We start from the raw sequence: 96077 nt of genomic DNA, 5'->3' as shown, positions 1-96077 counted from the left end.
TCAAATCCTCATACCTTTCACTCTATGTTCACGCCAAGGTCACATCTATCTTTTATAGTATATGTATCGAAGTTGTTCCTCCCTAATTTATAAGACATTCCCCAGTGTCTTGAACAACTTCCATCCCTAATTAAATTGACTTAAATTGTCCCCTTCCTTAGACCATCATATGTGATGGTCTTATTTTTGTTTACCCTATCTTCTATTTAAAACTCCCTCTCTCTTTCACTCTATGTTCACACCCTGGTCACATCCACCTTTTATAGTATATGTATCGAAGCTGTTCCTCCCTAATTTATAAGACATTCCCCAGTGTCTTTGAATAGCTTCCATCCCTAATTAAATTGACTTAAATTGTCCCCTTCCTTAGACCATCATATGTGATGGTCTTATTTTTTTGTTTACTTTATCCTTTATGTAAAATTCCCTCTCTCTTTCACTCTATGTTCACACCCCGGTCACATCCATCTTTTATAGTATATGTATCGAAGTTGTTCCTCCCTAATTTATAAGACATTCCCCAGTGTCTTGAACAGCTTCCATCCCTAATTAAATTGACATAAATTGTCCCCTTCCTTGACCATCTCTTATGTGATGGTCTTATTTTTTTGTTTGCTTTATCCTTTATGTAAAACTCCCTCTCTCTTTCACCCTATGTTCACACCCCGGTCACATCCATCTTTTATAGTATATGTATCGAAGCTATTCCTCCCTAATTTATAAGACATTCCCCAGTGTCTTTGAATGGCTTCCATCCCTAATTAAATTGACATAAATTGTCCCCTTCCCTAGACCATCCTATGTGATGGTCTATTTTGTTTTCTAACTAGATTTCCCGATTTTTTTGCTTACTCTAACAAAAGCAATCTATATTTAAATAGATATTTTTATACAAAATATTCAGAAAATATTGTCAAAATAGGTAGTTTTTCGGTACAATTAATGTAGAAAGTAATTTCACAAAAATAAGGGGGGGTTATATTGAAACAAACAAAAGCAATCTTAATTGCATTATTTCTCGGTTTAGTTGTCGGACTCACTTTAAATTTAGCTGCACCATCCATTTTTGAACCATTAAATCAATATGTGTTCAATCCACTTGGTCAATTGTTTATTCGACTCATTAAAATGCTAGTTGTTCCTGTTGTGTTCATTTCTATCGTGCTTGGGGCTGCTGGACTTGGAGACCCGAAACAACTTGGAAGAATCGGCTTAAAATCAATTTCATTCTTTCTTGTCACTACAGCCGTTGCCATCTCTATTGCAGTTACATTTGCACTGATTATACAACCAGGATCTGGTGGTAACTTTAAAACCGAAGGGCTTAAATATGAAGGTGCAAAAACCGAAACATCTTTCGTCGATACACTACTCAATATCGTACCAGATAACCCAGCAAAAGCGATGGCTGATGGAAACATGTTACAAATTATTGCTTTTGCCGTATTAATCGGACTCGGTATCGCTATTTTAGGAAAACGAGTTCAAGGTATCCATTCATTACTTGAACAGGGCAACGAATTAATGATGTATCTTGTTAATCTCGTTATGAAATTAGCTCCAATCGGAACATTTGGATTGCTCGCTTCATCCGTTGGTAAAATGGGTCTTGCAGGCGTCGCTGCGATGTTCAAGTATATGATTGTCGTTATGCTAGTACTTATTATTCACGGCGTCTTCGTCTATGGTGGATTATTAAAGGTATTAGCAAAAGAAAGCATTGTCCGTTTCTTTAAACATTTCGGACCAGTAATGGCAATTGGATTTAGTACATCTAGCTCTAATGCATCTCTTCCATTTGCAATGAAAACAGCACAAGAAAAACTTGGCGTTCCAAAAGCGATAAGTTCTTTTGTGCAACCACTAGGTGCAACGATTAATATGGATGGTACTGCCATTATGCAAGGTGTAGCAACTGTGTTTATCGCTCAAGTATACGGAGTTGAGCTTACTATGTCCCAATTAGCTGTCGTCGTATTAACTGCCGTACTAGCTAGCATCGGTACTGCCGGTGTACCAGGTGTTGGACTTGTAATGCTTACGATGGTATTAAATCAAGTAAACCTACCAGTAGAAGGTATTGCCTTAATTATCGGTATTGACCGCATTCTAGATATGTCACGAACAGCTGTAAATATTTCTGGTGATGCAATTTGCGCAATGATTGTCGCAAAATCAGAAGAAAAATATAATACGGATCAATCTGCAGCATCTTAAATCAAAAAAGGAGTGAAAAGATTCACTCCTTTTTTGATTTACTTCCTTTTTTCGAACGATATTCTTTCCCTTTGTTATCATTACCAGTCTCAAATTCCGCACTAAACTCTTGCTGAAATTGCCCTGATTTTGGTGAGCCTTGATTTCCGCTCCCTTTACTACCATTTCGATTTGTCATAATTCTGCCCCCTTTCTTTACTAGTAGTATGTTACATATTTTCTTTTTTATAATCTTTTACATACGAAAGAAGACCTTCCTCATATAAGGAAGGTCTTCTTCTTTTCTACGTAAGCGTTTTCTTACTTGTAATGGATTAAATAAGTTTTTTAGAAATAGATATCATGATATTCATTTCTTCTTCTGAAAGCGCGGAGAATCTTTCTTGTAAATATTTCTTTTTCTCCCCTTCCATTTTCGCAACCAAATCTTTTCCTTGCTCTGTAATCTCTAAATATACAACTCTGCGATCTGATGTAGAACGTGAACGGGTTACAAAGCCTTTATTAATTAATTTTTCTGTAACAGCTGTAATATGACTATTCGATACATTTAATTCGTTAGCTACACGTGATACCATTTCTTTATTCGTACGGTTCAATATTCTAAGGACGATAAACTCATTCCACGGTATGTAACCACCAAATATTTTTCCAATATCATTACGCAACGTGCGAAACATAGCAAACACATTTGTCGATAGTTCTTCCATTAATTGCTCTCGATTTTGAGACAATTTTGACAGCCCCTTTTACTTCATTTAGTTAAATAAAAACCTTATTAATAATTTTACATGAAATCTTACTTTTTGTCACCTTATTTTCCCATAATTCGTAGTTTTTTAATATACATTTCATGATACAATAAAATCAAATTTCCAGAAAAAGGAGATGAGATGATGAGTGAAGAAGACAAATTTTCTAATCTTAATCTAAAAGATAAGACTTTGATTATTGGTTTTGTTATTCTATTTCTCATTATAATTTTTGCATTTATTTTCTTTGTATATGTAGGAATCTTTCATATGACAGATATAGAGTATAGATCACGCACTGCTTTACTTCTATTTATTTTATTAATCACTTTCTTAGACGGTATTACATTCTTTATCTTCGGTTTCCTCAAGGCGTTGCTATACCCAATGACAAAAAACATGCCAAATTGGCTAGCTATTACCCTTTTTGCAATCATTGAAATTACGTTAGATTGGTTCGTCATTCATACTGCCGACGATTGGATAGAGAGTGTCCAACTGTCCAACATTGCTGAATTATGTGTCGTACTATTCCTTTTCCTATTAAATACATTATTAAGTGACAAGAAGGAGTAAGAATACAAGCTTTTCTATATAAAAATTGGTACAATGAAAACAAATCATACTAAAGAGGTGTTACTTATGAACTTACAACAATGGGCTGATAAAGGTATGTCCTTTGATACATATGTGAATGAAATGAAAGTAAATCAATACGAGCTACTACACATTTACAATAACTTTTTAATTCCAAATGAATTACTTCCTGTATTAGAAGAACGTCAAAATGATGGCTGGCGTGTTATCGTATTAACAGCTGATTGGTGTGGTGACGCCCTTTTATGCGTACCTGTTATGAAACGAATTTCTGAAGTTGCAAATATTGATATGAGATTATTAATTCGCGATGAAAACTTAGAATTAATGGATCAATATTTAACAAATGGAACAGCACGTGCCATTCCAATCTTTATTTTCATTGATAAAGATGGAAATGAACAAGCCGTTTGGGGACCACGCGCTCCAAAAGTACAAGAATTAGTAACTTCTATGCGCGCTACATTGCCTGAAAAAGAAGATCCAACATTCGAAGAGAAACAAAAAGAAATGTACGCTAACTTCCGTGCTACATTAGCGGATGATACTTCTCTTTGGGAACATGTAATGGAAAGTATGATGGAAAAAGTAGTAAAATAAAAAACTGCCGAACTCGGCAGTTTTTTTATTACATAATGAAGAAGAAATAGAATACCGCAGCTAAAATGAAACGGTAGTAAGCGAACGGTGTTAGTTTTACACGCGCTAATAATTTTAAGAATGAAACAATTGCAAACATCGCAACAACGAATGCAGTAATGAATCCTGTTGCAAATAACGGTATATCAGCTGCGCTTAAAATATCCCAGCTTTTAATTAAATCTAAACCACTTGCAGCTACCATCATTGGTACTGCTAAAATGAATGTGTATTCAGCCGCCGCTGTATGTGACACGCGAGCTAATAAACCACCACTTATTGTAGATCCAGAACGAGAAAATCCTGGCCAAAGCGCTAAACATTGGAACATTCCAATTGTAAATGCTTGCTTATATGTGATTTCATCTAATGTTCTTGCTGTACTTGGTTTCGAAAACTTTTCAGCAACAATCATTAAAATACCACCAGCCACTAAGCTAATGACAACTGGGCCTGGCCCAAATAACACTTCTTTAATCGCACTATGGAACAATACACCAAGTACGCCGGCAGGAATCATCCCGATAATAATATGTAATAAATTTAACGATGGTCCGTCTGTTACTTTTCCTATACCTACTAAAGACCATAGACGCTTCCAAAATATAACAACAACTGCTAAAATCGATCCCAATTGAATAACAACTTCGAAAACTTTCGCTCTCTCATCGTCAAATCCAAGTAAATGACCTGTTAAAATCATATGTCCTGTTGATGAAACTGGTAAAAACTCTGTTAAACCTTCAACAGCACCCATGATTATTCCAATTAACCAATCAGCCACGAGTAGTGCCTCCTTAATAACGAATATGTAATTTTTTCACACCTTATCATAATACCTTATCCCTTTTCAAAGTGCATCCTTTTTTTATCGATTCCATATGTTCTAAGCGCGTATTTCTTTTCTATTTTTTAATTAAATTGTATGATAGTGAGGGTTTGTTTTTATGCGGAAAGGGGCTTTTATGAAAGAAACTAATTCATTCTCACAAAAACCAAAGCAATTTGTATTACTATTTTTCCCGATTTTCGTAACACAAATGTCATTATTTGCAATGAGCTTTTTTGATACGACAATGTCAGGGCACGCGAGTCCTATTGATTTAGCAGGTGTCGCTATCGGAACAAGTATATGGCTTCCCGTTAGTACCGGATTAACAGGAATTTTAATGGCTACTACTCCAATTGTTGCGCAGCTCGTTGGATCAAAGAAAAAAGAGGATGTGCCCCAAATTGTCATACAAGCAGTATATTTAGCAATTTGTGCTAGTTTCGTGGTCATCCTTATCGGTTTCTTCGCTGTTTCACCTATTTTAAACGGCATGCGCCTGGAAGAACCTGTGGAACGTATTGCGGCACAATTTTTAAGTATTATTGCAATTGGAATTATCCCTTTATTTACTTACACTGTTTTACGCGGATTTATTGATGCATTAGGAAAAACTCGCACAACAATGATCATTACATTACTATCATTACCAATTAACGTAGTATTGAATTATGTATTAATTTTCGGTCATTTCGGTTTTCCAAAACTCGGTGGTGTCGGAGCAGCAATTGCTTCTGCAGCAACCTATTGGTGTATTTTAATTATTACCGTTATTATTATTCGTACGAAAGAGCCTTTCGCATCTTTCCATATCTTTAAACAATTATATCGTCCTTCTCTTTCAAGTTGGAAAGAGTTCTTAAAACTTGGCGTCCCTATCGGATTTGCTATCTTTTTTGAAACGAGTATTTTCGCTGCAGTGACACTTATGATGAGTAATTTTAGTACGACAACAATCGCAGCGCATCAAGCAGCTATGAACTTCGCTTCCTTGTTATATATGACTCCTTTAAGTTTAGCAATGGCAATGACCATCGCTGTTGGATTCGAAGTTGGAGCAAAGCGATATAATAACGCAAAACAATATGGATTTATCGGGATTGGCTTAGCACTTGCATTCGCTCTCTTATATTCAATTCTTCTCTACTTCTTTGATGATGAAATTGCTTCTATTTATACGAAAGATATACAAGTTCATCATTTAGCAAAAGAATTTCTTATATTTGCGATTTTATTTCAAATTTCAGATGCAATTGCAACTCCTGTACAAGGGGCACTACGTGGTTATAAAGACGTAAATGTTTCCTTAATTATGACATTAATTGCTTATTGGGTAATAGGTCTCCCTCTCGGTTACATATTAGCAACGTATACTGAATGGGCGGCAAAAGGATATTGGATTGGTCTTATTATCGGCCTAGCATTTGGTGCTATCTTCCTTCTTGTCCGTCTCTTTCAAGTTCAAAGAAAATATACAATAGAAAACCGCCGCTCACGATAGAGGGGCGGTTTTCTTTATGCATATTTTTTCTTTGAACGTATAACATAATGAAAAAGAAAGGTGGATACATATGGACGAAAAAGAAAAAAAGCAATCATTCGATGAAGAATTCGCCCCTGAAATTTCACCTGGATATCGACAAGATGTACATAAGCCACCTAAAAATAAAAACACTTCTTTTTTAATGGGTATTACCATTTTTGCTGCTGTACTACTTGTGCTTATCATTTTTGTTTATTTTTAAGGAAAGGTGACATATTATATGAAGAAACAAAATTCCAATCATACGAAAAGTACTGTGAAAACAGAAAAAGGGTATGCAGGTGATTCTGTTCTTACTCAGAAACAAGTTGAACAAGGAAATTTATACATTGCGCAAAAAGAACTTGGACAACAAAATGAAAACCTTTAAAATCCCTCAAAGAACTGGGGGATTTTTTTATCGGCTATTTGTGGCACTTTATTGTACATACTGCTTTTGTTCTAACACCTTAAATATATTATTAACCTTTACAATTTTCATTTCATAATTCAATTTCATTTCGCTTCTCTTACCATTTTCAGTACCCGCAACGTACGCTACAGTTTGATAGAGAAAACTTTCATCTGTCACTTCACGTATGTCCTCGTTTATAAATTTATACGCTAAATCTCGAAAACGATTTGGATAATAATTTTCTATTAATCGGTCATACCCTCTATTTAAAAATATTTCTTCACCTTTTCGTTTCACATCTTCTTTATTATTAAATTCAAACACAGATAATTGCTCTGTAACAAAATGTTCTCCTACCTTTTTCATTTCATTATGAGTTAAAGTTTCTATACTTTTGTTCTGTAATCCCTTATTTAATTCGTACTGATTAATCGTTTTATAGCTAGCAAAAACTTCTTCTTTATATGACCAAAACAATCCAAAAGCAATACATAGAGAAATGATGAATAGTCTTTTCTTCGTAATACTCCCGCCCTTCTTCATAATGATACTTATATTTTAACATATAGAAAGAAAATTCTGATATCATAAACTAGAATAAGTTAACTTAGAAACGAGGAACAATTATGCACACTTACAAACAATATATAAAAGAAGCTTTGCCTAATCTTTCTATACATTCCTATAAACAAAATGAGGAAGGCTGGGATAATGTAGCGGTTATCGTAAATGATGAGCTACTGTTTCGTTTCCCTCGAAAACAGGAATATGCAATGCGAATTCCGTTAGAAAAAGAACTATGCACACTTCTCTCTTGTTCACTACATGAAATTGAGGTTCCAAAGTATCACCTATTATATAAAAATGATGTTGATACTTTTCCACTTTGTAGTTACTATACTCTCATTCATGGTGAACCATTAAAAACAGAAATAGTAATCAAGCTTGAGGATAAAGAACTACAAACTATTATTACACAATTAGCTACCTTCCTTGCAACCCTACATAGTATTCCTTTAAAACAAGATACAACGTTAGGATTCCCTGTTGAAAAAACACTCACCTACTGGAAAGAGCTACAAACTAAGTTAAATCAGTATGTTACTAATAGTTTTACTTCGTTACAGAAATCATCTTTAAATCGGTTATTCGAAAATTTCTTTACTTTTAGCGATACAACCACTTTTCAAAATACAATTATTCACGCTGATTTTACCCATCATCACATTTTATTTAATAAGCAGAACAAAAATATTTCAGGGATTATCGATTTTGGTGATGCTCAAATTGGCGATCCTGCTTTTGACTTTGCTGGGCTATATTATGATTTCGGACATGAATTTACCACATCTGTATATGAACAATACAGCACACTTATTTCTCACCATGACCCATTACTCATTCACCGCATCACGAGTTTTTATCAATACAGCCCTTTACTACATAATATTGTTTATAACTTTGAAACAAAGGATGAAATTGAATTCCTAGCGGGTACAGAACAACTGAAAGTAATACTACAGGGATGAGATTACATTCTCTCCCTATACTCTCTCTCCTCATACATCATTAACTTTTTATCCATTTCAACAATAACTTGATACAGTTGAAATGCTTGTAAAATTTGCAGTTGAATTCCAAAAGGAGCATTCTGTTCTTTTAACCATTGAAATACTTTCGTTTCATCTTTCATTGATTATTCCTCCCTTTATCCCGCTTTAATGGGCAGTAAGACCCCCACCTCCAAATTCAGCGAAAGCAAAGAAGTTAGGCGGGGGATCAACTGCCCATAAAAGTCCGATTGGTTCAACTAATAATCAGTGGGGGATGAAGAAAACCCCCACTGATTAAAGTTTCACTTTATTAAAATCTGCTACAAATATACGGTAAATGATGAAAAGCTTTTCATGTCAATAGCAAAAAAGGATGCAAATTTGCATCCTTTAATGTACGATATTTTTCTTCTGCTTCGCTTCTTTCTTTACTTCTTCCCCTTGGCATTCCCTACGAAACGCACAACTCATACACTCAGAACGAAAATGACGCTCTGTATAATGCTCAGGTTGTTGCAACATTGCTTTCATTCTAGATAAATCAGCCATTCCAGTTATAATATCTTCCTGTTTCGGAACATACTCGTACTTAGTTCCTTCTATTAAATTAATAACTTCAATTTTCCCGGGAAGAATGCCGAAAGCTTTATAACTGAATACTGTCATTAACTTTTGACAAAGAGCAAGCATTTCCTCATCCGCATCGACAACATACTTTTTAATTACAAACGACTCAGTACTCCACTCACCAACTTCTAATGTCAATGACATGTGAACACCTAACTCTTCCATATAAGTTTGAAATTTTTCATATAAAAATAACGGCGGTGTTTGACTATCATCTCTTTCAACAAACTGTAATAAATGATCCGTTAACTTCGCTAACACAATATAATACTCCGTCTTTGAAGCAAACATATTAATCCTTACTTTTTTCCAATACTTTTCTATTAATATTAAAAGTACGATTTTCGTTTGTTGGCCCGCAGGTAGTGTGTAATATTCGTTAATAATTCGATTCACAATCATTTGTGCGATTTGTTGCCATTCAAACGAAGAAGGTTCTCTTCTTTTTATATGACGGAAATAAAATTTATGCGGACAACGCATAAAATCATACAAATGATAATCTGTCATCGTTTTGATTGCGATTTTCTCATGCACTTGCTCTTCATCTCCCTTCTGCCATTAAGAAAGGTGTTTTACAAATTCAGCTCCAAACTGTAAACATTTTTCTACATCTTCATCTTCTGGCGTTAATTCTACTTTTAGTCCTTCTAACACAACTGCCGCTCCGCGCTCTTGTAGTTTTTCTATTAAAATATCAACCGCCACGCCGTATTTCGGATAAGCTGAATCACATGATCCGAATACTGCTGCTTTTTTCCCAGTTAAATTAATAGAATCCATTGCGTCATAAAAATCTAAGAAATCATCAGGAAGATCACCATCTCCCCAAGTGTACGCACCTAAAATAATTCCATCATACTGTTCTAGTATAGAAGCTTCTGGTGAATCCATAATATCGATAACTTCAATTTCATTTTCCGTTTCACGAATGGCACCTGCAATATGATCAGCCATTTCCTCTGTATTTCCACTCATACTTGCAAAAATCATTACTAACTTACTCAACTGTATCTCTCCTTTTACCTTGTGTCTCTTTTTCTGTTGGAAGTGTACTCTTCTCATCTACATATTCAGAACGAATTACATTTCTTTGCCATTCCATATGCTGATCAACATCTTTATTTTTATCTTTTAATCCCCTCCGCAGAAGGTGAAAATTTTTTCTCATTAACATGTCGCACCCATCCTATTGATAATAATTATCAATTTCAACTACCCTTAGATTAATTGACAGTGATTATCAATGTCAATAACTATTTTTAAAAAAATGATGAAAATGTACAAGCTTGTCCGTTAGCTATTCATATACTATAAATGAGCATAGTTCTTTCTCAGCCCTCTCTGACGGAAAGAAATAAAAGCAACTGCGATAGAGCGCAGTTGCCTTTTTTTATACTTTTCTATGATTTTAGTAGTCTTATCGCTGTCTCTAAAAATAATTCCACTCCATAAATTAAAGCTGATTCATCTACATCAAATTTTGGATGATGATGCGGATAACAAGTACCTATCTTTTCATTCCCCGTCCCCAATTTAATGAAGCAACCTGGTGCCTTTCGTAAATATGCTGAAAAATCTTCTCCTCCCATAGAAGGTTCAAGCTTCACAACACGCTCATTCCCAAACAAATGTAGTGCACTTTCTTCTACTACTTTCGTAATATATTCATCATTAATAACAGGATCATATCCATATCGATACGTATATGTATACTCCCCTCCATGTGCCTTTATAATGCCTTTTACAATTTTCTCAATTTTCTCCTCTGCTTCCACCCTTAACGCTTGATTAAATGAACGAACAGTTCCCATTAAAGTTGCTACACTAGGAATAATATTATCAGCCATTCCCCCATGAAACTGCGTAACTGAAATAACTCTTTGCATGAAAGCACTTGTATTTCTTGATACGATATGTTGTAAATTTGTAATAATCTGTGCTCCGATAGCAATAGGATCTATCGTTTCTTCTGGCCTCGCTGCATGCCCTCCTTTCCCTTGAATTTCAACTGTAAATACGTCTGGTGCTGCCATCATAGGTCCATACGCAATTCCTATCTTCCCGCTCTCAAGTCCTGACATAACATGTAAACCTATTACATAATCCACACCATCCATCACACCTGCCTCAACCATTTCTTGTCCGCCGCCAGGATACACCTCTTCTGCGTGCTGAAAGAAGAGACGAATCTCACCTGCAAAATCTTCCTTTATATGTGATAGCACTTCTGCTGTACTTAACAAAATAGCTGCGTGAGCATCATGCCCACATGCATGCATCATTCCTTTATTCACAGACGTATAAGATTTCCTTGTCTCCTCTTGAATTGGTAAAGCATCTATATCAGCTCGAATCGCAATCACTTTCCCTTGTTCCGTTCCTCTTTTAATTGCTAGTACACTATACTTCGTCGGTCTCGTTACTTCAAAAGAAGAAAATGAGCATAATGTATCATATATAAATTGCGAAGTTTCTTTTTCATGAAATGATAATTCCGGATACTTATGGAAATGCCTTCTCCATTTCACGATATTTTCTTCCAAAATAAGACTCTTCCACACTCTATTCATGATAATTTCCTCCTTTTAAAAAGATTTAGAAACTTAAAGTTTGTTCACTCTCTACCGATTAATAAGTAACAAATCTTATATTTTCACGTATTCTTATCGTCCACTTTTATGTATTCACACAATCCACTTTCTTTTTACATGTCAAACCCGTTACAAATTGGTGCTGAATGTAATATAATTGCTAAGTTAGGGATTTTCTTTTTTAGTATTTAGTGCTAATATCAGAAAAGAGCCTTTTGACTTATTTTTACCTAAAATGTGGAATTTTGTTTTTTTCACAATAATGTAGGACATGATACCTACAAAGAGCTATTATTTCATTAAGAGAGGGAAAGACATGGAAAGATTAAAAGAGATATGGTCTCGACCACTCACACAATGGGTTGCAAAGACGGTTTATTACCTTGCAATTTTATTTGCATTACTTTGGTTGTATGGATTCCATGATACAAACACAAGTACATTTATTTACAATGAATTCTAGGGTGGGAACGTTATGAAGTTATTAGAACAAATTGAAAAGTGGGCTATTGAAACGCCTGATCAAACTGCTTTTGTTTGGCGAGATGCGAAAATTACGTACAAACAATTAAAGGAAGATTCTGATGCGTTAGCACATTGGATTTCTTCTGCGTATCCAGATGATCGTTCACCAATTATGGTGTATGGCCATATGCAACCTGAAATGATTATTAACTTTTTAGGATGTGTAAAAGCTGGACATGCTTATATTCCTGTAGATTTATCTATCCCAGCTGATCGTGTACAACGTATCGCTGAAAATTCTGGTGCGAAACTACTTTTATCAGGAACAGAAGTAACTGTAACTGATTTACCAGTTCGCATTGTAAGTGAAGACAACTTAAAAGATATTTTCTTTACTCATAAAGGGAACACTCCAAATCCTGAACATGCGGTAAAAGGTGATGAGAACTTCTACATTATTTACACATCAGGAAGCACAGGTAATCCGAAAGGGGTTCAGATTACTTATAACTGCCTTGTAAGCTTTACAAAATGGGCTGTAGAAGATTTCAACTTACAAACAGGGCAAGTATTCTTAAACCAAGCACCTTTCTCATTCGATTTATCTGTCATGGATATTTACCCATCATTAGTAACAGGTGGTACACTTTGGGCAATCGATAAAGATATGATTGCACGTCCAAAAGACTTGTTTGCTTCTTTAGAGCAATCGGATATACAAGTATGGACTTCAACACCATCTTTCGCAGAAATGTGTTTAATGGAAGCATCTTTCTCTGAGAGTATGCTACCAAACATGAAAACATTCTTATTCTGCGGTGAAGTGTTACCAAACGAAGTGGCTAGAAAATTAATTGAGCGTTTCCCAAAAGCGACAATTATGAATACGTACGGTCCAACAGAAGCTACCGTCGCTGTAACAGGTATTCACATTACAGAAGAAGTACTTGATCAATACAAATCACTTCCAGTTGGCTACTGTAAATCAGACTGCCGCCTTCTTATTATGAAAGAAGATGGCACGATTGCACCTGATGGTGAAAAAGGTGAAATCGTAATTGTCGGTCCAAGCGTAAGCGTTGGGTATTTAGGAAGCCCTGAATTAACAGAAAAAGCATTTACTATGATTGACGGTGAGCGCGCCTATAAAACAGGCGATGCTGGCTATGTTGAAAATGGTCTTCTATTCTATAATGGTCGTCTTGATTTCCAAATTAAGCTGCATGGTTATCGAATGGAATTAGAAGAAATTGAGCATCACCTTCGTGCGTGTTCTTACGTAGAAGGAGCAGTTATCGTTCCAATTAAAAAAGGTGAGAAATACGATTATTTATTAGCGGTTGTTGTTCCTGGAGAACATTCATTTGAAAAAGAATTCAAATTAACATCTGCAATCAAAAAAGAACTCAATGAGCGATTACCAAACTACATGATTCCACGTAAATTCATGTATCAATCTTCTATTCCAATGACACCAAATGGAAAGGTAGATCGCAAAAAATTATTGAGTGAGGTTACAGCATGACCGCATATGGATCATTTTATTTTTTCGCTATAGTGGGCATTTTATTAATACCTACTATCATAGCTGGATTAAAAGGTAAAATGTTGCGTAAATATAATGCCGTTTTAACATTAGTCATGCTTGTTATTATCTTCTCGGATAAACCGAAGCAAGCGATTATGTTAGCCGCATTTATTATTTGGCAATATGCCCTGATTAAAGGCTATTTATTATTAAGAAAACAAAAGAATAGTACACTCACTTTTTGTGTAGCTGTTATTTTATCGATTTTGCCACTTATTTTGGCAAAAGTCGCACCATTTGTACCTGAATTGCATTTTATTGTTTTCGCAGGTATGTCTTACGTAACGTTTAGAGCTGTACAAATGGTCTTTGAAGTTCGTGATAATTTAATTAAAGAACTTTCCTTCTTTAATTTCTGGGAGTTTGTTTTATTCTTCCCAGCGATTTCAAGTGGACCTATCGATCGTTACCGTAGATTCCAAAAAGATATCCAAAAGCCACCTAGTGCTGAGGAATATCAAAAATTACTATATACAGGGCTTAACCGTATTTTCCAAGGTTTTCTGTATAAGTTTATAATCGCGCACTTGATAACAACATATCTTGTTAAGGCAGTATTCGCCAACCAAGATACACTTTTATCTAATGTGATTTTTATGTACGCTACTAGCATGCAATTATTCTTTGACTTTGCAGGTTATAGTGCGTTCGTAATTGGTATCAGTTACATGATGGGAATTAAAACTCCAGAAAACTTTAATAAACCATTCCTTAGTCGTAACATTAAAGACTTCTGGAACCGCTGGCACATGAGTTTATCATTCTGGTTCCGTGATTTTATTTACATGCGTTTCGTCTTTTTTGCAACGAAGAAAAAGTTAATCAAGAACCGTTACACAATTTCGTATATCGGTGCCTTTTTAAACTTCTTCATTATGGGAATTTGGCACATCCAAGGGAGCGCTATTGCGCAGTATGTTATTTATGGTCTCTATCATGCCGCACTGTTTATTTTATTCGATATTTTCGAACGAAAAAACAAGAAGCATAAGTTTTGGCCAAACAATAAATTTACACACGTCCTTGCGATTGTAATTACGTTCCACGTTGTATGTTTCGGTTTCCTAATTTTCTCTGGACACCTTAACAGATACTTTTAATGCACCCTTCTTATACTAGTAAGAAGTTGCACATATAATATATTTCGGATATAAAGGAGATTTTAAAAATGGCAGAATTCAAAGAGCAAGTATTAGATATTTTAGAAGAAGTATGTGAAAACGATATTGTGAAAGAAAACTTAGATGTTCAATTATTTGAAGAAGGTATTCTTGATTCTTTCGCTGTAGTATCTTTATTAGTTGAATTCCAAGAGCGTTTAGATATTGAAGTTTCTATTTCTGATTTTGACCGTGACGAGTGGGCTACACCAAACATGGTTATTAAGAAGTTGGAAGAAATCCGATGAACAAAGCAAAATTTGGTCCGATGCTTTTAGCATTGGCCCTTTTTGCTGTATTCTTACTTATTCCAACGCGCTTCCTACTTCCACTTTTAAGTGATGAAAAAGTAGAACAAGCTGCAACTTCTTTAAAAGAAGAAAAGATTCAAAGTATGATTTTACAGCAAAAGATGTTAGCAGACCCGAAATATCTTCCGATGTACGGTTCATCGGAATTCGCACGTATGGATGCTTTCCATCCATCAAATTATTTCAAAGTAAAGCCTGAAGGGTTCACACCATTCCTTCTTGGACGCGGAGGAACACAAGACCTTGTACATGTGTTAAACTTTGCATCTACAATGGATCAATTGAAAGATAAGAAAATGGTATTCGTTCTTTCTCCTCAATGGTTTGTACCACAAGGTATTGATGAAACACACTTTGCACCTAACTTTTCAAAACAACAAGGCTATCACTTACTTTTCAATGATGACTTAAAGCCTGAAATGAAAAAGCAAATTGCAAAACGTTTATTAAACTTTGAGATCGTTAAGAAAGAAACTTTACTAAAAATCTCGCTTGAAGGTATCGTTTATGATGATACAAAGCATAAAGTAAAAGCACTTGCTGCTAAACCTTTCGCTTATATTTACCGTAACATTTTAGATCGTAAAGATTTATTTACAGCAATGTTTGATATTAAACCGCATAAAGAAAAACTTGACCCTTCATTAAAACAAATGAATTGGGACGAAGCTCGTAAACATGCAGATCAAACTGGTGCAGTAGAATCAGGTTCTAACGAATACGGTATCGAAGATGATTACTTCAACAGCAAAATCAAGAAGAAATTAAAGCAACGTGAAGGCTACTTAAAAAATGATGCTTATGATCAATCGCCAGAATATGAAGATTTACAAATTGTACTTGATTTATTAAAACAATCTGGTGCAAAACCACTCTTCATTTCTGTTCCTGTAAAAGGTCCTTGGTACGATTACGCTGGCTTCCCGAAAGAACGTCGCGAATTGTACTACAAGAAAGTTCATGAGCAAATTGAGAAAGCTGGTTATCCAATTGCCGACTTCTCAAATCATGAGTATGATAAATACTTCTTAAAAGATCATATGCACTTAGGTTGGAAAGGCTGGGTTTATATCGATGAGGCCATCCAACAATTTTATAAAGCAAACTAATGAAAAGACCACTTGAATTATTCAAGTGGTCTTTTTCTATATATATTTTGTAATTGTTCGATTACATTCTCTGCTTCTTTCATCACTCGCTCCACTACATGCTGAGCTGATTCTATTCGTGCTAATGATGACGCTTGCCCTGCCCAAAGCGACATGTATTCTCCTTTATTTTGTTTTGCTGCTTCTTGGCGTATTTTAGAGGTTAATACATTTTGCACTGGATACATCGGAAGCCCTTCTTCTTTCCCTTCATGTCTCTCTATAAATTCATTACGAATACCTCGCGCATATTTCCCGGAAAACGCACGGGTCACAGTTGTACTCGTATCTGTACTATGTAAAACTGCTTCTTTATACACGTCATGCGTAATACTTTCTTCACTCGTCAAAAAGGCTGATCCCATTTGAACAGCTTCTGCTCCCAGTGTAAAAGCAGCAACAAGCCCTTGTCCGTTCATGACACCACCTGTTGCAACAATTGGTATATGCGGGACTGCTGCTACTAACTGCGGAATTAATGCGAATGTCCCAATCATAGCGTCCTGTTCTTTCCCGATAAATGTTCCTCTATGCCCTCCTGCCTCGCTACCTTGACCGACAATAATGTCTACTCCTAATTCAGCAAGCACTTTTGCCTCTCTCACATGAGTAGCTGTTCCGATGACTTTTATTCCTCTTCTTTTTAAGTCATCTATTTCTTCTTTTTCTAACGTTTGAAATGCAAAGCTAACGACTGGTACGTTTTCTTCTACTAACACTTGTAATTGTTCTTTATAGCTTTTCGGAAGCTTTAGCTGCTCTTCTTCCTCTATACCGAATTCTCTATTCACTCCGCTAAGCAATCCCTTTGCCAAGGTTACCTTCTCTTCTTCTATCTGTATTTCTTTCGTTAACAATAAATTAACACCGAAAGGCTTATCCGTTCGTTCCCTTATTTTATAAATTGCGTCACGAATTTGTTCAGGGCTCATATAACCTGCTCCAAGCGTTCCTAGTCCTCCGCTATTACTTACAGCTGCAACAAGCTCAGGCGTCGTAATCGCACCTGCCATACCTGCTTGAATGATTGGGTACTTAATTTGTAATATATTTAACACTCGACTTGTAAACATTATTCCTCCTCCTATTCCTCCTCCTATTCCCCTTATATCTTCTTTAGATGACAAACTTTCCCCTTCTTTTACAAGGGTTGAACTTCCTATGAAGCGAATATATTGAAAGTGAAGGAGGCTGAAAACGATGATTTATCCAAATGCGTTACAACAAGGTGATACAGTAATGGTTATTGCACCGTCCGGTCCACCAACAATTGAAAATGTATTAAAAGGTGTAAACGTATTACAAGAAATAGGTTTATCTGTAGTAATCGGGAAGAGTGTTTATGAGAAATATGGATATTTAGCTGGAAGTGATCAAGTTCGCCTCGATGATATACATGAAGCATTTTCAAATCATGAAGTAAAGGCCATTTTTTGTGCACGAGGTGGTTATGGAAGTGCTCGTCTCCTCCCTCACATTCAATATGAAATCATTAGGCAACATCCAAAAATCTTTTGGGGATATAGCGATATTACAGCTTTACATACTGCTTTTTCACGTTATGCAAAGCTCATTACTTTTCATGGCCCAATGGTTGAAGAATTAGGAAAAGGTGTAGATTCTCTCTCTTTATCTTCTTTCAATCAACTATTCCATCCGTATTCCACCATCTTATCTGCTTCAGAATGTATCGTACCTACCTCTTCCTGTACAGTTACGGGCACATTGGTGGGAGGAAATTTAGCTGTGTTAACGAGTATAATTGGCTCACCTTATGAGATAAATACGGCGAATAAACTTTTGTTACTTGAAGATATTGGGGAAGAACCGTATCGCATTGATCGTATGTTAAATCAGCTACTTTTATCTGGAAAGTTTAATGAATGTAGTGGTGTTATTTTTACAAGTTGTCACGACTGCATCCCTTCTAAACCATCTCAATCATTGCAAACAATACTATATGAATATTTCTCCCCCTATCATATACCTGTTCTATTCGGTTTACCGATTGGACATATAAGCCCCAACATCGGGATTCCTCTTGGAGCTACAGCGACCATAAATACAAATAATAAAACACTCTCTATTTCTTCTGGCGTAGCCACTCCGTTTTCAAATTAAAAAGGAAAAGCGATTCCGCTTTTCCTTTTATTTATAATAATTAAAAATTCGTCCAGATGCGATATCTGCAATTTCTTCTGGAATAAATGTTTTACTTATCTCAGTTCCAACATTTAATACTGCTGTAGCATCTTTCTCAATGCCACCAAATAACTCTTTCCCACGTATCGTAATAAGGGGCGTTCCTTCTGGCAACACGTCTTTTACAAATTCCATTTGTGTAAAGAACGGAACGATCCATCTACCCTCTCCTTGGAAATGACGCAAACGAAGTATTCCTTCTGTTGCCCCGTCCTCTGCTTCTAGTGAACCAGCAACATAAAACTCAGTAGATAAGAGCAATTCATAAAATTCCTTTTGCTTCTGTTTATCGTCCCCTGCTATAACAAGTACTTCTTCTATTCTCTTTACCGGAATTTGCTCCATATGATGCCACCCCTATTTCAAAATGATTGTACTTAGATTATACGAAATATTCTTATTTTTTTCTACATAATTCGCAATTATTTTCTTAAAATAATTTTAACACTTCCTTTGTCGTCACAATCTTAGCAAACTCTTCATGTAAATTTACAAGTGTCATATTGTGAATATCCTCTGCATTATACTCTTTATCATCTAGACCTTTACGGTTAAAAGTAGCCGTTGCATCACTCACTAAATACGTTGTAAATCCTAAATTTCCTGCCATTCGTGTCGTAGTCTCCACACAATGATTTGTCGTTAATCCTACAACCACTACTGTATTACATTTGTTCTCTCTTAATTGCTCTTCTAAATTTGTCCCAATGAACGCGCTGTTAACAGATTTCTGAATAATCACTTCACCTGGTAGTGGCTGCACTTCTTCTTTAAAGTTTACCGTTTCCGCTCCCTCATAAAACATCGACTGAGCATTTTCTTTATTTACATGTTGAATATGAAAAACTGGTCGTTTCCTTTTTCTCCATTCTTCTAATAACATTCTCATGTTTTCTTCAGCAAAAAGATTATTTCTCTGGCCCCAATATGGTAACTGAAACGCCTTTTGTACATCAATTATGATAAGTGCTATTTGATTAGTCATCATTTTCTCCTTCATTCGGGCTGTAATTGAAACAGAAAACCAAGTTGTTGTGACGCAGTAATAAAGCAAATATAAGCGCAAAGCTCTACAATTTCTTTTTCCGTCCAATATTGTTTCAATACATGAAACATATTATCATCTATCGCCTTTTTCTCATGAACAAATGTATGTGCAAAAGTAACGGCTACACTCATTTCTTCTACCTTTTGCATATCATCAGGCCTTCCCTTTGCCATACAGTACGGACATTCATTCCCGTACGCTAATGTTCTTCTTACTTGCTCCTTCAACTCTGCCGAAAGAGTTCCTTTACTATACAATGTATTCTCTACCATACACCATGAATGTAATAGATCCGGATTATGCCCTAATAACTTTTGAAACTTTGTATCTCCTACATTTGATAATGACATTCTCTCCATCATTTTCCCTCCTATTTCCTTCTGTTTTATTGTAAAATAAATAAAGTTCACTTCACATTTCATATGAATCTTAATTTATATTTTTACTTTATAAAAATTATCATTTTACTGGAGGTATATTTACAAATGCAACTAGACCGTGTTGATCGAAAAATTTTAAATGAATTATATAATGATAGTCGCCTTTCGATGCGCGAATTGGCGAAACGAGTAAACTTATCTGCTCCGTCTACTGCAGAACGTGTTCGTAAACTCGAAAGTGAGGGCGTGATTCAAAAGTACACAATCGATATCGATTATAAAAAAGCAGGACTTGTTTTAGATTGTATTTTAGAAATCACTTTAAAAAATGGTGATACAACACGTATGCAACAGTTTATTCAGTCTTATCCATCTGCAAGTTTTTGTTACCGCGTAACAGGAAGCTTATGCTACATTGTAAAAATTTCTGTTCCTTCACTCGTTGAACTTGAAGAATTTATCAATGATGTTTCCTCATATGCAACGACTGTTTCTCATATCGTATTATCAGAAGTATCTCTTACTCCTGATATTGAACATATCTTCCCAGAAGATTAATTAATTTTTATTCATAAAATATAAAAAAACCCCTTACAATAAGAATAAAAATAATATATTATGTATTAAAATACATAAAGTTCGAGAAAGGGGCTTTACATTGAAAATCTGGTTTTATGAAAAAACGGCACAATTAGATGACTTGCTTGGCATTTGGGATAACGTTCCGACTATCCCTCGAATTGGTGAAAAAGTTGAGATTTTAAAAACAGTCCGTATCGTTACAGATATTAAATATGTAAAGAACGGTAATAATTTTCGTGTAGAAATTATTACAAATTAAAAAGTAGCTCCAAGGAGCTACTTTTTAATTATCTATCAAGTGCTTTCTTTATAACGATTTTATCTTCTTCTACAGATACTGTTACATAATCATTTTCTTCTAACCGAAGCTTATTGACTGCTTCATCCGGTAACTCTACAGCCATCAGTCTATCTGTTACGATCACTTGACTATACGCTTCATTTTCTTGTAATGCATTCACCACTTTTTCCTTATTTATAAATCGTATCGGCGGCACACCAACTTCTTTTACTGTACGCCATTGCTTCCAAACATACGGAGTTAACCAAAGTAAACCAACAACTGTAAGACCGATACCGATCCATAAATTACTTTGCGCTTGTAATTCAGAAATTGAAATTGCACTACTCTCTTCTCCACCGACAAATTGCATACTTGTTGCAATCAAATTATTTAGAGCGTGCACAGCGATATTCGTCCATATATTCTTTGTCTTTATGTATAAAAGACACATTACAACACCAAACATGAATGCACCAATAACATCAAAATGTCCTAAACCAAAAATAAGTGAAGATATGATCACAGCTTTTTTAATTCCCCATTTGTAAGCCATTCGCTGTAAAAAGAAGCCCCTAAAAATAACCTCTTCCATAATAGGTGCTAACACACACGCTGAAATGAAAGTAAATATCGTCATATATATGTTACTCGTATTAATTACGTTTCCGTCTTCTAACATAGTAACTAAGAAATTTGGTAACGTATGTGCTAATATGTAAAATTGAATATGAGATATACCAACTGAAAAAATCATTCCCATTATCGTTGCTAATACAATTAATCCCCACGACAAACGTCCTGGCTTATCAAAAAAACTATTAAATACAACATTATTTTTATTTGTTTTTACGTATAACCAAAATAACGGAAATACAAAAAATACAGTTATTTGTGAAATAACTTCCATCGTATTCTCAGAAACCTTTGCTAGACTTAATGGAATCATCGTAAGGAGCAACCCTATAATCATCCATCCAAAAAAACTGCGTAGCCTTATACGTGAAAATGCATAGTGCATATAGAACACCCCCAAAGATAGTAAAAATAAATGATCTGATAATGAAATTATAATATGAATATAGTTGGAAATCTTCCTATTTTTCTCAAATTCTTTCAAACAACATATAGTAATCATTTTTTCAATTGAAATCTACGAGAAAGTTATGTAATAAAAATCCCCGTTTTTACAAGCGGGGATTTCTTTTATTATAATACGTCACGTTTTTGGAATAATGCACTTGATGCTACAAGTAATACAACAAAGTATGCAGCTACAAGTAATAATGAAGTTGTAAAAGTAAACTCTGTAAATGTTGGTTCCGTTCCGCCACTTACTAGTTTATTGCTATCGTACACACTTAAGTTTAAATGGAAAAACACTACAAATTTAGCTACACCTTTTGCAAACATCATCAGTACCATATTAATTGGTCCTTGTAAAAAGAAGAGGAACATCGTAATAATTAATGGTAATACAGACTTTCTAAATACGTTTGCTAAGAAAAATGCAAGCGTCGCAAAGAAGAATGGTGAAAGTACTTGATATAAAGCAGATTTCATTACGATTCCTAGCGTTAATTCTGTTTTACTACCATCCTTTACAATTCCGCCAATAATCATTGAAATGATCGTGTTAGCAAATATGATAAATACTATAGTAAGTAACACTGTAATATATTTAGAGAATAAAACTGTCATTCGTTTTCTTGGACGGATTAATAATTGCTTAATTGTACCTTTTTGGAACTCATCAGTAATGATACGAGAAGCAATCGTAATTCCAAAAATTGTTGCAAACAAAGTAATTAAACCAATCTCTGAACTTGCAAAATCTAAATATGACCCTTTAAATTCACTTCTGTCTCCCCATTTCAGCATCGCTAAAACTCCCAAAATCTCCAATACTGCAATGACAGCAATTAAAATATACATACCTTTTTTCGCATGCAACTTTAAAAATTCATTTTGAATTAATTTAAACATTACGCTTTCACTCCCCCTGTAATCGCTAAGAACTCATCCTCTAACGTTTTATTTTGAACAGTAACTCCGTATATAAGCACATCGTCATTTACAAGTCGTTTTACCAATTGTGGGATTTCATCTTTCATTACAGATACTGCAATTACATTTTCTTGTGCCTTACCTTTAATGATCTCATTTGCTTTCTGTACTTGATCTACTTCAAACGCTACAACTACTGTCTCATCATGTTTCGCTTGTTCATGTAAGTTGTACTCTTGTACAAACTCCCCTTGCTTAATAATAACGACGCGATCACACATGAGTTCAATTTCACTTAATAAGTGACTTGATACGATTACAGCAATATTCTCTTCTTTCGCTAAACGTTGTAAATAATCACGAATTTGGCGAATACCAGCTGGATCTAGTCCATTTGTCGGCTCATCTAAAATTAAGATTTTTGGCTGATGAAGTAATGCCTGTGCAATTCCTAAACGTTGTTTCATACCAAGTGAATATGTTTTCACCTTTTTATGAATCGCATGCTCTAATTCAACAAGCTTTACAATTTCAGCAATACGCTCTTTACTAATTGGTGTAATTGCCATGTTCGCAAAATGCTTCAAATTTTGCATTCCAGTCATATAATCATATAGTTCAGGATTTTCTACGATCGCTCCAATTTGCTCTAGCGCCCTTTCACGCTCCGTGCGAATACTATGACCACAAATTGTAATATCGCCCTCTGTCATTGATATAAGACCTGTCATCATACGAATTGTCGTCGTTTTACCACTACCGTTCGGTCCAAGAAACCCGTACACTTCCCCTTCACAAACTTCAAATGATAAACCGCGAATAATTTCTGTTCTACCAATTTTTTTTCGAACATTCTCTAACTTTACTACTACATTTCCCAATGTTGATTCCTCCTTTAGACTTCTAGTTTTTTATCGATTATGCGTCCTGTTATATAAACAAGTAAAACAAATATACCGATTGAAAAAGCGATACTATATAAATTCATAAGACTTTCTGGATATAGTATAAGATTTATATCCATTGATTCATCTATATAAACTAACTTCCTAATAAAATTAGATGTAGGTGCAAGTCCGCCTAGCATTTCATATATCATATTGATTACTTTCGTTACGAGTAAAAATATGAAGAAAATAAGTACATACTCCATTTTTTTCTTTTTTAAAGAAAATACTTTAACACCAGATACTGTGAAAAGTAAAACTAACAATATACTTGATAAATTAAATACATATAACACACTACTAAATACTTGTTTTACTATATCTAGCTCAATTGTACTTTCGGTAAATAACATTCCATAGAGTTCTGTACCTTTTATTACTTTCATCGAAATACTATAGACAAATATAGTACCTATCACTTCAAAACACATTAAACTAATTGCCGCATATGACAATATTGCTAAAACAATTTTTTTACCAGATATCGGTGTTAATCGAAATAATGTACTTTCGGTCATTTTCCCAAACGCAGACATTGCCTGCAGTAATACTAATACCGCAAAAATTATATAAACTAAGAATACTAAGGCAATTATAATCATTTGCCTTACTTCTCCTGATTCTTGTTTAATATAATTCCCCATACTTACAAAAGCGACAGCTACAATAAATATGAATGATAATAACGAAATAACAATTTGCTTTTTATTCGCATTGTACATATATATTAAACTGGCCTTCATCTACTAAACACCTCCTTAAACACATCTGTGACAGCTTTTCCTCGTTGGAAACGTAATTCCTCTACATTTTCATGCAGTACACTCTCACCATCTTTTAAAAAGATTACTTCATCAAAAATATTTTCCACTTCTCCGATTAAATGCGTGGCAATTAAAATGGTACAGTCTTCGCGATAAAACTGTAAAATAAGCTCTAATACGTGTTCTCTAGAAACAAGGTCAATTCCGCCAAGCGGTTCATCTAGTACGTATAACTTTGCTTTTCTCGAAAATGTTAAAATAATTTGTAGCTTTTCAACCATACCTTTTGATAAAGCTGTAATTTTTTCTTCTAACGGTATTTTAAATTCCGCAATCGTATCTACCGCTTTTTGAATGTCGAAGTCTTTATAAAAATCTCGATAGAAAAATAAAGAATCTTTTACCGTCATCCAATCATCAAATACTGGTTTATCCGACATAAAAGAAACAATTTCTTTCGTTTCTAATCCGACCTTTTTACCAGCGATTGTAATACTCCCTTCGGAAGGATGCTGCAGACCGGCAATCATTTTCAATAACGTCGTTTTTCCGCTTCCGTTATCTCCAACGAGTCCTATAATTTTCCCTTCCGTAATCTCTATGTTTAATTCACGGATCACTGCTTTTAACCCGTATCTCTTCCATAAGTTTTCTATTTTTAATAACTCTGTCATTCGCTCTCCTCCCTTTTCTCATGTAATGAAGAACGAAGGATTGTAAGAATTTCTTCTTCTGAAAAACCTAAATTGTCCATTCCATCTATAAAAGAATGAAGTAATTCTTTCGCCATCTCTTTTCGCAGCTCCATAATTTTCTCCCCTTCATTCGTTACATATCGTCCCATTCCTCTACGCGTTACAACAACCCCATCCCGTTCCAGCTCTTGAAATGTACGCTGAATCGTATTTGGATTTACTTGTAATTCACTCGCTAATTCACGTACAGAGGGAATTTTATCACCAGGCAATAAATGTCCTGTTACGATTTCTTTTTTTATGTATTCCATTACCTGAATGTAAATTGGTGTATTTGGAGAAAACTCTATTTTCATTTCTTCCCTCCTTTTGTATCAGTGTACTAGTTAAATAATACACCGATACAAAAGGATTGTAAATACCCATTTAATTACAAAAAAGTGCTATCCATTAGCTGGGTAGCACTTTTCAAACAGAAATTGTTATATAAAAATAATAGTGTTATGTAAACAAATTCATAAAGAAAAGCTGTCTTATTCATTGATAAGACAGCTTTTCTTTATAATCATATCTTAAAAATCAAACACGAAGTCATCATCAGATAACTTTTCAACGTTCGTCGCTTTTACGTAACCATTTCCTTTTACAGAGAAGAAATCATGGTTTTTCGTATCTGTACGTAAACCATTTAAAACGATTGGGTTAATTTCTTCTTCTTCAAACTTCGGCTCAAGTCCTAAGTTCATAAGTCCTTTATTCGCATTGTAACGAACGAAACGATTTACATCCTCTACAAGACCGATAGAAGTGTAAATTTCTTCTGTGTATGCCATTTCAATTTCATATAGTTCCATTAATAACTCTTGCGTTTCTTTTTGCACTTCTTGTTGATCTTCTGCAGAAAGTTCCGCGAAGATTTGTTGTGCTAAAATACCGACGAATACGCCGTGAATTGATTCATCACGAATTATTAAGTTAATAATTTCACCACTTGCTGTCAATTTACCTTGACCTGCTAAGTAAAGTGGATAGAAGAATCCACTATAGAATAAGTAACTTTCTAAAAATACACTTGCTACCATTGCCATGTATAACTCTTTTTTCGTTACTTCAGGCTTTAATAAACGACGATAGTAACTAGTAACAATCCCAGCTTTTTTCTCAAGTAATGGATGATTGTCTACCCATTCAAAAATATCATCAATTTCTTCTTCAGTAGCTAACGTTGTGAAAATATGACTGTAACTCTTCGCATGTACTTCTTCCATAGCTCCCATGAAAGCTAATACACTTTTCGCTTGTAAATTTTCAAGATGCACAAGTACAAGTGGCATCCCTTCGCCACCTTGTTTCGTATCTAAAAGTGTTAAACCACCTAATACACGCTTATAAGCAACCTGCTCTTCTTTTGATAATTGTGCCCAAGTATTTTTGTCAGAAGATACCGCGATTTCTTCTTCTGTCCAAAACTGAGCGATGTTTTGCTTCCAAAACATTAAACTAAAATCATCTTCTTTTTTGTTCCAGTTTACCGCACGCATTCAATCGCCCCTTCTCTAAATAAACATGAAAAATTGATAACTAAGCATGAGCAGGGTTCAGAAAACCCTGCTCATGATGTCTCACTTTTTATATTAAACGGTACAAGCTACGCACTCTTCCACGCTTAACTTACGTGTTCTCGTATAATAAAGACTCTTTAAGCCTTTTTTATGTGCATAGATGTAGTAACGTGCTAATTCACGTGTTGAAATATCACTATTAACATAAAGAATTGTACTAATTCCTTGGTCAATATGTTCTTGAATTTCTGCGATTAAATCAATTAATTTAAACTGATTCATATCGTAAGAAGATTTATAGTACCAGAACGTATCCTTTGATAAATACGGCATTGGATAATATGTTGTCGCATTCGCATATGTTCTTGATTCAATTTGACTTACGATTGGCATTACGCTTGAAGTTGCATTTTGAACGTAACTGATAGATTGTGTTGGAGCGATAGCAAGACGGTATGAATTATATAATCCATTCTTCTTCACTTGCTCTTTTAAACTTGTCCAATCTTCTTTTGTTGGAATATGAATTCCATCAAATAGTTGTTGAACTTTTTCAGTTACTGGGCTGTAATCTGTCGTTTCGTATTTTTCAAAGTATGTGCCATTTGCATAATCAGACTTATCGAAGTCTTTAAATGTTTCGCCTTTTTCTTTAGCGATTTCCATACTTTTCTCAATAGAGTAGTAATTTAACATCATAAAGAATGTACGAGCGAACTCTTTCGCTTCAGCACTTTCATATGCAATTTTGTTTTTTGATAAATATCCGTGTAAGTTCATTGCGCCAAGTCCAACTGAATGAAGCTCATCATTCGCTTTTTTCACAGTTGGTGCATTCGGAATGATCGTCATATCAGAAACAGCTGTTAAAGCTTCCATTCCCGCATGAACTGCTTCACGAATTTCTTTATTTTCCATTACATTTACGATATTTAACGATCCTAAGTTACAGTTAATATCACGGCGGATAATGTCATCTGTACCGTAATCATTTATTTCAGAAGTTTCTTGAAGCTGGAAGATTTCTGTCTCGAATGTTCAACCGAGTTCGCTACTCCTCAGTCCGTTGCGCAAGCAACTGCTGTATGTCACCATACAGGACAGACTATATCATCACCTACAGCATTACCTGATTAGGTGCTCCGCTTTTCGAACGCCAATCGCTTGCGCTCTACTCCCCTAAGGGATAGTCGTTAGGCTTTTACTTATCTTAATACTTCAGAAAGTCTCTTATTACTTTATGTTGTCCCATAACTCTGCTATACAAAATAATAAGATACATTCTGAACTTTTATATTTTCATTCTAAGATAAGATTTAGCACGGTAGGTTACCTCAAATTTGAGGCTTTCCCCGTTTAACGGAGTTTTCGACTAGCATTTCTACTAGAAGGTGCTACATATTTAACACAAGTTCGACATCTTCACAGTTCCAATATCCTTCAGTGGATGTTGGTTATTTGCATTTGATTTAAACATTAAGTATGGGTAACCAGACTCAAGCTGAATCATAGCAATTTTAATAAGCATATCACGTGCACTAATATCTAGCGGCTTCTTCTTCACTTTCGGATTGCTCATTAATTCATCGTACATTTCATCGATATCAATATCATCTAAATGCTTTCCGTATTCTTTATACACCGTATAAGGCGCGAAAACATGGAAAGGTTCGTTTTTCTCAGCAAGCTCAAAGAACTTACTTGGAACGATAATTCCGATTGATAGAGACTGAATACGGCTCTTCTCATCGGCATTTATTTTCTTTGTATCAAGGAATTCAATAATATCCCAATGGAAAATGTTTAAGTATACTGCGCCGGCACCTTTTCGTTGGCCAAGCTGATTCGCATATGAAAACGAATCTTCAAGTAATTTCATAACAGGTACTACACCACTTGCAGCATTATCGATACCTTTAATTTGCTCACCACGTGCGCGTAGCTTAGATAAGTTTAAAGCTACTCCCCCGCCGATTTTCGATAATTGCATTGCAGTATTAATGTTAAAGCCGATTGAATTTAAGCTATCATCCATCTCTAACAAGAAACAAGACACCATTTCTCCTCTTCTGCTTCGTCCCGCATTTAAAAAGGTTGGTGTCGCTGGTTGGTAGTTTTGTTTTACAATCATGCTTGCGAAGTGTTTTGCCTTCGCAACATCACCGCGTCCTAAGTATAATGAAACAATTGCTACACGATCTTCATAGCTTTCTAAGTATTGTTTTTGATCATTTGTTTTTAACGCATAATCTTTGTAGAACTTAGATGCTGCCATATAAGATTGGAACTCGAAGTTTTCACCATAAGCGATGTTATATACCTCTTCTACTTCCTCCAAGCTATACTCGTCCAGAACGTTGTAATAGTAATCATGTTCTTTCATATACTCCATTCGCTCTGCCACGCTATTAAAATGAACGGTATTCTCTCTAGCTTCTTCCATAAAGACTTCTAATGCCTCTTTATCTTTATGAAGCTGATAAAAACCGTCCTGCATTTGCGTGATTTCATTATTCAGTTCAATGTGTCGCAATCTCCCGCACCCTTTCCTTAAAATATTCTACATCGTTATTTGTTCCTGATAACTCAAATTTTGATACAATAGGCACTTCATATTTAGCAGAAATTTTGTCAGCACTTGCACCGAACATGTCTCCCCAGTTACGATTGCCGCTTGCAGATACGCCTTTTAATTTTTCATTATTGCGCTCTAAAAATTCTAAAACACGTTCTGGTACATTGCCAAAACCTGTTGTATACGTAATTAAAACAAAGTCTTCATCTATTACTAGATCTTCACCAATTTGAACGGCCGGCATATTTAATTTGTGAATGAAACGCTTCACGTTTCCTGTCATAGAATCATATGCAACTATCATTTCCGACCCTCCCTCTCCAATCTATACTCTCTGTATGTTCCTTCTTGTTTTCTCTATATATTGTATTACGTTTCAAAATAAGACACAAGATATATGTATAAATTCTTTCTTTTTTTAAATTTTACTTTTCGACAAGATAGTCGATTTTTTTCAATACAATGACTATGAAACAACATTCTAAAACTCATGTCAATAAAGTGCTTTTCAAAAAAGTTGTCAACGAATTTAACCTTATTTTTTAAAAAGTTACCAATATATTTTGTCATAAAACGGCAAATGCTGGAGGAATATATTTCTCCAGCATCACGCAAAAAAGAACAGACATGAAACGATAATCTGTTCTAAAAAACGATTACATTTATCAATTTTACTTTATTAAATATTATACATATACTTTTGGCTCGCGTTACATACTAAAAGATAACTATTATAGAAAAAGATTATTATTATGGAAATTCAACTTATTTATGAAAAGATTATTCAGAGTGCTCAATACGCAAAATATCTTTTACAAATATATGATGTGGATTTTCATCTTTATCAATCATTGTACATACAGGAGCTTCTTCATCAAAGTACACAATCATTCCTTCTACGTACTGATATGTATGTTGAACTTGTACAGTTACTTTAATTTCTATAGCCTCTTCATATGCTCTTTTTATTTTTCGAAGCATTTTTTCCGAACACTTTCGTTTCTCTGGGTACATAACCATCCCCATAAACCTATTGCCGGCTCTGTCTTTCCACATATAATCCCAATGCGGTAATATGCCTTGTTTAAAATCGCCCATAATTCTCCTCCCCTATATTCTTCTAGTTACGAACGTGGCGTTTCTGAATATGTATAAATTACTTGTCCGCCGCGCTGCGCGTTCCCAATAATATGTTTAAAATCTTCACGCCCTACTACAACTTTCCTAAACGTATAAAATACATCTTTCGTTGCAACATACTCCTTTATTTCACCATTTTTCAGCTGATCCAAAATTGTATTTGCTAATTGCTCATCCATGTATTTCACCTCTATGCAATATTTTATTTTATCGTATATTCTTTAGGTCAACAACTGTAAAATTATCCAGATGCTATACCTTCATTTCATTTTCAATATTTCGCAAACGATATCACTTTACTATATGTCCACTAAATATCATATACTAACATAGCTACTTCTCTATATCAAACATTTCGACATTCAATTATGCAAAGTTCCATACCACTATGCTACAATATACAAATAGAACTAGGAGGGATACTATGATTCGGAAAGCAAAAAAGACAGATGCGAAGCTAGTAGCGCCTTTATTGTATAACGCTCTGCACGAAATTGCTGAAAAAATCACTGGTAGCACAGTTGAGACAGAAGTATTACTAGGACTTGAAACATGGTTCTCAAAAGAGAGAAATCGACTGAGCTACGAAAACTGTTTTGTATATGAACAAGACGGGGATGCAGTTGGGGTTATTGTCGCTTATCACGGTAGTGAAGCAACAACGCTTGATACACCAATTGTACATTACTTAAGAGAATTACATAAAGATGAATCGATTACGTTAGAAAAAGAAGCTGAACTTGATGAATATTACATTGATACATTATCAGTTTCAAGTGCATATGGCGGAAAAGGCATTGGTTCTAAATTAATTGAAGCTGCTGAAATCCATGCAACTGAAAAGGTGTATGAAAAAATTGCATTACTTGTTAATTTAGAAAACAAACGTGCCTATTCACTATACGAGAAACTAGGTTATAAAAAAGATCAAATCGTTATGCTCGTAGGCGAACCTTATGCACATCTCGTAAAAACATTAAACATCAAAGTTTCTATATCTTAAAAAGAAAGCACACGATTTATATAAATCGTGTGCTTTTATGTTAAATTTGTATGTAATGCATTACCACCCATCACTTCGTGGAATGTATAGGTTGTACATCCCCATGGCTTCCTATGTAAAATAGGAGAACCAGACCATCCCATCGCTCTCAGTTCCGCCCCAACCATTGCATGAATGTAATTATGACCTATAAGAGCAATACTTCCGTGTACGAGGGCGTAACGATGTAATAAGTAAGCCGCTTGCCTTGCCCTCTCTCTTACTTCCTTATAAGACTCAACATCTTTATGGTAACCAAGTATCCATAATGTTCGTCCGATAAACATCCATACGTTAGGTTTACACTTCAACCCTTTCGGAGCATAAAAACTCGTCGGAACTTCCGCTTCCCTAAAAAGAGAATTTTGCATAAAGGATAAAGAATTCATTAATTCAGCTGCTGACTGTACAGCACACCTTTGATCACTCGTTACAATCAATTTTGCTGCTTCAACAGCTTCCTTTGTTTCCATTGGTACAGTTGCTTGTTCTGTTGTAGTATGTAAGTCATATCCTTTCATCCATTCATGAAAGGATGTAACCGTCATTGGTTCTATAGTACGATCTAAGCGACCATGACGAATAAAAGAAATCTTCATTCTTTCCACTCTCCATTCATCACTTACGAACTCTATTATGTACTATTTTTAAATATCATACCACGCAAAAAAAGAAAGTTATACACCTTTACATGTCCCCGCCACTCTCATTTGTGACCCCAGCATGTATACCATCCATCCCATCAAAATATGTAGTCGTTTCATGATGACGAATCTTTTTTAAATTTATATAAGAAAATACAAATAAAGTTAATGCTATAACACTCCCCACAAATTCAAACATCATTTTACCGCCTCTAATTTCTCCCACTTTAGTAGGTTATTGTATATTTTTTATTATAACCCTATATAAAGATGTTCGCATTTAAACCATTCTTTTTTCTATTAACATGGAGTTCTTGCATATTTTCTTACAAAATGTGAATATTTTTCGAATTTTTACTTTGGAAACATTTACAAACTGGACAATATGGTTCAAAATAGGAGGAAATAAAAAAAAACCAAAATTATTCTTTTTTGGGAAAACTGTAACAAGGAGAGTTGCTTATGCAGATCGCAGAAACTGGAGATATCATTGAATTTAAAGGTGGAATGCAAGGCCGTGTTCAAAAAGTAAATCAAAACTCCGTTATTGTAGATATAACAATTATGGAAAATTTTAGAGAACTAGATATGGAACCTCTTACAGTTGTAAGTCATAAAAACTATACTGTCATTAATCAAAATGCATAATATAATAGAAAGAAAGGATCTGTATAACATACAGATCCTTTCTTTCTATTATATATTAACGATTATCAATTGTTTCTGGATATAGATCATGGTTCATCATGCGGTAGTCTGCCATTTGTTCATATTTCGTTCCTGGGCGACCATAGTTGCAGTAAGGATCAATTGAAATCCCTCCACGTGGTGTGAATTTACCCCATACCTCAATGTAACGTGGATCCATTAATTTAATTAAATCATTCATAATAACGTTCATGCAATCTTCGTGGAAGTCACCGTGATTGCGGAAACTAAATAAATATAGCTTTAAAGATTTACTCTCTACCATTCTTTGTTCTGGAATGTAGCTAATATAAATTGTCGCAAAATCTGGTTGGCCTGTTTTCGGACATAAACTTGTAAATTCAGGGCAATTGAATTTCACAAAATAATCACGGTTTGGATGATTATTATCAAACACCTCTAAAATTTCTGGGCTATATTCAAATAAATATTTTGTATTTTGATTTCCTAGTAACGTTACATCTTTTAAATCTTCATCTAATCTTCCTGCCATTTTAAACATCCCTTCTCATTATACTCCGCGTTTATTTCCCCATACTAACGCATGCAGCTGCGGCAATACTTTTGCATCATTCATCTCTTTACAGTTTACAGCTTTATCAATAAGCCACTCATACTTATCTAATAATTTCTTAATCAGCATCGCATCATCCACTGTTTTTGTATCATCATTCCCTACTTGTAAGAAAAATGGTACATCTGGATAACGTTCGTGCATCTTAACTGCATACTCAAAGTCATAGTCGTCAAATACTACTACCTTTAAACTAATATCTTTTCCTGCTAGTTTCTGAATAACAGCATCTAACTTTTGAAAATCAGTATTCATTGCCGAACTTGGTGGTTTTGGAGAAATCGTTATCTCATCAATTTGAAGTAACCAATCTTGCCATTTACTTCCTTGCGTTTCGATTGCCGTCCGCATTCCATTCTCTTTTAATATAAAAAGAAGAAACTCAATATTTTTCAACAATGCTGGATTTCCACCTGAAATCGTAACATGAGAAAAATTTTCGCCACCAATTTCTACAAGCTCATTCCAAACGTCCTCTGCTGTCATCTGTCTAATTTGATCCTTAGCCGATCCATCCCACGTAAAAGCAGAATCACACCATGCACAGCTATAATCACAACCTGCTGTACGGATAAACATCGTCTTTTGTCCCACAACCATTCCTTCACCTTGAATAGTCGGACCAAATATTTCCAAGACAGGGATTTTACTCATCGAGCATCCACTCCCGTCTTACTTCCGCATAACTAGTTGGCGTCTCAAAAAGACGAACAAATTCAACGCGAGCTCCTTTATATTCGTTCGCACGATTATCTTTTATTAATGCTTCTGCCATCTTTTCGTAAATCCAAACGACCATGTTCTCAGCAGTCGTATTCATCGCTGGTAACGTTTCGTTTAAATAACGATGGTCTAAATAAATTTCTATTTCATTCTTCCAAATTTCTTTTATATCTCCAAAGTCAATCGCAAGACCTATTTCATTCACATATCCGCTAATACCAAATACAACTTTATATGTGTGACCATGTAAGTTTTTACATTTCCCTTCATAACAGTGTAAATGGTGTGCTGCATCAAATGTAAATTCCTTGCTGACCATTACTCTTTTATTATGATATTTAAGCTGTTTACGCTGAATATCCTTGTCCATTTTTTGCAAATCTTCTACGATGCGAAATCCAAAGAAGTTATCCATTAGTTACTCGCTCCTTCGCGTTCTTGTAGGTACGTATCTAATCCTGCTTTACGAAGTTGACATGCTGGACATTCACCGCAACCATCACCAATGATTCCGTTATAACATGTTAATGTTTTTTCTCGAACAAACTCGAATGCTCCAAGTTCATCTGATAATTTCCATGTTTCCGCTTTATCAATCCACATAAGTGGTGTATGAATTACGAACGGATAATCCATGGATAAATTTAAAGTAACGTTTAACGATTTCACAAACACGTCACGGCAATCTGGATAACCACTAAAATCAGTTTCACATACACCCGTTATAATATGACGTGCCCCAACTTGTTTTGCTAATACAGCAGCAAATGATAAGAATAGTAAATTTCGTCCATCTACAAACGTCGATGGCAATTCACCTTCTTCATGTGTAATCTCCATATCCGTTCTCGTTAACGCATTTGGAGCAAGTTGATTTAATAGACTCATATCTAGTACCGTATGTTTAATTCCTAGCTCTTTTGCAATTTCCGCTGCACAATCAATTTCTAGCTTATGACGTTGATTGTAATTAAACGTTACAGCCTCTACTTCTGCAAACTGCTCTATTGCCCAAAATAAACATGTCGTACTATCTTGTCCTCCACTAAAAACAACAACTGCCTTTTCTTTTTTCATTTCACTCATTCTCCTTCTCTACTACGAATAAGAAGAAAGAACGTTCTTGAACTGTCACAATAAAAAAACAAAACAATACCTAAAGATATTGTTGTTTCCATAGTTTTTTATAGAGGGAGTTCGCGAACCTCTCCCGCGCATTGCACGGAATTCCTTCTTTCATTGACAAAGCTTATTGTAACATATTGTATACTACCAGAAAAAATTTCTGATTTTTCCGCTATTTCTCATTTCATTTCTTGCATTTTATAGTATGATTAATTTAATGTGAGAAGAGAGGAGGCATCCTACTGAAACCCTTTATTATTTATCTCTTTTTAAATATATTATTCATCCTTGTTACCATGCTCGTATTCCATTTATTTTGGAATCAAAAAGGGAAACGCTCTCCTAAATTAAATTCAGCTATATTTATTACATTGTGTTGCCTCACTACCGTACTATGTATTACTTTCGGAGCAAAAACAAATTATGGATTTCAATTTGATATGCGTCATATCGTATTAGTTGTCGGTACATTAACCGGAGGTCCTATTGCCGGTGGATCAATATTAGTGGTATTAAATATATACCGCTTCTTATTAGGAGGAATAGGTGTTTTCCCATCGCTTATCGGTTCTATCCTTCTATTTATTGTTCTACTATTTACATACAAATTTTTCAATCGAACTTCTAATCGTATAAAAATAATACTTGCTATTATCTACAGTCTCACATACGGATTTAGTTGGATACCTTTCTTCCTTTCAAAGGTTACAAATAAGGCTGATTATATACCACATATTATTGTGTATGAGTTATGTACGATACTTGGTACCATCCTTATTTTATATTTATTACACATATTACAAACTCAAGTCCGTCTACAAAACGAACTTATGAATGCTGAAAAATTTCATTTAATTGGTGAAATGGCAGCATCCATCTCTCATGAAATTCGCAACCCATTAACTTCAACGAAAGGATTTTTACAACTTTTACAATCAGATACATGCACTGAGCAAGAGCGAAAATTATATATCGACATAGCCATCAACGGAATCGAACAAGCAAACCATGTTCTTACAGATTATTTAACCTTTGCAAAACCAAGTATTGAAAAAGAACAAAGATTACAGTTAGAAGAAGAACTATTACATGCATTATCGCTAATTACACCGCTTGCTAATTTAGCAAATGTGCGTACTCATTATATAAAGCAAAGTACTTCTTTTTTTATCGCGGGAGAAAAACAAAAACTAAATCAATGCTTGTTAAATATTTTAAAAAACTGCATTGAGGCCATGCCAAAAGGCGGTGATCTTTATTTCACATTAGTTCCTGATCATAAGCATATTCAATTATATATAAAAGATACAGGAGTTGGCATGGATCAAGAACAAGTAAAACGCCTTGGATCCCCTTTCTACTCAACAAAAGACAAAGGGACTGGTCTTGGAATGATGGTCGTATTCAGTGTTGTGCAAGCTATGAATGGAAAAATTGATATTATAAGTGAAAAAGGGACTGGTACAACCTTTTTATTAACTTTTCCACTCATACAAAAAACGTGATGAAAAAATCATCACGTTTTTTCTGTTCCTTCAACTAATTCAGCAAAGGCTTTCACTTTTCCATGTGGTTTTTGATTTTCTTTACGTGCTTTCCAAGCGCGCTCTTCTTCTTTCTTTTTCTTGGACATACTTTTCAACTCCTTCTTTTCTTTCTCCATGTAGTATTCCAAAATAAGAAAGAAAACTATGCACATATAAAAAAGAAGTGGTCTCCCACTTCCTTCTAATTATCGCTGTAAAATTGCGTGTTTCGCCTCTTTTAACTGCGTAAGATGTCTTTGTTCATGCAAATCAAGAAATTGAACCCACTGATACAAATTCAGATCATTAAAAACAGGATGCTTTAATCCATTTTCAAATAGATCTTTTTCATCTATTACACTATGAAGCGCGTGTAGTAGTTCTTGCCGTGAATGTTCTAGTAATTGAATTCCTTGCTGTTTTTTCATTAACGTTTCTGTTGGTTCCATCTGCTGAGGAGCTTCTCGTTTATGTGTGCGATCAAGCGTAAGTTGGAGGTCTTTAAATGGAGTCGTGTTTCTTTCATTTTTTTGTAAAGCATATACAAGGGCAGACGTGACAGATTGTTCAACTAAATGTAAATGATGCAAAATTTGAATAATACTCCATTTATCTCGGCGCGGCTTTACATTCACTTCTGTATCATTTAACATTTCAATTTCTGATAATAGCGTGCTTCGGGTAGACTGTAACGAGTTCACCAAACTTTCTAAACTCACATCCATATTAGATTGAAGCATACTTCTTTCCCCCCTTTTTGTTGGTGAAAAGAGGTGCTCCTTATTAGAAACACCTCTTTAGTATTCTGAATTTTCTTTTATTATCTCATCATTTTCTCGTTATGTCGATGTTAAACATGTGAAAAAAAGCGCATGTTTTTTACAATTTTGTGTCGTCAATCGCATGTAGCCACGCTTCAATTTCTGTAATGACACTTTTCACACAACCTTCAGCAAATGGTGATGTTAAATTTGCAACTTCTACTAATTCCAAGAATGATTTACTTCCACCTTGTTGGCACAGATTTACATAATCTTCCCAGGCTTCTTGTCTATTATCTCTTGCACGTTTCCAAAATTGCAGTGCGCAAATTTGTGCTAACGTGTAGTCAATATAGTAAAACGGTGAGCTATAAATATGCCCTTGACGTTGCCAGAATCCACCGCGCTCTAAATAATCATTATCTTCATAATCACGATGTGGTAAATACTTTTTCTCTATATTACGCCATGCTGTCTTACGCTCTTCTGGTGATGCTTCTGGATTTTCATATACATAATGTTGATATTCATCGACAGATACACCGTATGGTAAAAACAGAAGTGCTGAACTTAAGTGAGAGAAATAATATTTATCTGCATCTTCTTCAAAGAATGACTTCATCCATGGCCATGTAAAAAATTCCATACTCATAGAATGAATTTCACATGCTTCATACGTTGGCCAATTGTATTCTGGAATTTCAAACTTACGGCTTTCATATACTTGGAAAGCATGACCAGCTTCATGTGTTAATACATCAATGTCGCCAGATGTTCCGTTGAAGTTTGAGAAAATAAATGGCGCTTTATAATTCTCAATATATGTACAATATCCGCCACCAGCTTTTCCTTTTTTCGCAACTAAATCTAATAAATCATTATCTAGCATGAAATTGAAAAATTCATCCGTTTCAGCCGATAACTCTTTATACATCGTTTTCCCATGATTAACAATCCAATCCGCATCTCCTTTTGGAGTTGGATTACCAGTAGCAAACTCAAAGTTTTCGTCGTAATACGCTAACTTCTCTACACCGATACGTGCTTGTTGTCGTTTTCTTAATTCCGTTGTAACTGGAACGATATAATCAAGTACTTGCTGACGATAATTCGCCACCATTTCCGCATTATAATCTGTACGGTACATCCTTGCATATCCAAGTTCAACAAAGTTTTTGAACCCTAAAGATTTGGCGATTTTCGTTCTCACTTTAACGAGCTCGTCATAAATACGATCTAACTCTTCCTCATTCTCAGCTAAAAATCCGTAATATGCTTCACTTGCTACTTTACGTTCACTTCTTTCTTTCCCTTGCATAAATGGAATAAGCTGTGATAACGTTCTTTCTTCTCCTGCAAAGTCAATTTTCGCAGATGCTAATAACTGCGTATATTGTGAAGACAATTTATTCTCTAATTGTAAATCTTTCACCACTTCATCAGAATATGTTTTCAAATCACACTCCGCTAAAGCAAATAATTGCTTTCCATAATATGCTTCTAATTCTTCACGGAATGGAGAATGAATTAACGCATGATAATACTTTGTACCATATCCTTGTACAACTGGAGAGAATTCATCAAAGAAATCTTGCTCTTCCTTATAAAAAACATCTGTCGTATCAACAGAATGACGAATATAACAAAGGTTCCCCATTGTACCGAAGTCGTTGCGAATTTCGTTAATTGAATTGATGACTTGTTTTTGTTCTTCTACCGTTTTGGCGTTATCAAATTTCTCTAACGCAACAGTAAACTTCTCTTTTAATTCTTCAATATTTGGCCGTTTATATTCATAGTCTTTAAATGACATGAACGAGCCTCCTCTCCATTATGTGCATCCTTACTATAATTCAATGCTTACTTGCAAATCTCCTCTTATTCTTCAGCAAAATACGGCAGATGCTGTCATAATTATATGTAAACAAAAAAGCTTTGGATTTCATCATCCAAAGCTCCTTTGGAACATACTATTACTTTTCATACTTTCCAATCTTTTTTAATAGATCAAGTAATTCATCCTTTTCTTCTTTCGTTAACATTTCAAAAGACTGATGTATAACTTGCTCATGCCCTGGAAAAATAGAAGCAATAAATTTCTCTCCAGACTCAGTTAATTGTGCATAAATAACACGTCTGTCATTCGGGCACGGAATTCTCTTTACTAGTCCCTTTTTCTCTAGCTTATCTACAACATATGTAATGCTGCCACTAGCTATTAAAATGCGCTCACCAATTTGCTGAAGTGGTTGACCGCCTTTATGATATAGCAGTTCTAATACAGCAAATTCAGTTGGATTTAACCCGTTACTTTGTATAGATTTATTTGTAGTATCCATAACAGAACGATGTACACGAGATAATGCAATAAATACTTTTAGAGATTGAGAAATATCTTCTCGTTCATTATTTGATGTCATACAACTTTCAACCCTTCACTTAAATTCTCAGTAATAAAAAGAAAAAACAGCTTAGTACTTCATGTAAATTCCGAATGAGTATTCACTCATTCATTTCCTCTCCCCAAATATATTATGAATGATTCTTGAATAAAAACATGACAATTTTAACATAGTTTATATATAATGATAATAAAAAAGAAGGAGTACCAAATTTGAAAGTCAAATTCCACAGTATAGTTTTATATATATTGCTTGTTATCCTACCAACGATAGGGATTGGCGCTACATTTTATTCATATCATTCATATAAAATGAAGCAGGAAAACAAACTATCTGCTCACACGGTTCTCTTTTTATATAGAGACTATTTAGATCATCACCTTGGTGAAGCAATTTCCGCATTAGAAATGCTCTCAAAGGTCGTAGGAACCGAGACTGGAAATATAAATGGTGTGAAACAAATTGTACATGATACAGATGGAAACGATGCACGTTTTTCTGGTCTATATTACGCTACACCAAAAGGTATCATTACAGTCGCATCCGAAGGCGACCGACCACCTGTTGATGTCTCAGATCGTAAATATATTCAAGACGCGTTACAGACGAAGAAAACAACTGTATCATCAGTCATTACAGATCGTGTTCTTGGACATCAAGCTATTATGATTGCTTCTCCCATTTTCAATAAACAGAAAGAGCTATCAGGCTTATTGTTAGCAAGTTTACGCTTTGACTACATTTCAGCATCTTTAAATGCCATTAAGCCACAATACCACTTTGAGGTAACTGATAAATATGATGTAGTTTTTCTAACCGATGACAATAACGAAACAAGTGATGCACATTCTAATATGCTTACTACCCCTCTCCAAAGATTAAATTGGAAGGTCTCTGTTTCTCCATTGCCTATCCATCAAAAAACATTATATCAGTGGGTTTCAATAGAGTGTATAGCTACTTTATTTTTAATGTCTATTTTATTTTTACTTGCTCAATATATGTTGTTAAAACGTCAAACAAAACTGGAAAGACAACAAAATGAACTACAAAAAATTGAATTGGTTGGCACTTTTGCAGCTAGTACAGCCCACGAAATCCGTAATCCCCTTACCGGAATTAAAGGACTCGTCGCTCTATTAAAAGAGAAATATAAAGATGAACAAGACCAGTTCTATTTTTCCGTCATCGAACAAGAAATAGAACGGATTAATGAAATTGTAAGCGAATTTCTTATTCTTGGAAAGCCAACTGCAATCATTGAACAAACATATGATGTGAGAAACATTCTAAATGAGGTAGCATTAATTATTCAATCTGAGGCGAATCTACATAACATTGTATTCCATTTACATTTACCAGACCATCCTGTTCATATCCGTTGCTCAAAAGACCATATGAAACAAGTGGTTTTAAACATTACAAAAAATGCAATTGAAGCCATGACTTCTGGTGACACACTAACTATTTCCGTAACAAACAATGAAACACACGCACAATTGCAAATTAAAGATACTGGAAAAGGAATTCCAAAACATATTCAAAAACACCTCTTTCATCCGTTCTTTACTAATAAAGATACTGGAACAGGTCTTGGACTTGTCATATGTAAACGAATTGTAGAGATGTACAATGGGTATATTTTTATCGACAGTATAGAAAACGAAGGAACGACAGTTCATATCGAAATTCCGTTACACTTAGTATAATTATCCTTCTCCCAAAAGGGTAATTATACTTATTTCATAAAACCCGCCACAAGCATTCGCCAAAAATTACTCGATTTCCCTTCATACCCAATTTGAAAAATAGGTACTTTTATAATCGATAACCATTTTGGTGTTTGTTTTTCTTTATAACACTGGTACTGTAAAATAAGCTTGTCCAATTCTTGACTCACTTGAATCGTCTCCATACTATTTAACCCACTCGTTAAACCTAATTGAATCATTTCTTCACGTTTCATATGAATATCACGTGAAAGCTTTTCTAATGTGTACTTCCTTTTTACAGTAAACATTCATATCCCCCTTATTATACTTCCATGCTCTCTACTTCACTTCTCCATCGGCCTTTTAACTACTTAATCATATTTGAATTTGAAGAATCAGAAAATTTAACATTTTCTCCCTGTAATTTACAAATCTTTACCCTCACTTTGAGAATTATTACAAATTATTCTATCTTTGTAAATACATTCGCAATAATAGACATTTTTTTCATCTTCTTTTTTTACAAATACCAATTAAATAGCGGATTCTCTATTTTCCATATACTTTTCTTCGACATTTTTTGTTTAATTTATATAAAAACGCAAAACATAATGATGATTGATAAAGTGAAATTTAATCATTGGGGATTTTGTTCATTCCTCACCGCTCGCAAATAGCGGGATAAAATAGAAAGGAAATATTCATATGCGCAAATATACGATTGCATTGCTTATATTTACTATGTTCTTACCAGCCTTCTTATTTCCTGTTCAAGCAAAGGCCCATACAAACAAAGTCGCTATTGTCATTGATGACTTCGGTAATAATATGAAGGGGACTGATAAAATGTTATCACTTCCTATTCCACTGACTGTTGCCGTTATGCCTTTTCTCCCTTCCACAAAGGAAGATGCGATAGCGGCTCATAAGAAAGGGCACGAAGTTATTATACATATGCCTATGGAACCTATTAAAGGTAAAAAAGAATGGCTTGGACCAAAAGCAATTACAACGGATTTAAGCGACGAAGAAATAAATAACCGACTCGAACAAGCGATTCAAGAAGTACCACATGCAATTGGGATGAACAATCATATGGGATCAAAAGTGACCGCGGACGAAAGAATTGTAAGGCTTATACTTGCAGCTTGTAAAAAACACGGTTTATTTTATTTAGATAGCAAAACAAATCCTAAAAGTGTTGTCCCAAAAATCGGGAAAGAATTAGGAGTGCCTATTATTGAAAACCAATTATTTTTTGATGATGTTTATACAGCGGCACATATTTCAAAACAAGCCCAATTACTCATTAAAAAACTTCAAGAGAAACCAATTATGGTAGCTATCGGACACGTTGGACCTCCAGGTGAAATTACATCACGTGTTATAGAGTCTTCTATTCCTAGCATTCGTGAACATGCAGATTTTATTTTTTTATCTGATTTAGCATTATCTCCGCCTCCCGTTTCAAAATAAGATTCATTACTCACACTAAAAAAGGTACCAATCTGCATATAGCAAATTGGTACCTTTCCTTTCCATCTTAAATATAATCTACATGACTCACCCTGAACCCTTTTTTCTCTATTTTTTCGATTAATTGCTTTAATCTTTTTTCATTTAACTCATCTGCTATATTTACGATAACACGGCGAATATATTGATCACCGTTATCTAGCGTAAATAGTCCACCGATATTAAATGCTTTCAACAATGTCCCAAGTTCTTTAATCGTTCCCTTACAATCTTGTGTTGCAATTGTTAATATATAACCACCCGTCCGCATACCGAATGAATCTTCAATAACATCAAATATATTGGAATGCGTTAAGATACCGACAAATTCATTATATTCATTTAGCACAGCTAAAAATGGAAGTCGACGAATAACATAAAATGCTCTAAAAAAAGAATCCTTTTCAAAAATAAATGCAGAGCAATCTTCCAGCATATGTTCCGTACTTAATTTCTCTAATCCGCTTTCACACTTCTTTTCTAAAAGATCTACTTTATAAATAATCCCGATGAATTTCTTTTCATCTTCTGCTAATACAGGGATTGCTCGAAATCCCGTTTCATTCATAATATGCAAAGCCTCTTCACCTGAATCGTTTATTTTGCAAAATGTTACTTGCTGTTTTGGCAGAAAATGATATTTAACTCGCAAAATATGTTCCTCCTTACATGTCAACATGTAATCTATATATAATAAGGAGACCTATATTTTATGAGTGAAATTATTTTTAAAACGCTTTCATTTATTTGTTGACTTGTAACGACATCACAAACATTTTATATAACAGAGCTCTTTGCACCTTTTATCATTAACAACTTTACATGGTAGTTCATTAAATATTCTATACCCTCTAGCCATTTTTTCGCTTCTTCTGGAGTTTTCCCCCACACAATCATGCCATAATTATGAACAAGAACTACTCCTCCACCTTCAATAAAATTCGGTACATTATTTTCTAATAAATCAGCGAATTTTTTCTCATCTTCTACAATTGGAATTGTCATTTCTGTTATACCTTCTTTTCCAAAAACACGTTCCACGCTACGTTTATCGAATGTTACTTCCCTTTCTTCTCCATATAACTCTGATATTAAATGGCTATCTACAGTCTGCACTTGTAAAATACATTCTGCACTACTTTTTTTATAAATATCCGCATGCATAAACGATTCTGCAGCTGGTTTTTCTTCATTTTCAAATACTGGCTCACACATACAATTAACAACAATAAAGTCTTCTTCCGAAAATAACCCTTTATCTCTTCCCTCAACGTTTACTAAAAAAGTTAACGGCTCTTTTGACGTACAGAGTGATAAACTAATTTTTGTACCATAAAACCAATCACGAAGTGCCAATTCAGATTTCACATCTTTTAATTCATTCCATTTCTTTAGAAAAAATAACATTTCGTCACCCCCGGCATAATATTTATATAATGTTCGAATCCTTTCTATGTAAAAGGAGTATTTTTTGATTATTCTAAAAATTTAATTGAATTATCACATGAGAATGCTTTTTTGTCAATATAGTTTCATAGCTCTTCTTTAAAATGGGCCATTCATATGTCTATACTCCTGTCTATTGCCTATTTCATTTTATACATAAAAAATACGTTATTCTTTTTAAATCAAAGAATAACGTATTTTCTCATCTTTTATTTCATTATTGCATTATATAAAAACTGTGCATATTGTTCACGTGTTACGAAATCATCACCTAAAAAGTTTCCTTTTCCATCACCTTTTGATATATTATTATCCGCTAACGCTTTCACATATCCTTCTGCCCAATGACCAGTCGGTACATCTGTAAAGTTCACTTTATTATTTCCAGCTTCTTTTAACTGAAATACTTTATACAGTACTACAGACATTTCGTATCGAGTTAATACTCCATCTGGACGAAATTCCTTAGTTCCATCTCCTTGCATAATTCCAGCTTGCGCAACTGTAGCAATTTCATGCTCAAACATATGCCCTTTCGTATCTGTAAATCTCTCTTTCTGTTCTACTTTATTTTCTAATTTCAAGTACCTTTGTACTAAAGACGCAACTTGTCCACGAGTAATACTATCCCCGAATCCGAATTGTCCATTTCCATATCCCTTGAAAATATTTTCTTTCGCTAAATACGTAATCGCTTCTTCTGACCAATGTCCTTTTGGTACATCTTTAAATGTTACTACTTCTACTTTTTCATCTTCTTTAGAAGTATTATCCCCTTTACCTTCTACCACATTTTGAATTACCGATCCTGTAAAGAAGATTCCTGTATCCGCAAATGGATCTTTCACTCCAAATTCATATACTTTCTCACCTGGTGTACTCCATTTCACTACACCATGACTATACGTACCACCATCACTCTTCAGACGGATTTTTGTAGATACCTCTCCGTCTTTTTCGTATATAGGTACTTTTACTTCTTTATTTACTTCTGTATCCTCTAGAAAGACCTTTTGGTTTTGAACATTAATATAAGCTTTCTTACTTAGTTCTATTACTGGTCTAACATCGCGGATTTCATTTGCAACAAAACTTAAATATACTAACTTATTCAACTTACTAACTGGCGTTAAGTCTGAAATATAATTTGCTTCTAAATCAAGTTTTTGTAAGTTTATTAGATTTGATAATGGCGTAATATTCTTTAACTCATTATTAGGTAAATCTAATTCTGTAAGTTGAGTCATTTTAGCAAGTGGTGTCACATCTTCTATTTGATTTTTCCCGATAAATAATTTATTTAATTGATTCATTTGATCAATACCCGATAAATCTTTAACTTTATTACGCGTTAATACTAAGTCCTTTAAAGGTAATGAATATAACGGTTTAATATCTTCAATTTGATTACCTGCTAAAGTTAAGTATGTTACATTTTTCAACGCGCTTAATGGAGCAACGTTCGTAATTTTATTATTTGCTAAATTCAAGTAACCTAGTTGTTCCATTTTCGATAATGCTGTTACATCTTCTATTTGGTTTCCTGATAGATATAAACTTTTTACATTTTTCATTTCAACTAATGGTGCAACGTTTGTAATTTTATTATTACTTAAATCAAGAGATTCTAAATTATCCATCTTTACAAGTGGCGTTACATCTGAAAATTCATTACCACGTAAAGCTAAATGATTTAGTTGCTTTAAGTTCGCAAAGAACGACGGATCTGTTATCTTCGCATTCGCAACTGTTAAAGATTTTAAATTTGGCATATATTTCAATGCACTATAATCAAGAATCTCATTCGTATTTAAAAACAAGTCCTTTACTTGTAATAACTCTTCTTTCGTAATTGGTGTATTTAAATCTTTTCTATTAAATACTTTTTTATTAACAAGTTCTCTTAATTTGTTATCTGTTATCATATTTTGATTATCAACTGGATTGTCCGTTTCCGTATTGCCTGAATTAGAGTTATCATCTGGTTTCTCTGCTTCTTTGTCACCTACAGTTGGATCTTTAATTTCAAATTGAACTTGATATTTGTGATCGTATCCAATGGCCGGAATAAGTATATGCATTTGCATATTGTGCTTCTTCTCAAACTCGCCAATTTCAAATTGAACTACTTTCGTTCCATTTTTCCTCTTATCTTCTGACAAAACTTTCACATCATGAAATACACCTGGTTGGTTTTTATCTTCTATTCTAAGATATTGAAAATAATCGCTATCTTGTATTGTTACAGTAACAATTTTTTTCCCGTCTGCAATCGCTACTTTAGGATCTTTTATATATTGAGAAACCATAGATGGCTCGTCTTTTTGGTCCTTATATATTTTAATCTCAGTATCGTATGTACGTTCACTAGCTGCTACGACCGATTGATTTGCTTCAACTTTTAGTGCTGCTAATGTTGGAGTAGAGTATGCAGCAAATGGAATTGCTAATGTTGTTGCTACTACTAACGCTTTCATATATTTTTTTTTCAAAATAATATCCCCTATCATATATAAATTTACAATTGATAACACTTATCAATTATCTACAAATAAATGATAATGAATATCATTATCATTGTCAATGAGAATATTACATTAAATTTATATTTCCAAAGAAAAAAATAAAAAGGCCCTTTATTCAGAGGCCCTTTTTACCTATCGTATGAAGAATTTCACTTTTTTCTTTTTCATTAATAAAACCAATTTTTTGCAAAATATTTGCATACAATACAAGTTTATTATATATCCGTTCTGACATACTTTCCCCTTCTTTCCTTCGACCAACTTTTTTTGTATTGGTAAATTATATGAAAGAGATGAGAAAATGTGTCCACTTTTTGCATAAATCCAAATCTTTTACCCCACTTTTTGCGGACAGTAAAACTCCTACCTCAAAATCAGGTGGGAGTTCCATTTATTTAGCAAATTGTCCATTGAATATTATGCCTTTTGACTTCCTCTTCAAAACTATAGGGCATTTTCTTATCACAAATTACATGTTGAATACGCGAAAACGCTGCTATTCGGTAATTTCCTTTTACCCCTACTTTTGTATGATCACATAAAATATATGTTTTCTCTGCTAATTTCAACATCGCTTCTGACAGCTTTGCCTTTTCTAATTCAAAACTAGAAACCCCAAAACCAGGTAACAATCCATCAATCGACACGAATGCTTTATGAAAATGAAATTGCTGGATTACTTGCTGCGAAATAGATCCTGACACACGTGAATGCTTTGGAGATATTTTTCCACCAATAAATAAAACCTCACCATGAAACATCTTTTTATTAATAGAAGAAATTAATTGTGTGGCTACTGGAAATGAACTTGTTACAATCGTTAAATTTTTACGATGAACAAGATATGGCACCATTTGAAGTGGTGTACTTCCGTCATCAATCGCAATCACATCTCCATCTTCCACAAACGTTGCCGCTTTATATCCAATTCTCTTCTTCTCTTCTATATGCAGCATCTCTCGTTCTAACATTGGTGCCTCTATTCCAGCTCCCGGAAGTTGGACGGCTCCCCCATACACTTTCTTCAACTTCTTTTCACGATCCAATTCTTCTAAATAACGGCGAATTGTCTCTGTCGATACAGCAAACTCTCTCGCTAACTCTGAAACTTTTACTTTCCCTTTAAACTCTACCTTCTCAAGAATGGTTCGCTTTCTTTCTTCACCTACTACAGACATAGCCTCACCCCATTGATTTCTACCGCATAAACTACCTTACTTATACAAAGTTATAACTTTCTTTTTCAGTAAAAACTTCTTCATGAATATGAATACTACGCTTTACTAGCTCATCAAAAATAATTTGTGTATTTACAAAAGCTTCCTCAGGTGTCACAACCCCAACTTTCTTTACATTCCCTTTTGCGATTAACTCTGTAGCAATCCCAAATGGAATACCTACGTTTCTCGTATAAGCTCTTAATTTTTCCCATCCTACAACAGATCCATCAGATAACGGGTGTGTATGATATAATACGTGCCTTTGTTTCTCATTATTTTTCATACCTATTACTTCTACATGAAGTGCATAACCGTAAATTTCTGTTTCTTGTCCCTCTTGCGATTGTAATAAATACTTCGAAATACAATCCATAATGCCGATTTCTTCCCCATTTATTTCAACTTGATCATTACGCAATATACCGTAATCATATAACGCACGTACGAGCTGCATATTTTGCTTTGGCCAAGTCCCTCTCGTCTCTATCAGTTTGACGCCTTTATTTTTCAATGCTTTTGCTAACGTAATCGTTTCAGAATGCGGGATTATATACTGCGTTGCCTTACCATAAGGCGCCGGTAATTCTATTTCTCTCGGACGCGCAAACGGAGGTACTTGCTTAAACTCACCATCTTCATACACTGTACGCGATGGTAAATGTGGATCATATTCATATGTCGTTGTTTCTGTAATTGATGCAGAAAAAGCAATCGGACGATACGAACCGTGACTGACACGAACTGATTCTACAGTATCTAGCTGATTTGCTGCATGCATTGCCATCATTTGCGTTACACCTGGCGTCATACCAAAACCAGGTAAACATGTTTTTCCGTTTTTAACAAATATAGAATGCGCGTCATTTTCTTCACCAAATCCATTCAAATTCACACCGTGACAACCTGCTTCTGCAATACATCGAGTTGACAAACCATTTAGCTTTATCGTCGTGCCATCCATTACAATGTCATAGCCCTTCATTTTTGCAACCGTATCCTCATGATTCGTTACATCTACTTTCACAAAATCAACGCGAGGATCGTTGAGCCATTCTACTACTTTCAGGCCCTCTTCTTCATTAAAATCAGCTACTGTAATCGTCTCAAAAGATGAAAATTGCACTAAATCTAAAATTGCTTCACGACAAATTTTACCTGCTCCACCTAAGCAAAATACTTTCACCCTATAACAACTCCTTTAGCAATACTATCAACTAAACGATCGATATCTGCCTCATGTACATCACCGATATTTCCAATACGGAATGTATCTACTTTTGAAATTTTACCTGGATAAATGACAAATCCATCACGCTTTAATTCATTGTATAATTGCCCAAAATCAAACCACTCTTCTGGATAAATGAAAGATGTAATAATAGGCGATTGATATTTTTCATCTACTAGTGACTTAAATCCGATTTCTCTCATTCTATTCACTAATAGTTTTTGATTGTTATAATATCGATTGTAACGCGCTTTTACTCCGCCCTCTTTTTCTAATTCAAGTAGTGCTTGATAAAAAGCGTGTACAACATGTGTAGGTGACGTAAAACGCCATTTTCCATTTTGATTTTCCATCGTCTCCCACTGATCGTATAAATCTAATGATAATGAACGTGCCTGCCCTTTACATTTCAACAATTCATCGCGCTTTGCAATAACAAAGCCAAACCCAGGAACCCCTTGAATGCATTTATTCGCACTACTAATTAGAAAGTCAATTTGCAACTCAGCGATATCTATTTCAATACCACCAAAACTACTCATTGCATCAACTAGTGTTACTTTTCCATATTGCTTCCCTAATTTACATACATCTACAATTGGATTGATAATACCTGTTGTTGTTTCACAATGAACAACTGCAATATGTGTAATCTCTTTATCTTGTTGTAATATTTTTTCTACTTCTGCAATATTAGTAGGCTCCCATTCTTCCGTTTGACTAACGACCACATCTATATGTAACATCTCTGCCATTTGTACAATTCGCTTACCGTACGCACCATTTGTACAAACAAGCAACTTTCCATTTTTAGGAATAACAGAACCAATTACCGCTTCAACTGAAAACGTACCGCTTCCTTGCATGAGAACAGTCGTATATTTCTCCTCTTCTTTCGTTGCTAACGATACAAGTTTAGCTCTTACATCTTGCACCATCGTGTTATATTCAGCATCCCACGTACACCAATCGTATAACATAACTTCTTTTACCGTTTTTGTTGTCGTTAATGGTCCTGGTGTTAATAATAAGTAGTGATTTTCAGTCATGATCCTATTCCCCTTTTATGAAATAATAAGTTCTTGTTTCTCGATATGTTCCATTACGCTCTCAAGTTCCTGCATCGTTTCTATCGTAAAGTGCGCCCCATTTTCAACGAAACGATTGCGAACTACTTCTATTTTTTCACGAAGTTCTACCGAATCCATATTCTCCACTTCTTCTTCCGTTAAACCAAGCTCGCTACTGCCAAGAATTACACCAACTGTCCACATTCCAGCATTTCTTCCCTCTTTCATATCCGATACGGTGTCTCCAACTTTTATCATATGATTCATTGGATATACACCAAGTTCCATCGCATTTTTATAACACATCCACGGATATGGACGACCCGCTGGAACATCATTTGGCGTTACAAGAAAATCAGGTTTATACCCTTGTAGGGCCGCTTCTCTTGCTACAATATCCATCATTTCTCTCGTATAACCAGTCGTTGAACCAATTTTAATTCCTCTTTCACGTAAAGAAGCAATCACTTCTTTTACTCCATTAATCGGCGACGCATAGCGCGGTAAAATAGCGAAGAGAATTTCTTCAAACTCTTCATACATCTCCTGGATATCTGCTTCTGTTGGTAATTGTCCGAAAACACGATTCCACTCACTCGCAATACGAGGCATCTCAGTAAGCGCCCTTACATGATCAATTTTTAATAGCCCCATTGGCTTACGAGCTTCTTCTGCTGTAATCTCAACACCGCGTTTATGGAAAATCTCCATAAATACTTCCAGTGGTGCAAAACATCCATAATCAACTGTCGTACCCGCCCAATCAAAAATAACTGCTTCTATTTTCATTCAATCCATCACCCTTCTTATTTATCTTTTTTGCCATTGTGAAGTTTGGTTACGAAGTGCTTTCGTTCCCCATTCATATACAACTCTTACTACAATATTTGTAACAACAATAAGTACGCTCATTGCAGCTGCTGGTGCTACATTTCCTGCATCATCCATGTTTACAATTGATACAGCAGCTAGTTTAAAATCAGCTGCATATAGGAATACGACTGCCGAAACAGTTACCATTGAATTTACGAAATAGTACATTACCATTTCTAAAATCGCTGGTAAACACATCGGTACTGTTACTCGAAAGAATGTTTTATAAAACGGAATCCCCATCGACTGAGAAACAAGTTCAAACTCTCGATCTAATTTCTTTAAAGCTGTCGTTGCTGTAACAAATGTTACAGAATAAAAATGAATGATATTGACTAGTACTAGCACAGCGATTGTTCCGTATAAAGAATGAAACGGATTCGTTACGGAAAGTCCAAAGATTTGTATGGTTGGTTGACTAAAAAAGAAAACATAGCCTAACCCAAGTACTAAACCTGGTATCGCTAAAGGGACGATAGAGAAAAAGTAACCTGTTTTTCTGAAAAATTGTAGCTGATCTATTTTCTCAATCGCATAAGCGAACATAAATGTTAAAACCGCTCCAATAACCGCTGTGATTGCTGAAACAATTACGCTATTTTTAAACGCTTCAAGTCCATCTCCTGTTAAACTAGAAAAGTTAAAATGCTCAAATGTAAAGCCCATATTATATGGCCATACTTTCACACTTGCAGCAATACCAACTGCCACAAATAATAGAATGATCATAAGCGTTACTACGCTACAATATATGAATGAAATAACATCTCGTTTCTTATTATTTATTATTCTATAAGGTACCGCTTTAGAAGATAAGAGATTTGCCTGCTTTCTTTGCGTAATACGATCAACTGCAAATGCAAATATAGCTGGGATTAATAAAATCATTCCGACAGTTGCACCCATCGGCATATTTTGCTGTCCAATTACTTGCTTATATACGTCAGTAGCAAGTACATTATATTGACCACCAACAATTTTTGGTGCCCCAAAATCAGTGAAACTAAGTGTAAACACAACGAACATCGCACTAATTAATCCGTACTTTACACTAGGTAAAGTAACAGTGAAAAATTGCTTTGTTTTACTCGCTCCTAACATATTAGAAGCTTCATATAAACGATAATCAGAGCCTTGAAAAGCAATTAATAATATAAGAAATGCTTGCGGAAATGTATACATGACTTCAGCCATTACAATTCCTACTGGTCCATATAAAGGGATTTGTATCCCTTCAAACAAACCAAACATTCCTTTCGTTACTAACCCTTGATTGCCAAATAAATATGTCAGTGCGATACCGTGCATCATCGTTGGTGCGAATAGTGGTAACAACGCGACATATTGAAATACACGCTTTCCAAACACATTCGTACGAGCAATCGCATAGGCGTAAGCGAAAGCGAGTGTCACTGCAATAATTGTTGTCGCGCCCGAAATCCATATTGTATTTTGTAATGATTGAACTAGCGTTGGTGTTGTGAAATATTTACTGAAATTCGCAACACCAATAAAAGCTCCATCTTTATCGTAAAAAGCTTGTGTAAACAATTGTAATAGCGGTAATACAAGCATGATCAAAAAAGCAAGAAGCATACCAATAATTAATAGCCTTTGTATCCACTCTTCTTTACCAATACGTCTCTTAATCTTTTTTTTCGTACTTTCTACCTTGATATTTTCTAACATCTCCATCTATACAATGACCTTCTTTCCATATGACAACATATGATTTTCTGAGAAAGAGATTTGAATCGGCTTTCCTTTTCTAATAGCGGTTTTTTCCACTTCTGATGCCAATATATCCACTACAATTTTCTCGTTATAAAGATGTGTTTTTTCTTCTACGACTCGCACTTCTGTCCGATATACAGATCCACGGAATTCCATACTTTCCACAACCGTTTTAATACCATCATTTTGTACAATTGTTACATGTTCAGGACGAATTGCATGTTCTTCATTATTTTTCGAAAAGAAATTAATAGAACCAATAAAATCTGCCACAAACGGATTGGCTGGTCTTTGATAGATCTCCTCTGGTGTTCCAATCTGCATAATCTCCGCATGATTCATTACAACAATTTTATCAGCCATCGTTAATGCCTCTTCTTGATCATGCGTGACCATAATAGTTGTTACTCCTACTTTTTCTTGCAAATCACGCATTTCTCTACGTAACTTTTCACGTACTTTTGCATCTAAAGCAGATAATGGCTCATCCAGTAACAAAATATCCGGAGACAGAGCGAGCGCACGTGCAAGTGCCACTCGCTGCTGTTGTCCACCAGACATTTGAGCAGGATATTTATCTTTTACATTCAGTAAATCAACTAGTTCCAACGCCTCTAGCGCTTTCTCTTTTACTTCTGCTTTTCCATATTTTTTTGTCTTTAAGCCGTATTCAATATTTTCAAGTGCTGTTAAATTCGGAAATAATGCATACGATTGAAACACCATTCCGAAGTTCCTCTTTCCAGGAGGTAATGCTGTAATATCTTTTCCATCCACAGCTATACTACCTGTCGTTGCCTCTTCTAGCCCTGCTAAAATTCGAAGCAATGTCGTTTTCCCACAACCACTTGGGCCTAATAAACATACAAACTCATTTTTTTTCACAGTAAAAGAAATATCTTTTAACGCTGTAAATGCATCAAACTGTTTTTGAATGTGTTGAATTGATAAATATTCGCTCATTTTTTCTCTCTCCCACTCACTTACTTTTTCGGTTCTGCTTTTTGGCCAAACTCTTTTTCCCATTTTTCTAAAATTTTGTCACGATTTTCTGCTGCCCACTTAAAGTCATTCTTTTTGTATAACTTTTCTGTTACATCTTTAGGGAATCCATCTGGAAGTTTATAATCATTTTTAATTGTCGCAAATCCATTTTTCTCAAAGTATAACTTCATTACATCATCAGTAATTGCCCAATCTAAAAATGCTTGCGCTAATTTTTCATTTTTTGCATTATCTTTTTTAATAAGTGCGTTCGCTTCTACTTCCCATCCTAATCCTTCTTTCGGCAATACAACTTCAACTGGCGCACCTTTTTGTTTCTCTTTCAAAGCACTATACACCATTGATACGCCCACTGGATATTCACCTGCGCCTGCTAATTTCGCTGGTTTTGATCCTGAATGAGTATAAGTTGCCATATTATCATGAAGTTTCTTCATGTAATCCCAGCCTTTATCTTCACCCATAATTTGTAACCATGCAGAAACTGTTAAAAATCCTGTTCCAGAAGAAGCCGGATGTGGCATAACAAGCGTTCCTTTATATTCTGGTTTCGTTAAGTCTTCATATGATTCTGGCATCGGTAAATTTTTCTTCTTTAATTCTTCTTTATTTATAGCAATTCCCGTCATAAATGCCGTATTACCTACCCATTTTTCTGGTTGCTTATCATCTTTAAATTGCGGAAGAACACGATCTGCTCCTTTTGGAGAGTATCCTTTTAACATATCTTTTTTATCTAAAGCTAGTAGACTAGACGCTGCTGTTCCCCATACAACATCTGCTTGTGTATTTTTTCCTTCAGCTAGCAATTTCGCTGTAATAACTCCAGTTGAATCACGAACAATGTTCAGTTTTACATCTGGGTACTTCTGTTTAAAAGAATCAAGATAAATTGGTACAAGTTCTTCTTCGATCGCTGTGTAAACTGTTAATGATCCAGATAGTTTATCATCTTTCACTTTTGCCCCAGCACTTTCTTCTTTCTTTGCACCACACCCTATTAATAACGAAAATACCATTCCAGTTGCTACAGCTTTAAAGATTGTTTTTTTCACTGTCTCTCTCTCCTTTTACAAATCTTATGTACAATTTAAATATAAACAACTAGTGTAAAAGCAGTATTAAACCAACATTAATCTTTTGTTTGTTGTTTGTTTTTGTGTAATACGTTGCTACTTCTATGTTTTTTCGCATTTTTCTGCTAATAACGAACACTAAATTTACAAATAATTAAAAAAACCTTTATAATCCCACAAAAAAATGAGGCGTTTGTAAAAAACGCCTCATTTTTGTTTACCTTTTTTTGAATTACGATTTGCATACTTCGCGCTATTTTCTCCTTCATACTCTAATGCAAATTCTGCATCTGGTAAGCTTTCTTTCGGAGTTTTATTATTGTTGATTGCCGCATTTTGTTTCACTTTTCTTTTTGCCAATACACTCACCTGCTCTCAATAATTCACTTTCTACTCTAGTTTGAAACAAGATGCAATAATTATTACTGGCAAGTGTTAACAAGTACATAAGAGCCGCTAGATGGAAATACTACCTATGAAGAAATCATTATAAAAAGGAGCGATTATTTTGAAGAAGGAAGATAAAATTCAGTCACCAATTTTAGATGAAACGCTCCCGCATCAAATGAATTTTCCATCCTTTAAAGGAACAGGAAAGAAGATGCAACAACCTTTCATAAATCAATATGACGTCGTAATCGGAGACAGTAAATATGATTCCGAGAATAGTCCACTTCACAATTGGAGTGATGAAGTAGATCCCGCCATTATGGCTGGAGACGAATGGATCCATCCTACAAATGATATTGGGTGGATTTCAGAAGAAAATCAAGAGTTGCTAAAAAAAGAAGTAAATAATAAGAAGGACGCTTTTATGCATCCCCAATTTGGCATTAACGACTAAAAAACCATTCTACCTAACGTAGGTAGAATGGTTTCATATTATCCAATAATAATTCTCTCTTTCGGGTATTTATAACGAGGTGGCTGTTCTCTTCCACCACTAGCTAGTATAAATGTTAAAATACCGACACGCCCGATAAACATAAGTACAATGAGTACAAGTTTACCGACCGTTGTTAAATCTGGCGTAATACCTGTCGATAGGCCTGTCGTCCCGAAAGCCGAACACACTTCAACAATTAAACTCATAAGCGGTACGTTTTCCGTAATAGATAAAATAAATAGCGCTGTGGCACATAATAAAATCCCCATCGTCATAACGACAGATGCTTTCAGCACGTCCTCTTCATGTAGCTGACGTTTGAAGACTCTAACTGTTCTCCCGCCTCTTGCAAAAGTGTATAACGATAATATACTTACAGCAAATGTTGTTGTACGTATTCCGCCCCCAACTGAACTGGGAGATGCTCCTATAAACATTAATATACTCATAAATAAAAGCGTCGGTTGTGACAATTCACGTATATCCATTGTAGCAAGTCCACCACTTCGCGTCGTCACAGATTGGAATAATGTATAGAAGACTGTTTCATGCCATGATTTCCCTGCTAAAAAATGATTTCGTTCTAGTAAAAAAATCATAATTGTTCCAACGATCACGAGCGCAAAAAATGTTGTTGTCGTCAATTTTGTAAATAATGAAAAACGAAATAGTTGCTGTTTCCTTTTACTAAGGAATTGTTTCACTTCCATTAATACAGGGAAACCAATCGCTCCTAAAATAATAAGCAACATATGAATCATTTGCACAATGTAATCTTTTTTATACGGAATTAGTGATTGTCCTGTTAAATCAAATCCGCCGTTCGTAGTTGCACTAACAGCCGCAAAGAAACCGTGAAAATAAGCCTCTTGCCAAGTTGGAAAGTATAGTAAGAATCTTGTACCTAATAATATTGCTCCAATAAGCTCTATCGAAATAATTACAATTAAAATAGAACGCATCAATTCTACAAGGCCTGATAAATTCCCTTGATTATGGTCTGCCATAATGAGTCTTCTTCTCTGCAAACCAATCTTTTTCCCTGTTATAATCCAAACGAACGTACCAAGTGCCATAATTCCTAAGCCGCCTAATTGTAAAATAAGGGCTAACATAATAATTCCCGCCGTAGTAAATGTATCTGAAATCGTAACAACAGACAATCCCGTAACACTTACCGCACTGACAGATGTAAAGAGGGCATCGATAAATGTCCATTTCACACCAGCCTTCGTAACAAACGGGAAACTAAGCAATATCACCGATACAACTACTGCTAATAAATAAAACAAAACAATGAGTTGTACAGGACGTAATTTTTGTAAAAACTTTTTTATATCTCTCATTCCATCACTTCGCTACCTTTTTTCTATCGATTAAATAAAGAAAAATCTTCACTTTCTTTATTTGTAAATAACTGCTCAAATAATTTGGCAAATACCATTCCATACACAGTCCCATTACCTCCATACGGTAATGCGTAAAACAAATTATGTATCTTTTTGTCTTCTTTTAAAATAGGGAGACCATCATGACTACCACCAAATGCTGCTGCCCAATAGTAGTCTGCCTGTATATTCTTATACTGCGGGAACATCTCTTTTACAACGTTAATAAGGATGTCACGCTTATGCAATAATTTCGTATCACCAATTGTTTGAATTTGCATCGCTTCATCTAATCCGCCTACAATAATACGATTTTGATATGTTCGAAAATATAAGTAAGGCCGTGCTGTTTCCCAAATTAATGATTGTTCGTGCCAGCCTTCAAATGAATCTACCTTATTTGTCACAACTGCATAAGATGTTTCCACTGTTGTATTTTTTTCTTTCTTTCCGAAAAGTGCTTCATAACCCGTCGCCATAATAATATTCTTTGCTACAATTTGATTTCCTGTTTTCGTATAACAAATCAAATCATTTTGGCGTTTTTTTATATGTACAGCCTCTGTATGCTCATGGATAGTAGCACCCATTTGATTTGCTTTATGCAAAAGGCTATGCGCTAATAAATATGGATTCACCTCGGCATCACCATGCGTGTATAACGCTGCTTGTTTTGTGAATGAATACTTCTTCATCATATGTGAATCGGTAAAATATTCAACCGGGAATCCATAATGGCGTAACGTATTATATTCTTCTTGTAAAAACGATACATCCTCATTTCTACTTGCATAATACAAACTACTTCGCGGAATAAACTGGGGATCAATATCGAGAGTCGGTACAACTTGTTCCATTGTTCGTAACGCTTCGTAACAAAGCTTATATGCTCGTACCCCTTTTTTTTCACCAAATGTATGGATAAGTGAGGTTAACGATTTATCATGAAGAAATTGAAGTAAACCTGTATTAGCAGCTGTGCTACCACATGCGATTGCTCTTTTTTCAATGAGCGTAACACGCATTCCAATTTTCGCTAACGAATACGCTATATGAGCACCTGCTTCTCCACTTCCAACTATAAGCACATCACATATCATATCATTTTCTAACGATGGATAACAAGGTATAGAAACGCCTGTATTCCAAAACAACTTACCAGTCATAAGTTTCATAATTATACTCCTAAAATATAAATTTCTCCTTTCTATGTTTTGTTATTTCCCATAAAAAAATCCAACTAACATACGCTAGTTGGATTTTTTATTTTTAATTAGAGCGCTCCTCCAGCCAATTTCCAACTGTCGGATATGTTTGTTTTACCGCTGTTCCACCGTAAACGATCGACATATGTCCCGTTGGTAAACATACATATTGTTTATCTGTGCTAGAAATATGATCTAGCAACGCTTCTACTTGGCATGGCAGTGCAATATGATCACGTTTCGCAGAAATATTTAAGACATTCGCCTTAATATTTGCAAGGTCTACCTTTTGTCCGCGAATAACGAGTTCACCTTTCACTAATTTATTATTTTGATAAAAATCGCGAATCCATTGTCTATACGATTCACCTGGGAATGGGATACCATCACCAACCCACTTTTGAACTAATTTCCAGCTTTCGACGAAGCGCTCATTTTCGGAACGATCGAGTAAAGCGACATATGGACCTACAAAGTTTGTGATTGGTTTTAACATCTTATTTCCGAAATCAATCATTTCTGGTGGAATATTTCCGAATGTATCAACCGCTTTATCTAAATTGAAATATTTCTCATCTAATAAAGGACCGTATAATCCTGTTTCAGAGAAATCAAAAGGACTTGTCATAAAGATTAAGTTGCGAATTGGCATGTGTGGATGAAGTGCTGCATAAATAGAAGTTAGCGTTCCACCCATGCAATAACCAAGTAAAGAAATCTCGTCCGATTTCGCAGTTCGCATTACTTTTTTCACTGCTTTTGCAATATAGTCGAACACGAAATCATCAAATTTCAAATGACTATCTTCTAAACCAAATGTGCCCCAATCAAGCATATACACATCAAAACCACGATCTACTAAATATTCCACTAAACTATTCCCTGGAGTTAAATCCATAATATACGGTTTATTAATAAGCGCGTATATTAATAGGATTGGAACTCCCTGTGTTTTTTCTTGTTTTGGAATGTAACGATACAGCTTCGTTTTATTCTTCGTCCAAATAACTTCTTTTGGTGTTAAACCAACTTGTGGTTCTGGTTCGCGTAATAAAACTTCGCTCGCTCTTTTCACACGGCGATATGCTTTACGATATTCTTCTGGGTACAACTCCAATTGCTTTTCCCATTCCGTTACGAATGTAGTCATTTTTCTATCTCCTTTTTGGTCGATTTCTTTCTAAAAAAAAGAAGTGCATTCCTGCTATGGATATGCACTTTTTTCTTACTTCATTACATGTATAATCCACCGTTAATGTTTAATTGCTGACCTGTGATATACGCACCGTCACGGCATAGGTATACTACACCTTTTGCAATTTCATCAGCTTGACCAAAACGTTTTTTCGGGATTTTCGCAACGATTTTTTGACGTACTTCTTCTGGTACTTCTGCTACCATTTCAGTATCAATAAATCCTGGGCAAATTGCGTTTACAGTTACATTTGTTTTTGCAAGTTCTAACGCTAATGATTTTGTAAATCCTAACATACCTGCTTTTGCTGCAGAGTAGTTTGTTTGTCCAAATCCACCAGCTTGACCAATAATAGAAGAAATACTAATGATTCTTCCTTCTTCAGCTTCCGTTATGTATGGAAGTACAGCACTTGTCGTATTAAATACGCTGCTTAAGTTCACGTCAATTACGCGCTCCCAATCTTCACGATTTAACTTTTTGAATGTACGATCTCTTGTAATACCAGCATTATTAACAAGAATATCAACTTTACCAAAATGATTCACAGTTTCTTCTACAAGTCGGTTTGCATCTTCTACTTTCGAAACATCCGCTTGAACTGCATAAACGTCATGTCCTTCTTTTCCTAATTCATTTACTAAGTTTTCAGCTGCTTCTTTACTGCTGTTATAGTTAATAACTACTTTTGCTCCCTCTTGTGCTAATGCTACTGTAATTGCTTTTCCAATTCCTTTTGCCCCACCTGTTACGATTGCTACTTTGCCATTTAATTGAACCATTTCTTTTCCCCCTTAAATGAATTTGTGAACGATTGTTATGAATCATTTTGGTACTCATATGAATAGAGTCCATTTATTAATTATGTTTCGTTGTTTATATATGAAAAAGAGATTCTCCCTTCCCTTTTACACGTTATAAACAAACGCTATTATCATTTTTTATTTTCTGGCTTATTCGCAGGCTTTACTTCTTCTTTTACAGGTACTTGTAGTTTCGCTAGTACTGCATTTTGCTTTTCTAGCAATTCCAAAATTTGATCAACTTTCGTTTCTAATGTGCGAATATCTTGCTTTACTTTCGTAACATCACGCTTTAATGTAGGAGCTTGTCCTAATGAATCCACTTTCTCTTCTAGAACTTCCTCAATGTTATCAACTTTATTTTCTAAGTTAATAACAAGCGTAGCTACTCTAGCGATATCCTCTTTCGTAGGCACATTCACCTGTTCTAAATAACTTTTTGTTGTATCATTTAACGCTTTTTGATAAAACAAATTCAAGTCTAGAACGCTGCCCATCCAAGCAGAATATTCTTCTGTTTTAATTGTTTCATTGAGCGCTTTTCCCCAAAATGTTTCGGTTTGTTCATAAGCATTTTTCCATGCTTGCAATGGATCGAATTTTTGATCAATCACTTCGCCTACACTCCCTTTTTTGTTTTTGAAACAATTCAACCTATTCACTATTTTCTAATATTCTGAATAAAACTTCAAGTCTATATTTTATTTTTCTTTATTTTCCAATAAATGTGTTGACATTAAAAACAGATAGGTGTAAATTGCACTTATAAGCAAAAAATTCCATCTAACTGATTCATGAGGTGATGCACAATCATGCTACATAATGAACCAGAACACCCAGAAAGTTTGGAAAAAAACCAAGCCAAACAACCAAACTCCATGCCAAAAAACTTCTTAGTTCCTTTCTTACTTCTCTGTCTAAAAGACTGGAGTCTTCATGGTTACAAACTCATTCAAATGCTAATGGACATCGGCTTTTCTTCTGTTGACCAAGGCAATGTGTATAGAACATTGCGCAAGTTAGAAAAAGAAAACCTTATTTCTTCTACTTGGGATACAAGCGAAGGCGGGCCAGCGAAACGAATTTATTCTTTAACAGAATATGGAGAGCAATATTTAACAACATGTGCGACTTCTTTTGAACATTATCAAAATATGTTGCGGACGTTTTTTACGTTATACACCAATGCATTCTTTCCATTTTCTACTTCTCCAGAAAAGGATGAAAAGGATTCTTCATCTTCACCTGGTGGTACAGCAGAGTAATCTGCGTTCACAATATGCAAAAAAACATTTGGAGGTCAAACAATGGAAACTAAGCCATACGAATTAGTCGATGCATTTTGGAAAAACTGGTCTCAATCTCTTTCCCTCTTCTCTTCAGCTGGGAAACAATTGGAGCAACTTACTTTAGAAACTTTAAAACAACAACAAGACGCTTTGCATAAATTAACATCAGGAGTAGATGAACTAGAAAAAGAACTACAACAATTCACTGCTCAGTTCAATAACCAATATACAGATTACGTGAAGCAATTAACTGGAAACTCCTTAAATGATCAAATTAACGAGTGGCAAGGGAAATGGAATGAACTTTCTACTCAAATGCACCAACTTACTGTTTCTCCTACGAAAACATCGTTGTCTATTATTACTCAAACTAGCGGTCAATTTGAAGAAACAACAAAACAATTTATTGAACAACAACAAGTACAACGTGAAGAGGTTCAAAAACAGTTAGAAGTTTTTTTGGGAGAGTTCAAGTCCAAACAACTAGAACTCGCAAAGCAGTTCGAGGAAAACTCAAAAAATTTATTTACTTCCATCAAGTAAGAAAAATGTGGGAGCTAACTGCAGCACAAACAAAACTCTTTCTTCCTCCTACTACATCAAGATGGCTAGCATTTTTCGATATGGAAAAGAAGGAGGCCCAAATGAATCCATTTCAAGAAGCACAAACTGTTCCGGAGCTTCGTTATGATGAGATTCAAGTCGGTGATCAAGCATCCCTTACAAAAACGATTACGGATGAGGACGTTATCAATTTTGCAAAATTAACTGGAGATGTGAACCCTATTCATATTTTAGATTCTTTTGCAAAAACGACAATGTTTAAAGAACGTATTGCTCATGGCATGCTCGTTTCCAGTTTCATTTCGACGATTCTTGGAACGAAACTCCCTGGCAAAAACACGATTTATTTGTCTCAAAACGTTTCATTCCGTGCTCCTGTCAAAATTGGCGATACACTGCGCGTTGTGGCAGAAGTCATCAAAAAACGTGACGATAAAAAAATCATTACGTTGCAAACAAACATATATAATCAATCAGGTGATATTGTCGTAGAAGGTACAGCGACAATACTGAAAAAAGAGTAGCAAATTTGCTACTCTTTTTTCTATCCAATAACTTCTAATCACACCGATTACTTCCGCGTATGAGTACGTCGTTTCCACATAAAATAACGTTACCAGTTCAGATAAGTACTTAGCTGAACTGGACTACTCATAAGGATGTGTATCAACATGGTAAAAACAAACAAATTACTAGTTCCAGGTGCAGAACAAGCGCTTGAACAATTTAAATATGAAATTGCACAAGAATTCGGTGTTAGCTTAGGTTCTAATACAGCATCTCGTTCTAATGGTTCAGTTGGCGGTGAAGTAACGAAACGACTTGTTGCTTTAGCTCAACAACAATTACGTGGATAATACTATAACATATGGCTTAGAGGCAGATATTCTCTGCCTCTTTCTATTTTTAACATACATAATCGTGCTTTTTCACATACTAATAAGAGCAAACTGAAAGGAACGATATGTGATATGAAACGGATTAACATTCGCATGAGTCCTCCCCGTGTTCTTACTTTGTCTTTTATTATGTTATCAATTATCGGTACATGCTTATTAAAGCTACCAATTGCTACAACAACATCTATTTCATGGCTCGATGCTTTATTTACAACCGTTTCTGCTTGTACGGTTACAGGGCTTGGTGTTGTGGACACGGGGAAAGTATTTACCTTATTTGGCCAATGTGTCATTTTAACGCTTATACAAGTGGGCGGACTTGGCATTATGAGCTTTGCCGTTTTAATTGCGATTATGCTCGGCAGAAAAATTGGTCTTCAAAACCGAATTTTACTGCAACAAGCGTTAAATCAAACGAACATTGGTGGCGTCATTCGTCTTGCCAAAGCATTATTTTTATTCTCTTTTACAGTCGAATGTATCGCTACTTTGATTCTTTCTTTTGAATGGGTACCAAAATACGGTATCGCTAAAGGGATCTATTATAGCTTTTTTCATTCAATCTCTGCTTTTAACAATGCTGGTTTTTCTGTGTGGAGCGATAATTTAATGTCCCATTCTCACAGCATCCTTGTCAATCTCGTTATTTCTTCCCTCATTATTCTAGGGGGGATTGGTTTTACAGTAATTATAGATATAAAAAGAAAGAAAAATTTTAAAAACCTTACATTACACTCAAAACTTATGCTCTCTTCTACTCTAATCGTCAATATTATTGCGACTATTTTCATTTTCATATTCGAGTTCCACAATTCTCTTTCTATGAGAGGATTTACCCCATTCGAAGAAGGAATGGCCGCTTATTTCCAGGCAGTTTCAACGCGTACTGCCGGGTTTAATACAGTTGATATTTCTGCATTATCAAAGCCTTCCCTACTATTAATGATGCTCCTTATGTTTATTGGCGCTGGTAGTGCTTCAACCGGTGGTGGAATTAAGTTAACAACCTTTTTAATCATGTTTTTCGGGGTATTCAAATTTTTACAAGAGCAAGATGATATTGTCGTGTTTAAAAAATCTATTAAAGATACCCTCATTGTCAAATCATTGACCATCACTATTATTTCCATTTCATTTATCTTTTTTGCTATTTTAATTTTAAGTATTACTGAGCGAGTTCCTCTATTGACGAGTGCTTTCGAAGTATTTTCAGCATTTGGGACTGTCGGGCTTAGTATGAATTTCACACCACACTTAACGATAATCGGAAAAGCTATTATTATCTTTATGATGTTTTTCGGAAAGATGGGACCTTTAACATTGGCTTTTTCATTTGCACGTAAAAAGAACCGAAAAATAAAATATCCGAATGAAGATATTTTAACAGGTTGACAACCGTATAAATTATCCATATAATGAGAGTACAATAGCATATCTCCAAAGGGGAGTAGCGTCCAAGAATATTTCTTGGAAACAAAGTCGTCATTACGTAGAACTTAGTTCTTCCGGCTTTGTTGGCATTTTCATTACATATGTCTAGCAAGACCTTTGCCTATTAACGGCAGAGGTCTTTTTTGTATTCATTACCAATTTCTTCCAAAGTTAATAGGCAGGAGTATGGGGAAACTAAATAGTGGGGAAATTCTTCACTTATTTAGTACTTATAGAAATGAGAGGAGAATGTACATGGATGTATCATTATTATTGGAGTATGGTTGGGTATTACTCATCCTAATTGCACTAGAGGGGATTTTAGCTGCTGATAACGCTCTTGTTCTTGCAATTATGGTAAAACATTTACCAGAAGAAAAACGAAAGAAAGCACTATTTTACGGATTAGCGGGGGCATTTGTTTTCCGTTTCGGATCATTATTTATGATTTCGTTCCTAGTCGACGTATGGCAAGTGCAAGCAATCGGTGCCATTTACCTTATGTTTATCGCTGGTAATCACTTATTTAAAACGTATGTTAAAAAGAATACGGATGAAGAAACAGAAGAAAAAGAAGCAAAGAAAAAACAAGAGAACTTTTGGTGGACTGTATTTAAAGTTGAGGTTGCTGATATTGCCTTCGCAGTTGATTCAATTTTAGCTGCCGTTGCATTAGCAATGACTTTACCGAAAACAGGATTAGGTACAATTGGTAGTCTTGATACTGGGCAATTCGTTGTTATCTTTGTAGGTGGACTTATCGGATTAATCATTATGCGATTTGCAGCAACTGCTTTCGTACAAATCTTAAAACGTAAGCCAGGACTTGAAACTGCAGCATTCTTAATTGTAGGTTGGGTTGGTGTGAAACTAGCAATCTATACATTAGCACACCCTGCATTAAATGTAATTCCGCATTCATTCCCAGAATCTACGCTATGGAAGCTTACATTCTGGATTGTATTAGTTGGAATCGCAGTTTGCGGTTGGTTCTTCTCGAAAGAAGTAGAAGTAAAAGTAGAAAAGAATTTAGACGAAAAAGCGCTGTAATTACAGCGCTTTTTCTTTTTTCATTCCTCCCTCTCAATGTCCAGAAAAATTTCTATTATACTATCTTTTGTAAACGTTTTCTTAATGTATGTATGTCCTTTTTGTGAAATATTGCACAAACTTATTGAAACTACAACCAAATCCATGTACTTTATTCATATAAGGAGTATTTATAGATGATGTATTAAAGGAGCGTATTACTCATGCTAGAACAAGGATTAGATTATGTTGTCAAACTGGCTAAGAGCAAAAAACAAATGCTAGATACAAACCCGATGCAATATTTCATTCGTGCGGCACTTGCGGGTATTTATATCGGTTTTATTATTGTACTATGCTTTAAATTAGGTAACTTTTTCCACATTGCAGATTCACCAGCAACTTATTTAGCTGCTTCTATGTTTTTCGGAATTGCCCTCGTACTAATTATATATGGTGGCGCTGAATTGTTTACTGGAAACACAATGTACTTCACAGTAGCAACTTTAAGAAAAGAAACAACAATTTCTGATACACTTCGTAACTGGGTCACTTGTTATGCAGGGAATTTAGCTGGTGCTTTATTCTTTGCCTTACTATTTTATGCAACTGGAATTTTCGAAGCAATTGATCACGGTCATTTCATGAATAAGGTAGTAGAAGGAAAAATGAATACACCTACAATGCAACTATTCTTTAAAGCAATTTTATGTAACTGGCTTGTATGTCTTGCGTGTTTCTTACCTTCTCAAGTGAAAGGTGATACAGCAAAAATTATGATGATGATGCTACTCGTTTTCACATTCTTCTTATCTGGTTACGAGCATAGCATTGCAAACTTATCACTGTTTGCTTTATCTTTAGTTTCACCGCATCCGGAGACAATTTCTTTTGCAGGTGCTATTCATAACTTAATTCCCGTTACAATCGGTAACATTATTGGCGGGTCTGTATTTGTCGGTATGGTTTATCATTACTTAACAAAGAAAACACCTGACGTGAAACAAGAAGAAACTGAATTAGTAGCAGCTCAACAAGAAGAGATCATTCCGTTGCAAGCTCATATGAAACATTAAAAACTCCAAAGTTTTACTTTGGAGTTTTTAGCTCCCCACATATTTAACAACTAGATGAGGATTAATTTCCCCTTCTTCCTTTCCCTTATTAATCCTCTGTTTCATCTTGTGCATACCGATGATATCATTCGTATGAAGATAAATTTCATTTACATATAAACCTTCTTTACAAAAAGCCTCTACAAAATCTAATCCATTTCTTTCTCCCCATCCCATGTTAAAGTCAAGGGAAAGAATATTCACCTCATAATTCCGAACCATTTGTAAAGCACATTCTACTGTAGTGGCGGGTACATATCCGTACGGACAACTTCTTTGATCATCCATATATACATTCATGATCTATCCCCTCTCTATTTTGTATACGTGACCAGCATGTGACATATTGCCCCAAGGCTAATAAAAGGACCAAACGGAATTTGGCTCCTCATTGTCATACGTTTTAATACTATACCAGCTCCAAAGAAACAAAGACTAAAGCAAGATGCTAAAAATAAAACCATAAAAATCCCTTTCAGTCCCACTATAAATCCAAGCAGCGAAAGTAATTTTATATCGCCTCCACCAAGCCCTTCTGGATATATTTTTTGCATGCAATATAACAAAATAAATATAACGCCACTACCAACTATACTATCTGTCCAAGTGACTAACGGTACAAAAATACATTCTAGAATGAGTAAACAGGCAAACCAAGCTAAAATACGATTCGGGATTAACATATATATGTAGTCTGTAACTGAAATAATAAGAAGTAATGAAAATAGCGATAATATGATGATAAGCTCCCGTTCCATCCCAATCATATATACAGTAAGAAGAAATATCATTCCGGTTACAAGTTCAAATACTACGTACAAAATTGAAATCGCCCTCTTACAATTCGTACAACGTCCCCTTTGTATACAAAATGAAATGATTGGGATCAATTCTTTTGGCTTGAGCACATACTTACAATAATGACAATGTGAACGCGGGGTAATGATAGACTCACCTAGTGGAACTCTCATCGCAATTACCATAAAAAAAGAACCAAACACCATCCCCACTAACAACGCATATAAATAAGTGAACATCCCTTCCTCTCCTTTCCAGAAGAACATAGCAAAAAAAGGAGAGAAATTCTACTTCATATTATCTCTATTCTATTAAAAAAGCAGGCCATTTTCTGGCCTGCTTTCCCCTTTTTTATACGATGAAATATACTGCTTTTAATGGTCCATGTACTCCGACAACAAGATTCATTTCAATATCTGCCGAGTTACTAGGCCCTGTAATAAAGTTAATACAAGATGCCACTTTCTCGCCATTTTCTATACGTGTGTTCATATCCTGAACTGCTTGTGTAATACGAGGCACAAGTGTTTCACGTGGAATAATAGCAAAGTAGACAGTCGGTAAAAAGTGTAAAGAACGACCTTGACCTTTATGACTTTGTACAACAATCGTACCAGATTCAGCTAAAGTATAATCACTAAATGCGATTCCAATATTCGCTCTTTCTGCGATACGCATATTCTCTTCTTTTTTCTCAGGATCCCATACATTCACTTCAACATTTTGCTTTGGAAGCTCTTCTTTAAATAAAGAAGTCAATCCATAAGAATCAAAACGTTCATCTGCCGATAACATAATAGGTCCCCCGCCGTTTTCCACGATTACTTTTTGAATATCTTCACGTAAACGGTCGTTTGTCGTTTCCACTACAGTTGTATGAATGTTTGTACATTGATTTTTAAATACTTCTAACAATTCTTCTTGTGAATAATCTTTTAGCGTTTCTACATTCACATTACTTTTCCATGCTGGACGCTTTACGCCTTCCGTTTTCCGCTCACGTCCAAGTTCTTTTGCAATATTCTCTAGAAAGGAGTCACGGTTTTGAATTAATCCTGTCATTATTTGTCCCCGCCTTTCTTATGATCTTTATACCAATCACGGAATCGTTCTTTACTTGGAGCCGGGAATTCACGAATATCTGTCCAGTTTTTAAGTGGCCCCACACCTTTTGATACACGGTTACCAGATGTAAATGGGCTCATTGCAGCTGGTGCCATTTTTGACCCCATTTTATATAAAGCAGCTGAAGAAGCACCCATACTAAACATTTTCATTGCTAATTTTTCTGCAAGTGGAGCACGTCCTTCTTGCTCAACAATTACTTGGCGATGTTTTAATAATAAATCATGCAATGGTATTTTTACTGGACAAGCTTCTGTACATGCTCCGCATAAACTAGATGCATAAGGAAGTTCTTTATAATCGTCATATCCGCCTAAAAGTGGAGTTAATACCGCACCGATTGGTCCTGAGTATATAGAACCATACGAATGTCCACCAACATGACGATATACAGGACATACGTTAACACAAGCAGCACAACGAATACATTGCAATACTGAGCGGAATTCAGATCCAAGAATTTGAGATCGGCCATTATCAACAACAACTAGGTGAAATTCTTCAGGTCCATCTACTTCCTCTTCTTGAATTGGTCCCGCTACAGTTACATAACTTGTTAATTTTTGCCCTACTGCACTACGACATAGTAAACCAACTAAAACATCTAATTCTTCCATTGTCGGAACCATACGTTCCATACCCATTACTGCAATTTGTGTTTTTGGAATCGACATAACAAGATCGGCATTACCTTCGTTCGTTACTAAACAAAGAGAGCCAGTATTTGCAACGGCGAAGTTACAACCTGTCACACCAATTTCTGCATCCATAAATTTCTCACGAAGTTGTTTACGAACAAACTTTGTCATTTCATATGGATCATCAGAATTTTCATAGCCAAGTTTTTCTTTAAATACATCACGAATTTGAGCTCTATTTTTATGAAGTGCAGGCGCAATAATATGTGAAGGTGGATCGTTATCTACTTGCAAGATATACTCTCCTAAGTCACTTTCTAACACTTCACACCCAATCTCTTCAAGGGCATGATTCATACTAATTTCTTCAGTTACCATTGATTTTGATTTTACAACTTTCTTCGCTTGTTTCTTTTTTGCAACGTCTTGAATATACTTTGCTGCTTCCTCTTTCGTTTTCGCAAAGTACACGTGTCCGCCTCTTTTTGATACATTTTCACTTAACTGCATTAAGTAATAATCAAGGTTTTCTAACGTATGTTGGCGAATTTGTTCACCTAGTTCACGCCACTCTTCCCAGTTTCCTAATTCGTCCGCTGCTTTTAAGCGATTCGTATATAAGCGCGTTTGTGCAGAAGATACTGCTCCGCGCATAAACGAATCTTGAATTCCATCGCCAACGCGATCATTAAATTTTTTCTCACTGATTTTCATAGACATAGCTTATGTTCCCCCTTCATGAGCGACTATTCAGTACCTCAGCAATATGCATTACTTTTATTTCTTTTCCTAAACGCTCAATACGTCCGCCAATGTTTAACAAACACCCACAATCTGCACCGATTAAATAATCAGCACCTGTTTCCATTGCACTATCTACCTTTTCATCTACCATTTGCTCAGAAATTGGAGTCATCTTCACTGAAAACGTTCCCCCAAACCCACAACAATTTTGCGCATTTGGCAGTTCTCTCACAGTTAATCCTTTGACGTTTGATAATAAAATTCCTGGCGCCTCTTTTACTCCAAGCAGGCGTGTCATATGACACGATTTATGAATAGTAGCGATCCCTGGTAAACTTGCACCAACATCTGTCACTTTTAAAACATCTACAATAAATTGTGTAAATTCATATGTTTTATCAGCAATCTTTTGTGCACGTTTAGCCCACTTCGGATCATCTTTAAAAACATGCGGATACTCATGAAACATTGTCGCACAAGAACCAGATGGTGTAACGATATATTCTGCATCTTCGAAAGTTTCAATCATATGTTTCATCGCTTCTTTTGCTGCTTCTACATGGCCGCTATTATAAGCAGGCTGACCGCAACAAACTTGTGCTTCTGGAAATTCAATTTCACAACCTAAACGCTCCAACACTTCAACTGTTGCTTTGCCGACGTTTGTTTCAAACATATCGACTAAACAAGTAACAAATAAAGTAACTTTCATAATTATTACTCCCCCTTTTTACAACTCCACCAACAAAAGTATGGTCATCAGATGACTTAGAAAAGAAGAAGTAGGCTCAACCATGGCCTATCCTCTCCCTCTTCTAAAGAAAACGCTTACTTAATCTTTCTCTATTTTATCAAAAAATTTGATTTTTAAAAGATTAAATTACGAATTTATATCGTTTTTACCTGTGACAATATGTTCTACATTTGTTAAATGATCTAGCATTGCTTGCTGCGCTAATTCTACATCTTGCTTTAACACTGCATCATATATAACTTGATGCTCTTCTATAAGTCGTTCTGATGTTGTTTGTTCACCATATAAAATAATGCGTCTTGATTCACCAATTGTTTCAGCAATCATCTCTGAAACGTGATTCATGAGTTCAAGCAAAATGTTGTTATGCGAAGACTCCGCAATTCCCATATGGAACTGAAAATCTGCTTTTTCACCAGCCTTTTCATCTCCAATGCTCTTTGCCATTTCATCTAACCAATGCTTCATATTGTGCAAATTATCTTCCGTACGTTTTGCCGCAGCTGCTCGAACTGCCCCCACTTCAAGCACCTTTCGTACTTCTAATAAGTTCAAAATATCTTCTTTCTTCATTAATAATTTATTGTTTAATGATTTTGTTAATGAAGAAGAATCGAAATTCTTCACATATGTACCTTCTCCTTGTTTCATCTCAATTAAGCCCATTGCTCTTAGCGCACTTAACGCTTCACGAACAGCAGATCTACCAACTTGAAACTGCTCAGCTAATTGATGTACAGGAAGTAGTTTGTCACCAGGTTTTAACGTACCATTTTTAATCATTGTTAAAATAGCTTCAGATACTTCTTCGTAAATTTTTTTCGGTTTAATAGATTTGTACTCCAGTTAAATCACCTCAGTATCTTCCAAACAACAATTGAAACGATTTATAAGAACTTTGCATCATAACTATTTTAGAACGAATTGGTAAGAAGTACAAATGTTTTGTTCATAAAATCGTCAAATTTTTAATATTTATTTGATATTAATTTATATGTATTCATGAAGAAAAGCATGTCCTTCACGTTAGAACATGCTTTCTTCAACTTGTATTTTCAATTTAATACTAACCGTCGTTCCATTCCCTTTTTCACTTTCAATTCGCCACTGTCCATCATGTATATGAACAATTTGTCTGACAATGGCAAGGCCTAAACCTGTTCCACCATGTTGACGACTTCTCGCTTTATCAACGCGGTAAAAACGTTCGCCAAGATTTTCTAAATGCTCTGTTTCAATACCGATTCCTGTATCTTTTATGTTCAATTCACAGTAATCATCTATCTGCCTGAGCGTTATCATAATATCCCCGTTTTGATTGGTATACCGTATCGCATTATCTAACACGTTATGAAGCACTTGTTGCATACGATCCTCATCAATCATTACAATGATTTCTGGATTTAAATTTGTTGAAATACGAATTTTCTTTTCTATAAACTTAATCTCATACGTATCTAACACATCTTCAATGAGTTGTGAGAAAACGATAGGTTGTTTCTTTAGTGGAAAATGTTCACCCTCTAATTGTGCTAAATCTAATAAATCATGAACGAGACGCTGCATACGCCCCGCTTCTTTATGAATAAGTTGTGTAACTTTTTCCTGCTGTGGTCCCTTCGCTACACCATCTAAAATAGCCTCACTATATCCTTTTATATAACTAAGTGGTGTTCTTAGTTCATGCGAAACGTTAGCTAAAAATTCCTTTCGCTTTACGTCTTCTGTCTCTAAAGAATTTGCCATTTTATTAAATGCTTTTCCTAATCGTCCAATTTCATCTTCAGAAGAAATTGTAATTCGTTCTGAGAAATCTCCCGTAGCCAAATGATTGGCGACTCGTTCCATTTGCGAAAGCGGTCTCGTAATAGCGATAATAATCTTTCTCCCAATCCATATTGTTAGTAAAGTCATAGCAAGTGCTAACGGTGCTAAAATAAGGCCCATATCATATATTAAGTCTTTTATACTTTTTAAAGGAATATAAGAATATACAATGCCAACTAACTTTTTATTTTCTAAAACAGGGATGACAACCCCCATAATATTACGGTCAAAATGTTCCTCATACCCTATCTTTGTCACCGTTTTTCCATCTAATAATGTTTGCCTATCCCCTTCACTTATAAGAGAATGATGATGCACATCAAAAGGTAAACATGCGCTTAAATCACGTGGGTTTGATACGAAAAGAACGTCTGAACTAGATATTTGATCAAATGCTCGTACTTTCTCTTCAAAAGTTGCTATTCCTTCACGCTTATCATATTGCGCAGCAAGACCCTTCCCTTCCATTACTAATGAATCTTTTAAATTATCAACGTATAGTTTTTCATACGAATATAAAGATACAAAATAAAGAAAAGAAACTGTTACAAATACTGCACATACTACTGTCAGCCAAAGCTTCTGTACCATCGTAAACATACGTTACACCTCAAATTTATAGCCTACACCCCAAACCGTTTGAATGTAGTTTCCACTTTCTCCAAGCTTTAAACGCATCGTTTTTACGTGCGTATCTACTGTTCTTGTACTTCCGGCATAATCATATCCCCATACCTTTTCCAGCAATTGTTCCCGGCTAAATACTTGTCCTGTATGCTGGCAAAGAAAATAGAGTAAATCAAACTCTTTTACTGTAAGAGAAATCGGCTCACCATCAGCCTCAATCTTCCTACTTTTTTCATTAATAAGGATCGGTCCAAACTGAACCTCCTCTTGTTGCTCTTGCTTTGTATAACGTCTTAGCACAGCTTCCATACGAGCAATTAATTCTCCAGGACTAAATGGCTTTACAATATAATCATCTGCTCCCATACGTAAGCCGTTCACCCTATTCCACTCTTCACCTTTTGCTGTTAAAAATATAATTGGTACATCTGATGTTTTTCTAATTTCTTTACAAACTGAAAGTCCATCCATCTCTGGCATCATAATATCTAATACAACGAAATCATAATGATCCGTCTCTAATTTTTTTAGCGCCTCTTTTCCATTTTCAGCTTCGCCCCAATCGTATCCGAAATTATCTAAATACATGCCAACGAGCTGCCTCATATCACTTTCATCATCTACAACTAGCACCCTATATTTACTCATTGTTCTTCCCTTCCCTCTCTATGAGTTGAAACGGCCCTTTTCCGACTTTAATTGTTTGTTTTATTTTCAAATTCTTCATATCTATGACACACACTTCATCACTATCATAGCTTGCTACGTATCCTTCTGCTCCGCTCTTCAAAAATGCAAATGGGTTCGACCCTATTTCTACAGAAGCTACCTCTTTATACGTGCTAACATCAAACTGTCTAAGCGTATTCGAACCGTGACTTAATGCATATACATACTTATTATCCTTCGTTATATTCACAGGCATAAACGGAGCATGTAAAGAACGTACCATTTCTCCGCTCTGCAATGAATATACTAATACTTTTTCATTGACTTGATTTCCATCACCATGTCCGCCAATCCATATTTCTTTCCCATCTGAGCTAATTGTCGCTCCCGTTGATGCTGGTGGAATCATAAAGGATTGTATCACTTCTTTTTTCTTTGTATCAATAGTCGTTAGCTTCGTATCATAAAAGTTTAATACAGATAACTGGTTATGGTACTCTACCATCGTTATTGGTCCTTTTCCGGTTGACACACTCCCTGTCTCTTTCCCTTTTATCGTAAAGAACCTTACCTTTTGAGCAGTTTGATCGGCAGCAAATAATTGCTTTTTATCTTCGGATACAATCACATTTACAATGCCTTTTCCAGTTTTATACTTGTCCACTTGCCTTCCTTCTGTTAGTGAATATACATACATGTACTCTAACTGCTTGCCATATACAAGTATGTCCTCGCCGTTTGGAAGTAGTGCAACTCCTGCCATTGGTTCATTCAGTTCCCATGTCGTAATTAATTTTTTAGTTTGTTTATCAACAAAACTGATACTACCTTCTTTTATATTCGTTGTTATCATAACACTTTTATCTTTAGCAATCGGTGTATATGTACTTCCTTGACACCCTACTAATAGAAATAAAAAACAGAGAAGAAAAACATACTTTCTCAAAAGATTCCCTCCATCTTCGGATGATTTCGTTATAATTGTAAAATAACAAATAAATGTGTGGAAAGTGTGAAATTTTCCTTTCTTACTTCATTTACATATATAATGTACAACAAATAGAATTTGAGGTGTGCAAATTATGCTTTTTCCTGATTTAGCGAATAAAATTGTACGAGAAGTACGCAGACTAATTAAAGAAAATATCATTATTATTAATATACAAGGCGTTATTATCGCAAGTACAGATGTAGAAAGAATCGGTCAATTTCATGAGGGTGCACTCCGCTGTGCGAAACAAAAGAAAACTGTCATTATTACAAAAGAAGATGAACGACGTTTGCAAGGTGTAAAAGCCGGGATGAACCTTCCCTTACTATTTCATGACGAAGTAATTGGTGTCATTGGAATTACAGGCGAACCTGAAAACATTTCACAATACGGAGAAATATTACGTAAAATGACCGAACTACTCATTCACGAAAACTACTTTTTAGAACAACTAGAACTTGAACACCGTTCTTATGAAGCATTTGTCTTTGATTGGCTTCAAAATACAGACTGGTCTCCAAGCTTTCTTGATCGCGCCAAAACACTTGGTATTGATTTATATAAGAAGAAACAACTCATTTTGTTCTCTATCGATCAAAATGACACGATGCTTCAGCGGAAAATTTGGCAACACGTACGCAATCTATTAACAAAGGAGCATCTATTTGTTCGTTGGGGAAACGATCGATTTATTTTATTTACAGCCACGAACTCCAAAGAGCAAACGTATCAATTTTTAACACGATTAAAACAAGACTGTGAAAATTCGTTTTCTATTCCTTTATATATCGGGATTGGACAATCCGTTACGCCTAGCAATATGAACTTATCGTATGAACAAGCATTACAAGCTCTTTCCGTATCACTTAAAACAAAACAAATTGTATTTAATGAAGATTTACGTTTAGAAATGTGCTTACAAGATATTTCTGCAGAAACGCGGGAACAGTTTCTAAGGCGCACGATCGAAAACTTACTATCATCTCCTGAACTTATGCACACTTTACGCTTATTTATCGATTATAACCAATCTTATAAACAAACAGCTGAACAATTACATATACACATTAACACATTGCATTACAGACTTAAAAAGGTTGAGGAGCATACAGGACTTGACCCGAAACAATTCAAAGACTTACATATTTTATACTTCTCGCTCCTCTTATTAGATAATCATACAAAAAAGAATGATAAAACAGAGTAATCTTCAGATTATTATACATAGAAAGAATCCCCCAACTTTTTTATCATTATAATGAAAGCACTGTGACAACGTTTTTTATAATGACTAAATACGTTAACAGTTTGAGGGGGATTTCCAATGTTAGAAAAGCAAATTATTCATTCATTCGTATCCATTGTTGGCGAAGATAATGTAGATACATCCAATATGGGGCGTTTAACGTATAGTTATGATGCCACTCCAAACTTCCAAGCAATGCCTGATGCAGTCATTGCTCCTCGTAATACAAATGAAGTGGCGGAAGTGTTAAAAATATGTAACACTCACAACATTCCCGTATATGTTCGTGGTTCTGGAACAAACCTTTGCGCAGGCACATGTCCACTTGAAGGCGGTATCGTCCTTATCTTCCGTCATATGAATAACATTTTAGAAATTGATGAAGAGAATTTAACAATCACAGTACAAGCTGGTGTAATTACGCTTGATATTATTAAAGCGGTAGAAGAAAAAGGTTTATTTTATCCACCAGATCCAAGCTCGATGAAAATTTCTACAATCGGCGGTAACATTAATGAAAACTCAGGTGGCTTACGCGGCTTAAAATATGGCGTAACACGTGATTATGTGATGGGTCTTGAACTTGTCTTACCAAATGGCGATATTATTCGTACTGGCGGTAAATTAGCAAAAGATGTAGCTGGTTACGATTTAACTCGATTATTTATCGGTTCTGAAGGAACACTTGGTGTCGTAACAGAAGCGATATTAAAACTTGTTCCGATGCCTGAAACGAAGAAGACGATGCTTGCGCTCTATGAAGATATTAATGAAGCTGCACGTGCTGTTTCTTCTATTATTGCAAATAAAATCATTCCAGCAACACTCGAGTTTTTAGACCAACCAACAATTGAAGTAGTTGAAGAGTTTGCTCAAATCGGTTTACCAACTGACGTAAAAGCAATTTTATTAATTGAGCAAGATGGTCCGCCTGAAGTTGTCAATCGAGATATTGAAAAAATGGCTAACGTTTGTCGCTCTATGAATGCAGTTGATGTTCGCGTTGCAAAAGATGAAGCGGAAGCAGATGCACTTCGGACAGCTCGACGCAGTGCACTATCAGCACTTGCAAGATTAAAACCTACTACAATACTAGAAGATGCAACGGTACCACGTTCACAAATCGCTCCAATGGTTGAAGCGATTAATGCCATTGCAAAAAAATATAATATTCCTATTTGTACGTTTGGGCATGCTGGTGATGGTAACTTACATCCAACTTGTATGACAGATGCTCGTAATGAAGAAGAAATGCACAGAGCTGAACAAGCTTTTGCTGAAATATTTGCAAAAGCAATTGAACTTGGCGGCACGATTACTGGTGAACATGGTGTTGGAGCGATGAAAGCTCCTTATTTAGAAATGAAATTAGGTAAAGAAGGTATTGCTGCTATGCAAGGAATTAAACAAGCCTTCGATCCAAATAACATTATGAATCCAGGAAAGATGTTCGCGAAGGACACTCGTAAAAGAGTGGTGGTTGAGCGATGACAACATTAAATAAAGAAAACATTCAAAAGGAATTTAAAAAACGATTAAGTGAAGATGAACTACTAAACTGCATGCGATGCGGTTTCTGCTTACCAACTTGTCCTACTTATATTCAATCTGGATATAAAGAATCGCATTCACCACGTGGACGTATCGCATTAATGAAAGCGGTCGTTGACGGTTTAATTGAGCCAGATGAAGATGTTGAAAATACATTAAATGTTTGCCTCGGCTGCCGTGCTTGTGAACCTGTTTGTCCATCCGGTGTGAATTATGGACATTTATTAGAAGAAGCTCGTGATATTATAAATCAAAACAAAAAGTTCTCAGTACCAGTGAGAGCTGTTCGTAAAGTCGTTTTTGAAGGACTATTCCCTCATCAAAATCGAATGAGAACATTAACAGGATTAATCGGATTTTACCAACGTTCCGGTTTACAAACGCTAACACATAAAACAGGAATTATGAAGTTATTCCCTGAAACACTTGCAACGATGGATCTCGTTTTACCAAAAGTCCCAAAAATGAAAGCAATGAAAGATCGTCCTGCATTTTTACCTGCTGCAAGTACAAAGAAGAAACAAGTTGCATTCTTCACAGGTTGTTTAATGGATACGATGTTTTTAGAAACAAATAATGCAACGATGAAACTACTTCAGTTAGCTGGTTGTGATATCGTTATTCCGAAAACACAAAGTTGCTGTGGGGCATTACATGGACATGCTGGTGAGAAAAGTGGAGCAAAAGAATTAGCAAAGCGCAATATAAAGGCATTCGAAGATTTAAACATCGATTATATCATTACGAATGCTGGTGGTTGCGGAGCTTACCTCGTAGACTACGATTATCTTTTAAAAGACGATCCACAGTGGGCTGAACGTGCAAAGCAGTTTGTTTCTAAAATTAAAGATATTACCGCTATTCTAGTAGAACTAGATTTCCATAAACGTAATGACCTACGACTCAAGTCGCAAATTATTACGTATCAAGACTCTTGTCATTTACGCAATGTTATGCGAACATCTTCAGAACCTCGTATGTTACTAGAAGCAATTCAAGGCGCAACGTACCGTGAAATGAAAGATGCGGATCGCTGCTGTGGTTCTGCTGGTATTTACAATATTGTTCATTCAGAGTTATCCATGGAATTTCTAGATTATAAAATGGATCGCGTGCATGAAACAGAAGCAGCAACCATTGTTACCGCAAATCCAGGTTGCTTATTACAAATGAAATTAGGCATTGAGCGAGAAGGCCTTTCTCATAAAATGAGAGGAATTCACATTGTTGATTTATTATTAGAAGCAATTGAAACCAACTCGTAATAACTCGTAACATACGTAATAATAGGAAAACGGCTATCTCCTTCGTCTATGTAAAGAGATAGCCGCTTTTTTGTCCGCTACAACATTAAAAATATGTTACTTTATTATAAAAAAGAACAACAGAAACATTACAGTTTTGTAAAAATCAATCCAGTATATTCCTCGAAAAATCGCTCAAACCATTGATACAATAGGATTCCTTATTTTCTATTCAGGTAACTTTATCCAAAAACCCCTCTTAAAATGAAGTATAAAAATGCTAAAAATTCCTTTTATACTCTACGTTTCTCTTATTTTCTCCCTTTTCTTCACTTAGGATAAATTAGGTAATTTAAAAGTCTATGAATTTTTTTCCATCTTTTTTCTCACAAAATCTATGCTACGATGAATTTGTCAGTCAGACAGGCTGTCAAAAACAAATCGTGTGAAAACAAATTAAAACTTTATATAGGGGGACACACATCATGAAAAAGCGTGTTTTATTATCTGTAGCTGCTGCAACGGCTCTTACTTTAGGAGTATCTTCTCTAGATGCACAAGCTGCAACAGTACAACCATCTAACATAAAGGTTCAAAATATTCAGCATTCAAAAGTGATGATGAAGCAAATGAGCCAACAAGAATTACAAGCATTCTTACAATCTATGGGCGTGGAATCATTAGCACAATGGCAACAAGGAAACTTCCAACCAAATTGCATTATTCCTGGTCAACAACCTACTGAAAATGTTGTAACTGAGCAACCAACAGCTAAGCCAGAAACTCAAAAGCCTGTTGAGCAAAAACCAGTTGAGCAAAAGCCTGCTGAAGAAGTTCAAAAACCAGAAGCTCAAAAACCAGCTGAAAACAACAATACTCAAAAGCCTGCTGAACAAAAACCTGCTGAGCAAAAGCCTGCTGAAGAAGCAAAATCTTTAAGCGAGTTCGAACAACGTGTTGTTGAATTAACAAACGCTGAGCGTACAAAACAAGGCTTACCAGCTTTAAAAATCGATACTGAATTAAGCAAAGTAGCGCGCATTAAATCTGAAGATATGCAAAAAAACAACTACTTTGATCATAACAGCCCTACATACGGGTCTCCATTTGACATGATGAAGAAATTTGGTATTTCTTATACATCTGCCGGTGAAAACATCGCCCAAGGCCAACGTACACCTGAAGAAGTAGTACAAGCTTGGATGAACAGTGCTGGACACCGTGCAAACATCTTAAATAACGGCTTCACTCACATCGGTGTTGGCTATGTAGAAAGCGGCAACTACTGGACACAACAATTTATTACGAAGTAAATAGATTAAAAGAGTCTTCTCATAATGAGAAGACTCTTTTTTACGTTTCATAACTTTCTATTATGTATGAGTACAATATGTAAAACATAAATAAAATGGAGCCACAGCTTATTACACTAAGTAACACGTAAAACCCCCACTTCAAGTTCAAAAACAATGAAAACAATATACTACATGCCATCACTTGAAAAATCCGCCTACTCACTAAACGGATCTTTTGTAATTTAATTGGGTCTTTTTCCGTACTCTTAATGTTTTTAAATCCTTTACTAAGCATAAAAAGAAACATACTAATTCCAATTGTTAGTCCTGTCTGAAAAGATATCATACTTCTAAAATTAATAAAGAGAATGAGCATATGGATAAACAACATAAATAAAGTAATCGTCTTTAGAAATCCGTTTATAATGATATGCTCGCCTTCATTAAACTTATATATATTATGTGAAATAATATACACGAATCCATGTAAAAAAATAATAAGACAAGGAATAAATGCTATAACAACCTGTTTACTCATAAACTCGTTCGGCCCACCATTTTCATTCCAATGTACTGCCATAAAGTTTGGTAAATATGGATAAAGGCATAGAGTAACTAAAAGACAAGCGAAAAATATTCCTAGTATATATTTATATTTGACCAAGTGATTCTCACCTCTCTTTTCTCTTAACGGCTTCGCTTCTTTTAGAGAAATTCCTGCAAAAATCTACTTTTCTCAAATTTAAACTTACACTTTACGCATTCATTCTTTGAAATTTTTTCATTGTGTTATTTAATTTTGTAGGAAATGGTACATCCACTTCGATTTCTTCTTTCGTAATGGGATGCAAGAAATGAATCTTCATCGCATGTAACGCTTGACTTGTCATATGTTTCGTTTGTCCACCATATAATACATCTCCAACTAATGGATTACCATGATAGCTCATATGAACACGAATTTGATGTGTTCTACCTGTTTCTAATTGTAACGTTACGAGCGTAACATTTTCGTTTTTATAATATTTCTCTACTCTATAATATGTGATTGCTTGGTCTCCCTTTGGAGAAACGCGTCGCCTCGTCGCATGATGGCGATCTCTTCCAATCGCTGCGTCAATTGTTCCTTGCTTGCCTTTTACTTTCCCTTCCACAAGCGCCGCATATGTTCTTTTAATTTTTCGTTCCATTAATAAACGATCCATAATTGCACCAGCAATTCTATGTTTAGCAAACACGACACCACCTGTCGTATCTTTATCTAACCGATGAATATGACGAACCTTCGTCTCTAAACCTTGCATTTGAAAATGAAAGGCAACAAGGTTTGCAAGTGTTCCCGTTCCACCTTTTTCAGCAGGATGCGTATCCATCTTCTCAGGCTTATTCACGATAAGTACGTGATCATCTTCATATACTACATGTAATTCACCATATTCAGGCTCTACATCGTATTCTTCCTCCACAAACATATGAACTTGTAACTTATCGCCTTCTTTTAAAAGCTCATTCCATCTTCTTTGTTCTCCGTTAACGGTAACACCTTTCTCCATACGAAGCTGATGTAACAACTTTTTCGGTATTTCCCATTCTATTTTTAATAACGAATCAATACTTATGCCATTCCATTTCGCTGGAACAGTAATTTCGCACCATTCGCCCTTTTTCTTCGTTTCCATACTGTATCACCTTATTTCTATTGATTCTCTCATTGTAACGGAAAATACACTTTGATGCACCGTCAAAAATAGAGGACAGCCTTATAATAGACTGCCCCCTCATGCTCTACGCCTTTTCATTTCTTGCAATACCTCTTCGGCTTTTTGCTCATACGATAAATCTTTAAAGAAATCCGCCAATCTTTTATAATCATTATACGTATCTAATAAATCATCCATCTTTTCTACTTTCATTACGTGTTGTTTTTGCTTCATTTTTACTGGATAACGATAGCCCGATACTTCTTGTATTTTGTAATACTCATCCTCTACTTGAATGACCTTTACAAGTTCCTCCTCTTCTGCATCCATCGTATATCCATCAAAATCTCTCAGCAATTCATAAATGATATGAGTCCATTCATCTTTTGGATAAAATCCTTTTTCTAACCGATAACCGACAATGCGATACATATGCCCATCGTTTTCTGCAAACTGTACTGTATCATTTAGCTTAAACTTAAAATAACGAAACATTGCCTTCACCTACTTATATGTAATGTTCTTATCACATACTATTTGCAAAATGTAGGTCTTGCTATTCATAAAAAAATACTCATCTATAAGATGAGTATTTTTTACGATGATTTTTCTCTTTTCTTTCGAAATGGTAACCACCAGTTCCAGTCTCCAAACAATTTCATTAAACTTGGTACGAGCATAAGACGAATAATTGTTGCATCAAGGAATATTGCTAGTGCAACACCAAGCCCCATTTGCCGTACTGGTAAAATATCAGTAAAGGCAAATGCACCAGTTACAACAATCATAATTAACGCAGCTGAAGTAATGATTCTACTTGTTGACACAAGTCCTTCTAACGTAGCTTGATCATTATCTCCTGTTTCTTCATACAATTCATGAATACGTGAAATAAGAAAGACTTCATAATCCATGCTAAGCCCAAATACGAGACCGAAAATGAAGATTGGTAAGACAAATAGAACTGGACTCGCTTCTAAGCCAAAATGCCCACCTTCAAATAACCAAACAACAATTCCAATTGTTGCGCTTAAACTAAGTATATTCATAATAATTGCCTTAATTGGAATGAGTATAGATTTGAATGCGAATAATAATATAACAAAGGTCGATCCAAATATAACAGACATACCAATCGCAACTTTATCTTTAATTTCATCTTCTAACTCTTGTTGGAAGGTCGTCATTCCGCCTAGATAATACGTCACATCTGTTTCTTTATAATTTTGTTTAAAATCACGAACCCACTGTTTAGCAGTTTCAGTACGTGGTTTTGTTTTCAGAAAGACTTCTATCGTCGTCTTATTCCCTTTCGTATATGCTTCAAATACAGGAGCTAGTTTCGCTGCTTCTGGTGACTCTAACATTCCAGCAACTTGATCTGCTTTCATACCTGTTAACCCGTCATATAAGCTTCTTACTTCATACACTTTCTTATCGTCTTGTAACTTTTGAACGAATTCTTCTATCTTTTGTAAACTTTCTTTTTCTTTCATATCTTTTTTTGTCTCTACCACTAACGTAACATCAGCATGTTTTTTTGCAGTTTTATTAAATGCTTCTTCGTACTTTTCATATGCAACTCTTGTATCACTTTGTTTAGGTAGAGCTTCCACGTCAGGGAACTGCAAATTCGCAGTACGTAATGGTAATAAGCAAATAACAATAAATGTTGTAACGACAATAATCATCGCAATTGGATGTTTCATTACAAATTGTGCAAATTTACGCCACGCCTTTGCTGGTGTATGTGCTACTTGATTCTTTTTTAATATTCGTTTACCAATTAAGGATAATAGCGCTGGAAGGAGTGTGAGTGAAAATAAAATACTCATAATCACAACAATCATTCCGCTAATTGCGACAGATTGAATATAATCGATTTTAAAGAAAAACAAGCCGGATAATCCAACAAATACACATAATCCTGAAAATACGATTGCACGCCCTGCTGTTTGATATGTAATTGCTATCGCTTCTTTTACCGTTCGCTTTGCAACTTCCTCTCGAAAGCGATTTACAAATAATAGCGCAAAATCAATAGATAAGGCAAGTCCAATCATCGGTGCAACATTTAACACAAAGATAGATAGTTCCTTATCGACACCTATAAAGTATAATATTCCCATCGTACTAATAACACTAAGTGCCCCATTTACAATTGGTAAAATAGATGCTAAAAGGCTACCAAATGAAAATAGTAATACGAGAAATGCAATCGGTAACCCAATCATCTCTGCTACTTTTAAATCATTTTGCGTTCTTTCATTAATCTCTTGATTAATTTTTGGAAATCCTGTTGGCGTTACTTTTAACGTTACATTACTTTCCTTTTCGACTTTATCAGCAAATTGTAATGTCTTTTCCATTCGTTCCTTATTTGTTTTCCCGGAAAATAAAATTGTCGCATAGCCGATATCATCTTGTAACATTTCTTTATTTTGCACTGGGTGATGGAAAGATTCATAAGTCTCTTTCTCTTGTACATTTTTTACAATTCCCTCTACTTGCTTTTGAAATTCTTCATGTGAAACACCTTTATTTTTTTCAAAAACGAGTAAAAGTGTATCTTGAGACCTCTTAAAATCTTTATCTAAAATTTCTTTCGTCTTTTGATAGTCCCCTTCTGTTTGGAAACCGTCACCACCTAATACTCCTGGTAGCTTTGGAGCAAAAATACCAAGCGCTATCGCAAGCAATAGTAATGCTACAATTACTGTATAACGAAACTGATACAAAAAAGTGCCTAACTTCCCCCACTTATCTACTTTATGTACATTTGTCTTCACGCACTTTCACCTACTTTAAATAATTCAATTGTTATTTATACTGTATCACATCTTCGTACAAACAAAAAACGTCTAGAAACACTATAATAATAGTTTTTCTAGACGTTTTTTATCCCGCTTTAATGTGCAGTAAGACCCCCACCTTAAAATTCAGCGAAAGCAAAGAAGTTAGGTGGGGAATCAACTGCCATAAAAGTCCGATTGGTGAGGGCTAATAATCAGTGGGGGATGAAGAAAACCCCCACTGATTAAAATTTCACTTTATCTCTCTTTATTAAGCCCCAATCTCTCGGTAAGTAAACGATGACAGTAAATCGCCATAATTAACAAAATACCACCTACGCAATAACCAGCTAAAATATCAGTTGGGTAATGCACATTTAAAATAACTCTGCTTAATCCAATCGATACAATTAAGATTCCCATCAAGATCGTTATAACATATTTCCCAGTTACACTCTTCAAATTTGCCGCAATGATATAAGCAAGAAAGCCGAATGTCATAATAGATAACATTGCATGCCCACTAGGGAAACTATACCCAAGCGCATCCAATGCTTCATTTAACGACGGGCGCTCCCTTTTCACAATTTCTTTTATCCCTTTATTCACAAGATGTGTTATTAAAATACCCATTGGATACACGATCATCGCAGCATAATAACGTTTTCTCCAAAAAACAAGTAAACTTATAGCGAGCGTAATTACGATCCCAATGGCAGACCCTAATTTTGTATAATATGAGAAAAATGTAAGCGTACCTTCTGTTTGTAAACCTTTTACTAACGCTCGGACATATGTATCCATCACTGTAACGCCACCCGCTTGTACGCGCCAAGCAACAATGCCAAATACAGCAAGTAATAAAACGATACATACTACCTCATATTGATGCAACTTCTTTTTCAAGCGATTTCCTCCTACTATGAAAAAATGCGATTTCTATTTTAGAAACCGCATTTTCTTACTTATTTACCTTTTGTTTTTAACTCTGTCCAGTAACGATCATAGTCTTTTAACTTATCGTCTACATCAACAAGCCATTCTGTACGATCTAATTCCTCTTTCGTTAAGAAAATCATATGGTTGTCACGATATTCTTTACTATGAAGAGGATGAGCTTTTTCATTAGGATTACTGTATCCAATTGACTCGTAGTTTTTCACACTTACTTTTTCATCTAGTAAGTAGTTCATAAACTTCTCTGCAAGCTCTTTGTTTTTTGCACCTTTTGGAATCGCTAACGTATCAGCCCAAATTGTGCCGCCTTCTTTTGGTACAACATACTCTACATCTTTATTATCTTTTGCGATAAATGCTGCATCTCCAGACCAAACTGTTCCGATCCAAGCATCTTCTGTAATGAATTTTTGTTTAATATTATCTGTATCAAATGCTAATAAGTTTGGAAGTAGCTTCTGTAAATCTGTTGCAGCTGTCTTTAACTGTGCATCATCTTTCGTGCTGTTTGAGAATCCATGCTTCTTAAGACCCATTCCTAACACTTCACGAGAATCATTTAATAAAGTTACATGCCCTTTATATTTCTCATTCCATAGGTCAGCCCAGCTTGTAGGAACTTCTTTTACATACTTTTTATTGTATGCAATCCCTGTTACACCCCAAGTATATACTAAAGAATATTTATTCTCTGGATCAAACGCAGGTGTTTTGAAATTAGAAATCATATTTTCGATATTCGGGATATTCTTTTTATCTAACGGCGCTAATAAATCCATTTTCGCCATTGTTTTAACCATGTAATCAGATGGCTGAATTAAATCATACTTCGCGCCACCAGCTTGTAATTTCGCAAGCATTTCTTCGTTGCTTGCGTACTTATCATAGTTAACTTTCACGTTATATTTCTTTTCAAAATCTCTTAGCACTTGCTCATCAAAATTGTCAGCCCAGCTATAAATATTTAACTCTTCTTTCTTTTCACCACAACCAGCAAGTACACCAGCAACAAGACTAAAGCTAATTGCTGCGCCGGCTAATCTTTTCATTAATTTCATCGGTTTATTACCTCCTCGTACTTTCTATATCGTTCGTATTATAAAGGAAGGTGTCCTCCAGAGTTTTCTTCACCATCTGCACCTTTGTTACGGAAGATTTCAGATAGAACCATTAATCCTACGATAGCTACAATTAAAATTGTAGAAAGTGCATTAATTTCTGGTGATACTCCGCGCTTAACCATACTGTAAATGTATAATGGCAATGTTGTTGATCCTGGTCCTGATACGAAGAAACTGATTACAAAATCATCGATTGATAATGTGAATGTTAATAATGCGGCTGAAATAACTCCTGGTGCAATTGCTGGGAACGTTACATAACGAAACGTTTGCCACGGCGTTGCTCCTAAATCATTCGCAGCCTCTTCTAAATCACGTCCCATACCAGAAAGACGTGCTGCTAAAATAACGACAACAAATGAAATACTAAATGTAATGTGCGCAATAATAATTGTTGTTTTGCCAAGTTCCATACCTAATTGACTAAATAAAATAAGTAAAGATAATCCCATTAAAATATCAGGAATTAAAATTGGTAAATACACAAGACCGTTAATAGCCCCTTCATAACGATATTTATAACGATGTAATGCAATCGCGAAAATCACACCAAGAACTGTCGTTACAATCGTCGTTACAATCGCAATCGTCATACTATTTACAAACGCATCAATAACATCTTGCTTTTGAAATAAATCTGTATACCAATGGAATGTAAAACCTTCCCATTCCGCATTAATGCGAGAATCATTGAAGGAATATACCATTAAAACCATCATTGGAAAATACAAGAACAATAAAATTAACCAAGAATAAGAAACTAAAAACTTCTTCATCTTTGCCTATTCCCCTCCGTTCCCATCATATTTATATACTTTCGTTGCACGATAATATAAGTAAATTAACAGAACAGAGAATAGAACAACAATCATAGATAACGCAGAACCAAACGGCCAGTCACGCGCTCCTAAGAATTGATTTTGAATTACGTTTCCGATTAACGCTACTTTCGATCCACCCATAACGTCTGATACAACAAACATTCCGATAGAAGATACAAATACTAAAATAGAACCAGTAGCAATTCCTGACATCGTCATTGGTACTGTTACATTCCAAAATGCCTTTGCTGGTGTTGCTCCTAAATCATAAGCTGCTTCTAGCTTACGCTTATCAAGCTGCTCAATCGCTGCATACACCGGTAAAATCATAAATGGTAATAAAGAATAGACCATTCCGAGTATTACAGAAGGTGTGTTATATAGTAAATTTAAAGGTTCACTTATAATGCCTAGTTTCAATAGCAATGTGTTTACAAGACCTTGTGAACGTAAAATAACAATCCATGCGTATGAACGAACAAGGAAGTTAATCCAAAACGGGATCGTTGCCAATAATAAAAGAATGGAACGGTATTTACGATCAACAATTGTAATTGTATAAGCAAATGGATAACCAATTACTAAACAGATTACTGTTGTAATAACTGCAATCTTAACAGTTTCCCATAACGTTCCCATGTATAGTGGATCAAACACACGAGCGATATTCTCTAACGTAAATTGCATTTCCACTGTCCCATATGCCCCGCGCTGCATAAAGGCAAATGCCAATACAAACAGAAGGGGAATTAGGAAGAAGATTAACAGCCACGCGACTGTCGGTAGTGCGAGTAATTTCCCTTTTTTCAATTTAAGGTCACCTCGTCCTCTTGCTCCCAGCCTACGTATACATTATCTCCAATGCTCCACTGCGCTGCTTCTTCAGCAGTTTGATATGCCATTAGTAATTCTGATGTTTTCTCGTCACGTACATACAGCTTTTCCATATTTCCAACAAACTCAACGTCTTCAATATGTCCAAGATGGTATTCTTTTAAAATCGGCTCTTCAACCGAACGTACCTTTACATTTTCAGGGCGAATTGCTACATAGCCTTCCCCGTTTTTCACAATATTATTTTCACCGATAAATGTCGCAACGAACATTGTTTTCGGCTTATTGTAAATTTCTTTCGGTGTTCCAATTTGTTCAATATGTCCTTTATTCATAACGACAATACGATCACTCATGCTCATTGCTTCTTCTTGATCGTGCGTTACGTATATGAACGTAATTCCTAAATTACGTTGTAAGTTTTTCAATTCACGTTGCAAATCTTTTCTTAACTTAAAGTCTAACGCCCCAAGTGGCTCATCTAGTAATAATACTCGCGGATTATTTACAATCGCTCTCGCAATTGCTACACGCTGCTGCTGTCCACCAGAAAGCTTTGCAGGTTTACGATTACGGAACTCAAGTAACTGCGTTAAACGCATTGCCTCTTCAGCACGCTCTTTCTGCTCTGCTGCCGGTACTTTCTGCATTTTCATACCGAAACAAATATTTTTCTCCACATTCATATGCGGGAATAGCGCATAATGTTGGAACACTAAGTTCATATGACGCTTATATGGTGGCAAATCGTTAATCTTTTCATCATCTAATAAAAGATTCCCTTTAGTTGGCGTTTCAAAACCTGCGATCATGCGTAGTAACGTTGTTTTCCCACAACCACTCGGCCCTAAAATCGTTAAAAATTCCCCTTCTTTAATGTCTAAAGAAAGAGGTGGGATAATCACTTGATTTCCAAAATGTTTTTCTACTGCTTCAACTTTAATAATCTTTTTCATTTTCCCGTCCTATCTACCTTAAATTTTAATTTTTATATTCATGAATAAATATTTATGTTCTATAGACTATTTTTTGTTTCGATCCAAACAAAAATGGTTGTTTAGCTGCGTTCTCTTCTATTCTTTATGTAGTATGTTTGATTCATTTTCGCACGATACATGTGTCGAACAGAAAAACCCCTTCCATTGCGAAGGGGCTATTATCATACGGCTACGCCTACTGATAAACACCATCATCATTTTAACAACTTTCGTATGAATTTTAAAGCACTTTTTGTAGAAGAGTAACGAATTTTCATATCGAATGCCGTAGATTGGGCTAAAATGCTTTTATAATGTGAAAAAGTCCGAAAACTTTCTTCCCCATGATAACTACCTAATCCACTACTTCCAACGCCACCAAAAGGTAAATATGGTGTTGCAAGATGATAGACAACATCATTAATACATCCTCCGCCATATGAAATATTACTCGTCACTTTCTTTTGTACTTCTTTATCTTCAGAAAATACATATAACGCTAATGGCTTCGGATGTTGCTGAATTGTGCCAATTACCTCTTCTATGTTGTCGTATTCTATAATTGGTAAAATCGGACCAAAAATTTCATCTTCCATAACAGTACTTTGCCACGTAACATTCGTTAACACTGTTGGTTCTATATGTAAAGTTTCTTTTTTGTAGTTCCCACCGATTACCGTTTCACCATCTTTCAAAAATGCACATAAACGTTCAAAATGACGTTCAGTCACAATTCGTACATAATTGTCATTGTTCAGTGGATTTTTTCCATACTGCTCCGCAATCTCGTGTCGTAATGCCTCGATTAACTGTTTTTTTACGGAAGCATGCACATACATATAATCAGGCGCTACACACGTCTGCCCTGCATTTAAAAACTTACCCCACACGATTCTTCTTGCTGTTACATCTATTTTTGCATCTTTATGTACAATACATGGGCTTTTTCCGCCAAGTTCTAACGTGAGTGGTATCAGTCGTTTCGCTGCTGCTTCCATCACAACTTTTCCAACACCGACACTACCTGTAAAGAACATATAATCAAACGGTTCCTTTAACAATTCCGTACTCTCTTCTACACCGCCTTCTACTACCGCTACAAGCTCTTCTTGGAATAATTCTTCTAACATTCTCGTAAGCACTTTGGAAACGTTTGGCGTTAGCTCTGACGGCTTTAAAACGATTGTATTTCCAGCCGCCAACGCTCCTACAAGAGGTGCAATCGCTAATTGAAATGGATAGTTCCACGGTGCAATAATAAGTGTCACACCGTACGGTTCTGGCACTACTTTTCCCTTTGATCCAAAATGAGTGAGTGCTGTTCGAACTCGCTTCGGTTTACTCCACGATGAAATATGCTTCAATTGAAAGGAAATTTCTTTTAATACATATCCAACTTCCGTTGTAAACGACTCATGAACTGACTTATTTAAATCTAATTTCAATGCCTGAAATATTTCTTCTTCAAAGCGCTGAATGCCTTTATAAAGCTTCTTCAAATTATTCTTTCTCACTTCTATACTTCTCGTATGGCCATTATAAAAATATGCCTTTTGTTTATTTACAATAGAAGAAACACTCATTCATTCACCTTCTCCCACTATTTTTATCCAATTCTTTCATTATTTATATAGACCTCATATATAATAAATTTCTATTCGTAAAGTTACATTATATATAATTTCTTCTTGTATATAAAATTCATTGCTCACAAAAAAACTACCGAAAGAAAATCTTTCGGTAGTTTTACTGTATTAACGATATAAACGAACAGCACCTGCAGAATTATCATCAGCTTGTCCTACTACTTCAAACTTCAGGCCAAGATTCGGTAAAATACGTCCTGCATCTGGAATCTGTTTATTAATATACGTTTTCGAATCATCAAACTTCGGTACGCCTGCTAAGCCATTATACGTATACGTTCCGCGCGTTGGAGATACAACTTTCCAAGCTGGCGTTTTATCGAATGAGAACGCCGCATCAGCGATTTGGAATCGTGTACTACTTGCCACTGTTGGTTTACCATTTAAAGTTCCAACAATTGCTTCTGGATGAGAATCAACTACGCCAAGGAAACCGTGTCCTGGATGTAAACCAACCCAGTTATCTGTGTAAGCTGAATCCGCATACCATACAACCATACCAGTGTTGTATTCTGGACCGCGAGCATATTTCAATGCGTTATCTGAACCAGCATAGTTTCTCCACTCTACATAATAGTTATGTTTTTTCTTCTCTGTTCCATTAGATACAGCGAATCCATCTAATTTGAACTGCGGTGTACCTTCTGCATCATCAGAGAATACTACTTTACCGTCTACATTTAGTGATGCATTATCAAGTAGGAAACCGTTTAATGCTAAACCACCATCTGTAATGTATTCAAATGTTAATTTTACTTTCTTACCTTTGAATTGGCTTAAATCATATGATTTGTCAATCCATTTTCCATTTGTTGAATGTGCATTGCCACTATTTGCTTTCTCACCAAGTTTTTCGATTAATGTTTGTTGGCCATCTTCTGTTACAGCATGTACTTCAAGGAAATCATACTCTGCTTCAATTTCATACAATGACTTGAAATCAAATTTCGCAGTCGTTGCATTTGTCAAATCGAACAGTGGCGTCTCCATTTTTGTGTGAAGATTGTCACCTTTTGTACTGTAGTAATACTGCTTACCAAATGCTGGCGCAATTGTTTTTATATCTTTATCTGGTAAGTTAACACGAATCATACCTGGTCGGTTAGATTTCGTAACACTTTGGTCTAAATATGTTGCTAGACCGATACCTTTATTTAATTTCTCGTAATCTACTTCTACGATATTTGCCCAGTTACCACCGATTGTTTTTTGGAAAAACTCTTTATTTTGCGGTGAGAAACTCGTTGGCGTTGTTCCTGCAATGTTACCCGCCCAGCTTCCGCCACTCATAACAGACCAAGCTTGAATTGGTTCACCGTCACCAGTATAGTCTGTATCATACTCATCTGGAAGACCTAAATCATGACCATATTCATGTGCGAATACACCAACTGCGCCATCTTCTGGTTCAATTGTGTAGTCGAACGCTGCGATCTTTCCGCCCCAATATGGAACTTTCGCTTGTGTGCCTTCAATTGGGAATGGTTTTGGTCCAACAGTCCAGCGATGTGACCAAATTGCATCGTCACCTAATTTACCGCCACCTGCTTCTTGTCCAACACCCGCATGGATAATCATTAAGTGATCGATTAAACCGTCCGGTTGTTTTTGATTTCCATCGCCATTTACATCATATTGATCGAATTGGTCAAACTCTGATAAATCAATACCGCTATCTACAGCTGCTTTTAATGCATCTTTTACTAAATCACGTGGTCCTTTTGGTCCTTTATTATCATGACCTGTCGCACCATCTGCACCGTAATCAGCAGCTTTACCAGGAACGGTTAACCATTTTGTAACTGTTCCGTCTACTGTATAACTACCGCCAGATTGCTCTTCGTAATATTGTTTAAACGTTTCGATTTTGCTGCCATCCTCTAATGCGAATGGCTCATTACCGAATAACATTTTTTCATAATGTTCTTTGTTAAAGTCGTCAGTATACATATAACCAGGTTCTTTATCAATATTGTTATGTTTAAAGTCAGCGTACTCTACAAGTAAAACGAGTACTTTGTCTTTACGAACTTCACCGTTATATTCTTTTCCCTTTGCTGGAGAAGTTGGTACTTTACCATTTAGACCACCCTTAACTGGGCCTGTCGCTGCAGGTGTCCCTGTTGCTGGTTTGTCTAACTTTTCTTTCGTATCTGCTTTCGCATCTTTCACTTTCTTTAAAAAGTCAGATGCTTCTTTCGTAAGTGGGTCCCCATTTGATACTTCTTTCCCAGGATTTTCACCCTTTTTGTTCTCTACGTATTTTTCGACGGCTTTCTTTGTTTCTGTCTCTGAAGCCTTCGAATCAATTACCCCACGGTTTTTTAGCGCATTTGCTAAACGTTCTTCTGGAATTAAATGATCATCGACTGGGCTCGTAGCTGTCTTATTCACAGGTGTTTCAGCATATGCAGACTGTCCACCCGCTCCGAATGAAAGACCTAACACAGCTGTCAAAGCGATTGATGACAAAACTTTGAACGGTTTCTTGTTCATCCCTTATTTCCTCCCCTAATAAAAAATATGTATTACAAATTGAATTTTATTAAAAATTCAATATTTTTTCAATATTTAGTTATATTATGTAATTTTTTTAATATATTTGTAAAAATTTCATAGTTAGTATACGAATATATCACAATTCAACAATGTTTTCTGAAAATATTGAAAATATTTGTCAGAAACTTTATAATCGCCATAGAGGGAATTTAATGGGGATTTTATCTTTGTTTTATCTACAAAATATTTGATAATTCACTATATAAAACACAAAATGCAATTGTATTATCATATATTCTGTAGCAGCAGTTATGACCGATAATTAGGGAGGAATTACATTTGTACAAAGATAAGACTGACGCACTGGACCAAGAATGGATTGATTTAATACTTGAAGCTCTAGACGCTGGTATCGCCCTGCAAGATATCGAACATTTTTTCCAACGTATGAAGCCATCCAGTCAGGCTCAATAGGCTTGTTCTTTTTAACGAAGTTTGTGTTATAATAATGACATCATAAGACGACTACATATTGATAGAAAGGTGCGCAAATATGATTGGAGAACGTATAAAACGCCTTCGCTTACAAAAAGGTATTTCATTAACTGAACTTGCCGAAAAAGCTGGCGTTGCTAAATCTTACATTAGTTCTATAGAACGAAATTTACAAAAAAACCCTTCCATTCAGTTTCTTGAAAAAATCGCAGCAGTTCTACAAATTCCAGTTGATACTCTACTTCATGATGAAACAACAAAGGAAAATCATTTAGACTCCGAATGGACACAACTTGTTAAAGATGCGATGAGCTCAGGTGTCTCCAAAGAACAATTTCGTGAATTTCTTGAATTTACAAAATGGAAACACGATCAAAAATAATAAATAGAAAGAAGTGCTTACAAGCGGCACTTCTTTTTTCTTTATAAAAAAAAGCGGGGGATACCCGCTTTTTTATTATCTTTCTTCGCCAGCTTCTTGGTTAGCATTGAATGTCCATTCTAAGTTCAATGAATCACCTTGGAAAATATTTTGGTCTTGTCCATTATCTACGAATTCAAATTGTACCCACAGATAATCCTCTGTGCCTGCTTCTAATCCACCCTTTTCTCCCCACTCAGGAGCAAAGATGTCTTTAGCTAAAAGATCTGGATCAGCATTTTGTAAATCTGCTAAAGTTGTTTCATATACCGGCTCACTTTGTTTATCCCAGTTCCAAAGGAATTTCACTTTAACATGCTTTCCAAAGTCTTCACCAGCATTATCGCCTTTTGCATCTTTCACAGTATACTTTGTTGCTAGTTTAACGTCTTTAATTGTTAACGAACCACTATTCTTTAATAAGAACTCTTTCTTAACAGAATCCCCTGGTTTTAAATCTTTAATATCTACAAGCGTTTTAGGGTTTAATGTAAGATCTAACGTCCCAGCTGCAAATGTATTATTTGATACTTCTTTATCGCTAAAGAATGCAAACGTTCCTCCACCAATTAAAGATAACCCCAATGCTGCTGATGCAACTCCCATACCTAATTTCTTTTTCAGACTCACAATCAATTCCCCCTAGCTGTTTTTTTATATTTTTGTCTCTTATTTTTCAATAAGAGATATAAAGAAAACTATATCAGCTTAGCTAATGTTCGTTCTCTTTTAAAAACCTTAAGTTCATTATAACGAACAACACTCTATAAATACAACAAATATTTATTAGTATTTTCAATTATTTTTATTTCTCAATATTATTTTGTTTTTTCTGAATTTTTATGTTTATATTTTAAGAATTACAATAAGTGCGAGGGCAAATACTCCCTCACACTCATAGACATCATTTTTTCATACCGGTCATCAGTTTATTCTGATGATTTCTCATTATGATCCGTGGTAGTAGCCTTGTCATGAGTTCCTTGCTCAAGT

At 35.3% G+C, this 96077-nt stretch carries 105 protein-coding genes, 2 pseudogenes and 2 riboswitches; of the genes and pseudogenes, 34 read left to right on the top strand and 73 right to left on the bottom strand.

The window, feature by feature from the left end; genetic code table 11:
* Nucleotides 1–981: 981 nt before the first annotated feature.
* Entirely contained in the window at nt 982–2217 is a 1236-nt protein-coding gene (locus MR113_RS06355) for a dicarboxylate/amino acid:cation symporter (protein ID WP_061678898.1), read from the top strand.
* A 22-nt stretch (nt 2218–2239) separates the two neighbouring features.
* On the opposite strand, the gene MR113_RS06350 is transcribed toward MR113_RS06355, so the two are convergent.
* Both MR113_RS06350 and MR113_RS06345 read right to left on the bottom strand, forming a co-directional pair.
* Nucleotides 2240–2395 (bottom strand): hypothetical protein, encoded by a 156-nt coding sequence (locus tag MR113_RS06350; RefSeq protein WP_000184931.1) that lies wholly within the window; start codon nt 2393–2395, stop codon nt 2240–2242.
* Between the two features lie 136 nt (nt 2396–2531).
* Nucleotides 2532–2951, bottom strand: coding sequence for a MarR family winged helix-turn-helix transcriptional regulator (locus MR113_RS06345; protein WP_000081442.1), 420 nt, complete (start codon nt 2949–2951; stop codon nt 2532–2534).
* Nucleotides 2952–3113: 162 nt separating this feature from the next.
* Here MR113_RS06345 and MR113_RS06340 point away from each other — a divergent pair, with 162 nt between their 5' ends.
* Together MR113_RS06340 and MR113_RS06335 are read left to right on the top strand one after the other, a co-directional pair.
* On the top strand, nt 3114–3545 hold the full coding sequence (locus tag MR113_RS06340; protein ID WP_242252454.1) for a YrvL family regulatory protein: 432 nt from the start codon (nt 3114–3116) through the stop codon (nt 3543–3545).
* 33 nt (nt 3546–3578) lie between these two features.
* The gene (locus MR113_RS06335; RefSeq protein WP_002070995.1) at nt 3579–4166 is read left to right on the top strand and encodes a thioredoxin family protein; all 588 of its coding nucleotides are present in this window, start codon (nt 3579–3581) and stop codon (nt 4164–4166) included.
* Between the two features lie 28 nt (nt 4167–4194).
* On the opposite strand, the gene uppP is transcribed toward MR113_RS06335, so the two are convergent.
* Nucleotides 4195–4989 (bottom strand): bacitracin resistance undecaprenyl-diphosphatase, encoded by a 795-nt coding sequence (gene uppP, locus MR113_RS06330; RefSeq protein WP_242252452.1) that lies wholly within the window; start codon nt 4987–4989, stop codon nt 4195–4197.
* A gap of 181 nt (nt 4990–5170) precedes the next feature.
* On the opposite strand from uppP, the gene MR113_RS06325 reads away from it, so the two are divergent.
* The 3 genes from MR113_RS06325 (at nt 5171) to MR113_RS06315 (ending at nt 6947) form a co-directional block, all read left to right on the top strand.
* Nucleotides 5171–6535 carry an MATE family efflux transporter gene (locus MR113_RS06325; RefSeq protein ID WP_242252449.1) on the top strand — a complete coding sequence of 455 codons (1365 nt, stop codon included), beginning with the start codon at nt 5171–5173 and terminating at the stop codon, nt 6533–6535.
* Nucleotides 6536–6605: 70 nt separating this feature from the next.
* Nucleotides 6606–6779, top strand: coding sequence for a hypothetical protein (locus MR113_RS06320; protein ID WP_000343557.1), 174 nt, complete (start codon nt 6606–6608; stop codon nt 6777–6779).
* A gap of 18 nt (nt 6780–6797) precedes the next feature.
* Nucleotides 6798–6947 carry a hypothetical protein gene (locus MR113_RS06315; protein ID WP_063261924.1) on the top strand — a complete coding sequence of 50 codons (150 nt, stop codon included), beginning with the start codon at nt 6798–6800 and terminating at the stop codon, nt 6945–6947.
* 48 nt (nt 6948–6995) lie between these two features.
* Here the strand turns inward: MR113_RS06315 and MR113_RS06310 are convergent, their stop codons facing one another.
* Nucleotides 6996–7514, bottom strand: coding sequence for a biotin transporter BioY (locus tag MR113_RS06310; RefSeq protein WP_242252447.1), 519 nt, complete (start codon nt 7512–7514; stop codon nt 6996–6998).
* Between the two features lie 83 nt (nt 7515–7597).
* Between MR113_RS06310 and MR113_RS06305 the strand changes: the two genes are divergently transcribed.
* Nucleotides 7598–8500: an aminoglycoside phosphotransferase family protein gene (locus MR113_RS06305; RefSeq protein ID WP_242252441.1), complete on the top strand. Its 903-nt coding sequence runs from the start codon at nt 7598–7600 to the stop codon at nt 8498–8500.
* 2 nt (nt 8501–8502) lie between these two features.
* On the opposite strand, the gene MR113_RS06300 is transcribed toward MR113_RS06305, so the two are convergent.
* The 5 genes from MR113_RS06300 to amaA form a co-directional block, all read right to left on the bottom strand.
* The gene (locus MR113_RS06300; RefSeq protein WP_016088745.1) at nt 8503–8664 is read right to left on the bottom strand and encodes a hypothetical protein; all 162 of its coding nucleotides are present in this window, start codon (nt 8662–8664) and stop codon (nt 8503–8505) included.
* A gap of 250 nt (nt 8665–8914) precedes the next feature.
* Complete coding sequence (locus MR113_RS06295; protein WP_097816716.1) at nt 8915–9688, bottom strand: hypothetical protein; 774 nt, start codon at nt 9686–9688, stop codon at nt 8915–8917.
* Between the two features lie 24 nt (nt 9689–9712).
* Nucleotides 9713–10159 carry a flavodoxin gene (locus tag MR113_RS06290; RefSeq protein WP_063261920.1) on the bottom strand — a complete coding sequence of 149 codons (447 nt, stop codon included), beginning with the start codon at nt 10157–10159 and terminating at the stop codon, nt 9713–9715.
* Complete coding sequence (locus tag MR113_RS06285) at nt 10152–10328, bottom strand: hypothetical protein (protein WP_242252439.1); 177 nt, start codon at nt 10326–10328, stop codon at nt 10152–10154. The genes MR113_RS06290 and MR113_RS06285 overlap by 8 nt, the downstream gene beginning before the upstream one ends.
* Before the next feature lie 226 nt (nt 10329–10554).
* Nucleotides 10555–11724, bottom strand: coding sequence for an N-acyl-aliphatic-L-amino acid amidohydrolase (gene amaA / locus MR113_RS06280; RefSeq protein WP_242252436.1), 1170 nt, complete (start codon nt 11722–11724; stop codon nt 10555–10557).
* Between the two features lie 337 nt (nt 11725–12061).
* Between amaA and MR113_RS06275 the strand changes: the two genes are divergently transcribed.
* The 5 genes from MR113_RS06275 (at nt 12062) to dltD (ending at nt 16378) form a co-directional block, all read left to right on the top strand.
* Nucleotides 12062–12208 carry a teichoic acid D-Ala incorporation-associated protein DltX gene (locus MR113_RS06275; RefSeq protein ID WP_000440293.1) on the top strand — a complete coding sequence of 49 codons (147 nt, stop codon included), beginning with the start codon at nt 12062–12064 and terminating at the stop codon, nt 12206–12208.
* Between the two features lie 12 nt (nt 12209–12220).
* Nucleotides 12221–13735, top strand: a complete 1515-nt coding sequence (gene dltA / locus MR113_RS06270; RefSeq protein WP_242252433.1) for a D-alanine--poly(phosphoribitol) ligase subunit DltA — start codon at nt 12221–12223, stop codon at nt 13733–13735.
* Nucleotides 13732–14898: a D-alanyl-lipoteichoic acid biosynthesis protein DltB gene (gene dltB, locus MR113_RS06265; RefSeq protein ID WP_242252428.1), complete on the top strand. Its 1167-nt coding sequence runs from the start codon at nt 13732–13734 to the stop codon at nt 14896–14898. Before dltA ends, dltB begins: the two co-directional genes overlap by 4 nt.
* A gap of 68 nt (nt 14899–14966) precedes the next feature.
* Nucleotides 14967–15206 carry a D-alanine--poly(phosphoribitol) ligase subunit DltC gene (gene dltC / locus MR113_RS06260; RefSeq protein ID WP_000807310.1) on the top strand — a complete coding sequence of 80 codons (240 nt, stop codon included), beginning with the start codon at nt 14967–14969 and terminating at the stop codon, nt 15204–15206.
* Nucleotides 15203–16378: a D-alanyl-lipoteichoic acid biosynthesis protein DltD gene (gene dltD / locus MR113_RS06255; RefSeq protein WP_001030275.1), complete on the top strand. Its 1176-nt coding sequence runs from the start codon at nt 15203–15205 to the stop codon at nt 16376–16378. The genes dltC and dltD overlap by 4 nt, the downstream gene beginning before the upstream one ends.
* Before the next feature lie 17 nt (nt 16379–16395).
* On the opposite strand, the gene MR113_RS06250 is transcribed toward dltD, so the two are convergent.
* The gene (locus tag MR113_RS06250; protein WP_242252426.1) at nt 16396–17490 is read right to left on the bottom strand and encodes an NAD(P)H-dependent flavin oxidoreductase; all 1095 of its coding nucleotides are present in this window, start codon (nt 17488–17490) and stop codon (nt 16396–16398) included.
* Nucleotides 17491–17617: 127 nt separating this feature from the next.
* On the opposite strand from MR113_RS06250, the gene MR113_RS06245 reads away from it, so the two are divergent.
* Nucleotides 17618–18538: a S66 peptidase family protein gene (locus MR113_RS06245; protein WP_242252423.1), complete on the top strand. Its 921-nt coding sequence runs from the start codon at nt 17618–17620 to the stop codon at nt 18536–18538.
* Between the two features lie 27 nt (nt 18539–18565).
* Here the strand turns inward: MR113_RS06245 and MR113_RS06240 are convergent, their stop codons facing one another.
* From MR113_RS06240 to MR113_RS06230, 3 genes and pseudogenes are all read right to left on the bottom strand, one after another.
* Nucleotides 18566–18964: an SseB family protein gene (locus tag MR113_RS06240; protein ID WP_061678885.1), complete on the bottom strand. Its 399-nt coding sequence runs from the start codon at nt 18962–18964 to the stop codon at nt 18566–18568.
* Between the two features lie 85 nt (nt 18965–19049).
* The gene (locus MR113_RS06235) at nt 19050–19604 is read right to left on the bottom strand and encodes a cysteine hydrolase family protein (protein WP_242252417.1); all 555 of its coding nucleotides are present in this window, start codon (nt 19602–19604) and stop codon (nt 19050–19052) included.
* Nucleotides 19597–20089 (bottom strand): annotated as a pseudogene (locus tag MR113_RS06230) (carboxymuconolactone decarboxylase family protein). Before MR113_RS06230 ends, MR113_RS06235 begins: the two are co-directional and overlap by 8 nt.
* A 63-nt stretch (nt 20090–20152) precedes the next feature.
* Here MR113_RS06230 and MR113_RS06225 point away from each other — a divergent pair.
* Nucleotides 20153–20605, top strand: a complete 453-nt coding sequence (locus MR113_RS06225; protein ID WP_001175498.1) for an Lrp/AsnC family transcriptional regulator — start codon at nt 20153–20155, stop codon at nt 20603–20605.
* A 100-nt stretch (nt 20606–20705) separates the two neighbouring features.
* Nucleotides 20706–20888 (top strand): DUF3913 family protein, encoded by a 183-nt coding sequence (locus MR113_RS06220; RefSeq protein ID WP_000707104.1) that lies wholly within the window; start codon nt 20706–20708, stop codon nt 20886–20888.
* A 28-nt stretch (nt 20889–20916) separates the two neighbouring features.
* Here the strand turns inward: MR113_RS06220 and MR113_RS06215 are convergent, their stop codons facing one another.
* The 12 genes and pseudogenes from MR113_RS06215 to MR113_RS06160 all read right to left on the bottom strand — a co-directional run bounded on the left by MR113_RS06215 (nt 20917) and on the right by MR113_RS06160 (nt 30778).
* The gene (locus tag MR113_RS06215) at nt 20917–21930 is read right to left on the bottom strand and encodes a CPBP family intramembrane glutamic endopeptidase (protein WP_242252412.1); all 1014 of its coding nucleotides are present in this window, start codon (nt 21928–21930) and stop codon (nt 20917–20919) included.
* 188 nt (nt 21931–22118) lie between these two features.
* Nucleotides 22119–22895: an ABC transporter permease gene (locus MR113_RS06210; protein ID WP_242252408.1), complete on the bottom strand. Its 777-nt coding sequence runs from the start codon at nt 22893–22895 to the stop codon at nt 22119–22121.
* Nucleotides 22895–23797 carry an ABC transporter ATP-binding protein gene (locus MR113_RS06205; RefSeq protein ID WP_242252406.1) on the bottom strand — a complete coding sequence of 301 codons (903 nt, stop codon included), beginning with the start codon at nt 23795–23797 and terminating at the stop codon, nt 22895–22897. Before MR113_RS06205 ends, MR113_RS06210 begins: the two co-directional genes overlap by 1 nt.
* Nucleotides 23798–23811: 14 nt before the next feature.
* Complete coding sequence (locus MR113_RS06200) at nt 23812–24606, bottom strand: ABC transporter permease (protein ID WP_242252404.1); 795 nt, start codon at nt 24604–24606, stop codon at nt 23812–23814.
* On the bottom strand, nt 24603–25301 hold the full coding sequence (locus tag MR113_RS06195; RefSeq protein ID WP_000137713.1) for an ABC transporter ATP-binding protein: 699 nt from the start codon (nt 25299–25301) through the stop codon (nt 24603–24605). The genes MR113_RS06200 and MR113_RS06195 overlap by 4 nt, the downstream gene beginning before the upstream one ends.
* Nucleotides 25298–25678 (bottom strand): GntR family transcriptional regulator, encoded by a 381-nt coding sequence (locus MR113_RS06190; protein WP_000687513.1) that lies wholly within the window; start codon nt 25676–25678, stop codon nt 25298–25300. The genes MR113_RS06195 and MR113_RS06190 overlap by 4 nt, the downstream gene beginning before the upstream one ends.
* A 216-nt stretch (nt 25679–25894) precedes the next feature.
* A complete protein-coding gene (gene nrdF / locus MR113_RS06185; protein ID WP_242252401.1) occupies nt 25895–26863 on the bottom strand; it encodes a class 1b ribonucleoside-diphosphate reductase subunit beta in 969 nt (322 codons plus the stop codon).
* 93 nt (nt 26864–26956) lie between these two features.
* Entirely contained in the window at nt 26957–27907 is a 951-nt protein-coding gene (locus tag MR113_RS06180) for a ribonucleotide reductase large subunit (RefSeq protein WP_306472068.1), read from the bottom strand.
* 382 nt (nt 27908–28289) lie between these two features.
* Nucleotides 28290–29417: pseudogene (locus MR113_RS06175) on the bottom strand (ribonucleotide reductase N-terminal alpha domain-containing protein); the annotation flags it as partial.
* A complete protein-coding gene (gene nrdI, locus MR113_RS06170; RefSeq protein WP_000634376.1) occupies nt 29404–29763 on the bottom strand; it encodes a class Ib ribonucleoside-diphosphate reductase assembly flavoprotein NrdI in 360 nt (119 codons plus the stop codon). The gene nrdI and the pseudogene MR113_RS06175, both read right to left, overlap by 14 nt.
* A gap of 476 nt (nt 29764–30239) precedes the next feature.
* A complete protein-coding gene (locus tag MR113_RS06165) occupies nt 30240–30557 on the bottom strand; it encodes a hypothetical protein (protein WP_088029065.1) in 318 nt (105 codons plus the stop codon).
* Between the two features lie 26 nt (nt 30558–30583).
* The gene (locus MR113_RS06160; RefSeq protein ID WP_000344283.1) at nt 30584–30778 is read right to left on the bottom strand and encodes a hypothetical protein; all 195 of its coding nucleotides are present in this window, start codon (nt 30776–30778) and stop codon (nt 30584–30586) included.
* A 245-nt stretch (nt 30779–31023) separates the two neighbouring features.
* Between MR113_RS06160 and MR113_RS06155 the strand changes: the two genes are divergently transcribed.
* Nucleotides 31024–31602, top strand: coding sequence for a GNAT family N-acetyltransferase (locus MR113_RS06155; protein WP_063261904.1), 579 nt, complete (start codon nt 31024–31026; stop codon nt 31600–31602).
* A 35-nt stretch (nt 31603–31637) separates the two neighbouring features.
* On the opposite strand, the gene MR113_RS06150 is transcribed toward MR113_RS06155, so the two are convergent.
* Entirely contained in the window at nt 31638–32240 is a 603-nt protein-coding gene (locus MR113_RS06150; RefSeq protein WP_242252398.1) for a histidine phosphatase family protein, read from the bottom strand.
* Nucleotides 32241–32328: 88 nt separating this feature from the next.
* Entirely contained in the window at nt 32329–32484 is a 156-nt protein-coding gene (locus MR113_RS06145; protein WP_063261962.1) for a hypothetical protein, read from the bottom strand.
* Between the two features lie 263 nt (nt 32485–32747).
* On the opposite strand from MR113_RS06145, the gene MR113_RS06140 reads away from it, so the two are divergent.
* Entirely contained in the window at nt 32748–32933 is a 186-nt protein-coding gene (locus tag MR113_RS06140) for a YkvS family protein (RefSeq protein ID WP_001165081.1), read from the top strand.
* A 55-nt stretch (nt 32934–32988) separates the two neighbouring features.
* Here the strand turns inward: MR113_RS06140 and queF are convergent, their stop codons facing one another.
* From queF to queC, 4 genes are read right to left on the bottom strand one after another with little or no spacing between them, the layout of a single operon-like run.
* On the bottom strand, nt 32989–33486 hold the full coding sequence (queF, locus tag MR113_RS06135) for a preQ(1) synthase (RefSeq protein ID WP_000918895.1): 498 nt from the start codon (nt 33484–33486) through the stop codon (nt 32989–32991).
* Between the two features lie 18 nt (nt 33487–33504).
* Nucleotides 33505–34221, bottom strand: a complete 717-nt coding sequence (gene queE / locus MR113_RS06130) for a 7-carboxy-7-deazaguanine synthase QueE (RefSeq protein ID WP_242252397.1) — start codon at nt 34219–34221, stop codon at nt 33505–33507.
* Nucleotides 34214–34705: a 6-carboxytetrahydropterin synthase QueD gene (gene queD / locus MR113_RS06125; RefSeq protein ID WP_242252396.1), complete on the bottom strand. Its 492-nt coding sequence runs from the start codon at nt 34703–34705 to the stop codon at nt 34214–34216. The genes queE and queD overlap by 8 nt, the downstream gene beginning before the upstream one ends.
* On the bottom strand, nt 34705–35367 hold the full coding sequence (gene queC, locus MR113_RS06120; protein WP_242252388.1) for a 7-cyano-7-deazaguanine synthase QueC: 663 nt from the start codon (nt 35365–35367) through the stop codon (nt 34705–34707). Before queC ends, queD begins: the two co-directional genes overlap by 1 nt.
* Before the next feature lie 93 nt (nt 35368–35460).
* Nucleotides 35461–35504, bottom strand: a riboswitch (PreQ1 riboswitch).
* A gap of 207 nt (nt 35505–35711) precedes the next feature.
* Here queC and kinB point away from each other — a divergent pair.
* Nucleotides 35712–36920 (top strand): sporulation sensor histidine kinase KinB, encoded by a 1209-nt coding sequence (gene kinB, locus MR113_RS06115; RefSeq protein ID WP_242252377.1) that lies wholly within the window; start codon nt 35712–35714, stop codon nt 36918–36920.
* An 11-nt stretch (nt 36921–36931) separates the two neighbouring features.
* Here the strand turns inward: kinB and MR113_RS06110 are convergent, their stop codons facing one another.
* From MR113_RS06110 to MR113_RS06095, 4 genes are all read right to left on the bottom strand, one after another.
* Complete coding sequence (locus tag MR113_RS06110; protein ID WP_000038254.1) at nt 36932–37048, bottom strand: DUF6254 family protein; 117 nt, start codon at nt 37046–37048, stop codon at nt 36932–36934.
* 99 nt (nt 37049–37147) lie between these two features.
* A complete protein-coding gene (locus MR113_RS06105) occupies nt 37148–37681 on the bottom strand; it encodes a DinB family protein (protein ID WP_242252367.1) in 534 nt (177 codons plus the stop codon).
* A gap of 139 nt (nt 37682–37820) precedes the next feature.
* Complete coding sequence (locus MR113_RS06100) at nt 37821–39515, bottom strand: M3 family oligoendopeptidase (RefSeq protein ID WP_242252365.1); 1695 nt, start codon at nt 39513–39515, stop codon at nt 37821–37823.
* Between the two features lie 160 nt (nt 39516–39675).
* Nucleotides 39676–40122: a MarR family winged helix-turn-helix transcriptional regulator gene (locus MR113_RS06095; protein WP_242252362.1), complete on the bottom strand. Its 447-nt coding sequence runs from the start codon at nt 40120–40122 to the stop codon at nt 39676–39678.
* Nucleotides 40123–40316: 194 nt separating this feature from the next.
* Here MR113_RS06095 and MR113_RS06090 point away from each other — a divergent pair, with 194 nt between their 5' ends.
* Nucleotides 40317–41813 (top strand): DUF3149 domain-containing protein, encoded by a 1497-nt coding sequence (locus tag MR113_RS06090; protein ID WP_242252352.1) that lies wholly within the window; start codon nt 40317–40319, stop codon nt 41811–41813.
* 29 nt (nt 41814–41842) lie between these two features.
* On the opposite strand, the gene MR113_RS06085 is transcribed toward MR113_RS06090, so the two are convergent.
* Nucleotides 41843–42124 carry an aspartyl-phosphate phosphatase Spo0E family protein gene (locus MR113_RS06085; protein WP_000495532.1) on the bottom strand — a complete coding sequence of 94 codons (282 nt, stop codon included), beginning with the start codon at nt 42122–42124 and terminating at the stop codon, nt 41843–41845.
* A 397-nt stretch (nt 42125–42521) separates the two neighbouring features.
* Between MR113_RS06085 and MR113_RS06080 the strand changes: the two genes are divergently transcribed.
* On the top strand, nt 42522–43292 hold the full coding sequence (locus MR113_RS06080; RefSeq protein ID WP_242252350.1) for a divergent polysaccharide deacetylase family protein: 771 nt from the start codon (nt 42522–42524) through the stop codon (nt 43290–43292).
* Nucleotides 43293–43359: 67 nt separating this feature from the next.
* Here the strand turns inward: MR113_RS06080 and cbpA are convergent, their stop codons facing one another.
* From cbpA to MR113_RS06025, 11 genes are all read right to left on the bottom strand, one after another.
* Entirely contained in the window at nt 43360–43983 is a 624-nt protein-coding gene (gene cbpA, locus MR113_RS06075; RefSeq protein WP_242252347.1) for a cyclic di-AMP binding protein CbpA, read from the bottom strand.
* Between the two features lie 125 nt (nt 43984–44108).
* Entirely contained in the window at nt 44109–44738 is a 630-nt protein-coding gene (locus MR113_RS06070; protein ID WP_242252345.1) for a class II aldolase/adducin family protein, read from the bottom strand.
* A 248-nt stretch (nt 44739–44986) separates the two neighbouring features.
* Nucleotides 44987–47269 (bottom strand): NEAT domain-containing leucine-rich repeat protein, encoded by a 2283-nt coding sequence (locus MR113_RS06065; protein WP_242252334.1) that lies wholly within the window; start codon nt 47267–47269, stop codon nt 44987–44989.
* Between the two features lie 428 nt (nt 47270–47697).
* Nucleotides 47698–48480 (bottom strand): DeoR/GlpR family DNA-binding transcription regulator, encoded by a 783-nt coding sequence (locus MR113_RS06060; RefSeq protein WP_242252332.1) that lies wholly within the window; start codon nt 48478–48480, stop codon nt 47698–47700.
* A gap of 40 nt (nt 48481–48520) precedes the next feature.
* Nucleotides 48521–49705, bottom strand: coding sequence for a saccharopine dehydrogenase family protein (locus MR113_RS06055; RefSeq protein WP_242252330.1), 1185 nt, complete (start codon nt 49703–49705; stop codon nt 48521–48523).
* On the bottom strand, nt 49702–50799 hold the full coding sequence (phnW, locus tag MR113_RS06050; protein WP_242252327.1) for a 2-aminoethylphosphonate--pyruvate transaminase: 1098 nt from the start codon (nt 50797–50799) through the stop codon (nt 49702–49704). The genes MR113_RS06055 and phnW overlap by 4 nt, the downstream gene beginning before the upstream one ends.
* A 15-nt stretch (nt 50800–50814) precedes the next feature.
* The gene (phnX, locus tag MR113_RS06045) at nt 50815–51609 is read right to left on the bottom strand and encodes a phosphonoacetaldehyde hydrolase (RefSeq protein WP_242252325.1); all 795 of its coding nucleotides are present in this window, start codon (nt 51607–51609) and stop codon (nt 50815–50817) included.
* Nucleotides 51610–51630: 21 nt separating this feature from the next.
* Nucleotides 51631–53388, bottom strand: a complete 1758-nt coding sequence (locus MR113_RS06040; protein ID WP_242252314.1) for a putative 2-aminoethylphosphonate ABC transporter permease subunit — start codon at nt 53386–53388, stop codon at nt 51631–51633.
* Nucleotides 53389–54390: a putative 2-aminoethylphosphonate ABC transporter ATP-binding protein gene (locus MR113_RS06035; RefSeq protein WP_242252303.1), complete on the bottom strand. Its 1002-nt coding sequence runs from the start codon at nt 54388–54390 to the stop codon at nt 53389–53391.
* 20 nt (nt 54391–54410) lie between these two features.
* Nucleotides 54411–55487 carry a putative 2-aminoethylphosphonate ABC transporter substrate-binding protein gene (locus MR113_RS06030; protein ID WP_242252299.1) on the bottom strand — a complete coding sequence of 359 codons (1077 nt, stop codon included), beginning with the start codon at nt 55485–55487 and terminating at the stop codon, nt 54411–54413.
* Between the two features lie 228 nt (nt 55488–55715).
* Nucleotides 55716–55868 carry a hypothetical protein gene (locus MR113_RS06025; RefSeq protein ID WP_061654694.1) on the bottom strand — a complete coding sequence of 51 codons (153 nt, stop codon included), beginning with the start codon at nt 55866–55868 and terminating at the stop codon, nt 55716–55718.
* Nucleotides 55869–56016: 148 nt separating this feature from the next.
* Here MR113_RS06025 and MR113_RS06020 point away from each other — a divergent pair, with 148 nt between their 5' ends.
* On the top strand, nt 56017–56352 hold the full coding sequence (locus MR113_RS06020; protein ID WP_242252287.1) for a DUF3905 domain-containing protein: 336 nt from the start codon (nt 56017–56019) through the stop codon (nt 56350–56352).
* Nucleotides 56353–56390: 38 nt separating this feature from the next.
* Here MR113_RS06020 and MR113_RS06015 read toward each other — a convergent pair whose 3' ends face one another.
* The 5 genes from MR113_RS06015 to phaR all read right to left on the bottom strand — a co-directional run bounded on the left by MR113_RS06015 (nt 56391) and on the right by phaR (nt 61599).
* Nucleotides 56391–57740 (bottom strand): TrkH family potassium uptake protein, encoded by a 1350-nt coding sequence (locus MR113_RS06015; RefSeq protein WP_242252284.1) that lies wholly within the window; start codon nt 57738–57740, stop codon nt 56391–56393.
* Between the two features lie 23 nt (nt 57741–57763).
* On the bottom strand, nt 57764–58957 hold the full coding sequence (locus MR113_RS06010; protein WP_242252282.1) for an NAD(P)/FAD-dependent oxidoreductase: 1194 nt from the start codon (nt 58955–58957) through the stop codon (nt 57764–57766).
* A 94-nt stretch (nt 58958–59051) separates the two neighbouring features.
* Nucleotides 59052–60137, bottom strand: a complete 1086-nt coding sequence (gene phaC, locus MR113_RS06005; RefSeq protein ID WP_242252279.1) for a class III poly(R)-hydroxyalkanoic acid synthase subunit PhaC — start codon at nt 60135–60137, stop codon at nt 59052–59054.
* 83 nt (nt 60138–60220) lie between these two features.
* The gene (locus MR113_RS06000) at nt 60221–60964 is read right to left on the bottom strand and encodes an acetoacetyl-CoA reductase (RefSeq protein WP_000250414.1); all 744 of its coding nucleotides are present in this window, start codon (nt 60962–60964) and stop codon (nt 60221–60223) included.
* Nucleotides 60965–61116: 152 nt separating this feature from the next.
* Complete coding sequence (gene phaR / locus MR113_RS05995) at nt 61117–61599, bottom strand: polyhydroxyalkanoic acid synthase subunit PhaR (RefSeq protein WP_000566960.1); 483 nt, start codon at nt 61597–61599, stop codon at nt 61117–61119.
* A gap of 198 nt (nt 61600–61797) precedes the next feature.
* Between phaR and phaQ the strand changes: the two genes are divergently transcribed.
* The 7 genes from phaQ (at nt 61798) to MR113_RS05960 (ending at nt 67273) form a co-directional block, all read left to right on the top strand.
* Nucleotides 61798–62250, top strand: coding sequence for a poly-beta-hydroxybutyrate-responsive repressor (gene phaQ / locus MR113_RS05990; protein WP_000903018.1), 453 nt, complete (start codon nt 61798–61800; stop codon nt 62248–62250).
* Between the two features lie 42 nt (nt 62251–62292).
* Nucleotides 62293–62817, top strand: a complete 525-nt coding sequence (phaP, locus tag MR113_RS05985; RefSeq protein WP_061678855.1) for a polyhydroxyalkanoic acid inclusion protein PhaP — start codon at nt 62293–62295, stop codon at nt 62815–62817.
* A 101-nt stretch (nt 62818–62918) separates the two neighbouring features.
* Complete coding sequence (locus MR113_RS05980) at nt 62919–63362, top strand: MaoC family dehydratase (RefSeq protein ID WP_001067917.1); 444 nt, start codon at nt 62919–62921, stop codon at nt 63360–63362.
* 147 nt (nt 63363–63509) lie between these two features.
* Entirely contained in the window at nt 63510–63695 is a 186-nt protein-coding gene (locus MR113_RS05975) for an alpha/beta-type small acid-soluble spore protein (RefSeq protein WP_000241212.1), read from the top strand.
* A 114-nt stretch (nt 63696–63809) separates the two neighbouring features.
* Entirely contained in the window at nt 63810–65129 is a 1320-nt protein-coding gene (locus MR113_RS05970; RefSeq protein ID WP_242252270.1) for a TrkH family potassium uptake protein, read from the top strand.
* 38 nt (nt 65130–65167) lie between these two features.
* Nucleotides 65168–65341, top strand: a riboswitch (yybP-ykoY riboswitch).
* A gap of 82 nt (nt 65342–65423) precedes the next feature.
* Nucleotides 65424–66218 carry a TerC family protein gene (locus MR113_RS05965; RefSeq protein ID WP_242252260.1) on the top strand — a complete coding sequence of 265 codons (795 nt, stop codon included), beginning with the start codon at nt 65424–65426 and terminating at the stop codon, nt 66216–66218.
* 203 nt (nt 66219–66421) lie between these two features.
* Nucleotides 66422–67273, top strand: coding sequence for a formate/nitrite transporter family protein (locus MR113_RS05960; RefSeq protein WP_242252258.1), 852 nt, complete (start codon nt 66422–66424; stop codon nt 67271–67273).
* 27 nt (nt 67274–67300) lie between these two features.
* Here the strand turns inward: MR113_RS05960 and MR113_RS05955 are convergent, their stop codons facing one another.
* From MR113_RS05955 to MR113_RS05915, 9 genes are all read right to left on the bottom strand, one after another.
* On the bottom strand, nt 67301–67612 hold the full coding sequence (locus tag MR113_RS05955; protein ID WP_242252256.1) for a cyclic-phosphate processing receiver domain-containing protein: 312 nt from the start codon (nt 67610–67612) through the stop codon (nt 67301–67303).
* 14 nt (nt 67613–67626) lie between these two features.
* Nucleotides 67627–68349, bottom strand: coding sequence for a prepilin peptidase (locus MR113_RS05950; protein ID WP_242252254.1), 723 nt, complete (start codon nt 68347–68349; stop codon nt 67627–67629).
* Between the two features lie 112 nt (nt 68350–68461).
* Nucleotides 68462–69172, bottom strand: a complete 711-nt coding sequence (locus tag MR113_RS05945) for a LutC/YkgG family protein (protein ID WP_242252252.1) — start codon at nt 69170–69172, stop codon at nt 68462–68464.
* Nucleotides 69172–70593 carry a LutB/LldF family L-lactate oxidation iron-sulfur protein gene (locus MR113_RS05940; protein ID WP_000061923.1) on the bottom strand — a complete coding sequence of 474 codons (1422 nt, stop codon included), beginning with the start codon at nt 70591–70593 and terminating at the stop codon, nt 69172–69174. The genes MR113_RS05945 and MR113_RS05940 overlap by 1 nt, the downstream gene beginning before the upstream one ends.
* 16 nt (nt 70594–70609) lie before the next feature.
* Nucleotides 70610–71329 (bottom strand): (Fe-S)-binding protein, encoded by a 720-nt coding sequence (locus MR113_RS05935; protein WP_000869141.1) that lies wholly within the window; start codon nt 71327–71329, stop codon nt 70610–70612.
* Between the two features lie 168 nt (nt 71330–71497).
* Nucleotides 71498–72187 (bottom strand): FadR/GntR family transcriptional regulator, encoded by a 690-nt coding sequence (locus tag MR113_RS05930; RefSeq protein ID WP_270731224.1) that lies wholly within the window; start codon nt 72185–72187, stop codon nt 71498–71500.
* Nucleotides 72188–72397: 210 nt separating this feature from the next.
* The gene (locus MR113_RS05925) at nt 72398–73798 is read right to left on the bottom strand and encodes a sensor histidine kinase (protein ID WP_242252240.1); all 1401 of its coding nucleotides are present in this window, start codon (nt 73796–73798) and stop codon (nt 72398–72400) included.
* Between the two features lie 3 nt (nt 73799–73801).
* Nucleotides 73802–74473: a response regulator transcription factor gene (locus MR113_RS05920; protein ID WP_242252236.1), complete on the bottom strand. Its 672-nt coding sequence runs from the start codon at nt 74471–74473 to the stop codon at nt 73802–73804.
* On the bottom strand, nt 74466–75440 hold the full coding sequence (locus tag MR113_RS05915; protein WP_242252233.1) for a YncE family protein: 975 nt from the start codon (nt 75438–75440) through the stop codon (nt 74466–74468). Before MR113_RS05915 ends, MR113_RS05920 begins: the two co-directional genes overlap by 8 nt.
* A gap of 136 nt (nt 75441–75576) precedes the next feature.
* On the opposite strand from MR113_RS05915, the gene MR113_RS05910 reads away from it, so the two are divergent.
* The 4 genes from MR113_RS05910 to MR113_RS05895 all read left to right on the top strand — a co-directional run bounded on the left by MR113_RS05910 (nt 75577) and on the right by MR113_RS05895 (nt 80839).
* Nucleotides 75577–76692 (top strand): CdaR family transcriptional regulator, encoded by a 1116-nt coding sequence (locus MR113_RS05910; RefSeq protein WP_242252232.1) that lies wholly within the window; start codon nt 75577–75579, stop codon nt 76690–76692.
* Between the two features lie 117 nt (nt 76693–76809).
* Entirely contained in the window at nt 76810–78222 is a 1413-nt protein-coding gene (glcD, locus tag MR113_RS05905) for a glycolate oxidase subunit GlcD (protein WP_242252229.1), read from the top strand.
* Nucleotides 78219–79547: a (Fe-S)-binding protein gene (locus MR113_RS05900; protein ID WP_242252224.1), complete on the top strand. Its 1329-nt coding sequence runs from the start codon at nt 78219–78221 to the stop codon at nt 79545–79547. Before glcD ends, MR113_RS05900 begins: the two co-directional genes overlap by 4 nt.
* 464 nt (nt 79548–80011) lie before the next feature.
* A complete protein-coding gene (locus tag MR113_RS05895; protein WP_071758941.1) occupies nt 80012–80839 on the top strand; it encodes a CAP domain-containing protein in 828 nt (275 codons plus the stop codon).
* Between the two features lie 40 nt (nt 80840–80879).
* Here the strand turns inward: MR113_RS05895 and MR113_RS05890 are convergent, their stop codons facing one another.
* The 11 genes from MR113_RS05890 to inhA1 all read right to left on the bottom strand — a co-directional run bounded on the left by MR113_RS05890 (nt 80880) and on the right by inhA1 (nt 94165).
* Nucleotides 80880–81485, bottom strand: a complete 606-nt coding sequence (locus tag MR113_RS05890) for a DUF1648 domain-containing protein (protein ID WP_242252222.1) — start codon at nt 81483–81485, stop codon at nt 80880–80882.
* Between the two features lie 91 nt (nt 81486–81576).
* Nucleotides 81577–82500 carry an RluA family pseudouridine synthase gene (locus MR113_RS05885; protein WP_242252220.1) on the bottom strand — a complete coding sequence of 308 codons (924 nt, stop codon included), beginning with the start codon at nt 82498–82500 and terminating at the stop codon, nt 81577–81579.
* 99 nt (nt 82501–82599) lie between these two features.
* Nucleotides 82600–83016 carry a hypothetical protein gene (locus MR113_RS05880; protein WP_061678834.1) on the bottom strand — a complete coding sequence of 139 codons (417 nt, stop codon included), beginning with the start codon at nt 83014–83016 and terminating at the stop codon, nt 82600–82602.
* A 101-nt stretch (nt 83017–83117) separates the two neighbouring features.
* Complete coding sequence (locus MR113_RS05875; RefSeq protein WP_242252218.1) at nt 83118–85310, bottom strand: MMPL family transporter; 2193 nt, start codon at nt 85308–85310, stop codon at nt 83118–83120.
* Nucleotides 85311–85571: 261 nt separating this feature from the next.
* Nucleotides 85572–86219 (bottom strand): phosphatase PAP2 family protein, encoded by a 648-nt coding sequence (locus MR113_RS05870; RefSeq protein ID WP_242252217.1) that lies wholly within the window; start codon nt 86217–86219, stop codon nt 85572–85574.
* 59 nt (nt 86220–86278) lie between these two features.
* Nucleotides 86279–87328 (bottom strand): spermidine/putrescine ABC transporter substrate-binding protein PotD, encoded by a 1050-nt coding sequence (potD, locus tag MR113_RS05865; RefSeq protein WP_242252216.1) that lies wholly within the window; start codon nt 87326–87328, stop codon nt 86279–86281.
* Nucleotides 87329–87366: 38 nt separating this feature from the next.
* The gene (potC, locus tag MR113_RS05860; RefSeq protein WP_000714199.1) at nt 87367–88167 is read right to left on the bottom strand and encodes a spermidine/putrescine ABC transporter permease PotC; all 801 of its coding nucleotides are present in this window, start codon (nt 88165–88167) and stop codon (nt 87367–87369) included.
* Nucleotides 88168–88173: 6 nt separating this feature from the next.
* The gene (gene potB / locus MR113_RS05855) at nt 88174–89022 is read right to left on the bottom strand and encodes a spermidine/putrescine ABC transporter permease PotB (RefSeq protein ID WP_000715495.1); all 849 of its coding nucleotides are present in this window, start codon (nt 89020–89022) and stop codon (nt 88174–88176) included.
* Nucleotides 89019–90002, bottom strand: coding sequence for a spermidine/putrescine ABC transporter ATP-binding protein PotA (potA, locus tag MR113_RS05850; RefSeq protein ID WP_000720323.1), 984 nt, complete (start codon nt 90000–90002; stop codon nt 89019–89021). Before potA ends, potB begins: the two co-directional genes overlap by 4 nt.
* A gap of 236 nt (nt 90003–90238) precedes the next feature.
* The gene (locus MR113_RS05845) at nt 90239–91606 is read right to left on the bottom strand and encodes an aldehyde dehydrogenase (RefSeq protein WP_242252214.1); all 1368 of its coding nucleotides are present in this window, start codon (nt 91604–91606) and stop codon (nt 90239–90241) included.
* Nucleotides 91607–91777: 171 nt separating this feature from the next.
* A complete protein-coding gene (gene inhA1, locus MR113_RS05840) occupies nt 91778–94165 on the bottom strand; it encodes a M6 family metalloprotease immune inhibitor InhA1 (RefSeq protein WP_001035922.1) in 2388 nt (795 codons plus the stop codon).
* 342 nt (nt 94166–94507) lie between these two features.
* On the opposite strand from inhA1, the gene MR113_RS05835 reads away from it, so the two are divergent.
* A complete protein-coding gene (locus tag MR113_RS05835) occupies nt 94508–94642 on the top strand; it encodes an anti-repressor SinI family protein (RefSeq protein ID WP_000276217.1) in 135 nt (44 codons plus the stop codon).
* A gap of 79 nt (nt 94643–94721) precedes the next feature.
* The gene (locus MR113_RS05830) at nt 94722–95045 is read left to right on the top strand and encodes a helix-turn-helix domain-containing protein (protein WP_000578881.1); all 324 of its coding nucleotides are present in this window, start codon (nt 94722–94724) and stop codon (nt 95043–95045) included.
* A 75-nt stretch (nt 95046–95120) separates the two neighbouring features.
* Here MR113_RS05830 and calY read toward each other — a convergent pair whose 3' ends face one another.
* Nucleotides 95121–95714: a biofilm matrix protein CalY gene (gene calY / locus MR113_RS05825; protein ID WP_242252212.1), complete on the bottom strand. Its 594-nt coding sequence runs from the start codon at nt 95712–95714 to the stop codon at nt 95121–95123.
* Nucleotides 95715–96077 lie beyond the last annotated feature (363 nt).

Source organism: Bacillus cereus group sp. BfR-BA-01379 (assembly GCF_022663605.1).
Classification (GTDB): Bacteria; Bacillota; Bacilli; order Bacillales; family Bacillaceae_G; genus Bacillus_A; species Bacillus_A mobilis.
Note: the sequence above shows the minus strand (reverse complement) of the source record. Positions and strands in the feature narration are given on the sequence as shown.

What these genes read in the sequence shown, in the direction of transcription:
- MR113_RS06350 (WP_000184931.1), bottom strand. Translation starts at nt 2,395, where the DNA reads ATGACAAATCGAAATGGTAGTAAAGGGAGCGGAAATCAAGGCTCACCA.
- MR113_RS06340 (WP_242252454.1), top strand. Translation starts at nt 3,114, where the DNA reads ATGAGTGAAGAAGACAAATTTTCTAATCTTAATCTAAAAGATAAGACT.
- MR113_RS06335 (WP_002070995.1), top strand. Translation starts at nt 3,579, where the DNA reads ATGAAAACAAATCATACTAAAGAGGTGTTACTTATGAACTTACAACAA.
- MR113_RS06325 (WP_242252449.1), top strand. Translation starts at nt 5,171, where the DNA reads ATGAAAGAAACTAATTCATTCTCACAAAAACCAAAGCAATTTGTATTA.
- MR113_RS06320 (WP_000343557.1), top strand. Translation starts at nt 6,606, where the DNA reads ATGGACGAAAAAGAAAAAAAGCAATCATTCGATGAAGAATTCGCCCCT.
- MR113_RS06315 (WP_063261924.1), top strand. Translation starts at nt 6,798, where the DNA reads ATGAAGAAACAAAATTCCAATCATACGAAAAGTACTGTGAAAACAGAA.
- MR113_RS06310 (WP_242252447.1), bottom strand. Translation starts at nt 7,514, where the DNA reads ATGAAGAAGGGCGGGAGTATTACGAAGAAAAGACTATTCATCATTTCT.
- MR113_RS06305 (WP_242252441.1), top strand. Translation starts at nt 7,598, where the DNA reads ATGCACACTTACAAACAATATATAAAAGAAGCTTTGCCTAATCTTTCT.
- MR113_RS06300 (WP_016088745.1), bottom strand. Translation starts at nt 8,664, where the DNA reads ATGAAAGATGAAACGAAAGTATTTCAATGGTTAAAAGAACAGAATGCT.
- MR113_RS06285 (WP_242252439.1), bottom strand. Translation starts at nt 10,328, where the DNA reads ATGTTAATGAGAAAAAATTTTCACCTTCTGCGGAGGGGATTAAAAGAT.
- amaA (WP_242252436.1), bottom strand. Translation starts at nt 11,724, where the DNA reads ATGAATAGAGTGTGGAAGAGTCTTATTTTGGAAGAAAATATCGTGAAA.
- MR113_RS06275 (WP_000440293.1), top strand. Translation starts at nt 12,062, where the DNA reads ATGGAAAGATTAAAAGAGATATGGTCTCGACCACTCACACAATGGGTT.
- dltA (WP_242252433.1), top strand. Translation starts at nt 12,221, where the DNA reads ATGAAGTTATTAGAACAAATTGAAAAGTGGGCTATTGAAACGCCTGAT.
- dltB (WP_242252428.1), top strand. Translation starts at nt 13,732, where the DNA reads ATGACCGCATATGGATCATTTTATTTTTTCGCTATAGTGGGCATTTTA.
- dltC (WP_000807310.1), top strand. Translation starts at nt 14,967, where the DNA reads ATGGCAGAATTCAAAGAGCAAGTATTAGATATTTTAGAAGAAGTATGT.
- dltD (WP_001030275.1), top strand. Translation starts at nt 15,203, where the DNA reads ATGAACAAAGCAAAATTTGGTCCGATGCTTTTAGCATTGGCCCTTTTT.
- MR113_RS06250 (WP_242252426.1), bottom strand. Translation starts at nt 17,490, where the DNA reads ATGTTTACAAGTCGAGTGTTAAATATATTACAAATTAAGTACCCAATC.
- MR113_RS06245 (WP_242252423.1), top strand. Translation starts at nt 17,618, where the DNA reads ATGATTTATCCAAATGCGTTACAACAAGGTGATACAGTAATGGTTATT.
- MR113_RS06240 (WP_061678885.1), bottom strand. Translation starts at nt 18,964, where the DNA reads ATGGAGCAAATTCCGGTAAAGAGAATAGAAGAAGTACTTGTTATAGCA.
- MR113_RS06235 (WP_242252417.1), bottom strand. Translation starts at nt 19,604, where the DNA reads ATGACTAATCAAATAGCACTTATCATAATTGATGTACAAAAGGCGTTT.
- MR113_RS06225 (WP_001175498.1), top strand. Translation starts at nt 20,153, where the DNA reads ATGCAACTAGACCGTGTTGATCGAAAAATTTTAAATGAATTATATAAT.
- MR113_RS06215 (WP_242252412.1), bottom strand. Translation starts at nt 21,930, where the DNA reads ATGCACTATGCATTTTCACGTATAAGGCTACGCAGTTTTTTTGGATGG.
- MR113_RS06210 (WP_242252408.1), bottom strand. Translation starts at nt 22,895, where the DNA reads ATGTTTAAATTAATTCAAAATGAATTTTTAAAGTTGCATGCGAAAAAA.
- MR113_RS06200 (WP_242252404.1), bottom strand. Translation starts at nt 24,606, where the DNA reads ATGAAGGCCAGTTTAATATATATGTACAATGCGAATAAAAAGCAAATT.
- MR113_RS06195 (WP_000137713.1), bottom strand. Translation starts at nt 25,301, where the DNA reads ATGACAGAGTTATTAAAAATAGAAAACTTATGGAAGAGATACGGGTTA.
- MR113_RS06190 (WP_000687513.1), bottom strand. Translation starts at nt 25,678, where the DNA reads ATGAAAATAGAGTTTTCTCCAAATACACCAATTTACATTCAGGTAATG.
- nrdF (WP_242252401.1), bottom strand. Translation starts at nt 26,863, where the DNA reads ATGCGTGCGGTAAACTGGAACAAAAAAGAAGATGATTTTAGTTTAATG.
- nrdI (WP_000634376.1), bottom strand. Translation starts at nt 29,763, where the DNA reads ATGATAGTTGCATATGATTCTATGACAGGAAACGTGAAGCGTTTCATT.
- MR113_RS06165 (WP_088029065.1), bottom strand. Translation starts at nt 30,557, where the DNA reads ATGGGCGATTTTAAACAAGGCATATTACCGCATTGGGATTATATGTGG.
- MR113_RS06160 (WP_000344283.1), bottom strand. Translation starts at nt 30,778, where the DNA reads ATGGATGAGCAATTAGCAAATACAATTTTGGATCAGCTGAAAAATGGT.
- MR113_RS06155 (WP_063261904.1), top strand. Translation starts at nt 31,024, where the DNA reads ATGATTCGGAAAGCAAAAAAGACAGATGCGAAGCTAGTAGCGCCTTTA.
- MR113_RS06150 (WP_242252398.1), bottom strand. Translation starts at nt 32,240, where the DNA reads ATGAAGATTTCTTTTATTCGTCATGGTCGCTTAGATCGTACTATAGAA.
- MR113_RS06145 (WP_063261962.1), bottom strand. Translation starts at nt 32,484, where the DNA reads ATGTTTGAATTTGTGGGGAGTGTTATAGCATTAACTTTATTTGTATTT.
- MR113_RS06140 (WP_001165081.1), top strand. Translation starts at nt 32,748, where the DNA reads ATGCAGATCGCAGAAACTGGAGATATCATTGAATTTAAAGGTGGAATG.
- queF (WP_000918895.1), bottom strand. Translation starts at nt 33,486, where the DNA reads ATGGCAGGAAGATTAGATGAAGATTTAAAAGATGTAACGTTACTAGGA.
- queE (WP_242252397.1), bottom strand. Translation starts at nt 34,221, where the DNA reads ATGAGTAAAATCCCTGTCTTGGAAATATTTGGTCCGACTATTCAAGGT.
- queD (WP_242252396.1), bottom strand. Translation starts at nt 34,705, where the DNA reads ATGGATAACTTCTTTGGATTTCGCATCGTAGAAGATTTGCAAAAAATG.
- queC (WP_242252388.1), bottom strand. Translation starts at nt 35,367, where the DNA reads ATGAAAAAAGAAAAGGCAGTTGTTGTTTTTAGTGGAGGACAAGATAGT.
- kinB (WP_242252377.1), top strand. Translation starts at nt 35,712, where the DNA reads ATGCTCGTATTCCATTTATTTTGGAATCAAAAAGGGAAACGCTCTCCT.
- MR113_RS06110 (WP_000038254.1), bottom strand. Translation starts at nt 37,048, where the DNA reads ATGTCCAAGAAAAAGAAAGAAGAAGAGCGCGCTTGGAAAGCACGTAAA.
- MR113_RS06105 (WP_242252367.1), bottom strand. Translation starts at nt 37,681, where the DNA reads ATGCTTCAATCTAATATGGATGTGAGTTTAGAAAGTTTGGTGAACTCG.
- MR113_RS06100 (WP_242252365.1), bottom strand. Translation starts at nt 39,515, where the DNA reads ATGTCATTTAAAGACTATGAATATAAACGGCCAAATATTGAAGAATTA.
- MR113_RS06095 (WP_242252362.1), bottom strand. Translation starts at nt 40,122, where the DNA reads ATGACATCAAATAATGAACGAGAAGATATTTCTCAATCTCTAAAAGTA.
- MR113_RS06085 (WP_000495532.1), bottom strand. Translation starts at nt 42,124, where the DNA reads ATGTTTACTGTAAAAAGGAAGTACACATTAGAAAAGCTTTCACGTGAT.
- MR113_RS06080 (WP_242252350.1), top strand. Translation starts at nt 42,522, where the DNA reads ATGCGCAAATATACGATTGCATTGCTTATATTTACTATGTTCTTACCA.
- MR113_RS06070 (WP_242252345.1), bottom strand. Translation starts at nt 44,738, where the DNA reads ATGTTATTTTTTCTAAAGAAATGGAATGAATTAAAAGATGTGAAATCT.
- MR113_RS06060 (WP_242252332.1), bottom strand. Translation starts at nt 48,480, where the DNA reads ATGTCTGTAGTAGGTGAAGAAAGAAAGCGAACCATTCTTGAGAAGGTA.
- phnW (WP_242252327.1), bottom strand. Translation starts at nt 50,799, where the DNA reads ATGACTGAAAATCACTACTTATTATTAACACCAGGACCATTAACGACA.
- phnX (WP_242252325.1), bottom strand. Translation starts at nt 51,609, where the DNA reads ATGAAAATAGAAGCAGTTATTTTTGATTGGGCGGGTACGACAGTTGAT.
- MR113_RS06040 (WP_242252314.1), bottom strand. Translation starts at nt 53,388, where the DNA reads ATGGAGATGTTAGAAAATATCAAGGTAGAAAGTACGAAAAAAAAGATT.
- MR113_RS06035 (WP_242252303.1), bottom strand. Translation starts at nt 54,390, where the DNA reads ATGAGCGAATATTTATCAATTCAACACATTCAAAAACAGTTTGATGCA.
- MR113_RS06015 (WP_242252284.1), bottom strand. Translation starts at nt 57,740, where the DNA reads ATGAGAGATATAAAAAAGTTTTTACAAAAATTACGTCCTGTACAACTC.
- MR113_RS06010 (WP_242252282.1), bottom strand. Translation starts at nt 58,957, where the DNA reads ATGAAACTTATGACTGGTAAGTTGTTTTGGAATACAGGCGTTTCTATA.
- phaC (WP_242252279.1), bottom strand. Translation starts at nt 60,137, where the DNA reads ATGACTACATTCGTAACGGAATGGGAAAAGCAATTGGAGTTGTACCCA.
- MR113_RS06000 (WP_000250414.1), bottom strand. Translation starts at nt 60,964, where the DNA reads ATGGTTCAATTAAATGGCAAAGTAGCAATCGTAACAGGTGGGGCAAAA.
- phaQ (WP_000903018.1), top strand. Translation starts at nt 61,798, where the DNA reads ATGCTACATAATGAACCAGAACACCCAGAAAGTTTGGAAAAAAACCAA.
- phaP (WP_061678855.1), top strand. Translation starts at nt 62,293, where the DNA reads ATGGAAACTAAGCCATACGAATTAGTCGATGCATTTTGGAAAAACTGG.
- MR113_RS05980 (WP_001067917.1), top strand. Translation starts at nt 62,919, where the DNA reads ATGAATCCATTTCAAGAAGCACAAACTGTTCCGGAGCTTCGTTATGAT.
- MR113_RS05975 (WP_000241212.1), top strand. Translation starts at nt 63,510, where the DNA reads ATGGTAAAAACAAACAAATTACTAGTTCCAGGTGCAGAACAAGCGCTT.
- MR113_RS05970 (WP_242252270.1), top strand. Translation starts at nt 63,810, where the DNA reads ATGAAACGGATTAACATTCGCATGAGTCCTCCCCGTGTTCTTACTTTG.
- MR113_RS05965 (WP_242252260.1), top strand. Translation starts at nt 65,424, where the DNA reads ATGGATGTATCATTATTATTGGAGTATGGTTGGGTATTACTCATCCTA.
- MR113_RS05960 (WP_242252258.1), top strand. Translation starts at nt 66,422, where the DNA reads ATGCTAGAACAAGGATTAGATTATGTTGTCAAACTGGCTAAGAGCAAA.
- MR113_RS05955 (WP_242252256.1), bottom strand. Translation starts at nt 67,612, where the DNA reads ATGAATGTATATATGGATGATCAAAGAAGTTGTCCGTACGGATATGTA.
- MR113_RS05950 (WP_242252254.1), bottom strand. Translation starts at nt 68,349, where the DNA reads ATGTTCACTTATTTATATGCGTTGTTAGTGGGGATGGTGTTTGGTTCT.
- MR113_RS05945 (WP_242252252.1), bottom strand. Translation starts at nt 69,172, where the DNA reads ATGACAGGATTAATTCAAAACCGTGACTCCTTTCTAGAGAATATTGCA.
- MR113_RS05940 (WP_000061923.1), bottom strand. Translation starts at nt 70,593, where the DNA reads ATGTCTATGAAAATCAGTGAGAAAAAATTTAATGATCGCGTTGGCGAT.
- MR113_RS05935 (WP_000869141.1), bottom strand. Translation starts at nt 71,329, where the DNA reads ATGAAAGTTACTTTATTTGTTACTTGTTTAGTCGATATGTTTGAAACA.
- MR113_RS05925 (WP_242252240.1), bottom strand. Translation starts at nt 73,798, where the DNA reads ATGTTTACGATGGTACAGAAGCTTTGGCTGACAGTAGTATGTGCAGTA.
- MR113_RS05920 (WP_242252236.1), bottom strand. Translation starts at nt 74,473, where the DNA reads ATGAGTAAATATAGGGTGCTAGTTGTAGATGATGAAAGTGATATGAGG.
- MR113_RS05910 (WP_242252232.1), top strand. Translation starts at nt 75,577, where the DNA reads ATGCTTTTTCCTGATTTAGCGAATAAAATTGTACGAGAAGTACGCAGA.
- glcD (WP_242252229.1), top strand. Translation starts at nt 76,810, where the DNA reads ATGTTAGAAAAGCAAATTATTCATTCATTCGTATCCATTGTTGGCGAA.
- MR113_RS05900 (WP_242252224.1), top strand. Translation starts at nt 78,219, where the DNA reads ATGACAACATTAAATAAAGAAAACATTCAAAAGGAATTTAAAAAACGA.
- MR113_RS05895 (WP_071758941.1), top strand. Translation starts at nt 80,012, where the DNA reads ATGAAAAAGCGTGTTTTATTATCTGTAGCTGCTGCAACGGCTCTTACT.
- MR113_RS05885 (WP_242252220.1), bottom strand. Translation starts at nt 82,500, where the DNA reads ATGGAAACGAAGAAAAAGGGCGAATGGTGCGAAATTACTGTTCCAGCG.
- MR113_RS05880 (WP_061678834.1), bottom strand. Translation starts at nt 83,016, where the DNA reads ATGTTTCGTTATTTTAAGTTTAAGCTAAATGATACAGTACAGTTTGCA.
- potD (WP_242252216.1), bottom strand. Translation starts at nt 87,328, where the DNA reads ATGAAATTAATGAAAAGATTAGCCGGCGCAGCAATTAGCTTTAGTCTT.
- potC (WP_000714199.1), bottom strand. Translation starts at nt 88,167, where the DNA reads ATGAAGAAGTTTTTAGTTTCTTATTCTTGGTTAATTTTATTGTTCTTG.
- potA (WP_000720323.1), bottom strand. Translation starts at nt 90,002, where the DNA reads ATGAAAAAGATTATTAAAGTTGAAGCAGTAGAAAAACATTTTGGAAAT.
- MR113_RS05845 (WP_242252214.1), bottom strand. Translation starts at nt 91,606, where the DNA reads ATGAGTGTTTCTTCTATTGTAAATAAACAAAAGGCATATTTTTATAAT.
- inhA1 (WP_001035922.1), bottom strand. Translation starts at nt 94,165, where the DNA reads ATGAACAAGAAACCGTTCAAAGTTTTGTCATCAATCGCTTTGACAGCT.
- MR113_RS05830 (WP_000578881.1), top strand. Translation starts at nt 94,722, where the DNA reads ATGATTGGAGAACGTATAAAACGCCTTCGCTTACAAAAAGGTATTTCA.